Origin of the sequence: Helicobacter sp. 13S00401-1 (assembly GCF_002272925.1) — a bacterium.
Taxonomy (GTDB): domain Bacteria; phylum Campylobacterota; class Campylobacteria; order Campylobacterales; family Helicobacteraceae; genus Helicobacter_I.
This window is the reverse complement of the sequence record NZ_MLAR01000001.1, coordinates 115,343-230,685: the sequence shown is the minus strand read 5'-3', so window position 1 is coordinate 230,685 and position 115,343 is coordinate 115,343. Positions and strand designations below refer to the sequence as shown.

Sequence of the window (115,343 nt, the reverse complement as noted above, 5' to 3'; positions counted from 1 at the left end):
AAAATCATGTTTGAAGCCCCACTTAACAACTAAACTACTAGCTTTAAGGCTTTAATATAAAGATGCTTTGCATCTGTTGTTTTAGATTCTATGATTATAGGGTCTAAAACCCCTTCTGCAAATTTTATAGAATCTAACTTTACTTAATCTTTGCTGCCTACTAACATAAAGATAAAAAACTTAAGCTTGAAGTAATTACCTCTTAATAAAAATCATTTTTATAAGCAATTCCAATCTATTCACACTATTAAACAGATATTTATTCAAACAGTTTCTTTTGCACATGGATTATTATTTGTATGTTTTTTTATCAGCACAAAACAAAGGTAAGAATGCCCTTGGCTTAAAAAATTATAATTATTAGAAATTTCATCACTTATAAAAACTGCTATAAAAACTACCCGTTAAATACGCTTTCAAATGCGTTCTCAAAAAATGAAAAGACTTTATATAAAGTAGATTCTATATGTAGAATCCACTTTATATGTAAAAGGCGCTAAAAGATATTTAGATCTTATAACTTAGGCTAAATTTCACATTAAAGCCTGGTTCATATATAGGAAAACTTGCTACATCTCCATCTGATGGATTAGCAAAGACTTCTTTTCTAGGTGAGGCTGGGTTTATATAAAGCCTATTAACTATATTAGTAAAAGCTAGCCTTAAGGTTAGATTATCATGCTTAGGTGGTGTATAGTTTATATAAAGATTATGCACGTCATAGCCCACTTTTTGATAAGACTCAAGTACGTTAAAGTAAAGATTATAAGCATTAAAATCACCAGTAGTTAAAACTATACGACTTAGCCAACCAAAGCTTAAACCCCAGTCTTTTATGTCATAGTTTAAGTTAGCAGTTAGGACAGCCCCAGTAAAAGCCCCTAGCTCAAAGCTATCTGTGATTCCATAGTGGCCTTTATAAAATGGGAACTGCTGGCTAACTCCAAGACTTGCACTAAACCCACCATACATAACCTTACCTGCTACTTCATAGCCTAGAATCTCTATAAAACCTGGCATATTAGTCTTCAAGAAAGCATGCTCATCACTAGGGTTGGTATTAAAGTAGGTGTTTATAAAGTTATGTATATTTTGATAGTAGGCTGATCCTCTAAGATTAAAGTGCTCACCTCCATAGTTTATATCTAGCTCAGTATTTTGTGCTTGCTCACTTTTAAGCTTAGGATCTATGTTGGCATCAACGCTATAAAGCAAAGACGCATCAGTTGGTTTAGCCCCCCTCATAGAGTAAGCATAACTTAGCTTGATATCTAGCCCATCTAATGGAGTATAAACTAAGGCCACACTTGGACTTACATTATTAGTGTTATGCACTTGATTAAACTTATCGACATAGTTATAAAAGTCATATCTACTTCCTGCTTCTAAAGCTAGAGAATCTAAAATATAGTAGTTTAAACTTACAAAGCCTCCTATAACGTTTGCAAACTCGCGGCCTCTATTTATAAAGTGAGAAGTAGCTTCTGGAGTATGATCATGAGGAGTGCTTACAAAGCTGTTTCGTAAACTTTGATAGATAAGCTGATAGTTAAGACCATACTTTATGGTTGATTGATCTTTTCCAAAAGTGTTAGTAAAAACTAGGTCACTTCCTGCAGTTTGCACTGCTATATTAAGCGGTCTTACTTCATCATCATGCTCTTTAGCTTCTTCTTTTTCAGCTTCAGTAGTAGCAGTGCTATGTTCATCTAGCTGCCCATCTAGTGGATATAAAAAAAGCTTTTTTTGGGAATAGTAAGTATTCCAGTTAGCTTTAAACTTATCAGTGTCATACTCATACTTAAAGCTTCCTTGATTGTTAAAAAGATCATTGTTGAAAAGAGGGCTTTCTGTAGGGATGATAACGTTTGCAGCAAAAGGAGTTATGGTGTTGTTAGTCATAAAGTTATATGTAAACTCAAAAGAGTTTTTTTCATCTAACTGAGTTGTTATCTTAGCTACTAAGTTATCAGAGTTATTTTTACTAGACTGAACTTTTTGGTTTCTATCTTTTGGATTGATAAAACCACGAGGACCATATATAGTCTCTCCTGCTCTATAATAAGGCATATACTGCTTAGAATAATAAAGCATGATACCAGTCTTACCTAAGATTCCATCCTTGCCTAAGATTCCATAAACAGCAGCACTACCATCAAGCCCAAAGTTACTAAAGGCTCCTAGATCTAAGATAGCGCCATATTTTTTCTTACTGCCTCTTAACATATCAAAGGCGTTTTTAGTTTCTACTTTTACAGATCCTACTAAGGCACCTGGCCCACTCTCTGGACTTGCATAACCTTTTTGAACAGTTATGCTTTTTATGATAGCTGGGTTTAGATTGATGCTTCCTTGGTGGTGAAAGGAGTTACCACCTTGCGTTATTCCATCCACGCTTACATTAAACATCTGCTCTTCTAAACCCCTTATATAAAGTTTAGAAGCTATCTGAGACCCTCCACCTACTTCAAGACTAGAATCTGCTTGGGTGATATCTCTTATGGTGCTTGCTTGAGTATCGCTTAAAAACTTATCTCCTATATTTAGAGTATTTTCAAAAGTGCCGGTATGAACTCTTACGCCAACTGTATCTATAGCTTTTAATTTTTGTGTTTTTGCCTTAGTGTTAGGAGTGGTTTTGTCTGTACTATCTGCTAATAAACTTTGACTTAAGGCCATGCTAATGCCTAAAAATAAGACGACATTTTTTATAGTCTTTGTGTTCCTTGGTATCGGTTTCATACGCTTATTCCTATTTTTAAATAATTATAATAATGATTTTACACCCTATTATGAGTATTAAGATATATTAAAAATAATAATAGCTAGCTTAAGGCTAGGTGAATAATGGATTTAATGAAAATTTAGTAAAAACTTTAAGGTAACTTTAATGTCATACTTAAAAATACATTTTTTAACTTTGCTATAATTGCCAAAAGCACAAATTTTCCCAACAGAGGAGTTTTGATGACACAAGAAGAGCTAGATTCCTTAATGTCTCAAGGTGTGGATGAATTAGAAAGTCTAGATTCTCAAACATCACAAACTGCATCCAAGCAAACACCTATAGAAGAGCAAACACAAGCAGAGCCACTTAGCCAAGATGATGATATAAAAGCTGAGTACATAGACCCTGCACGTTATAGGGCTGATGCAGGGAGGAAATGGCCACCACCACCACCTACTGAAGAGCATAAAGTTGTACACCAACTAGATGATGTTACAAAAGACTCTGAAGTAAAGATGACTGAGATTTTTGATCAACTAGAAGTTATAAGCACAGCTGCAAGTAATATAGAAAAGCAGTCTAAGGCACTAAAAAAGTACTTTAATGCCCAAGAAGAGCTTTTTGATATGCTTTCGCTTAGATTCCCAAACATAGAAACTTTTAAAAGAGCCCTAGAAGAAACTAAAGAGATAGCTAAAAAAAATGCCAACTTAGCTGAAAGTGCTATGGAGTGTGGGGATGCTAGCATGCAAGCTATGGATATCATGCAGTATCAAGATATACATAGACAAAAAATAGAGCGTGTAATAAATGTTATGCGTGCTTTAAGTCAGTATATGAACTCCTTGTTTGAAGGCAGAGTTGAAGACTCAAGACGTGTAGGATCTGCTACTTATATAGCAGGTGATAGAAGTGATGAAGTGGCAACTGAAGATGATATAGAAGCGCTTATCGCTTCTTTTGGTAATAAATAAAAGACTGTGAACGCACTAGCTAAGTATATAAAGAATCTAATAAAAACCTTTAAGGGAGCTTTTTTGAAAAAAGCAGATTCTATAACTACTCCTCTAAGTGATATAGATAGTGAGCAAACTTCAACTAAGGCTTTTCATAAGTCTTTTAAAGGAGGCTTTAGTGCCTTAGAAGTACTGTTTGTCATAGTCATACTTGGGATAATCGCAAGCATAGCCCTTCCTAAAATTACACTAACACGTAATAGTGCTCAAGCTGTAGCCTACCAAACTGACTTACAAACTATCATAAGTGGCACACAAGAATATGCCCTATTAAATAACTTTGATACTAATACTGCTAATGCAGCTTGGCTTATGAACTATTTACATCTTTCTCCAACTAGATGGGTAGTAAGTGGTGATAGCTTAAAGATAGGCAGAGATGGTAAAGAAGACTTAGTTAATGACTGCATAACTATAAGTTTTAATGGTCTAGCTGCCTTACAGATTAGACTAAGCAACCCTTCAGGCTCTTTATCCCCTATGTGTGAAAGCATACTTAAACACTATCCTAGTTCTGAGATAAATGTACCACTAAGCCGCACACTATGATAGTAAAGCAAGACTTTAAAGCAACAAAAAACACGCACTTTAAGTTACAATAAACTAAAGCACATGAAAAAGGAGACTTTCAAAAAATGGCAACTATAAAAGAAGTTCACGCTCATGAGATACTAGATAGCAGAGCAAATCCGACAGTACAAGTAGATATAACCTTAAGTGATGGCAGTGTAGGTAGTGCTATAGTCCCAAGTGGTGCAAGTACAGGCAAAAAAGAAGCTTTAGAGTTAAGAGATAACGACCCTAAGCGCTATCTTGGAAAAGGTGTTTTAGAAGCCTGTGCTCATGTTAATACACTTATTGCCAAAGAGATAGTTGGTATATATGCACTAGAACAATCAAGCCTTGATACACTTTTGCAGCAAATAGACAACACTGATAACTTCTCTCGTTTAGGGGCTAATGCAACACTTGGCGTGTCTATGGCACTAGCGCGTGCTGCAAGTAATAGCCTTCATGTTCCCCTTTATAAATACATAGGGGGGATTAATGCTGGAATCCTCCCTGCCCCTATGCTTAATATCATCAATGGAGGAAGCCACGCTGATAACAACGTAGACTTTCAAGAGTATATGATAATGCCTTTAGGCTTTGACTACTTTAGTGAAGCTATGCGCGCAAGTGTAGAAATCTATCACCACTTAAAAAAGATACTTAATGAAAAAGGTCTAAGCACTGGTGTTGGCGATGAGGGTGGATTTGCACCAAACTTAAAAGATAACAAAGAGCCTTTAGAACTTATCATGCAAGCTATAGAAAAGGCTGGATATAAGCCTGGTGTTGATATATTTATAGCACTTGATATAGCAAGTAGTGAGCTTTATAGAGAAGGACTTTATCACTTAGAGGGTGAAGGGTTGAAGTTAGATTCTGAAGGGCTAGTTAACTACTATGAAAACCTAGTTAATGCCTATCCTATCGTATCTATAGAAGATGGGCTAGATGAAGATGACTGGGCTGGTTGGGAGTATCTAACTAATAAGCTAAAAAACAAGATACAGTTAGTTGGAGATGATTTATTTGTAACTAACTCTAAGATTCTAAAAAAAGGTATAGAAGAAGGTATAGCAAATGCTATCTTAATCAAACCTAATCAAATAGGAACTATAAGCCAAACTATAGACACAGTAAGACTAGCTCAAAGAAACAGTTACAAAACAATCATAAGTCATAGAAGTGGAGAAAGCGAAGATAGCTTTATAGCTGACTTAGCAGTTGCTTTAAATAGTGGTGAGATAAAAACTGGTGCGCCTGCACGTAGTGAAAGAACAGCTAAGTACAACCGCTTATTAAACATAGCACACAAAGACCCTGGCACTTGTTATGTTGCTAGAACACTTTTTAATAAGTGCAAGATCTAAGCTAGCTTAAAGGTAGCATTTGCAAGAAAGTAGTCCTAAGTCTGATATGCCAAGTTCGCAAGAACCTCTAGATAAAAAAGATTCCAAATCTAGTAGCGAATCTAGCAAAATAGAATCTAATAAAGTAGAATCTGGCATCATAGATGAAGGTACAAAAAAAGATACTAAAGATAGTCTTTATTCTGATGTTTTAGATTCTATGCCTTTAGGTGATGTGCCAAGTAACAAGGGTGTTTTAAATGACCCTTCAAGCATAGTACTAGTGGATATAAGCAAGCAAGATGAGGTACAAAAACTTGATGATGAAAAAACATCTAGTGAGGCTTGGCCTGCAACTTCAAACATAGATAATTTAAGCGAGGTTATAAATCTAAAAGAGATAGATAGCCTTGAAGTCCTTTCTACTTTAAAGCCTTCTTCAGCACAAGAATCTACTAGATTGCAAGCTGATGGGCTAGAGGACATGGCAAAAAAAGACTTTTTAAACCTTCAAGACTCTCAAGATAGCAAGCGTACAAACTTAAAAAAGGATAAAGAAGATCTTATATCAAGTGATGAAAATAGCCTCGAGGAAGTCTTTTTTGAAGCTCCCACTACTTACGCTATAGATAATGAAGAAGCGCACCAAGATAGAAATGGTGATAAAGACGATAATAAAGATGATGCTAACCTAGAAGCAAAAAAAGATTCCATTAGTAATCCTTTATCTATACTAGATGATACTACTCCCTTAAAGCCTAAAAAAAAAGATAGTTTTAAAGATGAATTGATAGAAGAGCTTACTAAGGAGTTTGGTTCCCAGAATATTAAAGAAGAGATTAAAGAGGATGCTAAGGCATCTAGTGATACAAACTCTGATGAAAAAGAAGACCCTAAGGTTATAGTGCAAGATGACTTATCTTCTAAGCCTTTAAAGTCCTCCTCTCATGCAGCCAAAGCTTATGCAGAGATAAAAGATATAGCACAAGATGAGCACTCAAAAGAAGAACTAAAAGAAGACCAAAAACAAAAAGAGGCTTTAGCCAAAAAAGCAAGACATGAAGAAGAAAGGCTAAGAAAGGCTAGAGAAAAAGCTGAGCTTAGAGAGGCCTTTGATGGCGGCAAAGGCTCAAACCTACGCTATGCTATCTACTCTAACAGGCTAGCTCTTATAATCTTTGGCATAGCCATAATCATAGTGCTTGATGTTGCTTACTTTCTTTTTGGAGATAACTCCCTTGGTATATTAGAAAGACTTAGAGTAGAAGAAAAAAGCCTTTCTACTCAAGTAGAAACTAGTAGGTTAGAAAACGCTAAGCTTCATAAAGAGTATCTTGAATATCTTTCTTTAGAACCCCCAGCAAGCGATACTACTAGTAGTAAACCTAGCTCACTCCTTTCTACACAACCTAATCAAGCTAGTCCAAAAACTAGCAACTAAGGCAAAGAGATGCTAGAGTGGAAAGGCTTTGTAGACTTAGCACTACTAGATGCTCCACTTAGTGCTTACAAGAAAGCTAGTTTAAGCACTAAGGTCTATCCAAGAAGCGACTTGTTATTTAACGCTTTTAAACTAACTCCTTTAGGGGACCTAAAAGTAGTGCTTTTAGGTCAAGATCCTTATCATAACGCTTTTAATTTGCCCTTAGATTCTATAGATGATAAAAGTAGGCCTTATATCTATAGTGTAGCTGGAGATATGGCTTTACTTCCTCAAGCTATGGGTTTAAGCTTTAGCACACCTTTTATGCTTAAGCCTGCACCAAGCTTAAAAAACATCTACAAAGAGTTAGCAAGCTCTATAGACTTTAAGATTCCAAGTCATGGAGACTTAAGTAAATGGGCAAAAGAAGGAGTTCTTTTAATGAACTCTATCTTAAGCGTAGAAGCAAACAAGCCAGCAAGCCATAAAAGCTTTGGTTGGGAAGCACTAACTGATGCCATCATAAAAAACCTCTCCTTGCAAAAAGAAGGGCTAATCTTTATCTTGCTTGGAAACTTTGCTAAAAGTAAAGAAGGGCTAATAGATTCTAAAAAACACTTCATACTAAAAGCCCCTCATCCTAGCCCACTAGCTAGAGGCTTTGTAGGATCTGGTATCTTTAAAAAAATGGATGAAATACTAAAAAGTGAAAATATAAGTCTAGATCTTAGCCTATAAACTTTTTTGGTAAAGATTTTTTTTAAAAATTACCCCTTCATACTTTGAGTTTTATTTTAGTTAAAGTAAAACTTAACCTTTTTTAGCTTCTTTTTAGCCTTTTAAGATTCCTAAAAATAAAATGTACTAGTATGGCACACAAACATACAGCCCTATATTACATAAGGAGTCTTTATGGCGATCAAAGCTCCAATTAATAAACTTTTAAAAAACAAGGCCTTAAAGCTAGTCTTACTTGCTAGTTTAAGCACTCTAGCTTTTGGTGCAGATGTAAAAAATGCTAATGATATAAATGGACTTAAGTTCATGCTAGGTGGTGCTATAGGAACTGATGTAGGCGCTACAAAATCTACTCAAGGTGTGAGTATAAATAACTCCGGGGCAAATGCTAAGCTAAACCTAGGTGTGGCACTTTTTAGCACTAGTGATAGTGGAGTTGTAGGTGCAAGGATAGGGCTAGGGGTTGGAGCTAAAAGTAGTAACTCTGCCTTTGTGCCTGAATATACCTTAGGGCTAGATTTTATACAAGCTTTTAACATAGGCAGTGGCTATATAAAGCTTGGATATATAGTAGGTGTTGGCATGGCCATTAGGACTAATGACACTGTAAATAGCGGTAGTGGAGACTTATCTAACTCAGTAGTTGGTGCAGCAAGCCTAGCAGAGTTAGTCTCTCAAGCTAGTGGATTAAGACAAGATCTTACTAACGCGCAAAATGAACAAACAAAGGCTCAAGCTACACTTAATAGCTTGCAAGATAAAGTAAACCTAGCCCAAGCAGATATAGATAGACGAAATAAAGATATAGAAGACTGGAAAAAGCGTAATCCAACCGCGACATTTATAGTACCTCCTTATGTGGGTGGCTGGGACTATGGAGCTGCTTATAATAAACTGCTTGATGCAAAGCGCCAAAGAGATGCGGCTAAAAATGCTCTTGATGATGCAAACACAGCCCTAGCTAACGCCAAAGCTGCACTTGCTCAAAATACTCAAGCACAAGAAGTTGCTAGACAGGAAGAAGCAAGAAAAGCACAAGAAGAACAAAGGAGGCAAGAAGAACAAAGAAAACAAGAAGAAGAAAGAAAAAGACAAGCTGCTAATAACCAACCAACTAATATACCTAGCAACACTAGTACAAACCCTAGCACAGGAGATACCACCCCTCCAAATTCTACCAGTAACCCTACTAGTAACTCTAACTTTGCCGGACTTAGTGATGCTAACTTGTATGCATTACTTTATAACCTAGAAAAAAACAGGCGACTTCAAGCAGCCAGTACAGATACAAGCCCCCAAGCCCCAACTAAGGCTATGCCTTCTCTCTTGCCAACTTTAAAGGCTGGAATCATAGCCTTTATAGGAAGCAATCAAAGCTTATCTTTAGAGTATAAGCACTACTTTAAAAATGAAAGCTCAAACTTTAGTAATGCTGAAGTAAGCCTTAACTATACGCTTTATTTTGGTAGATAAAACTTGCAAAAAAAGCATACACCTAGTAATAAACTAAGGCTTAAAAAAGTCTAAGATTCCAACTCTTTGCAGCCTTACTTTTTTGTCTATGTGCATAGAATCTAAAAGCTTAAAAGTATCAGCATCAAGCAAAGTCTTAGCATCTTCTATGCTTAAAGGCCGTCTTGCAAGTAGCTCTAAGATACCGCCTTCATCAAGGTTCATCTTTTCGTGTTTATAATCTAGTGGCACCCTCTTAGCTATGCAGACATTCAAACCTTCAAACTTTAAAGCTAGTGCACTAAGCTTTTCATACTCTATAGGGTAAACCTTATAAGAACTAGGCCTATCTATAGTGCTTAAGTCTACTCTAGCTATGTTGATACTTCTTAAAAAAGAGGCTATAAGGCTAGCATCCTCAGGGCTATCATTTATATCTTTTACAAATAGCACCTCAGCGATAAGTGCACCTTTATAGCCTAAGGAAAATTCTCTTATGCCCTCTTTTATAGAATCTAAACTTAAACTACTATCTGGTCTATCTACTTTTATAAAGCTTCTTGGATTTAAACTATCACAAGAAAATTTAACCATATCAAACTCACTAAGTGCTTTTTGCACCTTAACATCCCAAAATCTTGAGCCATTACTAAGGATTAAAGTTTTGATATGAGGATAGGGCTTTAAGATCTCTTTAGTCTTAAGTATAAGCTCATGCAAGTAAGGATACAAAGTAGGTTCGCCATTAGCACTAAAAGTTAAAACATCTATCTTGCTATCAGCTTTTAAAGCAGCACTTATAGAATCTAAGATATCACTAACTGGCACTACTTCTTCCATAGAGTTAATAGTCTTAGACTTAGTTAGCTCACAGTAAACACAGTCAAAATTACACTGCTTTTTACTAGGAGAGAGGTCTACGCCAAGGCTTACGCCAAAGCGCCTTGAAAGAATGGGGCCAAATACTACTTGCACACTTAGTCCTTAAAAATATTACAGATAGCTATAAGTAAGTCTTTATCATGACTTAGGCTAACACTTATCTTTTTAACTTTAAATTTTTCTAAAGCCCTAGGGCTAAGGGTAAGATTTGGTGCGGAGCTAGTCTTAAAGTAAACCATATCATGAAAACTTAGCTCTCTTCCTATGCCAGTTTTTAAAGCCTTAGCACAAGCTTCTTTTAACGCCCAAACGCCTGCTACTTTTTGATAGTTGATATTAGATTCTAAAGTTACTAACTTTAGCTCATCTTCATTTAAAAATCTTCTCAAAAAGTGCTCGCCATACTTTAAAGAGGCATCTTTTATGCGGCTTATATGTATTAGATCTATACCTACTTCAAACATAGGCTTTTAAAGCTTTAAGAGCCTATTTAATACTTCCTCATAGGCAACTTTTAAGCCACCTAGATCTTGTCTAAATCTATCTTTATCCATCTTTTCACCACTTAACTTATCCCAAAGTCTAGCGCTATCTGGGCTTATCTCATCAGCTAAAATTATATTGCCCTCATTATCTAAGCCAAACTCTAGCTTAAAGTCTACTAAAGTAAGGTTTGCCCTATCAAAAAAGCTGCTTAGGATTTCATTAACTTTCAAAGCCTTTTGTGCCATCTCATCTAGCTCATCTTGAGTAGCTATACCAAGCATAATGGCATGTTTTTCATATAAAAGTGGATCACCTAAATCATCATCTTTGTAGTAGAACTCTACTAATGGTACTTTTAAAGGAGTATCTTTAAAGTAGATTCCTTCTTTTATGCCAAGGCGCTTGCAGATGCTTCCAGTAGTTATGTTTCTTACAACTACTTCTAGAGGTATGATTTTTACCTTGTGACAAAGCATCTCTATATCATCTAGCTTTTTTATAAAATGGGAGTTTATGCCATTGTTTTTTAAAAGCATAAAAAGCTCTGTGCTTATCTTGCAGTTTAGCGCACCCTTACCGGCTTCTTTGCTTTTTTTAAGTGCGTTAAATGCAGTTAGGTCATCTTTAAACTCAGCTATGATTAGCTCAGGATTGCTTGTTTCAAACATCCTTTTGCCTTTACCCTCATAAAGCAGTTTTTGTTTTGTAACTTCCATCTTTATCCTCCTTAGTGCTTAAATGCGGATATTAGATTCCATGACTTTAAAGTATCTATAGCAGTTTTTAACTGCATGTCTTCCATCACCTCTTTTGTAGTGATTAGATTCTTATCTTCTTTTTCTTCTTTTGCCTCTTCAGCTTTTGCCTTTTTAGGTGCTTCATCTTCTAGGAGTTCATTTTTAAGATGCTTTCTTAGGTTGGCCTCTTTTAGACTAAATGCACTATCTTTATCTTGTGGAACTGCTCCTGGAGCTATCTTGATATCTGGAGTTATGCCTAGGGCTTGTATGCTTCTACCACTTGGTAGATAGTACTTAGCCACTGTTAGTTTTAAAGCTTCAGTATCTGAAATAGGAACGATTTGTTGAACACTTCCTTTTCCAAAAGTTTTTTCACCTATGATAACTGCTCTTTTATTATCTTGTAAGCTTCCAGCTACTATCTCGCTTGCACTTGCACTACCGCCATTTACTAAGACTACTAGAGGGATGTTAGCAAAGATGGCATCACCTTGAACTGGTATCTTTCTTTCTTCATTTCTTCCTCTTTCAGAAAGCACTATGCCGTGTTTTACAAAAAGGCTAGTTAGGTCAACTGCTTGTTCTAGTAAACCACCTGGGTTGTTTCTTAGATCCATTACTATCCCATCTATATGACCTAGTTTTTTAAGCTGCTTTTTAGTCTCTGGAGTAACGTTTTTATCAAAACTTGAAATCCTTAAGTAAGCATAGTTTGTGCCCTCTATCCTGCTAACTTTTGTGCTTTCTAGTTTTATAGTATCTCTTGTTATCTTAAAAACTAAAGGCTTATCTACGCCACTTCTAACTATAGTTAGTTCTACTTTTGTGCCCTTTTTGCCTTGCATTAAAGAAACTGCTTCATCTAGCTTCATATCAATAGTGGATTTATCATTTATCTTTAAGATGATATCTCCTGCTTTTAATCCTGCCTTAGAAGCTGGTGTGCCATCTATTGGCGAGATGATAGTTATAGCACCATCTTTTACACCAACAGTTATGCCTATACCGCTAAACTCACCTTGAGTTGTGTTTTTAAGATTCTTAAAATCTTTAGCACTTAGATAGTTAGAGTGAGCATCAAGGTTGCTTAATAGACCATCAAGTGCTTTATCTATTATCTGATCTATGGTTAGTTTATCAACGTAGGCTTTTTCTATGATATCTACTGAGTTTGTAAACTTTGCATAGGCTTTTAGTCTATCTGCCTTAGAGCTAGGCTTGAAGGCTTCTTGCTTGTTCATATCACTAACATCACCATTTTTGCTAGGTGCAGCATTTAGAAAACTTAGACCACCAACCATAAGTGCTGATACCAACACGCCAGATAACACATATTTATTAAACATCTTCATGAGCCCTAATTTAAAATTTAATTTTAGATTATACTTAGAAAAAATCAATTTAATTTGTAAAGGCCTTAAATGCAAGACATAAGTTCTCTGGTGGGTTTGAAAACTACCCTAATGATAGATAGAAAAACTGAGTTTGGATTCTATCTAGTAAAAGAAGACTTAGAAGGAGAAGTATTGCTCCCAAATATATATGCAAATGAGTTAGATGAAGGCACAAAAAAAGTAGAAGTTTTTATCTATACAGATAGTGAAGATAGACTAGTAGCTACTACTTTAACACCTTTTATGTTCTTAGGTGAGATAGGAGCACTAAAGGTAAAAGATAGAGTAGAAAATGGAATCTTTTTAGATATGGGGCTAGCTAAAGACTTATTTATGCCTACTAAGTACCCTAAAAACTATCCACTAGATTCTAAAGTCGTAGTGACTTTGCAAAAAGATCTTTCTAATAGGCTTATAGCCAAAAAAGATATCTCTATAGCCTTTAAACCTTGCAAGGATAAAAGCTTTCTTAGTAAGAATCTAAAAGCCCTTGTGGTTGGAAAAAGTGATCTAGGCTACTCTTGTGTCATAGGAAACTATCCTGGCATGCTTTATAGTAATGAAGTTTTCTGCGAGCTACATATTGGCGAGATTTATACAGTAGGTGTTAAAAACATTAGAAATGATGGCAAACTAGATTTAGTTATAAGAACTGATAAAAATGCTACTAAAGAAAAAATTCTTAGTATCTTAGAATCTAAAAATACCCCTTTTATCTTTGAAAAAGATAATGCACTAGAACTAGGTATAAGTTTTAAAGAGCTAAAAAGGACTTTAAGCCTTCTTGTCAATGAAAATAAGATAAGCTTCATAAAAGATGAAGGCTATATCATTTGCCCTTCACCTAAAACCAAATCATAATAATTTAGCAACATAAAGGAATCTAAACCATGAAAATAATTGCAGTATGTGGAAATGCAAGCACAAAAGGACTAAGTGAAACTACACTAGAGCTAGCCTATGAAGCAGGAAAAGCCATCATAGATAATGGCTATACGCTTGCTTGTGGTGGGCTTGGAGGTCTTATGGAGCTAGCTTGCAAGGGCGCAAGAGATTCTAAAAACCATAAGCCAAATACCATAATAGGCATACTTCCAAACTACGATAGAAGCATAGCTAATCCTTATGTAGACCTAGCCCTCCCTATAGGCTTTGATATGGCAAGAAATCTTTCTTTAGTAAGCCTAAGCCATGCAGTTATAGCAGTAGGAGGTGGTAGTGGCACTTTAAATGAGCTAAGTGCAAGCTGGCAGCTAGGAAAGCTTATAGTGGGTCTAGGAAGTGAAGGCTATGCTGGGAAGCTAGCTGGAAGTAAGCTAGATGATAGACGCGAAGATATGATATATAAAGCTAGCTCTGCTAAAGAAGCCCTAGATATCATAAACTCTAAACTACCACTTTATGAAGGTAAGTTTTTTACAGGTATAAAAAAGTAGGGCTAAAAACTAGCCTTTAAGTGCTTTAATCAAAACTAGCCTTTTTTTCTTGATGATTTTTTAAATAGCAAAACTTAGATTCTATAAAATTATAGAATCTAAAATATCTATCTCTCTAAAAGTAGTAAGTGTAGTTAACTGTAAGATCACTACTTGCTATACCTGGAGTTTCATTTCTAAAGTAGTACTGATACTCTAAAGACATACTTTGGTGAGTTCCAAAAAATGCTATTAATCCAAGTTTTACAGTAGGTAGTATATTAGGAGTGCTAGTGTTGTTTTGTGGCCTTTCTTCCTTAGTACTAGCAGCTTGTGCGGCAGCTATGGCTCGTTGTCCAGCGTAGTACTGGGCTATTAACGTATTAAGATTATCTGTAGCTTTTTTCACAGCAACATCTGCAGCATCTTTTGCCTTCTTAGCATTATCGAGGGCATCTTGTCCACTTGCTAGCTGATTTTTCTTATTCAAAGCGTCAGTATATTGCTTTTGGGCATTTATAAGTTTCTCATTAGCTTCATTTAGTGAAGCTTGAGTTCCACTTACTTTATTGCTTAAATCTATTATTTGCTGATTAATATTATTTATCGTATTTTGCGCATTAGTGTAGGCTACTCTAGCTGGATTATTATTGTAAGCATTAAGTGCGTTTAGGTAGCTATCTTGAGCAGATTTTAAAGCATTTTGCGCATTTTTAAGTTTTGCTTGTGCATCATTTAGTGTATTTCTTGCAGCATTTACATTATTGCCCGCATAGTATCCTGGTGCTAAAGCTCTTGAATTACAGAAGTTAAAGTAACCATCACAAGAAGAAGCTGCTGGAAAATAAGTAGGAGTATTATTTATACGAAGGGCGTTATTATAGTTAGTTTGAGCACTATTAACTGCAGCTTGCGCGGCAGACACTGAGGCTTGAAGGGCTGAAGTATCAGGCGCTATTGGTTTAACTAGCTTGCTAACTGCATTAGATGCTGCGTTAAGATTAGCTGTGGCACTGGCTTGATTAGCCCTTGCTTGTTGAAGCTGAGTATTAAGGTCGCTAAACTGACTTTGAGCGCTAGTTATACCTCCTAGTATATTAGCCACGTTATTATTAGCACTATTAACTGCGGCTATAGCACTAGGTAGCTGGCTTTGTTGCCCACTCCAAGTTAGGGTTGCATTAATCAGATTACTATTAGCTTGTACTTGAGCATTTCTAGCGGTGCTTGCATCATCATTAGCTTGATAGATAGCCCATCTTATTGCATTCATATTATTCTGAGCTTGGGCAGCTGAGATAGCTACTCCTGCCCCTACCCTACTAGTATTAGTAGAGTTATTAAAACTACCACTTCCACTATTAACTACATCAGTAGTTCTTACTGCAAGACCAACTCCTGCTATATAACCTAGTTTTACAAAACCACTTCCTACATCAAAGAGGTTTATAAAGTCAAGATTTACCATGTACTGAGGAGTTAGAGAAGAGTTTAATGTATTAGCCCCGATACCTATGCTTGCTTGAAGACCAACAGTTGAACCTTTATAAGCAGAAAAGATTCCAGCACCTAGTTTTAACTTAGCATTTGGCCCAGTACTAGAAAATCGCACTCCACTATTAACATGATTTGCACTTATACCAGCACCTACACCAACACCTGCAAAGACTTTTAAGCCATTAAGTTCATTACTAGTTTTATTTGAGCTATTAGTGTGTGCGTCATTAGCAGATACAAGGCTAGTTGTTAGGCCTAGTATCAAACTAGTAACAAGAACTATCTTAGTCATCTTAACCATTTTCTATCCTTTAATGTTTTTGCACTTTATGCATCTTTAAAGCTATGTTTTAATGGTTGTAATTATATCGCTTTGGGAGTGTTTAAAGCCCTATGACTGGGACTCAAATAGATGTGTAAAAATTAAAAAAATTATTAACTAATAAAATTTTAATAAATAAAATTTTTACTTAAACTAAGTTTTTAGCTTAGTTATTTCTTAACTTTTAAAGTTACTTAAAAATAGGCTAGTTTTTTTATAAAAGTTTTAAACTAAAAGCCAAACTAAAAGTATAAATTTATAACTAAAAGTAAGTCCACAAAACTACAAAGTAAAGTTTTTTCTTAACTTAGATGACGTGTTTAAACCTTAACTGACTACTTATTTTTCTTAAGCCTTGCTATCTCATCTCTAAGGCTTGCTGCTACTTCAAAGTCTAGCCTTTTAGCAGCTTCAAGCATCTTAGCGGTTAGATCTTTTATAATTAAAGCTTTTTGTTCTTTTGGAATCTTTTCTTTTCTTAATCTATCAAGCGTTTTAGATGTATCTTCAAGACGCAGCTCATCTTCTAAGTTTCTATTAACGCTTTTTGGAGTTATGTTATGTTCTTCATTGTAAGCTATTTGCTTTTTGCGACGGTAGTTGCTTACATCAAAGGCTTTTTGCATGGAGTTTGTTATCTTTTTAGCATATAAAAGCACAAAGCCTTCCACATTTCTTGCAGCCCTCCCCATAGTTTGTATAAGGCTAGTTTCACTCCTTAAAAAGCCTTCTTTATCTGCATCAAGTATGGCTACTAGACTAACTTCTGGAAGATCTAGTCCTTCACGAAGCAAGTTTATACCAACTAGTACGTCAAACTCACCAAGACGCAGCTCACGTATAAGGTGGTTTCTTTCTATAGCATCTATATCACTATGCATATAGCGTACTTTTATGCCCTCTTTTGAGTAAAACTTAGTTAGCTCTTCTGCCATCTTTTTAGTTAGTGTAGTTACTAGCACTCTTTGATTTTTAGCTACTCTTTTTAGAATCTCAGCCTTTAGGTCATTAACTTGATTAGTACTATCTCTTACTTCATAGAGGGGGTCTAAAAGCCCTGTTGGGCGGATTATCTGTTCGGCTGTGTGTTCTTTGCTAAGTTCTAGTTCTAACTTAGCTGGAGTTGCTGAGACAAAAAGAAAAGTAGCTTTTTTATTTATAAACTCTTCAAATTTTAAAGGCCTGTTATCTAGTGCGCTAGGAAGCCTAAAGCCATATTCAACTAAGACTTCTTTTCTGCTTCTATCTCCTGAGTACATGCCGCCAAACTGAGGGAGGCTTACATGACTTTCATCAACTATTAAAAGATAGGGCTTTTTTTTAGATTCAAAGTAATCAAGCAGTGAAAAAGGCGTTTCACCAGGAGCCTTACCTGTAAGATGTCTTGCATAGTTTTCTATCCCCTTACAAACCCCACTTTCACTAATCATCTCTAAGTCAAACTCTACTCTACTTTTAAGTCTTTCAAACTCAACTTGCCTATCTTGAGACTTATAAAACTCTAGTCTTTCTTCTAACTCTTTTTCTATATTGTTAAGGGCTGTTTTAAGGCGGTTTTGCCCTACTATAAATTGATTAGCCGCGTAAAGCACAGTGGAATCTAAGCTTTTAACTTTTTTATTTTCCAAGGCTTCATAGATATAGATTCCTTCTATAACATCATCATAAAACTCTATCTTTAAAAACTCCACTTCATTATAGGCTGGGAAGATATCTATAACCTCTCCACTTACCCTAAAAGTGCCACGTTTAAAATCTATCTCATTACGCGTATAGCCCATCTCAACTAACTTTAAAAGAAACTCTTTTTGGTTATAGCGCTCATTTAAACTTATCTTTTGTATGGTTTCTATGTACTCTTCTGGGTTACCTAAACCATAGTTTGCTGAAACGCTAGCTATAACTATCACATCATCATAACCTAGCAAAGATGTAGTGGCGCTAAGACGCAAGCGCTCTAAGTCGTCATTAATGCTTGAATCTTTTTCTATAAAAAGATCGCGTCGTGGCAAGTAGGCCTCTGGCTGATAGTAGTCAAAGTGGGAGATAAAGTACTCAACGTGATTTTTTGGGAAAAAACTTCTAAACTCACTATAAAGCTGGGCGCAAAGCGTTTTGTTGTGAGACATGATAAGAGTAGGCATATTAAGACTAGCTATGATATTTGCCATAGTAAAAGTCTTGCCACTTCCTGTAACACCCTCTAAAGTATTATATTTAGAACCATTTTTTATATAAGCAGTTATGGAAGATATAGCCTCTATTTGATCACCTGCTGGCTTATAAGGGGAGGTTAGTTTGAAAGTATTTTGCATTTGCACTCTTCAATTTTGGATAGAATTAATAATCTTAAAAATAAGGATTCTAAAATGGTAGCAAATGATATTAAAAATGGTATACATCTGCTTATAGAGAGGATAGAAAAGCTAGAAAGTGAGCTTGCACAAAAAGATGCTATATATAAAGAAAAAGATTCTGAGATAAGAGACTTGGGCTTTAAGATAAGCAATCTAAATGTGCAAAATGAGCAAAAAGATCTAAGGATGAAAAAGCTAGAAGAACAAAACGCCCTCCTAGCCGCCCAACTTAGAGAGATAGGTGAACTAGTAGAAAACAGCACAAAAGAGTATAAAAAGCCATAGTAATGACAAAAGATAGCTTAGATATTAAAGTAGGTGGAAGGACCTTTAGACTAGAGACTGCTAACTTTAATGAGCCCATAAAAGCAAACTTGCAAGCGCTATTTGAAGATAGGTCCTACTCAGTAGAGCAGCTTTTGCACATGTTTATAGAACTCTCTAATAAGTACGTTACACAAAACATAAGCCTAGAAGAGATAAATACACTTTTACAACAAACCTTGCAAGAGCCTCCTAAAAAAGCTATCTCTTAAAAAGCTATGCTTATATCAGTTAGCCCAGTAGGCCTGCACTTAAATGAGCTTCTTTATAGTACAGATTTACCCTTAAAGAGGCTAGATCTGGTTTTAATAGACCTAAGAGGCAAACAGTATCTTGGTATAGTAAGCCAAACTAACATCATCTTAGAATCACTTAGCTTCACGCCTAAACCTGTTACAAAATCACATCTTAGCCTAACTACTTTACAAAAAAACCTCCTAGAGTTTACTAGCAAGTACTACTTACAAAGCTTAGGTAACGTGGCTAATATCTTTCATTTTCAAGATAGTGTGCAAGATAAGCTTTTAGAAGCAAGAGCTAATAAACCCTCTAAAAATGAAAATAAGCCAAAAAAACCCATAGAAACTAGTCCACTTTTAAATCTAAGCCAAGCACAAAAAAGCGCACTAAAATTTATAGAATCTAAAAACCTCAGCCTGCTTTTTGGTGATACAAGTAGTGGAAAAAGTGAGATCTACTTTCACTTAATAGATTCCTTACTGCATTCTAATAATACTGCCCAGTGCCTACTCTTAATGCCTGAAATATCCCTAACCCCGCTAATGGAAAAAAGACTGCAAAAACACTTTGGTGACAAAGTTGCTATGTGGCATAGCAAGATAACAAAAGTTAAAAAGCAAAAAGTACTAAATGCCTTAAGCAAAGGAAGTGTAAAAATCATCATAGGGGCAAGAAGTGCACTTTTTTTACCCTGGAGTGACTTAAGACTAATCATAGTTGATGAAGAACATGATGACTCTTTTAAGTCACAAACCTCACCTAGATATAACGCGCGCGATCTTTGTGTCATGCTTAGTCAAAAGGGTATAAAAGTAGTGTTAGGAAGTGCTACACCTAGTATAAAAAGCTACTATCTAGCAAAAGAGCATGGCTATCTTTTCCGTCTTAAAGGCAAGTTTTTTAACTCAAAAACTAAGCTAACACTTGATAGCAGCAAAGAGATCTTAAGTCCTATGCTGCTTACTAGTCTTCAAAAAGTACTTGATGATAAAAAGCAAGCCATCATCTTTTTACCAACTAGGGCTAACTTTAAAAGTCTGCTTTGTACAAACTGTGCTAGTACTATAAAGTGTCCTCACTGCCATGTAAGCTTAAGTGTAAACTATAAAAAACACTCGCTAATTTGCCATTACTGTAACTATCATATGCCTATACCTGAAGTTTGCCCAACTTGCTCTAGTACTGAGCTAAGAGGTAAAAGACTAGGAACTGAAGAGTTAAAAAGAAGTTTAGAAGAGCTTTTTCAAACAGCTAAGATTAGAATCTGTGATAGGGATAATGCAGGTAGTTTTAAAGAGCTTAATAAGATTCTAAATGACTTTTCTAATCACAAGTTTGACTTTTTAATAGGCACTCAGATGTTAAGTAAAGGCCATGACTTTAAAGATGCAAGCCTAAGCGTCATACTAGGCATAGATCACATCTTAGGGTTAAATGACTACCGTGCTAGTGAGAAAGCCTTTGAGCTACTTTTTCAGATAGCTGGAAGAAGTGGGCGAAGAGAAGAAGGAAGTGTGCTTATACAAAGTCTTCAAAGTGAGTATATAGAATCTGTTTTTAAAAAAGGATTCCAAAACTTTTTAGAAAACGAACTCCTTCAAAGAGCTAACTTTTACCCACCCTTTGTCAGACTAGCCAAACTTACTATAAGAGATAAAGATGAAAGCAAAGCCCTAGCTAATGCTAGGGAGATAAAAGATCTACTTTTAAGATGCAAAGAAGAAAACGTTGAGATTATAGGTCTAGCTCCAGGTAATATGCCTAAGCTTAAAGACTACTACTTTTTTAACATCATCCTAAGATGTAAAAAAGCAAGCCCCCTACTTCAAAGCATACTTAGTCTTGAGTTTTATCTAAAAGATAAGCTAAGTTTTGATATAGATATAGACCCTATAGATTTTTAGTGCTTATAAGATAGTCTAACTAAAGGTCGTAGTTAAAACACCTATCTTTTCTATCTCACACTTTACTATATCACCAGGCTTTATAAACTTAGGTGGGTTAAAGCCCATGCCTACTCCACTTGGAGTGCCCATAAGTATGATGCTTCCTGCTTTAAGCAAAAAGTAAGATGATAGCTCTTCTAAAACATAGCCTATGTTAAAGATTAGGTATTTTGTATTGCTTGATTGTCTTAACTCGTCATTAACATAGGTTTTAACATCGAGGTTTAAACTATCAGGATCTTCATCTTTTTTAGCCCTAAGTATGCAAGGGCCAAATGGCAAAGACTCTTCTAAGCTTTTCCCAGCATAAAACTGCTTATGTTTAAGTTGTAAGTCCCTTGCACTTATATCATTACCTATGCTATAGCCAAATATATATTCGCCTGCATCTTTGCTTTTTATATTATGTGCATCTTTGCCTATGATAACAGCTAGTTCGCACTCATAGTCAAGCTGACTAGTTTTTGGGCTTATCTTAACTGTAGTATTTGGATTAGTAAAAGCATTAACCCGTTTTGAAAAGTAGACTGCCTCTTCACGCTTGCCATCAAAGTCTTCTTTTTTAAACTTTGCACTTTCTTTAGCGTGATCCATATAGTTAATCCCTAGGCATATGACATCTTGCTTAGGTTTAGCTATAGGAGCAAGCAGTGTTACTTCATCTAGTCTAAAGTTTTTATCTTTCAAGCTAAAATCAAGCGTTTTTATAAGCTTGCCTACACTTTTTGCATTAAGCGTTTTTATCTCTTCGCCTTCAAGCACCCCAAGTCTTATCTTATCTTTATATTTGAATCTAACTATCTTCATGGCTAAGTCTTACTCCTTTTATATTTATTAGGCTTTTAGGAATAGTATAGCTTTGATAGATTGAAAAAAGGCCATACATGTTTAAAAACTCCAAAGACTTAAAGCTTTTTAAAAATGAGTGTGTAGATTTCACAGTGAGTGATGCTAGCCTTGATACTAGCAGTGAAGAAGAAAGAGAAAGTGTGCTAAAACTTTTTGGAGATAGGAAGCTTTATAGTTTAAAACAAGTACATGGAGACAAGATACTAGATACTAAAGATATGAAAAAAGATGAAGTTTATGAAGCTGATGGAATCTACTCTAGTGATCCTAAAGTAGTAAGCCTTATAAGGATGGCAGACTGCTCTGGTGTCTTGCTTTATGCTAAAGATATAAAAGCTTACACAGTAGTTCACGCTGGAAGGGTTGGAGCGCTAAAAGGTATAGTAAGTAAGGCCATAAATCTTTTAGTGGCAAAAGGTGCAAAAAAAGAAGCCTTACTTGCTTATATAACTCCTCATATAAGATGGTGTAACTATGAAGTTGGAAGTGAGATATATGAAAAAGCTAGCGAGTTTTGCAAGGTTATAAACTCTAAGTTTTACTTTGACTTAGAAGCTTGTATAAGAAAACAGTTAGAAGTTTTAGAAGCTAATCACATCTACTATGAGCAAGCAGATACTTTTAGCAGTGAGAATCTTTTTTCTTATAGGAGGGATAAAACCACTAAAAGATTTGGGATTTTTTGTGCGATTAGGTCTTGATGATTAGGCTTTGAAAGATTTTTAGCCTTATAGATTTTAGATTCCATAAAGCTAAAAGAGTAAAGAGTTAAAAAGCAAGGCTTAAGGCTTCTTACCAAGAGAAGCTTCCACCTATTTTTATATCTGCGTATTTTGGTATTGTATAGCCTTGATACTCAAAAGTCTTAGTTCCTACTTGTGCGCTTATATCTAAGAAGCCAAAGAGATTAAGACCTGCTGTTAGTATCACACCACTATCTTGTTTTAGATCATAAGCCACCCCAGCTCTTATATCTACGTACTTAAAGCCCACTCTAGCACCACCGCCTACCATCTGACTTAGCAGTCTATTAGCACTATTTTGTGCGACGTAAGGATAGACTTCATTAGGAAGTAAGTCAGCATCAAAGGCTGCTGAGAAAAAGTCTCCATTATAAGCTATACCTGCTCTATACTGAGGCTTTATCTTAACTGTAGCGTTTGTGAAGTTAAAAGTTGGAGTGTTAACATTTTTAGCTACAGCACCTATACTTAAAGCGCTATCTCCAAAAAGATTAAGGTCATAGTCCACCCCTACATCTACACCAAAACTATTAGCAACTTGCATGTTTCTTATATCGTTTTGAAAAGAAGCAAAGCCACTACCAAAGTCACTAAACTCATTTTCTTGATACATACTATAAGCTCTCATATACTTTAAAGCAACACCCACGTTTAAGTTAGATCCTGGAAGCTCTATACTATAAGCATAGCCTACAGGCACTTCAGTTAGTATAAAAAGTGAGGTTACTACCTTACTATCGCCATTTTGCAAGCTTGCAAGCAAAGAGTGGTTGTCATAACTACTTTTATCAGACTTACTAAAAGTATATCCAGTTGGACTAGTGCTTAACTCACTATAGCTATCACCACTTCCTACTATAAGGCGTAGTTTGCTTGGGTCTGATTGTAGGTTTAAGTTCCCATGAGTATCGTTAAATACACCTATAGCTATAGCGCCTATGACTGATTTTAGATAAGGGCTAGTAAGCTGTAAGGCTATACCATTTTGGCTTCTAAAGTTTATATTATTAGACTTAAAAACATCTAAGATAGTATTTATATCTTTCATAGCCTTATCTAGCTCAGGGCTTTGACCTTTTTTTATAGCTATAGAGCTTATACCATTATCATCAAACTTGACATGATTCCAGTCCACACCTTCAGCCACTTTTGTGATTAGATCTTTTTGGTCTTGAGGGATGTCAGCCTTTTTAGCAGCTGCGGCCACTTCCTTAACCAACTTATCAAAGTCTCCACCGTTAGCGCTTTTATAGCTTTCAAAAAGCTTTTGTAAATTCTCTGTGCTTGTAGTTGCAGTTCCAACAGTAGAGTTGGTACTATCAGCCTTTTTTAAGGCTTCTTTTATAATATCTTTTAGATTATCTGGTGTACCATTAGTAGCGTCTGTAGTGCTATTTGTGCTTCCAGCAGCTGAGTTAGTAGCTGCAGCAGCCAAAACAGCAGTAGTTGCCACAGCGGCACCACTACTACTAGTTGCTGCAGAAGTTAGAGTAGAAAGACCATTACTACTACCAGCCAGGGAACTAGAAAGATTAGAAAAAGTATTAGCCATATTTTCTAGGTTAGAAAGCACAGGAAGCAACCTATCTACATTGTGCTCTCTTATAGAAGTACCAAAGCTATATCCTAGCCTTGTTTTATTGCCACTTGCTATAAGGGCTGGGTTGTAGTAAAGGCCAAAAGGACTTCTTAAAGCAACACCAGCACCACCCATAGATGCGCTTAGATTCCCCATGCTACCGAACTCTAAGGCTTGTGCGCTACTACCTAAAAGTGCTATAACGCCAGCGGTTTTTAGTATATTTTTATTAAATCTTATGAAGTCTTTCATTGAGATTAAGGCTCCTTCCCCGTTAAATTGTTAGTAAATTTTAACATAACATTACAAAAACAAAAAAATGTTAGAATTTTAAGAGATACTATATAAAAGTAAAAGGGTTATTAGTTATGGACGTATTAGATAGGGCATTACAGGATATAGACAGTGTTAGCGCAGAGGATTTAGAAAAACTTTATGACTATGATATCTTCACATTAGGTGAAGCAGCTAGTAGTTTAAGAGTGCCAAAGTATGGTAAAAAAGTTTTTTTTAACACTAACAGGCATATAAATCCAAGCAATATTTGCTCAGACGTGTGTAAGTTTTGTGCCTTTAGTGCAAGTCGCAAAAATCCTAACGCCTATGAGATGAGTATAGATGAGATAGTCTATCAAGGTGTAAAAAGTTTTAATAATGGTGCTTTAGAGCTTCACGTCGTAGGCGCGCATAATCCAAATCATAGCTATGAGTGGTATTTTGATTTATTTCGTGCTATAAAAAAGGCTATCCCAAAAGTGCATCTTAAAGCTATGGGTGGGGCTGAAGTAGACTTTTTGCATAGAAAGTTTGGCGTTAGTTATGAAAAAGCCCTAGAAGACTTGGCTAATGCAGGAGTAGATTCCATGCCTGGAGGTGGGGCTGAGATCTTTGCTCCTCATGTAAGAAAAAAGATCTGTCATGGCAAAGTAAATGGAGAAAATTGGCTGAAAATTCATAATATATGGCACAAAATGGGACATATGAGTAATGCTACCATGCTTTTTGGTCACATAGAAAATAGGGCTGATAGGATAGATCACATGCTTAGGCTTAGGGCTATACAACAAGATGAAGCACGCGTTGAGGCTAAAGAAGGCGGGTTTAATGCTTTTGTGCCTTTGCTTTATCAAACTCATAATAACTTTTTAAACATCAAAGCTCCACCTAGTGGCCAAGAGATACTAAAAACTATAGCTATATCTAGGATAGTGCTTTCAAATATCCCGCACATAAAAGCTTACTGGGCATCTTTAGGGCTTAATCTAGCACTTGTCGCCCAAGAGTTTGGTGCTGATGATATGGATGGAACTATAGAAAAAGAAAGCATACAAAGTGCAGCAGGAGCAAAAAGTAAGCAAGGAGTTGATGAGCTAGAAATGGTAGCTCAGATAGCAGATGCTGGATTTATCCCAGTTCAAAGAGATAGTTTATATAATGAAGTTAAAACTTACTCTACTGCTAAACCAAACTTTAAAGCCTCATAGTTTTTATAAATATTTAAGGAGTACTAAAATGATAAAAGAAGCAAAATATATCTGGATGGATGGAAAACTTACACCTTGGAAAGATGCTACAACTCATGTGCTTTCTCACACCTTGCACTATGGTAATGCAGCCTTTGAAGGTATCAGGGCTTATATGACTAAAAAAGGTCTAGCTATCTTTAGGCTTCATGAACACACACAAAGACTTTTAAACTCTTGCAAGATACTTTTAATAGACTGTCCTTACTCAAAAGATGAGCTTGAAAAAGCACAGATTGACCTTTTAAAAACTAATAGAGAAGACTATAAGGGTAATGTTTACATAAGACCTATAGTCTATCTAGGATATGGAGTTATGGGTGTTTATCATAAAGATGCCCCTGTAAAAGTAGCCATAGCCGCGTGGGAGTGGGGTACTTACTTAGGTGAAGGCGCTTTAGAAAATGGCATCAAAGTAAAAACTAGCTCTTATGTTAGAAACTCAGCTAAAACTAATCTTAACAAAGCCAAGGCTGCTGCAAACTACCTAAACTCTCAGATGGCAAAGTATGAAGCGATAAACTCTGGATTTGATGAAGCTTTGCTTTTAGATGACACAGGTTTTATAGCTGAAGGAAGTGGCGAGTGCTTTTGTATAGTAAGAGATGGCAAGCTTATAACCCCACCTTATGACACAGCCTTAGAATCTATAACTCACAACACTGTATTAAACATAGCGCGCGACTTAGGCATAGAGATAGAACAAAGACGCATCACTAGAGATGAGGTTTATATAGCTGATGAAGCCTTTTTTACTGGAACTGCAGCTGAGATAACTCCTATTTGTGAGTATGACTTTAGACCAGTAGGCAGTGGCAAAAGAGGAGAGGTAACTAAAAGGTTACAAGGTGAGTTTTTTAAGATTATAGATGGGGAGAATAAAAAGTATTCTCACTACCTAACCTACATAGACTAAAAATATTTAAATAAAAACAAAGGAGCCTTATGCCAATAGACTTAAACGAGCATTTAAAAAGAAAGCGTGAACAAGGAGGTGGTGCCCCAAGAAATGACAGAAACGATAGAAACGACTCTAATAGAAATGACGACAACAGGCAGCAAGGCCCAAAGCGTAGACCACAAGGCTTTAACTTCAATGGCGGTGGAAATATAGGAAACTTTTTTTCTAGCAAAAAAGGTATCGCACTAATCATAATCATCATCATAGTCATCATACTCATAATAGCTAGGCCATTTGAGACTATAGAATCTGGTGAGATAGGTATAAAAGTCACAACTGGAAAGTATGATAACGTCCCACTTCAACCAGGCATCCACTTCTTTATCCCGGGCATACAACGTATTATCATCGTTGATACTAAGGTTAGAACTTGGAACTTTACTGGAGTAGAAGATTCTATGCCTAGGGCTAATCAAGGCATCCTTAGAAGTGGCGCTATAAACGTTATGGACGCTAGGGGTCTTACAGTTTCAATCGAACTTACAGTTCAGTATCAGTTAAATGCAGCCACAGCGCCTCAAACTATAGCAAGCTATGGCATGGGCTGGGAAAACAAGATCATAGGTCCAGTGGTACTAGAAGCAGTTAGAACAGTAGTTGGAAACTATCCAGCTGAAGAGTTACCTAACAAAAGAAATGAGATAGCTAACAAGATAGAAGATGTCATAAGGGCAAAACTAACTAGTGGCGATAGTCCAGCAGTAAGACTAAGCTCAGTTCAGCTAAGAGAGATCTCACTTCCAGCAAACATTAGAGCGCAAATTGAAAAAGTACAAGAAGCTAGACAAAGAAGCGAGCAAGCAAAGCTTGAAGTTGATATAGCTAAGCAAGAAGCTGCTAAAAAGATAGCCCTAAGTAAAGGTGAAGCAGAATCTAGCATCACAAGAGCTAAAGGTGTAGCAGAATCTACTATCATCGAAGCTAAGGCAAAAAGCACAGCTAACAAAGAGATAGCTCAGTCTTTAAGCAACAACCTTTTAAGACTTAGAGAGATAGAAACTCAAGCTAAGTTCAACGAAGCCTTACAAGTTAACAAAAACGCACAAATCATGCTTCTTCCAGGTGGTGCTGTACCAAACATCTGGGTAGATTCTAAGTCTAAGGCTTATAACTCTATAGCCGCGCCTCACAAGGAATCCAAATAGCCCCTAAGCCTTTTTAGGCTTTATCTCACTTACATGCACACAATCTACTTTTACTTAGTAAAAGTAGATTTTTTAACAACATCACATCAGGATAGTTTTAGATGATAAAAAAGCAAAGAGTGAAAGTAGTTTTAGTTTTAATAATCGCTATTTTAATAGTGATTGTTATGATTAAAAGTCATGCAGTACAGTACTTTGGGGCTGGCCTTGCTATCTTTTTACTTGGGATGATGTTTTTAAGTGATGGCTTTAAAGAGATTAATGGAGGTTTTTTAGAAAAGCTTTTAAGAAAGTTCTCAGATACAAAAACAAAAAGTGTTATCTTTGGTGCAGTAACTACTATGATAATGCAAAGCTCAACCCTAGTTACCATACTTAGCCTTTCTTTCCTATCAGCTTCTTTAATCACTCTAGGACAGGCCTTAGGCATAGTCTTTGGTGCAAATATAGGTAGCACTACTAGTGGCTGGATCATAGCAGGTATAGGGCTTAAGCTAGATATATCCATACTTGGTATGCCTCTAATTGCCATAGGCATACTCATGATGTTTATGAAAGATAACACCAACCTTAAAGCTTTTGGAAAGATACTAGCTGGAGTAGGTTTTTTCTTCTTAGGTATAGCTTACATAAAGACTGGATTTAATGGCTATGCAAACTCTTTTAGCTTTGACTTTGGAGATAAAAGCTACGCCCTAGCTTTTGGAATCTTTTTCATACTAGGTATAGTTATAACAGCCATCATACAAAGCAGCTTTGCTACTTTAACTATAATCATCCTAGCGCTTAATGCTGGAAGCATAACCTATGATAACGCCCTAGCCCTAGTTATAGGAACTAACCTTGGAGGCGTAGTAACAGCACTTATAGCCTCCATCTCTGCAAGTTTAGATTCTAAAAAGCTTGCCATTGGTAATACTATCTTTAACGTAGCTATAGCCATAGTTTGTATAGTGCTTTTGCCCTACTTCAAAGATATAGTCAACTTTTTAGATGAACTTTTAAGGTTTGACCCTAACAACTACACACTAAAAATTGCCATCTTCCATACATCTTACAACGTTATAGCCGTGCTTTTAATGACCCCTTTTATACCTCTTTTTGAAAAAGCGCTTAATAAAATGTTAAAAGGCAAAGAAAGTAAAATCGATATGCCTAGATACATAGACCCAAGCTTGCTTCCTTATATAAATACAGCCACAGAAGCACTACGCAGAGAAGTAAAACACCTTTTTTATAATGCTAGATATGTTTTAAGCGTAAGCGTTGGACTATCTTTAGATGGCATAAAAAAGGGCAATATTAGCGCAAGTGACTTAAAAAACTATCAGTGGATAGATATAAGCTTAAAAGACTTATATGACCAAAAGATAAGGGCTATCTTTGATGGCATCATAGAGTTTTCATCTAATCTAAGCTTGAGTTCTGGTGATGAGAAGTTTGCAAAGGAAGTTTTTGCCCTGCAAAGTAGCGCAAGAAGTCTTGCTGAAGCCACAAGGAATCTTATCACCCTACACACCCACTTACGTAAGTTTGCCAACTCTAAAAACAGCATCCTAACTGAGCAGTATTTGCAACTGCGGTTGATGTTTGGCTTTTTGATATGTGAGCTAGAAGAAGTTTTAACTTTAAAAGAAGATTCTATGGAATCTAAAACAAGGCTTAAAAACTTAAAAGAAAGCTTTAAGCTAAAAGATAAAAACGCCTTAAAAGAGGTTGAAAAACTACTAACTAATAAGCTTTTAGAAGTAGACGTTGCAACATCTTTGCTAAGTGATATAAGCTTTAGCTTTAATGTAGCAAAAGACTTTATAAATAGCGCTGGGTATCTTATAAAGCTTTATAAACACGATGAATAAGCTTTATAAAACTAGATTATAGAATCTAGATTCTATCTTTCTTGCTTAGAGTTGCTATGTTAATACTTCATATCTCCTAGCATCAATAGCATTAACTAGGATATAAAAAGACTACGATTTAGCACATGTCTATAGATCCTAGTTTGCTAAAAACTTAAATATTTTTAGTTTCTAAATATGTCTTTATGCGATTTAAACTTTCATCCCTACCTAGTATAAAAAGACACTCACCTAAATCTATGCCTCCTGGTTTTCCTAGTAAGGCACAGCGCAAAGCTTGCATGAAAAGGCCTATCTTATAATCAAGCTTAAGGTTATGCAAAGCATCTTTTATAGACTCCAAACTTTCAAAGTTAAAACCTTCAACTAGGCTTAAGTCTTTTAAGGCAAGTGGACTAACTTTAGAATCCATTTTTTCATCATAGTTTGGCTTTTCTAGGATGGTTTCTATACCTAGTTTAAAGTCATTTAATGTATTAGCACGGCTTTTAAGGGCTTCAAATAAACACTCAGTTTGTGCACTATCTTTAAGATCTAGCTTAAGAAGGCTTAAAAGCTCTTTTGTGCTTTTTTGTTTGATGTAGTGGGCATTAAGCCACATAAGTTTAGAAAAGTTACAAGCTGAGGCTGAGTTGTTTATCTCGCTTGGATCAAAAACTTCTAACATCTCTTCCATTGAAAATATCTCTTGATCCCCATGACTAAAGCCAAGGCGAAATAAAAAGTTTAATAAGGCCTCTTTTAAGATTCCAGCATCCCTATACTCTAAAACACTTAAGGCCCCATCTCTTTTACTAAGCTTTGCGCCAGCTTCATTACAAATCATAGGCACGTGATAAAACTTTGGCACCTTAAAGCCTAGGGCGTTATAAATTAGGATTTGTTTTGGAGTATTACTCACGTGGTCATCGCCCCTTATAACATCGCTTATCTCACTTAAGGCATCATCTATAGTAACTACAAAGTTATAAGTTGGAGTGCCATCACTTCTAGCTATAACAAAGTCATCTAACTCGCTAGCATTAATAGTTATCTTGCCTTTTATACCATCTATAAACTCAACATTTCCACTAAGTGGGGCCTTAAGTCTAACGACTGGCTGCACACCACTTGGAGGGGTTCCAGTAAAATCTCTATACTTTCTAGTAAAATCTTTTAGATTCTTAGTTTTTTGGCGTTCATTTTCTAACTCTTCTTTGCTTAAGTAGCAATAATATGCCTTATTAGAATCTAGAAGTTTTTGTATATAGCTTTTATAAATCTCAAGTCTCTTGCTTTGAAACCACATAGGACTATCATGTTCTAACTCCACCCACTTAAAGGCCTCAAGGATGGAATCTAGTGCTTCTTGTGAGTTTCTTTCAGTGTCTGTATCTTCTATGCGGAGTAAAAACTTACCGTGATTCTTTCTAGCATATAAGTAGCAATAAAGCGCAGTTCTAAGTCCACCTATGTGTAAGTTTCCAGTAGGACTTGGGGCAAATCTTGTAATTATCATAAAGATTCCTTATAAAATATTATCTTTAGTAGTAATTATAAATCAACTTACCTAAGGATAAAGCATGATCTTGTTTGTACTTTACATAATCGGCATCATAGCAGAGGCGATAACTGGTGCTTTAGCTGCTGGTCGTCATAAGATGGATCTTTTTGGCGTTATGCTTATATCCTTACTTACAGCAATAGGTGGGGGAACTGTTAGAGATGTCATCCTAGGAAGCTATCCTACAACTTGGGTGCTTCACCCAGAGTATGTTTTAATGCTTTGTGTAGTAAGTCTTCTAACAGTTGCTATGCCTTATTTCTTGGCTAGGTTTGGTAAGCTTTTTTTGCTTTTAGATGCTTTAGGGCTGGTAGCTTTTAGCATTATAGGGGTTGATAAGGCTTTAAGCTTGGGCCATGGAATCATAGTCTGTGTGGTAGCTGGAGTTTTTACAGGAGTAGCAGGAGGTATCTTAAGAGACTTACTTTGTAATAAGATTCCATTAGTTTTTCAAAAAGAAGTCTATGCAGGAGTAAGTATAGTTACTTGCATACTATACTATCTACTAACTAAAACCTCACTAAATCATAACTTGATAGTTATCATTACACTAGTTTTTGGCTTTAGTTTTAGGGCTTTGGCGATTTATTATAAACTAGGTCTTCCAGTGTTTAACTACGATGAAGAAAAGGCCTTAAGGTTGCATGAAGAAAGGGTGGCTAAAAGAAAGGCTAGAAGGGATAAAAGACTTAAAGAAGAGGCTGCTTTAAAAGCTACAACCAAAGAAGTGCAAGAGTTAGAAAAAGAAGTAAAAAACTTGCAAGATTCTAAAAATCACAAAGGATAAAATATGTTTGCATTAATAACTGGCGCAAGTAGCGGCATAGGTAAAAACATGGCAGATGAGTTAGCACGTCTTGGTGTGCCTTTAGTACTAATTGCTAGAGATAAAGAATCTATAGAAAACCTAGCAACCACCCTAACACAAAACTATAAGATTAAGGCCTTAAGTCTAGCCCTAGATCTAAATGAAGAAAATGCTATAGATAAGATCTTAGGCTTTATAAGAGAGCATGATATAAAACTAAGTTATCTTATAAATAACGCTGGAGTTGGACTTTATGGCAAGCTTATGGATCAAGAAAGAAGCGAGCTTGCTAATATGCTAGATTTAAACATAAAAGCCCTAACGCTTTTAACTAACGCCTTGCTTCCTATGCTTGTAGCTTCAGACGATAAGGTTTTAGAATCTAAGATTTTATTTGTAAGTTCCCTAGCAGCCCTTTCACCTTTTCCTAAGCTTGCAGCTTATGGCGCATCTAAGATCTATGTGAAAAATCTAGCCATAGGCCTAAGATATGAACAAAATATAAAAGTCACTATCCTTATGCCAGGGGCTACTAAGACTAACTTTGAAAAAACAGCCAAAGTCCAAAGTAAAGGCATGTTCAAGCACGCCATGCTTCCTACTGAAGTAGCAAAAGTTGCTGTAGCTGATATGAAAAAAGGAAAGCTTTTTTCAGTACCAGGTGGTTTTAATAAGCTTTTATATTTCATGTCGCTGTGTCCTATCCCTCTACCTATTAGAGTAGGCTTTACAAGCATGATGGCAAAGTAGGATTTAAGGCTAGTTTTTAGCCTTCTTTAGTACCTTTTAAGTGCTTTTCTCTTAACTGTCCACAAGCAGCATCTATATCTTGACCACGAGACTTTCTAATAGTTGCTAGCAATCCTTTAGAATATAAAAAGTCTGAAAAACGCTCCACTACCTCCATACTAGGAGTTTGATAGCTGCTTCCTTCGTGGGGGTTAAAAGGGATAAGATTAACCTTAGCTTTAAAGGGGTTTAAAAGTTTTACTAGTTTTGCTGCACTTTTTAAGTCGTCATTTACATCTTTGATGATTAAGTATTCAAAGAGGATTCTACTTCTTTTATCTAGCTTAAAGCTTTTTATAGAATCTAGTACAGTTTTAATGTTATAAACCCTATTTAAGGGCATAAGTTTGGAGCGCAACTCATCATCTACTGCGTGAAGTGAGAGAGCTAAACGCACACCTAAATCTAACTCACTAAGCTCTTTTATCTTAGAAGCTACTCCTGAAGTTGATATAGTTATACGTTTTGGGCTTATACTTAAACCAAACTTTGAAGAGATAATATTTATAGCGTGCGTTACTTCTTTTAAGTTATCTAGTGGCTCACCCATGCCCATAAAGACTATATTCACACTTTTAAAAGCCTCAATCCCATTGTCCCTTTTTAGTGCCACTACTTGCTCTACTATCTCGCTAGCTTTTAGATTCCTTATAAAGCCTCCTTTTGCGGTAAAACAAAAACTGCAATTCATCTTACAGCCCACCTGAGAGGACACACAAAAGGTATACTTTTCACTTTCTATGATAAGGCCCTCAGCATTCTTCTTTTTTTCCTTCATCTTTAAAAAAACAGATTCAAAGCTTAGGTTATCTTGCGTTTTAAAAAGATACTTTTTAGTGCCATCCACACTTTTTTTAATCTCAACTGGAGTTATGTGAGAGATGCAAAAGTTTGTCTTTAGCTCTAGTTTTAGCTCTTTATTAATATTCATAGAATCAAAATCAAGCGCGTATTTTTGATAAAGCCAACTATAAATCTGAGTTGCCCTAAAGCCATACTTTTCTTTTAAGGCTTCATAAGTTTGATTATAAATTGACTCCATTTAAGGCCTTTTATCCAGTATCTCTTTTTGCACAAAAGATTCTAAAAGTTTTGTTACATGTGCGTGATTAGCCCTAAACTCACTAAAAGCCTCTTTACCTACATAGTTAGTTATGCCAAAGATTCCAAAGGCTGGGAGATTAAAACTTTGTGCCACAGAAAGAACGCTAAAAAACTCCATATTTTCTAAGGCTATGTTTGCAGAAGCTAAGGCCTTGCTTATGTTTTCATCTGTATTTATATAATTACTTGAGTTAATACTTACTTTTTTTAGGTGCTTTAAGCTTTTAAGCTCTAAGTTTTCTAGCTCTACATGATTTTCTATAGGCGTATAGCAAGCGCCTTTTATAAAACAAGATTCTATATTAAAAGCACTAGTTGAGATACAAAGCTCGCCAATTTGTAAGTCTTTAGTATAGCTTCCAGCACTGCCTATAAAGACTATAGATTCTAAGCTTGGATTTAACAAGCAGTATCTTGTAAGGTTAATAGCACTTTGGATTAACCCTATGCCAATTGGCTTAGCAAAGCTAAAATTTTCACTTGCTTTTTTATCACCACTATTATCACCAGCACAAAAAAAAGTCATAGTCTTACCTCTATGCCATTACTTTTTAGATAGCTTTTTAGCTCGGTTATATCTATCTCATGATAGTGAAAAACGCTTGCTGCTAAGGCTGCATCTACATCACAGTTTTTAAAAACTTCTAAAAAGTGCTCCTTTTTCCCAGCCCCACCACTAGCAATTAATGGCACATCTAAAACACTACTTGCCAGATCAAGGGCCTTTAGATCAAAACCAGACTTAGTGCCATCTTTATCCATAGAAGTTAGTAGTATCTCTCCAGCGCCTAAGTCTTGAACCTCTTTTAACCACTCTTTCATCTTGCGTTTTGTATTAGTCCTTCCTCCGTGGCTAAAGACTTCAAAGTAACTCCCTTCCCACCTTACATCTACTGCTACTACTACGCAAGAACTTCCAAAGGCTTTAGCGCTTTCTTCTATTAGGCGTGGGTTTTCTAGGGCTTTAGAGTTAAGGCTTATCTTATCACAGCCATTATTTAAAAGCACGGATATATCTTTAACTGATGAGATTCCACCACCTATGGTTAGAGGGATAAAAACACTACTTGCTACTTCTTGTATGGTAGATAAAGTGGCACTTCTATTTTCACTGCTTGCATTAATGTCTAAAAACACTAACTCATCAGCCCCCATGTCGTTATATCTTCGTGAGACCTCTAAAGGAGAGCCAGCATCTTTTAGTCCAACAAAATTAACTCCCTTTACAACCCTTCCAGCTTTTATATCAAGGCAGGGGATGATGCGCTTTGTAAGCATGCTTTTAATCCTTTAGTTAAAAATATAATGAATCTTAGTTCTATCAATGTTAGGGAAAAGTTTATCATAGTAGCTTTGTTCTATCTTTTTTAAGTCCACATCTTTAAAGGCTTTTGGATAGGCTTTATCAGCCACAAAAAGAGAGATTAATGCCATCCTAGGTCCACCTATATCAATACCAGGCATCTTAAAAACCTTCTTTTCCCTAACTGCTTTTATACTTTGAAGCCTTTTATCTTTATATAAATCTTGCGGACTAAGCCCACTTACCCACCATATAAAAATATACTCCGGATCTAGCTTTATAAGCCTTTCTAGCTCTATATAGCCCCTATTAGACTTGACATAAGGCAGGGCGATATTTTCTACATTAGCATACTTTAAGATAGAGCTATCAAGTCCTTCTCTTCCACTTACTATATTAACTTCTCTAAAGATATAAGCAACGCGTGCTTTTTTTAAGCCCTTAGTTTTAGAATCTATTAAATGGTATATATTTTTGCTTTCATTTATAAACTCAGTTGCCTTTTTTTCTTCGTGAAATATAAGCCCAAAGTTTTTTACATCTTTCATGATATCTTCTACACTAGTCCAGTTAGTAAGGTAGGTATCAATATGCAAAGTGTTATAAAGATAATCTAACTTTGGAGATTTGCCATACATCACAAGCAAGTCTATATCTAGCTTTAAAAGTAGCTCAGCATTTAAAGCTTCTGAGTGAGAATCACTAAAATCTATAAGTTGTTTTTCCCTTCCTTTAAGACTAGCTTTTACAAGATCGCTTGAAAAGCCATAATTGCTTATGCCTTTAACTTTATCCCAGTTATCAAAAAGCGCTGGAATCTCTGCATAAACCCCTATAAAACCCATGCTTTTAGGCGAGGTTTTGCTAAAGTGTTTTACAACCTCGTTGTTGTGAACGTTTAACTCATCATCTGCTTTTAAGGCTACTAAACTTAAGGGTAAAAAACATAGTAGTAAAAAAAAGATTCTAACTTTCATAAACATAAACATAATCATCCATAAAGTAGCCCTCTCCTATGTCTTTTTTAGTAGAGTAGATATTTTTAAACCCAAACTTTTCATAAAACTTAATGGCATTAATATTGTTTTTATTGACATAAAGCCAGATGATCTTAAAGCTAGAAGCTAGGCTTTTTATGATCTTAGTTGCAACACCCTTGTCTCTATGCTCTTTTTTTATATAAAGCTTATCTATAAAAACTGACTTTTTACAAGCACTGCTTTTTTCGCTAACAAAGTCACACTTTGCTATCTTTAATCCTATGTAGCCTAGGCTAATATTTTGCTGCTTTATGATATATAAAACATAGCCTTCATCTAAGGCTTTTAGTAAACTTTCTTTACTGTAAAAGTTTTCTAACATGTAGTCTATTTGTGCTTTGGTTAGTATCCCTTTATAACACTCATGCCATATCTTGCTAGCTAATCCTTGTAGCTCTAAAATAAAGACATCTTCACTTGCAAAATCTTTCTCAGTTAAAAACTTTAAGTCATCCACATATAACATGTATATCCTTGTGCAAATATAGATTCTAGTCCCTAAAAAGGCTCTTAGGCTGTATATGGCAAGATTGTAGCATGTTATACTACTTAAAGCGTGAGCAGGCTTATATAAGGAAGAAAGTTATGAAAAGTGCTTTTTTAGTTTTGCTAGGATTAATGTTTATAGCATGTAGTAATAGTTTTAGTGGTTTTAGTCTTCCTCAAGATAAGTCTTTTCTCTATGGTGTAGCAAGTGGAACAAACTATGAAGATGCTAAAAAAAGTGCCATTAATGACCTAGCAAGCAACATAGACTTAACACTTAAGTCAAACCAAAACTTCCTAAGTGATACAAAAAATGGCATCACCACTGATAAACAAGCACAAAATATAAACCTAAGTACAGAGATAAATAACCTTAGCAACATAGAAGTAGATAAGGTTAAAAACTTAAAGCTTAATGGCCAAAAAGAAGTCTTTATAAGAGTACGCTTAAGCCGCCTTAGCCTAGAAAAGCAGTTAAATGAAAAAGTAGCAAGCTATAAAGAAAAAGCCCTAGCTTTAAACACTTCTTGTGGAGTTAAGTTAAAAGATAAAGATATCTTTAATAGCTTAGCCAAAAAAGCCCTTACTACTAATCTAACCCTAGAAAGCTTAAATCTTAACACTACTAATAACCTAAGCACCCTAGCTAACCTTTATAAGCTTAATCTAAAAAAGCCTAACTATGCCTTTGATACTAAAGTAGATTCTAACTCCCCTAACTTTAAAATAATCCTAGCCTTACAATCAGAACTTGCAAACTTTGTAACCTTTGTGCCTACACTTAATGCACAAAAAACTATAGAAGTTAGCATAGATACTAACTATATAGATGTTAGTTTTTACTGTGACAAAGAAGGAACTAAAACCTTACTAGATAGTATAAGGCTAGACCTAAATAAACCTATAAACAAACTAGATGACTTTGATATAGTAAGACTTAAAGCAAGACTATATAAAGACTTAGTGCAAGACTAGATGCTAATGTTGATTTAGTGGGACTTATTTTCTATGTCTATAATTTTGTGTAGTAACGTTACTTTGCTGTGCCACATCCTAATCATAGTAATGCAAAGTATTATTAAATACCAAAAATAAGAGTCTTAGTAGCTTATAAGTAAAATAATATTTAACTAAATATTAGATTCTAAAAGCAAAGCCAGATTTTTAATAGTAAAAAATAGTAACACTTAAAATGCTAACTTATATTTACATGGGAAAGTAGTAACAAAACTAACAAAGTATTTTTATCATCAAAATATAACCCAAAAATTTATGGAGGAAGTGATGCAAGAAGAGTTACAAGATGAACCACCCAAGCGTTCAAAAAGGAAAGAAGCAAGTACTATCTTTAAGATTTCAAGTGGAAATTTTATGGAGATGTATGACTTTGCAGTTTATGGATTCTATGCGGCATTTATAGCCCAAACATTCTTCCCTTCACATAGCGACACCCTAGCAGTTCTAAAAAGCTTTCTAGCTTATGGAGTTGGATTTTTAATGCGCCCACTTGGGGCTATCTTCCTAGGTGCTTTTATGGATAAGTTTGGACGTAAAAAAGGCCTCTTACTAACCCTTAGCATCATGGCCCTTGGAACACTTTCCATAGCTGCCACTCCTGGCTATGAGCAAATTGGCATCCTAGCGCCAATCATCGTAGTCATAGGCCGTTTACTTCAAGGCTTCTCAGCCGGGGCTGAAGTAGGTGGGGCTAGTGTGTATTTAGCAGAGGTTGCGCCAAAAGGACTAAAAGGCTTTTATGTTAGCTGGCAAAGTGGTAGTCAACAAATCGCTACTGTCTTTGCAGGACTTATAGGCCTTGGAATCTTTTACTTAATGGGAGATAATATAACTAGCCACTGGGGATGGAGGATACCTTTTTTCATAGGCGTTATGATTATCCCTTTAATACTTTATATGCGTCGCTCCCTTGAAGAAACCCCAGAGTTTGCATCTATAGCACATAAAGCCCCTAAGACTTTAAGTGCCATGCTTCTTAGTCTAGTTCAAAACTGGAAGATAATAATCTTAGCCATCATGTTTGTAATGATGACTACTGTGACTTTTTACTTTATCACAGCTTACACGCCACGCTTTGCTACAAGTGCCTTAGGTCTTAATAAAGTTGATGCCTTTACTATCACTGCAATCATAGGCCTAAGTAATCTTTTCTGGCTACTTGTATCAGGCTACTTAGGCGATAAGATAGGCAGAAAACCTATAATCATAGTTATGACTATCTTAGGGCTTATAACAGCCTATCCATCTCTTACTTTTTTAACCGGCGGGGATGTTAGCTTTGGCAAAGTAGTTTTAGTCGAGCTTTGGTTAAGCTTTATCTTTGGTGCATACAACGGAGTTATGGTAGTGGCCTTGTCTGAGTTTGTGCCAAAAGAGATAAAAGCACTTGGCTTTAGCTTTGCTTACTCTATAGCTGTGGCCATCTTTGGAGGCTTTACTCCAGTAGTAAGCGAACTTTTAATAGACTCAACAAAAAGTGCAGCAAGCCCAGCTTACTGGCTAACTTTTGCGGCACTTTGCTCATTTATAGCATCCATTATAGTCTTTAGAAAAGGTGGGATTTATGATAAAGCAAGGGAGAAAGAATGGAACAAGTAACTAAAGAGATAAACTGTGACGTCTTAGTAGTAGGTGGTGGGAATGCAGCCCTAAGTGCAGCAATTAGTGCTAGGGAAAATGGCGCTAGTGTCATAGTCTTAGAAAGCTCTCCAAAGGCGTGGCGTGGCGGCAACTCACAACACACTAGGAATCTTCGCTCCATGCACTATGGCCCAACAGATGTTCTAACAGATACTTATAGTGAAGATGAGTTTTTTGAAGATATCTATAAAGTGACAAAGGGTGAGACTAATGAAGACTATGCACGCTTTGTTATAAAAAATACTCCTGAAGCAGTCAAGTGGGCTAAAAGCCATGGTGTAAGATTCCAAAGCTCTTTTGGAGGGACTTTGCAGCTTGGAAGGACTAATGCTTTCTTTTTAGGAGGAGGCAAGTCACTAGTTAATGCCTACTATAAAGAAGCAAAAAGACTAGGAGTAACAGTGCTTTATGAGCATGAAGCACTAGACTTAGAGATTAAAGAAGGAAAAGTTATAAGTTTAAAAGTAAAAAATCTTTGCAATGATGAAATTTTAGTGTTTAAGCCAAAGGCTTGTGTTTTAGCAAGTGGTGGCTTTGAATCTAATCTTAATAAACTGCGTGAGGCTTGGGGAGATGCTGCAAAAAACTTCCTAGTTAGAGGCACTAGGTTTAATCAAGGCAAGATGCTTTTTGCTTTAAAAGATGCTGGCGCTAAGATTATAGGAGATCCTACACAGGGCCATATGGTGGCAATTGATGCTAGGGCGCCTAAATATGATGGGGGCATAGCCTCTAGGGTAGACTGCGTAAGTCTAGGTATAGTTGTTAATAAAGATGCTAAGCGATTCTATGATGAGGGGGAAGACTTTTGGCCTAAACGTTATGCGCTATGGGGAAGACTAGTAGCAAAGCAAGAAGATCAAATAGCCTACTCCATAACTGATCATAAGGTCTTAAAACTTTACATGCCTCCACTTTTTGAACCTATAGTTGCTAATACTTTAGATGAGCTAGCTGATAAGATAGGGCTTGATAAAGATGCCCTTAAAAGCACTATAAGTGAGTTTAACTCTCACGTTATAGCCGGCAACTTTAATCACACCGTCCTTGATGACTGCCATACACAAGGTTTAGACATAGAAAAAACTCACTGGGCACAAACTATAGATAAGCCTCCATTTTACTGCTACCCACTTCGTCCGGGCATAACTTTTACCTACCTTGGCGTCAAGGTCACAAAGGATGCAAACGTGGTCATGGAAGATGGAAAAGTTTGTCAAAACCTCTTTGCAGCAGGAGAAATTATGGCGGGTAATATCTTAACGCAGGGCTACTGTGCTGGCTTTGGTATGAGTATAGGCTCTGTTTTTGGGCGTATAGCTGGCTACTCTGCTTATAAATCAAGAGAATCTATTAATATAAATAAAGAAAGTATCCAAGGATAAAATAATGATTAATGATAAAAAGGCACTTTATGATAAGGCAATAAGATTAAGTCAAATCTGTAATGCTTGTAGATATTGTGAGGGTTTTTGTGCTGTCTTTCCAGCTATGGAAAAAAGGCGTGATTTTGACATAAAAGATATGGACTATCTTGCAAACTTATGTCATCAATGTGGTGAGTGTTTATATGCCTGCCAGTATGCCCCACCTCATGAGTTTGATATAACAGTGGCACGTGACTTTTCAGCTGTGCGTAAAGAAAGCTATAAAAAATTTACCACTTTAAAGTTTCTAAGCTCAGCTTTTGAAAAAGCAGGCCTAGTCACAGCCGTGCTTTTACTTATAGTTTTAGCAGTATTTATAGGTATAACTAGTGGAAGTTTTAATAAAGATGTAAGTGGTAACTTCTATGAAGTCACAAGCTATAACACTATGGTTAGTCTTTTTGGAATCTTTGCTTTAATCACTCTCATAGTAGTAGTTATAAGCTGTGTTAAATTTGCAAGGTCTATAGGCTTTAGTGGTGTTAGATTTATAGACTGGATGAGTGCCTTAAAAGATGCCCTAACTTTAAAAAACCTTGGTGGACACGACTATGAAGGCTGTACTTTCCCAAATGGAGAAAATAGATCAAATCTTAGACGCTACTTTCACCACTTTACATTTTATGGCTTTTTGCTTTGTTTTATAGCTACTTGTCTAGCAGCCTTTTATGATCACATTTTAAACTACCATGCTCCTTATCCTTTTTTATCTGCACCAAAACTTTTTGGAACCATAGGCGGTATAAGCTTGCTTATAGGCTGTGCTGGGCTTTTTGTGCTTAAGCTAAAAGCTGATCCTGAGTTACTAGATGTGAAAAGTTTAAATGTGGACTATGCTTTAATCTTTATGCTATTTTTAAGTGCACTAACTGGACTTTTGCTTATGCTACTTAGAACCACTCCAGTGCTTTCTTATATCTTAGTTTTACATTTAAGTACGATTTTAAGCTTTTTTATCATAGTGCCTTACTCTAAGATGATGCATCTTTTTTATCGATATTTAGCCCTTGTTAAAAACGCTAGAGAGTGCCGTTTAAATACGCATAACTAGATATTTTTAAAACCTTTTAGCATTAAAGTGAGTAAGGGCAACAGCTAGGGCATCAGTTACATCAAGGAACTTAGAGCTAAAGTTGCAATTTAATATCCTCTTAACCATAAAAGCAACTTGTTCCTTGCTAGCTTTGCCATTACCAGTTAGGGCTTTTTTAACTTGCAAGGCAGTGTACTCTGAAAAGTTGCCTACATCTTGGAGGATTTTTAGACTTATAGCGCCACGAAACTGTGCTAACTTTATAACAGTCTTTGGGTTATAAGCAAAAAATATATCTTCTATAGCTACCTCATCTATGGCATTACTTTTTAATATCAAGTCTATGCCTTCTATAAACTCAGTTATTTGATGTTGAAGATTCCTAGTTTCTATCTTTATGATGCCTGCATCTACTAAAGTAGGCTTTTTATTTTCTATCCTTATAACTCCATAACCACAGTTTCTACTTCCTGGGTCTATCCCTAATATAGTCACATATCTCCTTTTTTACAAAAGCCCTTTAAACCCTAAAATAGGGACTTAAAATATAGAATCTAGTTTTAAGTTTTAAAAGTTTGACACAGTTTTAGCACATTTTTACTAGTAGTTTGTCACTTATTTTTATAACTTTGGCACATATTTTTAAGACTTACTCACATAAAAGCTACACTTTGGCACATATTTACATAACTACTTGAGAGAAAACTATATACTACACAAAAGAGATTTCAGTTTGAATGGGGTAAAAGATAAATGAATGGGGATGAGATACTAAAAAAGTTAAAAGATGAGATTTCAGCACAAGACTATACTAGATACTTAAGCACACTTAAGTATGATGAAAGCAAGTCAAGTGGCTCTATTATTATCTTTAATACTCCAAATATATTCATAGCAAACTGGATAAAACAAAACCTGCTTGATAAGATGTTAAATATAGTAGAAATGACTACTAAAGTTAAAGCTGAGATTAAGATACAAGTAAATGCTAGTAAGACTTTTACTAAGTCAAAACAGTTTAGTACTAAGGCGACGACTACTTCACTAAATGAATTTTTAACCTTTGATGAGTTTGCAGTAGGAGATAGTAATAAGATAGCCTATAACATCTGCAAGGGCATAGCTATGGATAGTGACTATCAGTACAAAACTATACTAATTTATGGTAGCACAGGAGTTGGTAAAACACACCTACTAAACGCTATAGGAAATTATGTAACTAAAAATAAGCCAGAGTTAAAAGTCATATTTATAACTGCAGAAGAGTTTTTAAATGACTATATAAAACGTCTTGATACTAAAACCATGGATATATTTCGTGAAAGATATAGACACTGTGACTACTTACTACTTGATGAAGTAGCTTTTTTTAATGCTAAAGAAAAGATTCAAGATGAGTTCTTTCATACTTTTGAACAACTTCAAAAAGATAAAAAAAAGATTATCATGGCTTCTAATATCTCTCCAGCTGAGATGATAGGCCTACAAAAAAGACTTAGATCTAGAATAGAAGGCTCATTAATTAATCAAATAATACCTCCTGAGATGACCACAAAGATGGATATCATAAAAAGAAAGTGCGAGCTTAATAAGATATCTATAAGTGAAGAGCTAATTAGCTACATAGCTAATCACATGGGCTCAGATATGAGAAAGATTGAAGGCATAATAATTGGCGCAAAAGTCTATAGTGAGATGGCTGGTCAAGATATAAATATCAATATGATAAATAATGCTTTAAAAAATATAAACATAGGTAGTAAAGAAAATATCACTATGGATAGCATCATACAAACAGTCTGCCAAATACTAAATATAAAGCCAACTGACTTAAAATCCAAAAAAAGATTAAAAAATATAGCCTTTGCAAGAAAAGTATGTGTATATATACTAAGAACACTAATTAATGAAAGCATGCCAAGTATCGCAAAAAAGCTAAATATGAAAGACCACAGCTCCATAAGCAAACAAATGAAAACCATAGTTAAAGAGATAGAAGAAAATCAACAAACAAAAATGGTTATAAATGAAATAATAAGCCAGATAAAAAACTAAAAAACTTTATAAAAAGTAAAAATATGTGAGTAACTTGTGAGTAAAAAGGGAGTAAAACAAAGAGTTTTGGCACAGGTTAAAACTAGATATTTTTAACTTTAAAATGCATAAAATAGATGTTTTAGGCAAAAAAAAGTTAGAATTAGAAAATTAATTCACACACATACTATTACTAATATATTTTTTATATATCTTATAGGAGAAAAAATGGAAGTTTCAAAAGCGAGTATTAAACTAGATAAGAATCTATTTGAAAACACTCTAGCAAACTCACAAAATGCATTAAACAAGAAAGTTATAGAAATAACTTCTAATATATTCTTAAGAATAGAAAATGCAAAATTAGTAGTAGAAGCCTACAATCAAATCATATACATAAGAAGCTTTATAGATATAAAAGACTTTAAGAGTAATAGTAATGAAGACTTTATCTGTGCAATAAATGGCGAACTTTTATTTAACACTATAAAATCTTTTTCAAATGAAGATGTAAGTATAGATCTCTTTAATGAGTATGTGATAATAAAACAAGGTAGAAGCAAGATGAAACTACCTATTTACGCACATCAAAGCAAAGCATTTAAATATCACTATCAAGATATGGAAAAACTAAATGTAGAAACTACTTTATTAGTTAAATCAGTACAAAAAGTACTCCATGCTTGTAACTCCTCTTCAGCTGCAGTACACCCTGCTATGCAAGGAATCTTTTTAGACTTTAATGAAAACAAACTAGATATAGTTGCAACAGATTCTAAAAGACTTGCAGTAGTAGAAAACGAGATAAAAAGCAATAAGGATCCTTTTAACGTAATAATCTCAAAAAATAGTATTAATGAAGTTATAAAAATCTTTAATAACGACTTTAACCTTTATCTTAACTCTTCTACTAATGAAGAAAGTAATACAAAAATTAACGACATGGTAGGCGTTGTAAATGAAAATATAGAGCTTTATATCAAACTAATTAATGCCAACTTTCCAGAATACAAAAAAGCTCTTCCTAAAAACGATCTAACTCAAATAAAAGTTAGAAAAGAAGAGTTAATAAAAGGGCTTAAAAAAGTGCTAGTTGTAACTGATAAAGTAATAGTTACTTTTAAACCTGAAGAGATAATTTTAAAATCACTTAGCGGAATAAATGGATCTTCAGCTACTATCATAATAGATACTAAAACTGATGTAAAAGAAGAATTTTCCATAGGTATGAATGTACAGCATATATTTGACTGTATATCTCAGATAGATAATGAGTTTATAAACTTTTATTTTGAAAGTGAAAATAAGCCGTTTTTAATAAAAGATCAAAACTTTTTAGAACTCTTTATCAACTTAGCTATTAACTAAAACAAGGACCTTAAAAAATGAATGACTATCAAGCTAGTAATATAAAAGTCTTAAAAGGACTAGAAGCAGTCAGAAAACGTCCTGGCATGTACATAGGTGATACCAACATTAATGGTCTTCATCACATGGTTTATGAAGTAGTTGATAACTCTATAGATGAAGCAATGGCTGGCTTTTGTTCTAAGATAAAAATAACTCTTACAAAAGAAGGCAGTGCCATAATAGAAGATAATGGGCGTGGGATTCCAGTAGATATGCATCCTACTGAAAACTTACCTGCTGCTACTGTAGTTTTAACAGTGCTTCACGCTGGAGGTAAATTTGATAAAGATACTTATAAAGTATCTGGCGGGCTTCATGGTGTTGGTGTTTCAGTAGTTAATGCTTTAAGTAAACGCCTAATAATGACCATATACAAAGAAGGTAAAACTTATAGACAAGAGTTTGCTAAAGGGATTCCAACTAGTGGCCTAGAAGTTATTGGTAATACTAGAAAAACTGGGACTACTATAGAGTTTTTCCCTGATGATGAGATCATGGAAGTTGTTAGATTTGATCCAGTAGTTTTAATTAAGCGTTTTAAAGAGATGGCTTATTTAAACCGTAAGATTGAAATTGAATTCATAGATGAAGAAACTGGATTAAGAGAAGATTATAAGTTTGAAGGTGGCTTAAAGCAGTTTGTTGAAGATATAAACAAACGCCCGCTTATATCTCAAATCATAACTTTTGAAGCTAATGAAAACGACACTGAGATAGAAGTAGCCTTAGCTTATAATGAAGGCTATGATGAAAAACTATTAAGCTTTGTTAATAACATAAGAACTATAGAAGGTGGAACACACGAAGCAGGCTTTAGAGCAGGACTAAGCAGGGCTATATTAAATTACATAGAATCTAATGCAAACTCAAAAGAAAAAGATGTAAAAGTAACTGGAGATGATGTAAGAGAGGGCTTAATTTGTGTAATCTCAACTAAGATTATGGAGCCTCAGTTTGAAGGACAAACTAAAGGCAAGCTAGGTAGTTCTTTTATAAAGCCAATCATTCAAAAACTAACTTATGAAAAGTTAAATAAATTTTTTGAAGAAAACCCTATACAAGCCAAGCTTATTTTCCAAAAAGCTGTAGTTGCAGCGCGTGGAAGAGAGGCTGCTAAAAAAGCGCGCGATCTAACTCGTAAAAAAGATTCTTTATCAGTTGCTACCTTGCCAGGTAAGCTAGCAGACTGCCAAAGCAAAGATGCTAAGATTTGTGAGATATACCTTGTAGAAGGTGATAGCGCAGGTGGCTCAGCTAAACAAGGAAGAGATAGGGTTTATCAAGCCATACTGCCTTTAAGAGGTAAGATATTAAACGTTGAAAAATCCCGCCTTGATTCTATACTTAAATCAGAAGAGATTAAAAATATGATAACTGCCTTTGGTTGTGGTATAGGCGAAGAGTTTAATATAGAAAAGCTTAGATATCATAAAATCATAATCATGACGGATGCTGATGTTGATGGCTCTCACATACAAACGCTTTTAATGACATTTTTTTATAGATATTTTAAGCCTTTGGTTGAACAAGGTCATATCTATATAGCCCAGCCTCCACTTTATAGATATAAAAAAGGCAAAAAAGAAATCTATCTAAGGGATGATAAAAATTTAAGTGAGTTTTTGATAGAAAATGGCATAGAAAACTTTGAGTTTAAAGGTGTTGGAAATAAGGACTTAATAGATATCTTAAAGCTTATAGCCTACTATAGACTTAACTTACAAGACTTAGAAAAACGCTTCTTTACAAAAGAAGCTTTAAGGTTTTTAATAGAAAGTGATATAAACTTAGAAGATACTGACTTAGAATCTAAACTTATAGAGTTTTTAAAGTCCAAAGACTTTAATATCTTAAATACTCATAAAGATGAACATAATGTGACTTTCTTTGTACAAACTCGTCTTGGTTTAAGTGAGATAAAACTTAATAGAGATCTTTTTTATGATAAGACTTTTATAGAATCTAAAAATATTTATCAAAAGTTAAAAGCTAGGGATTTACATTTTTTAGATTCTAAAGATATGATAGAAACTTTAGAAGAGATAGAAGAAAGTGCCAAGAAGGGCGCTTATATACAGCGCTATAAAGGTTTAGGTGAGATGAACCCAGAACAACTTTGGGAAACTACTATGATACCTACTAACCGTACACTTTTACAAGTTAAGATCGAAGATGATGAGCTTACAGATGAGATATTTAATATCTTTATGGGCGATGAGATAGAGCCTAGAAGGCGCTACATACAAGAGCATGCAAGACATGTTAAAAATCTAGACGTATAAGGAAAAACCATGGACTTAAAACTAGCAAAAATGGACTTAAAACAAGACTGTAAGATTAGCTCACTTGCTGATATTTTAAAGATAGCAAATGAACATAAAAGAGGAAAAATCTTCTATCTTGATAAAGATAACTCTGAAAAAGATCTAAAAAAAGCTATATCTACTTTTACATCAAAAGGTAAAACTTGCTTTTTAAGAGAGATAAAGTATGGTCTTGATGAAAAAGACTATATCTATGAACTTCATTTGCTTTAATCTTTTAGATTTTAAATCCAAAGATATTTTATGCATAACTTTTTAGAATCTAAACCTTCAAAAAAACTCTATATCGAAACTCTAGGCTGTGCTATGAATGTAAGAGATAGCGAGCATTTAATAGCTGAGCTTAGAGAGAAAGAAAACTACTCTCTTACAGAAGATGTAAAAGAAGCTGACTTAATCTTGATTAATACTTGTTCAGTTAGAGAAAAGCCTGAAAACAAACTTTTTAGTGAGATAGGTGCTTTTGAAAAGATTAAAAAAAAAGGTGCAAAGATAGGAGTTTGTGGCTGTACTGCTTCAGCTTTGGGAGAAAAGATCTTAAAAAAAGCTAAAAATGTAGACTTTGTACTAGGAGCTAGAAATATCTCTAAGATTAGCCAAGTTATACATCAGCCAAAGGCAGTTGAAGTAGCCTTAGACTATGATGATAGTCTTTATATGTTTTCAAAAAATGTAAATTCAAACTTTAAAGCCCTTTTAAACATAAGCATAGGTTGTGATAAACACTGTGCTTATTGCATAGTTCCTCATACTAGGGGAAAAGAGATTTCAATCCCTCTAGATTTATTACTAAAAGAGGCTTCTAAGCTTGCAAGTAGTGGAGTAAAAGAGCTACTTTTACTAGGGCAAAATGTTAATAATTATGGCGCACGCTTTAGCGTACCTCATCCAAAGATAGACTTTACACAGCTTTTAAGTGAGTTATCTAAGATAGAAGGCATAGAGCGTATACGTTTTACTAGCCCTCATCCTTTGCATATGGATGATGCTTTTTTAGAAGAGTTTGCTAAAAATCCTAAAGTATGTAAAAGTATACATATACCTCTTCAATCTGGCTCTACTAAGATTTTAAAGTCCATGAAAAGAGGCTACTCTAAGGAGTGGTATTTAAACCGCATAGACTATCTTAAAAAGTTACTCCCTGATGTTGGTATAAGCACTGATATCATAGTTGGCTTTGTAGGTGAAAGTGAAGAAGACTTTATGGAATCTATGAGTGTTTTAGAATATGTTAGATTTGATACTTTATATAGTTTTATCTACTCTCCTAGACCTTTTACACCAGCAAGCACATGGGAAGAAGGCAAGGTTCCAAAAGAGATAGCAAAACAAAGGCTTCAAAGGCTTCAAGATTTACACAAAAAGATATTAACTGAGAACTCACAAGCAGAGCTTGGCAAAGTGCATAAAATCTTAATTGAAAACAACAAGCAAAGTGAGATAGAAACCTTTAGCGAAGGCAGAAGTGATACAAACCGCCTAGTTAAGATAGAAGATAAGTTTTTTAACTTAGGTGAGTTTGTAGATATAAAAGTAACTCATGTTAGAAATGCTACTTTATATGGAAGCCCTTGTTAAAAAAACTTAAGAAAAAGATTCTAAGAGTAGTTGCTCCACCATTAGTTTATATCCTAATGTGGCTTATCTATCTTAGCTCTAAGAAGAGATATCATCTAGACCCTTTAGAATCTAATTTTATAGCAGTATGTTGGCATGGTAACTTTTTAATGATGCCTTTTTTATATGACAAAGTTAAAAAGATACAAGATTTATATTTTATAACTAGTACTCATAATGATGGGGATTTAATAGAAAAGACTTTAGGGCTTTTTAAACTTAGGTCTATTAGAGGTAGTACTAACCAAGATGGATTTAAAGCCTTGCTTAAGTCTTTAAAAGTACTAAAAGAAGGCAAAGACCTTTTTATAACTCCAGATGGCCCAAAAGGCCCTTATCACGACGTAAAAGATGGCGCTATAGTTTTATCTCAAAAATCAAAAGTCCCTATATATCTATGTGTGGTTAAGTACTCAAAGTCTTGGGAGTTAAAAACTTGGGATAGATTTGGTATACCTAAGCCTTTTTGTACTATAGATTACTATTTTAAAGGTCCTATAAATTTACCTAGTGATATAGAAGAGGCTAAGGTTTATATAAGAGAGCAAATGGAACAAATATAGCTTGTAGATCCTTACTACTAAGCTTAAGGATCTAACATGGCTATAGATTTAAACAAAGTCACAGGCTTTGAAGCAGCCCAAGCTGAAAAGAAAAAAGAAAGCTCACATAAACTAACTAATGGTATGGATACAGATGCCTTTATGAAGCTTTTCTTAGAACAGCTTAAAAATCAAGATCCAACAGCTCCTATGGAAACTGATAAGATAATCTCCCAAACTGCCCAGCTTACCCAAGTAGAGATGCAAGAAGAAAATAAAAAAGCTATGAAAGAAGTAGCCTCTGCTATGAAAAGCACTCAAGAGACCAATGCTAGCTTAAGAGACTTTCAAGGACAGATGAAAAAAAGCCTAGAAGATTTAGATAAAGGTATGAAAGAAAGTGTTGCGAGTATGGCCCAAGCCGCACAAAGTAACTCACTTAATACAGTTTCTATGATAGGAAAGATAGCAGAAACTGATGTTATGGGGGTTGATTTTAAGGGTGATAAAGTGAACTTTTCTCTCTACTTTGATGATAAGATAGATGCAAGTAAGGGTAAAGCAAGCATAGAGATACTAGATAAAAACAACGACATAGTAAAAACCATCCCCCTAGATTCTAAGAATAATCAAAAAGGCTACATAGACTTTACATGGGATGGTAAAGATGATAATGGTAAGCAAGTACCTAAAGGTAACTATAAGATAGTTGCTAAGTATAATCTTGATGAACATACTAATAAGTACAATGAAACTCGTTTTGGTCGTGGTGAAATACAAAGCATTATCTTTGATAAAGGTACACCTTTAATGAGACTAGGTGAGTTAGTATTGCCACTAAAAAGCGCTATAGAGTTTTACCCACACCATGCTATAAATCAAAATAAATCCTTAGAAGACTTAAAACAAGAAGTAAGTAGCATAGATAAAAGCTTAGATACTAAGCCACTAGAAAGTATGGATTCTAACCCTAAAATGGAATCTAAAACAGATTCTAAAGACATACCTTTACCAAGCGCTAATCTTGCAGCTAGCCTCCCTAAAACTAGCCATGAAGAAGCTAAGATTTCTAATCCACTAGATACTAGCACTAAACCTCAAACTACTAAATCACCTAGAGATCTAGCTCAAGAAGAAGGTATAAGAAAGATAGAAGAGTTAAATAAAAAACAAGCCCAAGAAGCAAAGAAGCACTCAGCTAGTAATACTCAAGTAGCAAGTACTCAAAATAGTGATTCTGAAACTAGTAAAGATCCCTTAAGCAGTATTAAAAACCCTTTAAATATAAGTCCTCTAAGCTCTAGCCTTCAAAGTCAAGCAAAGATTTAAAACCTATTTAAGTTAAAAGTCTAGCCTCCCTAAAAGGCACAGCTTTTGCTTTCAAGCTATATAAGTAAATATTGGAGCCAACAAATATGAATGACACTTTATTAAATGCAGTTTCTGGAATCAAAACTCATCAGTTTGGCTTAGATAGCATTTCAAATAATATAGCTAATGTTAATACTAATGGCTACAAGGCTAATACACCAGAGTTTAAAACACTTTTTTCTAAAAACTTAGATTCTATGAACTCTAGTACTGTTACTAATAATGATTTTAGCTATGGTGTCACAGGTGGTAGCAATAACATAGATACTAAGTTAGGCGACTTAAGAAAGGTTGATAATCCTACTAGTGTGGCTTTTACTGGTAAGGGTTGGCTAGTAGTTGGTAAAGATAAAAATGGTACATTTGAGATAGATAAAAATGGCTATAAAGAAAGCTCTCCAGATCAAAACTTCTTTACTAGAAATGGGGATTTTAGTATGGATAGTGATGGCTACTTAGTTAATGCCCAAGGCTACTACCTTTATGGCGTAAACCTAGGCAAGATACAAAATGATACTTTTAAAGCTAGTCAAGATCCAGAAGGTGACCTTAAAAAGCTAGCAACTGGAGTTATGAAGCCTATAGCCATCCCACCTGATATAAGTTATGCACCAGTTGAGACTACTAAAGTTAATCTAAATGTGAATTTAAACCGAACTAAAGATTTTAAAAGCATAGTTAGTGCTTATACTGAAGGGCATGTGTTTAATGAAGCAAGGTTTTTTAACCAAGATTTAAACGCCATTGCCAACACTGATAAAGATATGTTAAATCCAAGCGCATATAGTGATGGGACTATAACTATCACAGATAAAAATGGTCAAGTTAAAGAGTATAAATACAGCTATGGTGATGGCACTTCTTCAGAAAATAAGTTTCATACCATAGGTCAGCTTCAGTATCTTATACAAAGAGATACAGGGCTTGATTTGGATTTAAGTAGGGATGCTAAAGGAGCTATATATCCAAAAAGTACTTTAGTTTTAAAAAACTCTGATGATGATACCTTAAAGATAAAAGTAGCTGGTAAGCTTTTTGAAAGACTAGGACTAAATGGGAGTAATGATAGTTTTGCTAAGGGTGAAAGCATATTAGGAACTAACCTAAATGTACCAACTTATAGCACTACTACAGAAGTTTATGATTCAACTGGAAAGAAGTATGCTTTAAGAACAGACTATCTTTTAGTTAATAGTGGGGATGACACAGGCCCTCAAACTACACCAGAAACTTGGAATACTAGAAGTGCTATATATGAGTTTGGTGGCGATCATATGATGGTTTCTAAGAACTTTACAGAAGGTGTTATAAGTTTTGATAAAAATGGTAAAGCTATAACTAAAGACTTAGATATACCTTTTCTAGATAACAAAGACATAGTTTTGACTTTAAAAGATAGCTCTAATAAGGCTTATGCAGATTCTAGGATTAATAAAACTACGCAAGATGGAAAAGAAAGAGGCGAGCTTAGAGATATTCGTATTAATGATGAGGGGATAATTAGCCTAAGTTTTAGTAATGGACAAAATGAAGCCATAGGAAGAGTAGGCCTTGCTATGTTTGCTAATGACCAAGGGCTTAAAAAAGTAGGTGGGAATCTTTTTGCCCTAGATCCAAGAACTATTAATGGCCAGCAAGGACTAGCTAGTGGAGATCCAAAGTTAGTTTGGGATGAAGATTCTAATCTTAAAAATGGCAAGATCATGCAAGGCTATGTTGAGACAAGTAATGTTGACTTAAGCACTGCTTTAACTGATTTAATCCTTATGCAAAGAGGCTACTCAATGAACGCTAAAGCCTTTACAACTGGTGATGACTTAACTAAAGAAGCTATAAATCTAAAAAGATAGAGTTTTTAAACTATAAGCTTTCTTTTAGTGCTATCTTTTTTAAGTTTAGTCTTGAAGGCTACTTTGGCCTACTTATTTTTCTTGCCATTTTTTTAAAAAAGCTAATAAAACTTCATATACCTTTACTTCTGAGTTATTATCTAATATAAATTATCACATAAGGATAAAGATGTTTTTTGTATTTTTAGCTAAGTTATTTTTAAGATTTAGTGTAGCTTCAGCTATGCTTTCTGCCGCACTTGATAGGCTAGGAGTTTGGAGGAAAGATCTTTCTTTTTGGGGTGATATGAAGTCTTTTTTTGACTACACACACTCTCTTATGCCTTGGGTTCCTATGAGTTTTATCCCTTTTTTAGCTTGGAGTGCGACTATCTTAGAGATAGTTTTTTCTATCTTTATCATCCTTGGGTATCAGCTAAAAGTTTTTTCAGTACTTTCTGGAATCTTGCTTTTACTAATAGCCCTTGCTACAGTTTCTACTATGGGATTTAAGGCTGTTTTTGACTACTCAGTTTTTAATGCCTCAGCAGCAGCTTTTGCTATAGCTTGCTTGCCTCTAGGTTACTTAGAACTAGATTTTTTAACAAAAAAAAGAAGGTAGGTAAAGTTACTCAATCTTTTTTAAAAGAAAGATTGCATAAACTACTAGCTTGCATGTTTATTATAAAATAGTCCTTTTATTACTTAAATATTAAAGAGATATAACCATGATAGATACTCATATACATCTAGATTTTAAAGATTTTGAGCCAGATTTAACATCTGTTTTAGAGAATGCAAGACTTACTGGGGTTAAGGCTTTTATCATCCCTGGAGCTGATATAAACACCCTGCCTAGTGCCATAGAGATAGCACAAAAGTATGATGATGTGTTTTTTGCAGTTGGAGTTCATCCAAATGATATAAAAGATTTTAATGAAGATACTTTAGAATCTTTTATCACTCATAAAAAGTGTGTGGCAGTTGGAGAGTGTGGGCTTGATTACTACTACACTAAAGAGCATAAAGATGAGCAAGAAAAGTATTTTAGATACCAGCTAGAGCTTGCTTTAGAGCATAACTTGCCAGTTATCTTGCATATTAGAGATTCTAAAGATGACTTTGAAGCAAGCAATGATGCAGCTAGGATCTTAAAAGACTACCCTAATATAAAGGGAGTTTTTCACTGCTTTAATGCTAATACTGATCTTTTAAGCTTTCAAAATAACTTCTATTACGGCATAGGAGGCGTTAGTACTTTTAAAAATGCTAAAGATTTACAAGATGTTATAAAGCTTTTAGGTATGGATAAGATCTTACTTGAAACTGATGCACCTTTTTTAGCCCCAACTCCTTATAGAGGCCAAAGAAATGAAAGTAAGTACTTAGATCTAATAGCCTTAAAAATAGCAAGTCTTAAGAATCTAGAAGTTAAAGATGTGGTTACTAAAAGCACACAAAATGCCCTTAATCTTTTTCAAAAAGTAGCTATATGAAAGTACTAAAGACCCCTTTACTAGCGCTCATATTAGCTACAAGCTTTAGCTCTCTTAGTGCTTTTGGTATAAATGGTCCTTCTTCAGGCCTTTTTTATAAAGCAGGTCTTAGTTCAAACATTAATAGTATAAAAACTAGTAATCTTGATATGACAGCAAATACTAGCACCTACAAAGGTCATAGCGGAAGTTTTGGGCTAAATGTAGGGGTTGGCTACATGGCTTTTATGAATAGCATACTTGGTTTTAGAGCTTCTTTTAACTTTGATGCTAACTACCTTAGAGGAGCTTTAAATAATCAAGCCTACTCAGGCTTTTTTATGCTACTAGATGCAAGCGTAGAAAGTTTAGTTAATTTCTTACCCTTACAAAGCTTTCAGATGTATGGCATAGGGGGTTTTAGTTTTGGACTTATAAGTTCTAAAGTTGAAGCAAGTGGCGCGCTTCCTTTTGTTATAGTTGGACTTGGGACTAATATAAAAGGCTATAGGGTAGAGTTAACTACTAAGATAGGCCTGGCTACTTTAGAAAACCATAGAAGTATCCCTAATGAAAATGGGGGCGAGCTTAATCAAACCTATTTGATGAATAGCTATTTTATAAACTTAAGTTTTGTTAGATACTTTAATCTAGGATTTTAATTTTTTGATATGTGTTTTACGCTATAGCTAGTAGCTTGTTAGCTAGGGATAAAAAGATTAAATGATGTGGATTAAACTTGTGATTTAAGATTTTGAATTTAGGAGTGGTGGCTTGAGGCGGAATCGAACCACCGACACGAGGATTTTCAGTCCTCTGCTCTACCGACTGAGCTATCAAGCCATACTTAAAAAGTTGAAAAACAAATAAGGGCTAAATTGTGCCACTGCTTGGCTTAAATATAGCTTAAGTTAAAGATAGACCTTAACTTAGCTAAAACTAATTCTTGGCTTTTAAAACTACTTTAAAGTTTTTAAGCAAAGTTACCACTTAGTGGTTTTTTCCCTAGTAAGTGAAAGTGAAAGTGTGGCACTTCTTGACCGCTATCTTTACCAGTGTTAGTTACTAGCCTATAGCCACTTTCTTTAACCCCTAAGATATCAACTACTTCATGTATAAACTTAGTCATATCTTTCATGGTTTCACCATCTAGCTCATTAAAGTCTTTTATGCTAGCTTTAGTTATGATTAAAGCGTGCACTGGAGCCTTTGGAGCTATATCATAAAAGCTTAAAAATTTTTCATTTTCATGTATCTTTTTGCAAGGAATTTCACCCTTTATAATTTTCTCAAAGATATTCATAGTACTTCTCCTTTTAATGTTGCTTCACAGGCTTAATTATAAGCTAGATTTGATAAAATCAAAAAAACTTAAAAAAGGTGGCAAATGGAAGAGTTAGTTAGACTTTTAGAACTGCTTAGATGTGTGAAAGATACAAAGGAGTTAGAGAATTTAAGAGTGGCTATAGGTGGGAAGAATGGAGTTTTAACCTCCCTTTTTAAAGAACTAAAAGACATGGATGAGCCTCTTAAAAAAGAACAAGCCGCTAAGATTAATAAGCTTAAAAAAGACTATGACCTTCTTTTGGAATCTAAAAAAAGTGAGCTAGAAAGTCTAGAGTTAGATAAGGCTATGGCCAAAGAAAGCTTAGATGCTTCACTATTTAATGCAACCACTCAGTTTTACACACTAGGCACTAAGCAAGATTCTAACCTCCATATGCAGAGCATATCAGAAGGACATCCTATACATAGGATGCAAGATATCATCATAGATTATTTTACTAACCTTAACTTTTCGCTTGAAGATGGTCCACTTATAGAAGATGATTTCCATAACTTTGAAGCACTAAACCTTCCTAAGTACCACCCAGCACGTGATATGCAAGATACTTTTTACTTTAAAGATTCTAGGCTTTTAAGAACTCATACTAGTCCTATACAGATAAGAACTATGGAATCTAAAAAGCCACCTTTAAGGATGATATGTACTGGTCCTACTTTTAGACGCGACTATGATCTAACTCATTCACCTATGTTTCATCAAGTAGAAGGTCTTGTAGTAGAAGAAGGGGATAATATAAGCTTTGCTAATCTTAAATACCTTTTAGAAGACTTTTTAAAGTTTATCTTTGGCAGTGAGACTGAAGTGAGATTTCGCTCTAGTTTCTTCCCTTTCACAGAGCCTAGCGCAGAGGTTGATATAAGTTGTGTGTTTTGTAAAGGCAAGGGATGCAGGGTATGTTCACAAACTGGTTGGCTAGAAGTACTAGGATGTGGCATAGTAGATAGTAATGTTTTTAAAGCTGTAGGCTATGAAGGGGTTAGTGGCTATGCTTTTGGGTTAGGAGTTGAGCGTTTAGCTATGCTTAAGTGGGGTATAGGAGACTTAAGAAGCTTTTTTGAAACAGACTTAAGATTATTGGAGCAGTTTTAATGATAGTAACTACATGTGCACTAAAAGCTTTTTTGGACTTGCAAAATCTAGATTTAAACGAAGTTTGCAATAGACTAAGCTCCCTTGGCCTAGAAATAGAATCTACTTATAAGATAAGCGTGCCTTCAAAGGTTGTAGTAGGTAAGATTATAAGAAGAAAGGCCCATCCTAATGCAGAAAGACTAAGTATATGCGATGTTGATATAGGAAGTGAAGTCTTGCAGATAGTTTGTGGAGCAAGAAATGCAAGGATAGATCTCTATGTAGCTGTTGCTTTAATAGGTGCTAGTCTCCCGCCTAAAGGGGATTCTAAACTACCATTTAACATAGTAAAAAGCACTATTAGAGACATAGAATCTAGTGGTATGCTTTGTTCTAGTGAGGAGCTAGGTTTACCAGTTTTAGGTGAAGGGATAATGGAGCTTGATTCTAGTATAGGTGAGCTAGTTTTAGGAAAAGAGTTAAAAGAGTATGCTGTCTTTAATCAAGATGTTATAGAACTAGGTATAACTCCAAATAGAGGGGATTGTCTTTATGTGCTAGGAGTAGCTAGAGAGATAGCAAGTAGCTTTAACCTTATCTTAAAAAGCCTTCCAGCAGGAGATAACTCCTTAGCCATAGGTGTAGGTAGAATCTTGCAGCTTTTAAGCCATGGAGAATTAGATGCTAATTTGATGTATAAGATAGTTGAGATAAAAGATATGTTCTTACCTTTGGCTATAGCTTTAAGTTTAGGCATAGCTAAAAGATACAAAAAAGAAAAGATAGAAAATTTCTTAGAGTATGCTACTTATATGAGTGGAGTTATATTTAATGCTTATCCACTAGATGATAGAGAGATATCTCTTAATGGTGAGACTGTGAAGCTAGATATTAGAAGGGATGAGTTAGGCTTAGAGTCAGTTTACTCTATAGTAAAAAAAGGTGATAATGAAGAAGTAACTAAGCTAAGCACCATAGGAGCTAAACGCTATGAAGTAACGCCTAATGACTACCCAAGAACCTTTGTTATAGAAGCAAGTCATATACACCCAGATACTATATCAAATGAGATTTTTAAAGCTAAAGATAAGCTAGCTCAAGATAAAGATGTAACTTATCTATCAACTAGAGGTTCAAACTCTAGTCTTGAGCTAGGCATGGGATTTCTTTGCATGCTATTTGATAGTCTTGATGATGTAGTAGTTTATTCAGGTGAGCAAAAGATCATGCACAAGCTTGAACCTTTAAATATAGATATGACTTTTAGTTATATATCAAAAGTTATAGGCAATGATATAAGTAATGATGAGATAGCCATCATCTTAAAAAGACTTAACTTTTTGTTAAAGACTACTTGTGATGAAGACTACTTTATATTAACCCCGCCAATTTATCGTTTTGATATAGTTAACAGGCAAGATGTAGCAGAAGAGATTTTGCGCTGTACTGGTATACAAAATATCAAATCCAAGCCTTTATTAATAGAACAAACTTTAAATAGCTCTTTAGCCTATGATAAACACAAGCTTACAAAAGATATAAGAACAAAGGCTTTGGCCTTAGGTTTTTATGAGTGCTTACACTATGTGTTTAGTTCAAGCCAAAAACTTTTGGAGCTAGGCTTTAAGCCTTTAAGTCAAGATAAAGCCTTGCTTAATCCTATCACTAAAGACTTAGATACTTTGCGCCCAAGTCTTATACCTAACATCTTAGAATCTATGCAGAGAAATAAAAACTTAGGCTATAAGTCAGTAAGCTTTTTTGAGATAGGCACAGTTTATGATGAGCAAAGAAACCCTAGCTTAAATATAGCTTTTGGAGTGTGTGGGGATAGATTATCTCCAAGTTATCCTAACCCTAAAGGGAGTTTGTGGGAGTTTTATGGCTTTGCTAGAGCCTTAACTAAGGTTATAGATAACTTTGAGCTTATAAATCTAAGTGATGATTTAGAAGAAAATGTATCTAATGGCTTATATCATCCTTATCAAAGTGCCTTTGTTTATAAAGATGGTATCAGGCTAGGGATTATCTCAAAGCTAAATCCAAAAGTATGCACAATGTATGATTTAGAAAATGTCTTTTGGGCTGAGCTAGATATGGAGCTAGTTTTAAAAGCTAAGCTTAAAAAGCTAGAGAAAAAAGCTAAACCTTACTCTACTTTTCAAGCTTCAAGGCGTGATTTAACTGTGCTAATAAATTCTAGGATACCTTTTTCACGCATAAAAGCTAGCTTGCAAAAAGAAAGTTTAGATTCTATAGTTGGTTTTTATCCACTTGATGTGTATAAAGAAGATAAGCATATGCATGCTTTAACTATACGTTTTATCTTGCAGTCTAGTGAGAAAACACTCTTGCAAGAAGATATAGAAGAGAGCATATCTAAGGTTTTAAAGATTTTAGAATCTAACTTTGATGCTAGACTTAAATAAGTACATAAAGGAGTAGCTATGTCACAAGAGATGAATCGTTTAAAAGAAGGGGACTTAGCGCCAAACTTTGAACTACCAAATGCTGATAATGTAAACATAAGCCTTCAAGACTTTGCAGGCTTTAATGTTGTGCTTTATTTCTATCCTAAGGATAACACGCCAGGATGCACACTAGAAGCACTTGATTTTACTAGCTTAAAAGCAGACTTTGCAGCTAAAAGTGCTATAGTCATAGGAGTTAGTAAAGACACTCCAGCAAGTCATCAAAAGTTTATAGATTCCAAAAACTTAGATGTGGTGTTATTAAGTGATAAGGATAATGAAGTAGCTAAGAAGTATTTTGCTTTTGGTAAAAAAATGATGTATGGAAAAGAAGTAGAGGGCGTTATAAGGTCAACTTTTATCATTAAAGATGGAAAAATCTATAAGGCTTTTTACAATGTAAAAACAAAAGGCCATGCTTTAGAAGTTTTAAACAGTCTTTAAAGGTAAATACTTTAGAATCTATATCATATCTATTAAGGAGTCTACAGATGTTTCATGAGTACAGAGAAGAGGTTTCTTACCTAAAGCAAAATGACGCACATTTTGATAAGATTTTTGAAGAACACAATGAGTTAGACCAAAAGATAAAAAATGCAGAACAAGGTATCATCCCTCTATCTATCCAAGAAATAGATGTCTTAAAAAAAGAAAAGCTAAGATTAAAAGATGAGGTTTGGGAGATCTTAAACCGCTACATACAAGAAAAAAAGGCCTAGTTTATAAGGCTTAAGGTAACAAAAGCACAAACTACTTAAAGACCAAGTTAAGACTAGTTTTTAAGTAGGGCTAATTTTAACTTTTACACTTAAAAGCGCCAGTCTTTTTAGAAAAGATAAGGAGCTAAGACTATTCATATATTTTAGATTTAATATAGTTACATTTAATAAAAAAGATTCTACTATGAGCACTAAATTCACCCATTTACATCTTCACACTGAGTACTCTCTCCTAGATGGAGCCAACAAACTAGATGCTTTATGTAAGCAGATAAAAGATTTAGGTATGGATAGCGTAGCTATGAGTGATCATGGCAATATGTTTGGTGCTATAAAGTTTTATACCACTATGAAAAAAGCTGGCATCAAGCCCATCATAGGGATAGAAGCCTACATACACAACAAAGAAGACTTAGGAGATAGGTCGCGCACCACTCCAAGATTCCACCTTTGTTTGTTTGCTAAAGATGACATAGGTTATAAGAATCTTATGTATCTAAGCTCAAGAAGCTTTATGGATGGACGCTACTTTGGTTTCCCACGTATAAATAAAAAGCTTTTAAGGGAGCATAGTGAAGGTATAGTTTGTAGTAGTGCTTGTTTGCAAGGTGAGATAAGTTGGCATCTAAACACTAGAAATGAGCGTAATCTCTCCATGGGTGCACGCGGATATGATGGTGCAAAAGAAGCAGTTGCTGAGTATCAAGATATATTTGGCGAGGATTTTTATATAGAGATCATGCGTCATGGTATAAGAGAGCAAAACGATATAGATGATAATCTAATAAGACTAAGCTTAGAAACTGGAGCTAAGCTTGTAGCAACTAATGATTCCCACTATAGAGTTAAAGAAGATGCTAATATGCAAGAAGTTGCCATGTGTATAGCCATGGGTAAGACTTTAGCTGATGCTAACCGCTTACGTCATAGCGTGCATGAGTTTTATATAAAAAGCCCTGAAGAGATGGCAGAGCTTTTTGCTGATATCCCAGAAGCTATAAGTAATACCCAAGAGATAGTAGCTAAGTGTAACCTTAATATAGATCTAAAAAATAACGACACTAATCCTCCAACTCCTCCAACCTTTAAGTTTGCAAAAGAGTGTGCGTTAAAAGATGGTATAGAGTATGTAGATGAAGCAAGCTACTTTAGGTATAAGTGTGAAGAAGGACTTAAAAAAAGGCTAGCTATCATAGATGAAAGCTTGCATGAAACTTACAAAAAAAGACTAGAAGTAGAGATGGATATCATAGTTTCTATGAAATTTCCAGGTTACATGCTTATAGTTTGGGACTTTATAAACTACGCTAAGTCTAATAAGATTCCAGTAGGACCCGGACGTGGTAGTGCTGCTGGCTCACTAGTAGCCTTTTGTCTAGGTATAACTGATATAGACCCTATAAAGTATGACTTGCTTTTTGAAAGATTCTTAAATCCAGAGCGTGTTTCTATGCCTGATATTGATACAGACTTTTGCCAAAGACGTAGAGGCGAGATGTTTGAATATATGAGTAATCGCTATGGGAGAAACAATGTAGCACAGGTTATAACCTTTGGTAAGATGCTAGCAAAGTCAGTTATAAGGGATGTGGCTAGGGTTTATGACATGCCTTATAAAGAATCTGATGAATTTGCAAAACTTATCCCAAAAGAGCTTAATATCACTCTTAAAGATGCCTTTACAAAAGAGCCTAAGATAAAAGAGCTTACAGAATCTAACCCAAAAGCTAAAGAGGTTTGGGAGATGGCTTTAAAGCTAGAAGGGCTTAATAGGAACGCTGGTATACATGCAGCAGCTTTAGTAGTAGATGGAGAAAAAGAGCTTTGGAATAAGGTGCCTTTATATGTCCCAGAAAAGACTAAAGATAACTTGTTAGTTACACAGTACTATATGAAGCATCTTGAAGAAGTAGACTTGATAAAGTTTGACTTCTTAGGACTAAAAACTCTAACTGTTATACAAGATGCCCTTGATATCATTGCTGAAACTAGTGGTAAGCATATAAACTTTTTAGAAGTTGATGCAAACGATCCTGAAGTTTATAAAACCTTACAAAGTGGTAACACCCTAGGTATCTTCCAGTTAGAATCTAATGGCATGCAAGATATAAATAGAAGACTTAAACCTACTTGCATAGATGACGCTATAGCACTTATAGCCCTCTATCGCCCTGGCCCTATAGAATCTGGCATGACAGCTGACTACATAGAAAGAAAGCATGGTAGAGCAAAGATAGAGTATCCTTTTAAAGAGTTAGAATCTATCTTAAAGCCAACTTATGGAGTTATAGTCTATCAAGAACAAGTTATGCAGATAGTGCAAGTTATAGGGGGCTTTAGCCTAGGAGAAGCTGATCTTGTAAGAAGGGCTATGGGTAAAAAAGATGCTAAGGCTATGGATGATTCTAAGGCTAAGTTTGTAGGTGGGGCTAAGAAAAATGGCTTTGATGCTACTAAAGCAGGAGCTCTTTTTGACTTAATAGCTAAGTTTGCAGAATATGGCTTTAATAAGTCTCACTCAGCAGCCTATGGGATGTTAGTTTTTCAAACAGCTTATTTAAAAACTTACTATGAACATGAGTTCATGGCAGCTATGCTAACTAGTGAAAGTAATAAGATAGAAGCAGTAGCTAAGTATATAGATGAAGTAAAAGCTTTAGGTATAACTATAGCTAATCCCCATGTAAACCACTCTATGATCAACTTTTCAGTCCTTAAAGATGATACAAAAGACAAAAATGCTAAAGATTCTAAAAAGATAGTTTTCGGACTAGGGGCTATAAAAGGTGCTGGAAGTGAGGCGCTAAAAAATATTATAGAAGTTAGAAAAAAAGGTGGGGAGTTTGTAAACTTTGCTGATTTTGTAGCACGTGTAGATTTTAGCAAGATAAGCAAGCGCATACTAGAGCCGCTTATAAAATCTGGCAGCCTTGATAATCTAGGCTACTCAAGAAAAGCCATGCTTGATAATATAGACTATATCTGTGATATGGGTAGGGCTGTAACTAGGGCTAGGAGGGATCAAGAAGGCGGCAGTATGCTTTTTTCTGAGTATAAATCAGATGTGCAGCTAGAGTTTAAAAACGTAAAAGAGTTAGATGCAGGCGTTATCTTAGAGTATGAGTATGAGAGCTTAGGCTTTTATGTAAGTGGGCATCCACTAGATCCTTATAGAGCTAGGATTAATGCCATAAAAGGCATGGCTAAGAGTGTAGAAAAAACTGAGCTTAAGTCAGGAACTTTTGCGCTTTTTGCTTGCAAGGTACTTAGTGTTAATAGGAAGATAGGTAAAAGTGGCAAGATTTATGGTGTGCTTAATGCCATGGATCTAACAGGCAAGCTAGAACTAACACTTTTTGAAAATCAACTAAATGCACTAGATGAACTAAATGCTAACCTAAAAGATCCAAATGAGCCTATCTGTTTTAAGTGTAAGATAGAAAAAGATGATGATGATGAAGATGATATCAAAGTGCAGATTAGAGTTTTAGAGCTTTTAGCCCTAGATGATGCAAAAAGTGCTAGGGTAACTTTAAAGTATGATAAAACATTTGAAAAAAGTGAGATACCAAGCTTAGAAGAGATAACGCCTATAGATATCAAGTTTAAAGGAGTTGATTTAACTCAAGCCCTTTGTGTGGTCTTTGAATCTAACTTTGATAGCACTAAACTTGATCTAATAGCCTCTAAGGCTAAAGAGTGTGAGGGTGATACTCCTTTAATCTTGCAGTTTGTAAAAAATGGCAGCATATATGAGTTTGCCTCTAACCTAAAAGTTGATAAGAAGATAGCCTCTATGCTACCAGATCTTAAGTGGATGCAAAAGGATATGAAAAAAGAGTTAGCTTAGATACTAAAGATAGCACTTTAAGTTTAGATTCTATAGTTATGAAAGCTTGGCTATAAAGACTTGCTTTTATCACTATAATTTTCTTTCTTTATCAAACTTTTTTTGTATGAAGGCTATATGTGAGTGATTTAAAGGTGGCATTTAAGCTAAGCTTGCCCATACTTGTTGGCTACTTGATGCTTGGCATTGCCTTTGGTATCATGCTAGAAAATGCTGGATTTGGCGTGTTTTGGTCTTTAGCCATGGCAGTTTTAATCTATGCTGGGGCTATGCAGTTTGTAGCAGTTGGTTTGCTTAGCATGGGGGTTGATATAGCCTCTGTTTTTATCCTAGTCCTTGTTATAAACGTAAGGCAGATTCTATATGCTATGGCTATGTTTAAAGACTTTAGTGCTTTTCCTCTAAGATCTAGAATCTATATGTTTTTTAGCCTAACTGATGAGACTTTTGCACTTCTTAGTGTAAATGCAAACTTAAGTCAAAAAGCAAAGTTTTATCTATCACTGCTTAATCATATGTATTGGATAGTTGGCTGTGTTATAGGGTCATTTATAGGTGATAAGTTTAATGTTAAAGGCATAGGGTTTGTGCTAAGTGCTGTTTTTGTAGTCATACTTTTAGAGCAGATTAGAAGGAGTAAGTCTTATTTTGGTGCAATTTTAGGGATAGTTATAGCAGTTATTTGTCTAATGATTTTTGGCAAAGATAGTTTTTTAGTGCCTTCTATGATAGCTATCATCATAGCCCTTTTGGTACTAAAAGCTTTGCGTTTTAAGGCTGTGCGTGATTAAGACTTTAAAAAAGAGCAAGACTAAAAGGGGGAAGCTATGAGTGAGATAAGTCTAAGCCATGCTTTTTTAGCACTACTTGCCATCATACTAGGTACTATTATCACAAGATTTTTACCACTTGCTATATTTAGCTTTTTTGCCATGCCCCTCTTCTTAGTCCCTTCTTCTTGTCTGGCTTTCAAGAAAGATAACACCTTGCATTATAGGCATGCTTGTAGTTTACCCATTTACAAAGATGTAAACTTAGCTAGCACTCCTTTTGGAAGCTATGAAGGATTAGGTGTGTTTAGTGTGATAGCCATCTATCTTATCTTTATTAAGTCTCCTTATAATGGGCTTTTAGCGATCTTTATCTCCACTTTATTTTACATACTACTACTTTACTTTAAGCCTTTTGGTTAGTGGATATAAGCTTGCTTATATCTATATACTCCTTTCAAAACTACACTTTATACCATCCTCTATGCCTATAAATATTACTTTAGTAAACATATAAGTTTATATTTTTAGTTAGTGTTAAAACCTAGTAGCTAAAGTCTTGATTTTATGTTTACTTTTTGGAATATTTGGTATTTTGATACCTTTTTTTAACTTTAAAGTTACGTATAGTAACTATAGTCTCTTTGTTTAGTCAACTATTTACACAAAAATTTAGCCTATAGAGATAAAAGTAAGTAACATGGAATTTAAAGGCATAAAACATTAAGGAGACTACATGCAGGCGAATGAGGTAGTAATAGTTGGTGCTAAGCGTAGTGCTATAGGTAGCTTTGGCGGAAGCCTCAAAAGCTTAAGTGCAGTTGATTTGGGGGAGTGTGTTTTAAAAGGCTTATTAGATTCTATAAATTTAGATAGCAAATTAGTTGAAGAGCTTATCTTGGGACATGTTTTACAAGCAGGTTGTGGGCAGTCTAGTGCTAGACAAGTTTTACTAAGAAGTGAGATTCCACAAACTAGTGGAGCTTTTTCTATAAACAAAGTTTGCGGAAGTGGACTAAAAGCAGTTGAGCTTGGCTTTCAAAGTATAGCCTTAGGAGATAGCGAAGTAGTCATAGCAGGCGGCATAGAATCTATGAGTAATGCCCCTTTTCTTTCCATGGACACAAGATATGGCGCTAGGCTTGGTGATGTAAAACTACTAGATAGCATACTTAAAGATGGACTTGTTTGTGGGAGCTGTAACTCTCATATGGGAGAGCTTATAGAAGAGGCTTGCAAGACTTATAATATAAGCAGAGATGAGTTAGATGGCTTTAGTGCAGCCTCTCAAACTAAGGCTATAAGGGCTATAAAGTCTGGGCGTTTTGTAGATGAGATAGTTCCTATAAAGATAAAAAACAAAAAAGAAGAAGTAGTTTTTCAAGTAGATGAGTTTGCAAAAGATACTAATAAAGACTTGCTATTAAGACTTAAGCCTGCTTTTAAAAAAGATGGCCTTATAACTGCTGGTAATGCAAGCGGGATAAATGATGGCGCTGCCATGCTTGCTTTAATGAGTGGCACAAAGGCAAAAAAACTAGGCCTAAAACCTATGGCTAAGATAAAAAGTTTTGGCAAGGCTGGAGTTCATCCAAAAGACTATGGACTAGGGCCAGTTGAAGCTGTAAAAAACGCCCTTAAAAAAGCAAATCTAAATTTAAAAGATATAGACTTAATCGAGGCTAATGAAGCCTTTGCAGCCCAAACTATAAGTGTAGATAGAGAGCTAGGCTTTAATCATGACATCTTAAATGTAAATGGAGGTGCTATAGCCTTAGGCCATCCCATAGGAGCTAGTGGAGCAAGAATCTTAGTTACCTTGCTTTATGAGATGGAAAAAAGAGATTCTAGATATGGGCTTGCTACTTTATGTATAGGTGGTGGGCAAGGTATAGCCTGCGTTGTTGAAAGATAAGATAAAAAAAAGATAAAGAGATAAACATGAGCAAAATCATAACTGATATAAATGAGGCCTTTAAAGATCTAAAAGATGGTATGACTATCTTAGCTGGAGGCTTTGGGCTATGTGGGATTCCAGAAAATAGTATAGATGCTATAGCGCACCTAAAGGTAAAAAATCTAACTGTAGTAAGTAATAACTGTGGCATAGATGATGTAGGGCTAGGTAAGCTTTTAAAAAATAAACAGATAAAAAAGATGATCTCTTCTTATGTTGGAGAAAACAAGGAGTTTGAAAGGCAGTTTTTAAGTGGGGAGCTTGAAGTAGTGCTTACTCCTCAAGGCACTTTAGCAGAGCAGCTTCGCGCTGGTGGAGCTGGGATCCCAGCTTTTTATACACCTACAGGAGTTGGGACTTTAGTTGCAGAGGGTAAAGAGACTAAAGTCTTTGAAGGCAAAGAGTACTTAATGGAAAGGGCCATAGTTGGCGACTTTGCCATAGTCAAAGCCAAAAAGGCTGATAGTTTTGGGAATCTAATCTTTCATGAAACTGCTATGAACTTTAATCCAGTTTGTGCAAAGGCAGGAAAGATAACTGTAGCTGAGGTTGAAGAGATGGTTGATATAGGAAGTCTAGATCCTAACTTTATACACCTTTGTGGAATCTATGTGGACTATATCTATAAGGGCAGCTTTACTAAACAGATAGAAAAAATAGTGACTAGAGACTAGGAGGAACAAAATGAACGCAAGAGAGAAAATTATAACTAGGGCTGCTAAAGAGATAAAAAGCGATATGAATATAAATCTAGGCATAGGCATGCCAACTTTGGTAGCTAACATCTTGCCAAAAGAAGTGCATAACGTCTACTTTCAAAGTGAAAATGGCCTTTTAGGCATAGGGCCCTACCCAACTAAAGATGAAGTAGACCCAGACTTAATAAATGCTGGGAAAGAAACTATCACAGTAGCAAAAGGCGCAAGCTTTTTTGATAGCAGCGAAAGCTTTGCCATGATAAGAGGAGGCCATATAGACTTATCTATCTTAGGGGCTATGGAAGTTAGTGCTAGTGGAGACTTAGCAAACTATATGATTCCAGGCAAGCTAGTAAAGGGCATGGGAGGGGCTATGGATCTAGTAAATGGCGCTAAAAAAGTAGTCATCATAATGGATCATGTAAGCAAAAATGGAGAATCTAAATTTAAAAAAGTCTGCACCCTGCCACTAACTGGTAAGGGCGTAGTTAACTTGCTTATAACTGAGTTAGGGGTATTTGACTTCAAAGATGGAAAAGCAAGACTTATAGAGCTTCAAGAAGGAGTTACTTTAGAAGAAGTAAAACAAAAAAGTGAGGCAGAGTTTGAGGTTTGCTTATAAAGGTAGTTGCAAGGATAAGTAAGGAATCTAGTTTGATATAGCGTTTTAAAAACACTAAATATAAGGAAAAGCAATGATAGGGATGATAAGTTCTTTTATGACGCGAGTAGTTAGTAGATACTTGCCAGACCCCTTAGTCTTTGCCCTTATCTTAACTATAGTGGTATTTGCTCTAGGCCTTAGCATGGGTAATAGCCCAGCAAGCATGATGCAGATGTGGGGTGGTGGCTTTTGGAATTTACTAGCTTTTACAACTCAAATGGCTATGGTTATAGTTACAGGTTACGCACTAGCTAGCTCGCCTTTAATCAAAAAGATACTAAAAGCTTGTGCTTCACTAGCTAAAACACCTAGGCAAGCAGTAGCTTTAGTTTGCTTTGCTGGTAGTGTAGCTTGCGTTATAAACTGGGGATTTGGGCTAGTAGTAGGGGCTTTGTTTGCTAAAGAGGTGGCAAGAAAGCTTAAAAGCACAGATTATGGCTTGCTAATAGCTTGTGCTTATATAGGTTTTATGACCTGGGGTGGAGGCCTAAGTGGCTCTATGCCCCTCCTTGCAGCAACTCCGGGTAATCCTGTAGAAAAATACGTTGGCGGAATAATCCCCATAAGTGATACCATCTTTACTCACTACAACATTTTTATAACACTAGCTTTAATAGTGCTTATGCCACTTTTAGTTATCTTCATGACACCTAAGATTCCAAAACCTATAGATCCTAGCCTCCTAGCAGAAGATCCAAGCTTTGAAAAAAAGGTTAGTAAAGAAGATTCTATAGCAGTGAAGATTGAAGAAAGCAAGATTTTAAACTACATCATAGTGGCTTTAGGAATCTGGTTTTTACTAGACTACTTTATGAAGCATGGTTTTAATGTAACGATTAATACAGTAAATCTAATTTTCATCATCTTAGGAATGTTATTACACAAAACGCCCATGGCTTATATGAGGGCAGTTGGAGCTGCTGCAAAAAGTACAGCTGGAATCTTAATACAGTTTCCATTTTATGCAGGCATTGCTTTGATGATGGAAAATAGTGGCATAGGCAAAGTTATCACTGAGTGGTTTGTAAATATCGCTAATAAAGACACCTTTGCTGTGCTAACTTTTTTTAGCTCAGCAATTATAAATTTCGCAGTCCCTAGTGGTGGAGGACACTGGGTTATACAAGGACCTTTTGTAATAGAGGCTGCAAAAGAAGTCGGTGCTCCTTTAGGAAAGGCGACGATGGCTATAGCTTATGGCGAGCAGTGGGCAAATATGATTCAGCCTTTTTGGGCGCTGCCAGCTCTAGCTATAGCTGGGCTTGGAGTAAGGGATATTATGGGTTATTGCATAACTGCTTTAATCTTTAGTGTTCCTATCTTTGTTATAGGACTATATTTTTTACATTAGAGGTGGTTTGATAAAAATCTGGATTAAAACTTAAAAAAAAGGAAAATAGTATGGAACATTCTCATAACATCATAGATGTAAAAGACAAAGTAGTAATCATCACAGGTTCAGCAAGCGGTATAGGGCTAAATATAGCTAAGAAGTTTTTAGATCATGGTGCTAAAGTAGTACTAAGTGACTTAAATGCAGGTAGCCTTCATCAAAAAGTAAAAGAGCTTAAAAGCCCTAATGTTATGTCTATAAAAGCAGATGTTACAGAAGAAGAAGAGATAGAAGATCTAATCTTAAAAACTAAAAAACATTTTGGAAGAGTAGATATATTTATTAACAACGCTGGAATCCAACATGTAGCACCCATAGAAGACTTTTCAACAGAAACCTTTGATAAGATGATAGCTGTAATGCTAAGGGCTACTTTTTTAACTACAAAGCATGTTTTTCCTATCATGAAAGAACAACAGTGGGGACGCATCATAAACATAGCCTCAATTAATGGCCTTGTAGGTTTTGCAGGTAAGGTAGCTTATAACGCAGCCAAACATGGAATCATAGGCATAACAAAAGTAGCAGCCCTAGAGTGCGCTACTGAAGGCATCACAGTTAATGCCATATGCCCAGGTTACATAGCAACCCCTCTTGTGCTTAATCAGTTTGATGATTTAGCTAAGAGTAGAAATGTAAGTGTAGATAAAGTTTTAAATGAAGTCCTTTATCCACTAATCCCTCAAAAAACTTTAATTGATATAGAAGATATATCAAGTCTAGTGCTTTTTACTTCAAGCTCATGCGCTAAGCATATAACCGGGACTAATCTAGTTATAGACGCAGGCTACACAGCTCAGTAACTTATAGAATCTAGATTCTATACACACCAAAAAGGATGCATTTATGGGTTTTATAATCGTCTTATTAGCACTGTGTTGCTTGATGTATATGGCATATAAGGGTTTTAGTGTAATTATTTTTGCGCCACTTATTGCAATGGCAGCTGTGCTTTTAGTAAGCCCTAGCCTTGTTGCACCTATGTTTACAGGACTATTTATGCCAAAGCTTGCTGGCTTTGTGCAAGCCTACTTTCCGGTGTTTTTGCTTGGGGCTATCTTTGGCAAGGTTATAGAACTTTCTGGCTTTTCAAAGTCCATCGCCTCTTGGGTTATAAAAATAGTAGGTAAAGAAAGGGCTATGCTTTCTATAGTCATAGTGTGTTTGCTACTAACTTATGGAGGCATATCACTTTTTGTTGTAGTGTTTGCAGTTTATCCTTTTGCAGTTGAGCTATTTCGCAAAGGAGATATACCAAAAAGGTTAATACCTGGAACCATAGCACTAGGAGCCTTTACTGCTACAATGGATGCCATACCTGGCACTCCACAAATCCAAAACATCATACCAACTACATTTTTTGGGACTAATATCTATGCAGCACCTATACTTGGGACTATAGGGGCTATATTTATCATAGTGCTAGGTATGCTTTATCTTGAGTGGAGACGAAGGGTTGCACTACGCAAGGGTGAAGGCTATGGGAGTAATCATAAAAATGAGCCACCTAAGATTGATGAAACCCATCTTGCAAATCCACTTATAGCCATCCTTCCGCTAATTGCCGTAGGAGTTATAAACCTAATACTCACAAAAATTATCCCTAGCCTTTATGAAAAAGAAGTTAGTTTTGCTTCAACTGCTATGAAGCACGCTAAGGGCATCATGGATGTTATACAAAAGATTCAAAGTGTGCAAGCACTATGGGCAGTAGAAGCTGCACTCTTAGTTGGCATAATCGTTGTTTTTATCTTTGCTTGGAAGAAGGTTATAAAAGGCTTTAGTGAAGGGGCACATCAAGCAGTTGGCGGATCTTTAATAGCTTCTTTAAATACGGCCACTGAGTATGGATTTGGCGCAGTTATAGCAGCACTTCCTGGCTTTTTAGTAATCTCACACGCCCTTAGTCATATACCAAACCCCTTAGTTAATGAAGCCATCACAGTAACTGCCCTAGCAGGGATTACTGGCTCAGCTAGTGGAGGCTTAGGTATAGCCCTAGCAGCCATGGCAGATACATTTATAGCCCATGCGCATGCTACTGGCATACCGCTAGAAGTGTTTCATAGAATCGCATCTATGGCCAGTGGTGGCATGGATACACTGCCGCATAATGGTGCGGTCATAACGCTTTTAGCTGTCACTGGTTTATCTCATAAGCAATCTTATAAAGATATATTTGCGATAACTATATTAAAAACGGTAGCAGTTTTCTTTGTCATAGGCGTGTTTTATGTGACTGGCTTGGTGTGATATAAAGGCATGGTTTTATATAGGCAGTTATTAACTATACTTTTTTAAGCTGAAGGTATTCTCACTTTGTTTCGTGCTGCAAAAATCATGAGAAAAAAGAAGCAGTAGTGCGAACGCGTGATTTCAAGGAAGCTTTGTTTTCAAGGAAGCTTACGCTTTTGTAGGCTTTATGGGAGTAAGGGAGGGGTTAAACCCTTTTTTTTTATTAAAAAAACATACAAATAATAAAGAGTGTGAGAAAGAAAGTGTTGGAATAAGGATTTGGCTAATGGTATAAAGAGATTGGAATTGCCTATATAAAAGGATCTTAAAATCTTTACACTAACTAGTAAAATACGTATACGATAAAACCTAAAAGGAAAAACATGTACTTTTACAGTTATGAAGAGTTTAATAAAGACATACTAGCACTAGCTAGCAAGATAAAAAATGAGTGTCAAACTGACTGCATACTAGCTATAGCAAGAGGTGGGGTTACTATAGGACACTTTTTATCTATAGCTTTAAACTTACGTGCACTTTATACGCTTAACTCCATACATTATGACGATAAGACCAAGCTAGACTATATAAAAATATGGAATATGCCTGATCTTAGCAGTGTAAAAAACGTGCTTTTAGTAGATGATATAGTAGATAGTGGTGATAGTATGAAGGCTATAAAGGAAAAGATTCTTATTTCTTATCCACATGTTAATGTAAATACTGTTAGTATCTTTTATAAGCCCAAGGCACACTTTAGTCCAGACTTTAGCCTGCATGAAGCTAAGGAATGGATAAGGTTCTTTTGGGATATAGAACTTAAGGAATAAAACAATGGATGAATATTTATTAGTATGTATAGATATACAAGAAAGATTGCTTCCAGTTATAAGTAAAAAAGAAAAGATAACTAAAAATGCAAACATCCTTTTAAGTGCAAGTGGTATCTTAGATATAGATGTTTTTGTGAGTAAGCAGTATGTAAAAGGTTTAGGTGAGTTTCACAAAGATATCAATCTAAAAGATGCTAAGGTTGTAAAAACTATAGAAAAAACTAGCTTTAGTGCATTTGAGCAGTTATCAGAGTTTTTATTAGATAGTAAGTATAAAAACTTAGTCTTTTTTGGGATAGAAACTCATATCTGTGTATATCAGACCATTAAAGACGCAAAAAAGCATGGCTTAAGATGCACTCTTATAGAAGATGCTTCATCATCTAGAGATGAGAACAATCACAACATAGCAGTGCGTGCTTTAGAATCTAAAAATGTAGAAGTACTAAGCACTGAGCAGTTTTTATTTGGCTTGCTTAAAGATGCAAAACATCCAAACTTCAAAGATATAAGCAAGCTTATAAAGTAAGTTGGTATTACTTTTAATAAATCTCTCCCATTTTATGCAGGCATTACTTTTTTAAAAAAACTAGATTCTATATAGAATCTAGTTGTTATCTAAAACCCTAAGTCAACTGTTCCTAGTACTTCAAAAGATGCGTTAGGATCAATTTCAGCGTGGCTTAGTACTACTATGTTATCAAGTTTAAACTGCTCTAGTTTGCTTGCTAGTGGAGCTCTAAGTTGAGGGTCAACTACTAGTATGACTGGAGAGATATTTTTTTGTACTACCTTCATAGCCTCTTCACTCATCTTATCTATAAGCTTTTGCATTTCAGTTGCATTAAGCAGTAAGTGTCTTCCAGAAGGCTGTTCTTTAAGTTTGTTTAAAAGGTACTGCTCACTGTTATGAGAAAGCGTTAAAAGCTTTATGTTGCCATCTTCAGATTTAAAAGTATTAGTTATAACTCGAGATAGTTTAGCTCTAACTTGTTCTACTATGATAGGAACGTCATTTTGCACTAGTGGGGCTATATCAGTTATAGTCTCTAGTATGCTTAGCATGTCTTTTATAGGTATGCCTTCATGTAGCAAGGCTTGAAGAACTGATCTTATAACACTGCTTGGAACTTTCTTAGCCTCTTCAACTGCAGCTGGATAGTCAACTTCTAGTCTGTCAAGCAGTTTTTTTATCTCATCTTTAGTTATAAACTCTTCAGCATATTTTTTCACTAACTCACTCATATGAGTAGCTATAACTGTGCTTGGATCTATGACTGTATAGCCTTGGATGATAGCTTCTTCTTTTAGATAAGAATCTATCCATATAGCATCTAGTCCAAAGGCTGGCTCTTTGGTGTGTATGCCTTCTATCTCCTTAGTTACAAAGCCTGTATTCATAGCTAAAAATTTATCTGGCATAACTTCACCCTCCCCTATAAGTACACCTTTTAAAAAGAACTGATAAGTAGTAGGGCCAATGCCAGGATCATCAGTCATCCTTATCTGAGGCATTAAAAATCCATAATCACGCGCTATCTTTTTTCTTATCCCCCTAACACGCTCTAGTAAGTCTCCACCTTGATCAACTGCTGCAAGACGTATAAGTTGATAGCCTAGATGAAGCTCTAAGAACTCTACTTTTAAGACTTCATTAATAGCTTGTTCTTCTTCTTTTCTTATCTCTTCTTGAGATTTTACAGGCCTTTTTGGGAAGTCTTGGAAGTGGCGAGAGTTTTTATCTATCTCAGTTTTTGCTTCAGGCTCTTTTTTCTTTTTGCTAGTAAACTTTTTAGTTATAAAAGCTGTCATCTTATAAAAGACAGACTTTTCATTATCCTTATTCATAAGCCAAGCTGTTATTAAAAATACTAGGCCCACAAAGCCTAAAGCAAAGTTAGGAAGTCCTGGCACTAGTGCAAAGAGGATAAGTATAAAACCAACTATAACTAAGACTTTAGACTTATCTGTAAGTTGGGTTACAAGGGAGTTAGCAAAGTTTTCTTCCTCTCCTTTAGTAGTCCTAGTAGCAACGATACCAGTAGCTGTAGCTATGACAAGGGCGGGTATCTGCCCTACTAGACCATCACCTATGGTTAAGATAGTAAAAGTTGAAGCTGAGTTTGCTATGCTTAAGTTTTGTTGGAAGACGCCTATTAAGAAGCCACCTATGATATTTACTATAGTTATGATTATAGAGGCTATAGCATCGCCTTTAACAAACTTTGAAGCACCATCCATGGCACCATAAAAGTCAGCCTCAGCAGCAAGGTTTTCGCGCCTACTTTTAGCCTCTTTTTCATCTATAAGCCCAGCATTCATATCAGCATCTATGGCCATTTGTTTTCCAGGCATGGCATCTAGGGCAAAACGTGCGCGCACTTCTGTGACACGAGTTGAACCATTAGTCACAACTAAGAGGTTTATAATAACTAGGATGATAAAAACTATAGTTCCTATCACGTAGTTATTACCCACGACAAAGTGGCCAAAACTTGCGATTATCCCACTTACAGAATCTGGCCCCTTATAACCTTCACTTAGTATCATCCTAGTAGTTGCTATGTTTAAGGCTAGGCGATAAGCCGTCACAAAAAGCAAAAGAGTAGGAAAAGTAGAAAAATCCATGGGTTTATTTATATAAACTGCTATTAGTATGATTAAGATAGCAAGGGCGAGAGAGACTATTAAGAATAAATCTAGTACTGCAGCGGGCAAGGGCACTATTATGACAGCAAGTATGGCTATGATAAACACAACCACACTTAAGTCTCTTGAGCGCCCTATGTACCTAAAGAAAGGAAGCGCACTTTTAATAAAGTCCTTTTTTGCCATCTAGATATCGCCTTTGAGAATTAAGTCTTTATTTTAACAAAATAAGGCTATATATGTTATACTCCCTCACTTTATACCAATCTTTAAGGAGTCACATATGGCTATGGATCTGGCGAAAAAAAAAGAGATAATCTCTAAATTTTGCAGAAATGAACAAGACACAGGAAGCAGTGAGGTGCAAATAGCGCTTTTAAGCAACAGGATAAGCACTCTTACTGAGCACTTAAAAATCAACAAAAAAGACCACTCAAGTAGACTAGGACTTTTAAAACTAGTAGGACAGAGAAAAAGCCTACTTAGATACTTAAAAAGAGTTAACTATCCTAAATATATAGAAACTATCAAAGCCTTAGGTATCAAAGACAAAATATAGTCTTTTACTCTTTTTGTAATATGGAATCTTTTTAGATTCCATATCTTCTTTTAATCTATCTAGTTTTTTTAATCCTTCATTTTTTAATATCTCACTTTTAATCTAAAAGCAAGATAACAAAAGCTTTAAAACTTTAACTTTATAAGTTCTTTTGGGGCTTTAACTACTACTTTAACTATGTTGTTATCTTCGTGATAGATTCCACCAGCGTGCACGTCATAAGGCAAGAAAACATTTAAATCAAGTTCTTTTGAAACTATGCGAGAGACTTTAAGGTTTGGCTTATACTCTATGAAATCTTTTTTTTCATCATAAGGAGTTTTTATCTCAAAGTCTTTTATGTCTCCAACTAAAAATCTTTCACTTCCTCTAAGCGTAAGCTGAAAGTCTATATATTTTAGGTGGCTTTCAAAAAAAGCATCTTTTTCATCTTTTAAACTATAAGTTTGTAAGATTCCAAAGATTCCATTTACAAGCTCTACTTTTCTTTTTGCTTCATAATCTTCTATTTTGTAGATTCCATCTATACACTCTTTAAAAAAGGCACTTATAGCCTCTAGCTCACTAGTTTTTTTAAACATATGAGAGATATTTTTTAGGTTAGCACTAAACATGTTTGCTCCTTTATTTGATTAGATCCATAGGGTCTATGTGCTTATCTTTTTGTGTTACTTCAAAGCCTAAAGACTTATTAACCCGTCCTATAACATAGCCTTTTTTAACCACAAAACCTGGGCGTAAGGTAGGGGCTATCTTATCAAGCTGAGAGTAGATAGTGTGAAGTGAGTTTGCATGCTCTATAATGACTACTTTTTTAAGTACTGGCATCTCTTGGGCATAGATAACTTTTCCATCCATAACTGCTCTAACCATAGCATCGCTTTCTTTGCTTTTTAGTATGACACCTTCGTTAAAAACTTTTAGTCTATAAACTGGATCATAGTAGGTGCCATAGTTTTGTTCAACTGTATAGTGGGCAAGTGGGGCTATGGTCTTAGGTCCTGTATATTTTACAGTTTGGGCTATCTGATAACTTGAAGCGATTTGCTTAACATCAATTGGTGCGTTTAGATCCCTTTGACTTGCATTATCTAGTAGGTTTTGAGTTAGGATTTTGTCATTTTGCCTAGCTATGTTTTTATTTATAGAATCTATATCTTTACCCTTAGCGCTTTTTGCCTTTTCTTCAAGGGCTTTTTTCTCTGCTTCTAACTTAGCAAGGCGCTGTTTTTCAAGAGCTTCTTTAGCAGCTTTTTCTTTTTGCTCTTTTAAGATTCTTTGTCTTTCAAGCTCAGCTAAACGCTTTCTTTCAGCCTCACGTTTTAGCTCTTCTTGCTTGTTTTTTTTGAGTATGTTTAGCTTAGTTAATAAGTCATCTAGGCTTTGACGTTTGGCATCTATATCTTTTAGCTGGGTGTTATAGTCTTGGACTTCATTTTGCATACTAGAGATTAGTGTTTTTTGATTCCTAAGCATGGCAGTTAGGTTTTGTTGCTTGGTAACTTGAGTGTTTATAAGTGCACTTACTTTTGCGATACTTGTTGAAGTGGCTGCTATTTGCTTATCTAGTGTGCTAGCTTGCTGCTTTAAGTCTTTTATCTGTCCTAGGCTTTTTTTGCGTAAGACTTTAAAAGTTTCTTGCATGATCACATCTTCTTTGGTGTTAAACTCACGACTTTGTAATATGTCAGAAAAGATTAGATCTTGCATGATGATGCTTGCTAGTTCAGTTTGTATCTTAGCTACCCTTACTTGCATATCTTGGAATCTATTTTTTAAAGAAGCAAGCTCATCTATCTGGTTTTGGTTTTGACTTTTGTTGTCTTGTATGTTTTGGTTAAGTGCGATTATCTCTTTATCTAGGAGTTTTATTTGCTTTAGTCTTTGGTTTATCTTTAGCCCTAGACTATCAAGCTTAGAGTTTATAGAATCTTTTTGCTTTGAGACAGAGCTAAGTTTGGCTTTGTTTTGGTTGATATTTTTATTAATATCATTTATATCTGTAGCTAGTGCTTGGCTAAGGCAAAGGGCTAAGGATAGGCCTAGTAACTTAACTTTCAATTTTTGCTCTTTGAAAAGATAACTAAGATAACGCATATATTACTAACTATAAGGGCTATAACTACTAGTCTTATAAAGTCAAGCACACCTTCTAATATGCCCTTGCCTATGTCTAAAGATTCTAAGATGCTGCGTATAAAGTCTGTATCGACAAGGTAGTAAACTATCAAGATGGTAATGATGCTTGCTATAAAACTATCTATAAAAGCTAGTTTAAAAAGATGCCTATTCCTTATCCATACACTAGCACCTAATATATCCATAACTTCCATTTTAGTGGCGTGTTGATACTTCCAGATAGCAATTTGCTTTAACATCAAAAGTACGCTTACTATAAACACAACTACAGCAAATATACTTATACTAAACTTTATAAATGTCAAAAGCCCATAAACTTGAGTGTAGCTTTTAGCAAAGCTTTCAACTCTTATGACATTAGGTACTTTTTTGAGTATGGCTGTTATAGCATCAAGTCTAGCCTTGCTAGGAAAGTACTCAAGATTTAAAGAGTAAAAGTATGGAAGATCTTTTTTAAAGATAGATATATCGCCTATGCTTTGTTTTAGTCTATCAAGCTGAGGTTCAGGGTCTATGGCATCAAGGCTTTTAGCCTCTACTATCTTATCTTGCAAGGTAGTTATAGTTAGAGGTTGTTTGGAAGCTATCATTATTGAATAGTCTTGTACAAGATGTGTTTCTTGTGTGTCTAGGCTTCTTTGTACTAGCATGATTATTTGTATACCAAATAGCAAGGCTATAAGTGGTATTAATAATGATATGTGAGATCTAATTTCTTTCATTGACCTCTCCTTGGATGATTTCTATCTTTCTATGGTTTATATTTAGGTGGGTTGGCAGTCTATGAGTGACCACTACTATAGTTATACCTAGTTGCTCATTAGAACTTTTTAGTAAGCCCCAAATCATATCGCTTGAGTAGTCATCTAGATTCCCAGTTGGTTCATCACAAAGGATAAGTTTTGGTCTATGAGATAAAGCGCGTGCTAGGGCTATACGCTGCTGCTCGCCTCCACTTAGTTCAGGTGGGTATTTATTAGCCTTATGAAGCAAGTTGATATGAGAAAGTAGCATCTCTACTGTTTGTTTAGTCTCAGTTTTTGAAAAGCCATTTATAAGCATAGGCAGGGCTATATTTTTTTCTACATTCCACTCATTTATGAGTTTATAATCTTGAAATACCACTCCTAAAGCCCGCCTAAGCAAAGCTAGTTTTCTTGAGCTAAGACGTTTCATATTAAAGCCATTTACTTGCAGACTTCCTTTTTGTACTTTGAGTGCACCATAAAATGACCTTAAAAGAGTGCTTTTTCCACTCCCGCTAGGTCCAGAGATAAAGACAAAGTCTTTTGGGTGTATCTCAAAGTTGGCATTTTTTATGATTAACTCATCTTTCTTATATCCAAGATTTAGTTTGTCTGCTTTTATTAAAACATTCATGTAGCTTCTTTTAAAGTGGTTTGTAGTAAGTCTTTTAGCAAAATATGCGCTAGATTTAGACTTTTAGTAGGCAAAGGCGTTTTAAAATAGCTAAGTTTCTTATCTTTTAGCAATAAAAATGTACTAAAAGGAGAGTTGAACTCTCCAAGGATAACTTCTAATAGACAAATGCTTCCATCAGTATAAAAGCCTTTAAAGCTTATAAAGTAGCCTTCTTTTAGAATCTTTTGTCTTTGCAAGGCTTCTAAGTCTTTTTGAGTTAGCATCCCTCCTAAGTTTTCAAAACTAAAGTTTGCTTCTTTTTGCATACTCTTAGTATCTTGTATAAAATCTAAAGTCTTAAATACATGTAAGTCATAGATATCTTTGTTTTGTGCCTTCCATCTTGCTTCATACTTACTTGTGATGTTAAAAGCAGCATTTTTAGCTAGGTTAAATCTTGCTTGTTTAAAGCTTAAAACTAACTCCATGCAGTCTTGAATATACTCTAAGTCATCACTTCTTATATCTAAGATTCCATCTTTTTTTAAGATTCTAAAAACAGTTTCTAAAAAGTTAATGCTTATAACGCGTCTATGTTTAGCCTTATTCCAGGGGATGGGAAAGTGCATGTAGATTCTTTCAAGACTAGAATCTGGTAGGGCTTGAAGGGCATTTCTTGCATCATTTAGGCTAATGGTGGCATTTTTGATTCCATGTAAGACTAGGGCATTTTTTACTTGATTAGCACTTGGGGTGTGGACTTCAAAACCTAGTAGGTTTTTAGTAGGATTATTAGTACAAAGTTCTAAAAAAAGCCTTCCACTACCAAAGCCTATCTCAACTATATCTATGTTTTTATATACCTCTTCTGTATTAGAGCTAAGATTATGCTTAGTTGTAAAGTTTAGATTATGAGAAAGGCAAGTAGTTTTTGAAGCTAGGCTAGAAAGTAAGTTTTTAGCATAAAGATTACTAAGTGGCCTTGCGTTTTTGGGAAACTTATAAAGGTAGCTATCTTCTCTCTCATAGCACTTTACTAGATTTAGCTTATTATCTTTATCGCTTATGCCATAAAGACTGGTTTTTAAGGTTTTATTTTCCACACAAAACTCTAAAGAAAAGTCTTTTAAGGTGATATCTAAAGGCAGTTTATCTTTACTTATAAAATGTGGCATATCACTTCTTTTGACTCTTTTGTTTTTTATGGGTGGTGTTTTTAGGGTGATGTTTGTGCTCTACTTTGTGACTAGGCTCTATGCTAGGGTTAATAGGCACAGGAGTAAGCTCAAGGTTAGAGTTAGTATTATTAATCTCAAAAGTTAAAGGTGCACTTGGCAAGGATACTAAGCCATTATCATCTACACTAGAAACACTATAAGTGTACTTAATCCCAGGTTTCATCTCCTTATCAGAAAAGGAGTTGCCATCTATCTCAAACTTATCAGGGTCTTTAAAAAATCCTGCCTTCCTATAAACTATATAGCTTTTTATGCGTGCCTCACTAGGCTTGCTCCATGAAAAGCTAGCTATGTTGTTAGCAAAAGACTTAGTAACTATAGTGGGTGTAGTAGGCTTAGGTAGACTTCTACCTTTGGCTGCTCCAACACTTAACTTGCTTTCTAGTTTATATATATCAACTGCACTTACTTTATAAAAACGTGTGGTTCCATCACTTTGTAAGTTATCAAGATAGCTATTACCTTTGACATTAGCAAGTAAGGAGTAGGCCCCTTCAAGTGTGCTTGAGTAGTAGACGTTATAGCTTACCACGTCTCTATCTTTAGACTTATCCCATTCTATATAGATTTGTTTTGGTCTATCAGTAGTGGCTGTGATATTAACTATAGGATCAGGTAAGAATCTAGTTCTTCCCTCTATGACATTACTTGGAAGCGAGAGGCTTTTAGCAAAGCTTTGAGAGATAATTCTATACTTATAAGTTGTGCCATCTGCTAAGTTTCTATCAAAGTACTCACTTAAAAATCTATCCTTAGTAGTCCCTATCTTTATAAACACATGTTTATTATCTTTTAGGGCTTCTCTTTCTATGATGTATCCAGTTACACTTGGATTAGCTGAAGGGCTCCATATAAGTTTTATAGTCCTTGCATACTCTTTGCTTGCGTAAAATAAAGTTACTGGGTCTATAAAACTAGTAGTTGTAGCAACAGGAGTGCTTCTTGGACTTATACTTCCATCCCTTCCTATAGTAGAGATAGCATAGACATATCTAGTTTGTGGAGTTAGGTGTTTATCATAGTAGTGAGTAGCAAAAGGATTTTTAACTATGGCGACTTTTTTAAACTCACCTTTAGCGTTTTCTCTAAATATCACATAGCCATTAATCATCCTTACATCACTTGGTAAGTCCCACTCAAAGGCCACTTCACTCACATCAGGTAAGATTCTAAGTTGTGCTATGGTAGGAAGGCTTGGATCTATCCTATCTTTAATCCCAAAGGTGTTAAAGATGTTTGCACAGGCTATAAAAAAAAGGGCAATGAAAGGGATTAAAACATATTTGAATGCAGCTAGTATCTTGTTTGTATACATGTTTTATACCCTTACTTTTTTAAGCTCTTTTATCTTGAAGTTCTTCTGCTTGAAGCTCTTCTTGCCACTTCTCATAATCCTTACTTAATAAGTCTTTATAATCATCAAAATGTGAATCTATAAATTCTATCAAATCTTTTGGTAGCCTAGCTTTAAAAATATGCTCAGAATCTAATCTTAGCACATAAGCATGAAGTAGCATCCTAGTCTTAAAAGCCCTATCTTTGGGGCCATATAATGTATCACCATAGATAAAACGATGTAAAGTGTTAAGATGCACTCTTATTTGGTGAGTTCTTCCAGTAAAGATTCTAATGCTTATAAGTTCTAGATTCTCTTTCCCATCTTTACTTAAGGCTATCTTTCTAAACTCACTTTTTGCATAGCGCCCTTTAGTGCGAGAGTTTTTATCAAGACTAGTCATCTTTAATCTATTATTTGGATTTCTTCCTATTAGACACGTAACTGTGCAGTTTTCTTTTAAAGGTGGTGATATAACAGCTAGATAGATCTTTGCTATCTTTTTATCTTTTAGCTTTTGAGAAAGATTAGCATGTGTCTTATTATCCTTAGCTATCATCAAAGCCCCACTAGTATCTTTATCTAGTCTATGAACTATGCCAGCACGCTCTTCTCCACTAAAGTTTGAAAGGCTAAGGCCTTCTTTTTTTAAGTACTCAACAAGGCTAGCTTCTTTTAGCGAGCTTGCAGAGTGTACGCTTATACCACTAGGTTTGTTGATAACTAAAAAACCATCATCTTCATAGATGACTTCTAGCTTAAAGTCCTCTTTTAAAGTATAAGCACTTTCTTCTTTATTTAAAGCTAGTTTAGATATGTTTAGCTCATCTTTAGTCTTTAAAGGTGTGCTAGCTTTTAAGACTTTATTTTTAGAAGAGATTAGCCCTAGTTTTAAAGCTCTTGCAACATCACTTCTACTTAGATCTAAGATCTCACTTATAGCGCTATCTGCCCTTTTATAGTCTTTTAAAACACAAAGGCTAAGATTAGATTTTGTAGCTTTAGAATCTATTAACTCACCTTCATTAAGCGTGCGCTCTATCAAGCTTAAAGGTAGGTTTAAAGCTTGTAATATTTCTTTTTCTTTTGCCCTATGCTCGCCCTTATCTACTTCGTGATCAAAACCTAGTAGGTGTAAAAGTGCGTGAGTAAAAAGTAAGGCCACCTCATCTTTTAAGGCATGTTTATACTTTTGACTAATCTCATAGGCAAGATCTAGATTGATGATGATGCTTCCTAAAAAGCGTTGCGTTTTTGCATCTTTACTAAACTCATCAAGAAAAGGAAAGCTTAAAACATCAGTTGCGTAGTCTTTTTGCATATAGGTTTTATTCATCTCACGCATGGAAGGAGCATCTATAAAGATAAGCTCAACTAAAGTGTTTTTTAAAGGAGTACAAAGCCTGCTTATATCTTTTAAAAGATTTTCATCATAGATAACTTCATCTTTATAGCTATTAGCCTCATTAGTTAGTTCTAAGTTTATATCTAAAGTCATGTTGTTCATAATATGGCTAACTCACACTCTAGTTTGATGCCACTTGCTTCATAAACTTTTTGCTTAGCTAGCTCTATAACCTCTAAAGCAGGCTCTGGGCTAGTTTCTTTGCCAGTGTTTACTAAAAAGTTAGCATGTTTTTCACTAAAGCCAACCCCTTTTATAAAAAAGCCCTTCATGCCAGCTAACTCTAAAAGTCTACCTGCAAAGTCTCCTTTAGGGTTTTTAAAACAGCTTCCACAAGTTTTGCCACCTGGTTGATTAGATCTCATCTTAAGGCATAAAGCAGCTAGAGTTTTATTAAATCCAACTACTTTTAGGAATCTCGCTGCAAGTATGGTCCCTTTAGTATTTAAGGCTCTATATTCAAAACTAAGCTCTTCTCTTGCTACCCACTTGCCATTTATATTACAACTATGAAGCAAGTTAGATATCTCATAGTCTTTCATGCCTGCATTCATCTTTACTAGACCACCTAGCTCGCCTGGAAGATGTGCTAAAAACTCTGCTCCTATGAGATTATGCTCTTTGAAGTAGTTAAATATCTCCTTGCTTTTTACATTAGCCCCTATCTCTACTACATTACCTAGGTCTAGTATGTGATTAAACCCGCGTAAGATTCCAAGTTTTTCTCCCTTACTTACTAAGATGTTATTACCCCTGCCTACAAAGTTAAACTTACCTAGATAGTTTAGCCCTAACTCCTTTAAACCCTTATAGTCTATATCAAGTCCTAACTCTTCTCTATCAAAGATTCTTACTTCTGCTTTTATGCCAAGCCCTAGGCTAGAGTGCTTGCTAAAGTCTACTAACATGAGATCTGTTTCATGAGATGATAGTTGGGATCATATTTATAAGCATCTTTGTATAGTCAGTTAGCATACTGAGCATCCAAGGCATAGTAAAGATTATCATAGCTATGACTGCTAGGATCTTTGGCACGAAGGCTAAAGTCATTTCATTAATCTGAGTGGTAGCTTGAAATATACTTATTAAAAGCCCCATAACTAGGGCTACTAAAAGTATAGGTAGGGCTAGATAGAGAGTTATTTTATAAGTCTCTATAGCTAAAGACATAAGTTGGGATTCCATGGCTAGGCTAACTCCTTATAGTTTTTAAGTGGGCATTGTTCTTGTAATATAATAATATCTTTTTAAAGGGGATTAGATGCTAGAAAGTACGATAAAACAACCAGAAGAGATACTAAGTAAACTAATATCTTATAAAACTATCACGCCTAATGAAGCTAATATCTATGCATATATAAAAAGCTTACTTCCAGACTTTGAAGTTATAGAGCTAACTAAAAACGACGTTAAAAACCTCTTTCTTTATAAAAAACATCCCACTTCAAAAACTAATCTTTGTTTTGCAGGCCATATAGATGTAGTCCCACCTGGAGAAGGTTGGGAAAGTGATCCTTTTACTCCAACTATAAAAGAAGGCTTTATGTATGGGAGAGGAGCCCAAGATATGAAAGGGGGCATAGCTTGCTTTTTAAGTGCTCTGCAAGCTTTTAAGGAATCTAATCTTAGTCTTTCAGTCTTGCTAACTAGTGATGAAGAAGGAAGGGCCATTGATGGGACTTTAGAGATGTTAAAGCATCTAAAAGAGCTAGACTTTTTGCCAACACATGCCCTAGTTGCTGAGCCTACTTGTGAGAAGACTTTGGGGGATAGTATAAAAGTAGGAAGGCGTGGAAGTATAAATGGCAAGCTAGAGATAAAAGGCGTGCAAGGGCATGCTGCCTATCCAGAAAAGTGTGTTAATCCTATAGAAAAGTTTGCACCTTACTTAGTTAAGCTAGCTGGAGTTAAGCTTGATAATGGAGATAGCTACTTTGAACCTTCACGCTTTATAATAACTGACATGCACGCAGGCACTGGCGTAACTAACCTAACCCCACAGAATCTAAGAGTGCTTTTTAACGTTAGAAACTCTACCCTTACAACTAAAGAAAGCCTTAAAGCTTATATAGATTCTGTGCTTAGTGGGCTTATGTATACTTTAGAGTTAGAAGAAGCTTCAAAAAGCTTTATCTTAAAAGATGCCAAAGATACTAAGCTTGTAAAGACTTTAGAAGGTGCAGTTAAAGAAGTATGTAACATAACTCCTAGTTTAAATACAAAAGGTGGCACTTCAGATGCTAAGTACTTTTCTGCCTTTGGAGTTAAAGTAGTAGAGCTTGGCGTTATAAATGATAGAATCCACGCAGTTAATGAAAGAGTATCCCTAAAAGAACTTAAAAACCTAACAAGCATTTATTATCAATTTCTAAAGACAGCCAATGCAAATGACCTTTAAGCTTTATAAAACCTTTCTAAAACAAGCCTACTTAGAGTTTTTAATAGCCTACATAGCCTCTATCATCATAGTAGGCTACGCTAATATCGTAGATAAACATGGAGGAGGCGAGATTTCAGCTGTTATCTTAGTTGTAGCCATTATGCTAGTTTTTGTAGCTTTGCATGTAAAGTTTATCTTACAGTGGTTTCATAAAGACTTTTTTAGTAAAAGTGCTTATATCACTTTTATGATTCCAGCATCTTTTAACACTTTAATCTTAAGTAGAATCCTAGCCCTACTAACTTTTTACATCATAAGTATGGTAGTGATTTTTATAGAGTATAAACTCTCTTTTGGTCATGGAGTTTTAGAGCTTAGTGAAAACGGATGGCAGTTTGCAAAGAGTTCTTTTAAGTATTTTTTTGAAGTAGCTACATTTTGCTTTTTAATGATAGCTTTTAGAGGTAGACGCTTTAAGATGATGTACTGCATAGGTGTCTTTGCTCTAATTTATATAATCATCTCAATTGGCCAGTTTCCTATACTTTTTTGGAATATAAATGGCAGTGAGGGCAGTTTTGGAGGATGGCGTGAGTACTTAATATATGTTTTTAATATCTATGTTGTAACTGTCATTCTTTATATAGTTGCTTTTTTTAGGCTAAAAACTTACGAACTTTAAAGGCTATAGTTTTTTGAGATTTTTAATTTTATGTCTACTTTGTTTTAGCGCTCTTTTTGGCCTAGACCTACTAGTTTTAAAGCCTTATAAAAAAGAATATATAAGTGATATAAAAGAGTATCTAGTAAGCGAAAAGCTTGATGGTGTAAGGGCATTTTATGATGGCAAAAGTTTGCTTAGTAAAAATGGACATAATTTTAACTTTGATAAAGACTTTTTAAAAGACTTTCCTCCTTTTAGTCTTGATGGCGAGCTTTACTCAAGTAAAGATAGTTTTGAAGATATAGTTAGTATGGTAAAAACTGCTAAGCCTAATGCAAATCTAAAATACTACGTCTTTGATGTGCCTAGCGCTAAAGGGAGTTTACAAGAAAGATTGCAAGTTATAAAAGATTATCTTAAAGCTAGGCCTTATGTGCACAATATTGTAGTGATAAAACAGATAAGATTAATAAGCTTTAAAGACTTAGATTCTAGGCTTAAAGATATCATCAACAAAGGAGGAGAGGGCTTAGTTATAAGAAAAGATAAAGCACCCTATACTACTTTTAGGAATAATGATAACTTAAAACTTAAGCCCTTTTTAGATGCTGAGTGCATCTTAACTGGCTACACACTAGGGATAGAATCTTTTAAAGATGGCAAAGGCGCTATGGAGTGTAGGAGTGAACACTTAAGCTTTAAGATAGGCTCTGGTTTTTCTAAGGTCTTAAGAAAGAATCCTCCTAGTATTGGCTCTCTTATCACCTATAAGTACTACTCTTTAAGTAAAAACAAGATTCCAAAACATGCAGTGTTTTTAAGAGTTAGAGAGATAGATTAAAGGTTTTAGAAAGCTTGCTTTTTGTGTAGTTTTAAGTTTTTAAGACAAAGAAGAGTTTTTTAAAAAGACTAAATCTTTTATCTTAGATTCTATCTTTGCTTTATTTTTATCTAAGTCAAGTTTTCGTTTGATTGAAAGATCTATAAAGTTAGTATCTTTTTCTATACCTATAAACCTGCGTCCTAGCAAGTTTGCAGCTATGCCTGTAGTACTACTACCACTAAAAGGATCACATATCAAGCTATCCTTAGCACTAGCCATTAAAAGTAAGCGAACTAGCAAGGCTAAAGGCTTTTGGGTTGGGTGTTTGCCATTAGCCTTTTCCCAAGAAGAGATAGCAGGCAAGTTCCAAACATCTTTCATCTGCTTATTATCATTAAGTTTTTTTAAAAGCTCGTAGTTAAATATATGCTTGTGTCTCTCACTTTTTCTAGCCCAGATAACTTGCTCAGTTGAGTGGGTAAGAAAGCGGCAGCTAAAGTTTGGAGGAGGATTACTCTTTTGCCAAGTGATTATATTTAGTAGTTTAAAGTTAAGCTCTTGTAAGGCCTTGCCTAAAGAAAATACATTATGATAAGTGCTACTTACTAGTAAACTCCCTGTATCTTTTAGGGCAGTTTTTGCGTTTTGTATCCACGTTTTATTAAAACTATCTATCTTTTTTAGATCCTTTTCTTCATCCCAAGCTCCTTTATTAACACTTACAACCTTCCCACTATTAATAGTTAAACCATCATTTGAAAGAAAGTAAGGAGGGTCAGCAAAGATTAGATCAAAACTTTGTTTATAGCAAGGCAAGATTTTATTGCAATCTGCTTCATAAAGGCAAAAGGCCTTATCTTTAGAGATGAAGATTGGATTTAAGCTCGAGTATTGCTTCAAGATGAGTGTTTTTTAATATTCAAAGGAACGCTGTTCATCTGCGAGGCATCATTTATGATGCTAAAAATCATCTTATTTTTATCCTCTAAGTGTTCAAAGTCATTGACTATCTCCCCAACATGGTTCATATCAAACTCCCCGCCTATATTTCTATCTACTATCTCATTTATATCTTGCAAGCTTTTAAGTACTTCATCTTTAGTGTGAGAATCTGAAAAATACTGTAAAAACTCTTCTTGAAGCAGCTTTCTTTGCTGCTCTAGCTTTGCTTTATCAGGAGTGTTTAATGTGTAGTTGTAAGCTAGGATTTTATATAAAACTAGGTTTATCTTAGTTAGGATTCCAGCAGTTTTAGTCCTTGCAAAAGCAGACGCACTAGCTGTATCAGCAGCATCAACACTAAAGCGTTCTAGTGAAAGTTTTAAGTTTTTAGTGTTTTCCTTAGCTTCGATTATGGCGTGGTTTGTAGAATCACTATTTGAGTTTAGATCCTTAGCCTCTCTTAAAAGTAGATTAATACTATTGCTTGCTGTGCTAAGGGCACTTCCAGTGTGTTCTGCTAGTTTTCTTATCTCATCTGCAACTACAGCAAAACCACGGCCATGCTGCCCTGCCCTTGCGGCTTCTATGGCGGCATTTAATGCTAAAAGGTTAGTTTGATCAGCTATGTCTTTTATCATATTTATAACACGACTTATTTCATTAGCCCTTGTATCTAGAGTTTCAAGGGCCTTTGTAGAAGTACTTCCAAGGTCGCTTAAGTTATCACAAAGCAAGTCTACTTGATGTATGCTCTCTCTTGCTTGAAGGGCGGTTTGTTGTGAGTTTTGTTTTATGATGTCTAGTTCTTGCATGTTGATTTGCAAGTCATTTTGTATGCAGTCTATGCCCTTATTTCCATTATCAAGCTCTGAGAACTTTTCATTAATAGTGGCCCTAACCCTGCCTTTTTGCCCTTCTAAAATCCCTCTTACTCCCTCACTCATAGCTATGGCATTAATCTTAAAAAGCCCTTTAAAACCTGATATAAAAAGATTCCTATAAGCTATGCCATTACTTGCAGCTTCTATACAAGTAGTGCTTTCTCTCATAAAAGCTTCTACTTGATCTAGTAAGTTGTTTATACCTATGGCTATCTCATTAAGCTTAGGGTCACTTTCAACATCTATGATCCTAGCTTCTAGCTCGCCACGCTGAGCCTTTGAGATAGTATCTAGTATCTCATTATAAACGCTTCTTTTTTTCTTGCTAAAAAGTCCCATATCTTTATCCCTTCATACGCTGTAAGTTGTTTACTAAAGCGTCATAGCTAGTATTTTTGTGTTTTAGGTACTCATCTAAACATTTCATCGAAGATTCTAAGTTACCTCTTTCTTCAACACTTTTCATATCTCTATATAAAGATTCTATAGCTGGGAGGGCTAGGGGATTAGCCTTGCGCCTAACTGAGTAGTAGCCTATGGTTTTCCCATTTTCATCAAAAGAGGCAGTGACATTAGCAAAGACCCAGTAGTAGTTGTTATCAAAGGTTTTATTTTTAACATAAGCAAAGATTTCTTGTTTAGCTTTTATCCTATCCCATAGTAGTTTAAATATACCTCTTGGCATATCTTTGTGCCTAACTATGCTTTGAGGTTTGTTTATAACTTCACTACACCTAGCATTAATCATCTCTAAAAATACTTGATTACAGTAGGTTATGTTTCCTTTAAGGTCTGTTTTTGAAACTATAAAGCTCTCTTTATCTAAGATTTTTTCACCCATTTATCTTCCTTAAACTAGTGTGCAATAAAACCCCTTTAAAACAAAAACATAAAAATGTTATGTGAAAATGGTAAAAATGATGTTACTTTTTTCTGATCTTACCTCTTATTTTGATTTACGATCACCTAAGCACGTGTTTAAATACAAAAAAAAAAAAAAGACTTATTTCTTTAGTCTAATCGTTAATTTTAGCTCGCAAGATTCTCATTAAAGTAAATTATTAGGATACTTTCTTGTGTAAAAATGTAAGGAGAATCTTTATTATCAAGCATTTTAATAAATTTAAATTTATCTTAATAAAAATATTTATGGAGTTAATCGTTATGGTCATGTACAACTTGACTAAGTTTTGCTAGAGACTTATTTTAGGGCTTGATAATGCTATCTTTATCTTACTTTAAAGTTTAAGATATTATAATCCTACTCAACACGATATGTGTTTAGTTTAATTAACCATATAAAAGATGTACTAGATGCTATAAAAATATCACTGTAGACATATGGCTGTTATATACCTTTGGTGATGCTCTATAATTCTAGAGTTTATCAAACACCAAAAACCATTTAAGGAGCTTTTTAAGATGAGCGAGCAAATCTACAAGATAGAAATCACAACAAAACATAACAAAGTAGGCATATTAAGAGATGCTTTTTTTAAAGAAGGCATAACTGGTATGACTATCATAAACGTAAGTGGCCAAGGTAATCAAAAAGGCAAAGTTGAGATCTATAGAGGATCTCAGATCACGGCTAATCTCATGCCACGTATAAGAGTTGAGATAATAGCTAAGGCAGAAGATGTAGAAAGGATAAAAGATATAGCTTTAAAAACGTTAGCAAGTGGGCAGGTAGGAGATGGCAAGATAGTTATCTTACCCGTAGCTGATGTTATAAGGATAAGGACTGGACAAAATGGCTATGAGGCTATTTAGGATTCTATAAACTAAAAAAGGATAGGTGATGATAAACGGGGCAAATACAGTTTTTATACTTCTATGCACTATGCTAGTGCTTTTGATGACGCCAGCACTGGCTATGTTTTACTCTGGTATGACTAAGTCAAAAAATGCCCTAAGTACGATTATGAACAGCTTTGTTGTTTTTGGGGTTGTTGCTATAGAGTGGGCGATAATTGGCTTTACGCTAAGTTTTGGCCATGATACGGGCATAGGCATCATAGGAGATCTAAGCTTTTTTGCACTGGATAATCTAAAAGGTGTTAATGAAAATGGTGTGCCTAACTTGCTTTTTATGCTATTTCAGATGATGTTTGCCATCATCAGCACAGCCATTATAGGCGGTTCTTTAGTTGGGCGCGTGCGATTTAGCGTTATCATCATTTTTACTACACTTTGGAGTTTGATAGTTTATAACATCCTAGCGCATGCTGTTTGGAGTGAAAATGGCTTCTTGCTTCATAGAGGTGGACTAGACTTTGCAGGTGGAGGAGTTGTGCATATAAGTGCTGGTATAGCTGGACTTGTGGGTGCACTAGTTGTAGGCTGCAGAAAAAGTCACATGATAGAGGGCAATATGCCCCATAATCTTCCTTTTAGCTTTTTAGGTGCTATGCTTTTGTTTTTTGGCTGGCTAGGGTTTAATGCAGGTAGTAGTGGTGCTATAAATGAAGTAGCAGTGCACGCTTTAGTAGCCACCATTTTAGCTGCGGCTGCTGGACTGCTTGGCTGGCTAAGCATAGAGTGGATAAAGTATAAAAAACCAACTTTGCTAGGTGGTACAACTGGACTTATAGCAGGCTTAGTTGCTATAACTCCTGCTGCAGGTTATGTTGGTCCAATACCTGCTGTTATTATAGGCTTTTTAGCCTCCCCTCTTTGCTTTTTTGGCATTAGCTATGTGAAGGCAAAGTTAAAGTACGATGATACACTTGATGCGTTTGGGCTTCATGGTATAGGAGGTATATGGGGAGGTATAGCTACTGGGCTTTTTGCAAGTACAAGTATTAATGACGTAGTAGGAAAGATAGCACCTGAAGGACTATTTTACAGTGGTAGTTTTCATCTGCTAGGCGAGCAAGTCTTTGGAGTACTTTTTAGCGTTATCCTTTCAGGTGTGGTTAGCTACGTTATATTTAAGATTTTATCTTTATTTATGAGGCTGCGCGTTGAAGATAGGGCAGAGGATGATGGACTAGATGTAAGCTTGCATGGTGAGGAAGCTTATAATATCTTAGAGTAGGATCTGCTAGCTTTAAAGCTTTAGATTCTAGCAAACTAGGCTAGATGTTGGCCAAATGTAGTGTTTCTTGAGAAACATTATATATCTTTAGCTTTTAGTAAGTTTGATGGGCGCTAATAGTTTTTTTGATGATAGATTTTTAATAGCCTAGCTAAAAGTAAAATTTATTAGTGTGTAGTGTTTCTTGAGAAACACTGTGTATTTGAGATTTTCTTATATAAAGTTTAGTAGAAGTAGTTAGACCTAGTATAACTTAAGCACTTAAAATGCTGTTTGCTATGCTAGGCACATAAGGCTTTTATTATAAAAGACTTACTAGCTTTGTTAATGTAAGTCCTTTGGAGGTGTGCTCTTTAAGTAAGAGTCTTTTAAAAGCTTAAGGATGGAATCTTTTACTTCAACTGGTCTTAAACTTCCATCTACAACAAACTGTGCTCTTTCATAAATAGCCTCTCTTCGTTTAAAGAGTTCTAGAGCTTTAGCCTCATCTTGAAACAAAGGTCTTAAGCCATCATCTTTTAGTCTTTTGGCTATGACTTCAAAAGGTACTCTTAAGTAGATATTAATCCCTAGTGCATGAGTGTCATTAAAACAAGGCATGCCCCCACCTGTAGCTATAACTAGTGAATGATCATTGTGATTAGCATCTATGAACATCTTTTCTAGGCTTCTAAAGTAGCTTTCACTTCTTGCAGCAAAGATCTCTTTTATCTTCATATCAAGCTTAGATTCTATCCATGCATCACTATCTATAAAAGTGTAGCCTAACTCCTCAGCTATCAGCCTTCCTACTGTACTCTTCCCACTCCCCATAAATCCTATAAGTACTATATTTTCTTTACTGAAGTGTAATTTTGTAGGTGTTGCCATTTGCTGTGACCTTGTGCTTGTATTGTCCATCTAGAGTAAGTATGACTCTATAAAACTTCTCGTGAGTTTCAACGCTTACAGTACTAAAGTACTGAAGATGGGTTTGTAAAGAGCTACTAAACTCATCTTTAGAATCTCTTTTATAGTCCATAACTATACGCATAGGTGAAGCTAAAAGGAAGCTTCTTTGTAGTTTTAGTGGACTTAGGATTTCAATTGAGTTTTTTAGTATATAAAAGTCAAATTTATAGAGATTAAAGTAACGTTTATGTATATCTTTTATGGCTTCATCCTGGGAGATACGTACAGGATAGTGCCAGTCTAGACTTGCATCTAGCTTTATAGTTTTAGTAGAAGTTGAGCCATCTATGTTTTTGTAGTTTATGATTATGGAATCTAGCTCCCTAGCCGTGCTTGGCAACTTTACATTTATAGAATCTAAAAAAGGCTTAGGCTTTTTATCTTGCATATCTATAAAATCTCTTTGGTTTAAGTTGGACTGGAAAGGATTGTCTCTAGCTTGAAGGCTAAAGGCTAAGGAGGTAGCACAAGTTAAAAGTATAAGTTTAAATGCAGGCTTCATATAACTAACCTTCAAAGCTTTCTAGATAGCTAGAGATGACATCTTTTAGTCCTTCTTTTAAGCTTATCTCAGGTTTAAAGCCAAGGCTTTCTAGCTTGCTTATATCCATCACTTTTTGCATAACTCCATCTGGCTTTGAGATATCATAAACTAAAGTTCCTTTAAAGCCAACGATATCTTTTATCATATTAGCTAACTCAGATATGCTTATATCTTTACCATAGCCTATATTTATATGAGTGTTTCTTACTTCTTTTTTATTAGCCGCTAGATCTTTAAAGTCTACATTTTGTGCTATAAAAATACAAGCCTTTGCTAGATCACTACTATGTAAAAACTCCCTTCTAGGACGTCCACTTCCCCAGATGATAACACTATCTTTACTTACACCAAAGCCTTTTAGATAGGCCTTTACATCATCTTTGCCACACTCTTTTTTTAGATTCTTTTTTACTAAGTCAAGCTTTCCATCTTCTAACCACTTAGCAAGTACTATCTTTCTAATGAGCGCTGGCATGACGTGAGAGCTAGAAAGGTTATAGTTATCATTTGGCCCATACATATTAGTAGGCATAAGACTTATGAAGTTAGTGCCATGTTGAAGGTTATAACTTTCACAAAGCTTAAGTCCAGCAATCTTAGCTATAGCATAGGGTTCATTAGTGTATTCTAAAGGAGCAGTTAGTAAGCTATCTTCTTTTATAGGGCAAGGGGCATTTTTAGGATATATGCAACTGCTTCCTAAAAAGATTAGTTTTTTAACCTTGCTTAGGTAACTAGAATGGATGACATTGTTTTGTATGTTTAGGTTTTCATATAAGAAGTCAGCCCTATAGGTATTATTAGCCAAGATTCCACCAACCTTAGCTGCTGCTAGGAAGACAACTTCAGGCTTTTGTTCTTCAAAAAACTTTTTTACAGCTTCAAAGTCTAGTAGGTCAAGTTCGCTTCTACTTCTTACTAAAAGATTATTAAATCCTTGATCGCTTAACTCTTTATATATGCTAGAGCCTACAAGACCTTTATGGCCAGCTATAAAAATCTTAGAATCTTTATGCATGAAAGTCCTCGCTTACTTTTAATAGGGATGTTTTTTTAGAATTATACCCTTCCTATAAAACTTAAAAAATATAAAGTGGATTCTATCACAAGCATTATAAAGGAACTATTTTTGCTTTTAGGGTTTAAATATTTCAATACCAAAGGATTACTATGCTGCGTTCATTGTGGTCAGGTGTGAGTGGTATGCAAGCTCACCAAGTAGCATTAGATGTAGAAAGCAATAATATAGCAAACGTCAATACAGTGGGCTTTAAGTACTCAAGGGCATCTTTTGTAGATATGCTTTCTCAAGTTAAGCAAATCGCCACTAGCCCTTATCAAAATGGACTAGGCGGGCAAAATGACTTCTCAGTTGGGCTTGGTGTAGGTGTAAACTCTACTTCTAAAGTCTTCTCACAAGGAAATATCCAAAATACAGATGTTAAAACTGACCTTGCTATAGAGGGTGATGGTTTCTTTGTGATAAGCCCAGATAGAGGTATAACTAAAGACTACACAAGAGATGGCTCATTTATGTTTGATGCTAATGGGAATCTTGTCACAGCAGGTGGTTATGTAGTACAAGGCTGGAATAGAGGCGCACTTAATGAAGGTAGTGGCAATATGAGTGATTCTGACTTTTTTAAAGTTGATAACACTGGCCCTTTACAAAATATACAAATAGACCCGGGCATGGTTATGCCAGCTAGATCCACTACTGCTATCTCTATGAGGGCTAACTTAAATGCCGGTAGGCACGTAGGACAAACTCAAAATGTAGCAGCCCTAGATTCTACAACTAGAACCGCAGCTAATGGTGTTAATCCGCAATATGACTCTAAGATGAATATAACTCAAGTTGGCGAAGACTTAGGTGCACTATTTAATGAAAATGGGGATTCTTTAGGCCTTAGTGAAAACCAAGGCATATGGATGAGTTATAAAACTGCAAAACTTACTAACACTATCATCCCTAGTAAAGAACCAAGTACAGTTTCTATAAATGGCACTAAGATTAATGTAAGTAATGATTCAGCCCTTTCAGGCTTAAGCTCACTAAGTGCAGCCCAATTAGCCATAAATGCTGTTAAAAATAAAACTGGTGTTGAAGCTTATCTTGATAATGGACAGTTAAGACTAGAAAATAAAAATGAGTTAGATGGTGATGCAAGCACTAAAAATATCATCATAACTGATGGTGGAACAGGAGTTTTTGCTAACTTTGTAAAAGGTGATAGAGATATAACTGCTTTTAGATATCGCTACACTAAAAACGTAGATGCAGATTCTACAACTGGACAGTTTAGGACTACTGAAGACTTAAGAGAGCTTATGCAATATGATGCTAATATGATAAAGCATCCTGATAGACCATATGCAGATTCTACAGCTAGCGTAAGCGTTACTTTAAATAAATACGGTATGTTTGAGATACATAATAAAGATGATAATGATGGCAAGCAGCAAAACTTAAACATAGTTGCTAGTGCTTATAGCTCTAAGTCAGTTAGTACTAATGTCTTATTTAGAGATTCTATGAGGGCACTTAATACTGCTAGCCTTGTTGAAGGTGGAGTTTCATCTACTTCAGGTAAGTTTGCCCACGCAGTTCATGGCACCAGTATAGATGTAGTAGATAGCCTAGGAAGTAAGCATACTGTTAGATTTGAGTTTTTTAAGACTGGAACTAAGGAGTGGGGTTTTAGGGCTATAGTGCCAGAGCCTAGTCAGTTTATAGGTGGGTCAGCTAGTCATCCAAATATTTTTGAAGGTGGAAAAGTTACTTTTAATGATGACGGAAGTTTGGCTGGGATGAATCCTCCTATGCTTCAGTTTGATCCAAAAAATGGTGCCGACTCTCCTCAAAGACTAGAGCTTAACTTTGGAAGTGGTGCTACATTTAATGGCTTAACAAGTGTAGATAAGATCTCAGAAACTTATACTATTAATCAAAATGGATATGGGGCAGGGGACTTAGTGGATGTTAGATTTGATTCTAATGGATCTTTGTTAGGTGCTTTTAGTAATGGTAAGACTTTAGCCTTAGCTCAAGTTGCCCTAGCTAACTTTGCTAATGATGCTGGTCTTCAAGCTAAAGGAGGCAATATCTTTGCTCAAACTGGAAACAGTGGAGAGCCTTCAATAGGAGCTGCAAACACTGGTAGAAGAGGTGGTGTAAGTGGGTCTAAGCTAGAGATGAGTAACGTTGATCTTAGTCGTGCTTTAACTCAACTTATAGTAGTTCAAAGAGGATTCCAAGCAAACTCTAAGGCTGTTACTACTTCAGATCAGATATTAAATACATTATTAAACTTAAAACAGTAGTTAGCTAAAAAGCTTAGTGTTTATAAAGCCTTTTATAAAAGGCTTTATAAATTAAGTAGATATTATAAAAATCTTTAGCAGCTAGGCTATAAAAAATCTATATAAAAATTTATTTCTTATAAATGCTAAGTCTTACTACAGAATCTACTTTTGCTTTTAAGGCGTGCTCTACTCCACCTGTATCTATAACTTTCATATCACCATCTTTTAATGTAAACATACTACAAAGCACTTTTAGCTCTATCTCGCCTTTAAGTACTTGTATGGCTATCATTGAAGGGGATTTGTGTTCTTTTATCTCTTCTCCTGCTGGTATAACTATTTGCATCTCATCGCTTGCTGGAGAACTTACTAGCTTGTTGAATTGTACTTTTTTTGAAAAATCTGCGTTTAACCAATTAATCATTTTTTATCCTTTTAAACTTAAATCATATGTGTAGATTTAGTATAGCTAAATGCTATACTTTAGGATTGATACACATCAAATCCCAGCTAGGGATAAACGAGGTTAAGCATGCAAGCAGGAATCATAGGACTAGGACTTATGGGCGGCTCTTTAGGGCTAGCACTAAAAGAAACCAAGATGTTTAAAAGTGTGGTTGGCTATGATGCTAGTTTGTTGCACGGAAGGCAGGCTTTGACTTTAGGGCTAGTAGATGAGCTAGTAAGTTTAAAAGACTTGCAAGAGTGTGATATAGTCTATGTGGCTGTGCCTTTGGAATCTACTTTAGAAGTTTTAGATAACTTTGAAGATGTAGAAAGGCCAAACTTTACTATAGTTGATCTAGGAAGTGTGAAAGATAAGATAGCTTCAAGTCTTTCGCCAAAACTTCAAAAGTATTACATAGGTGCCCATCCAATGTGTGGCACTGAAAACAGTGGACCAAGTGCTAGTGTTAAGGATTTATACAAACATAAAATTGTAATCCTTTCTAATCTTGATAGGGCTTCAACCTTTCAAGAAGCCTTTGCTAAAGAAGTCTTTTTGGCCATAGGCATGCAAATAGTTAGTATGGATAGCATAAGTCATGATAAACATGTAGCTTTTATCTCTCACCTCCCCCATGTGTTAAGCTTTGCGTTAGCTAATGCTGTGCTTTCTCAAGAAAGACCAGAAGATATATTAATGCTTGCTGGTGGTGGTTTTGTAAGTATGAGTAGACTTTCAAAGTCAAGTCCTATAACTTGGAGTGATATCTTTAAACAGAATAAAGAATTTTTAACCAACTCCATTAATGTTTATGAGAAAGAATTACAAAAACTAAAAGGCTTTTTAGAAGAAGATGACTATGAAGGCTTAAAAGCGTGGATAGCTAATGCTAATAGGATAAGTGAGTTTTTGTAATAAAGTGCATTAAAGGATTTTATAAAAATAAATTTTATAGAATCTCATTTGTTAGTTCAAGGAGTAAAGATGAAAGATGGTTTTATGAAGGCACTAGATTTTAGGCATGCCTGTAAAGTGTTTGATAACAAAAAACACATACCACAAGAAGAATTTTATAAGATCTTAGAGGCTGGTAGATTAAGTCCTAGCTCTTTGGGATTTGAGCCTACTAGATTATTAGTTATAAAAGACAAAGAGTTAAGAGCTGCTTTAAGAAAGGCTTGTTGGGATCAGCCTCAGATAACTGATGCTTCAGAGATAGTTGTATTTAAGTCTTTTAAGTGTGAGATGCTACCAGAAAGCAACTATATCTTAAGACAGGGCATGAGACGAGTTGGGGGTGATAAAGAAAAGTTTGCACAACTTAAAGCACACTATAAAAGCTTTCTAGAGGCTAATAATTATGTAGATGATGATATAAAAAACTGGACTGCAAGGCAGGCTTATATCATGGCTTCAACTATGGTTAACTACGCTGCATTTTTAAAGATAGATACTTGCTATTTAGAAGGCTTTGTAAAAAAAGATGTAGAAAGTTTATTAGACATAGATACTTTTAAAGAACAAGTTAGCTTGATAGTGGCTTTTGGTTATAGGAAAAATGAAGGCACTCCTAAACTTAGAATCTCTTTAGATGAGTTAGTAAAGACTTTATAATGATAAATGTAGTTAAGAGAAATGGGAGCCTAGAGCCCCTAGATATAACCAAGATTCAAAAATACACCAAAGATTCAGTAAAAGGGTTGATAGGAGTTAGTCAAAGTGAGCTAGAAGTAGATGCACAAATCCACTTTAAAGATGGAATCACAACTGAGCAGATTCAACAAACTTTGATTAAAACCGCTGTTGATAAAATAGAGATGGACACGCCTAACTGGACTTTTGTTGCAGCAAGACTTTTTTTATATGATCTTTATCATAGAGTAAGTCGTAAAAGTGGCTATCTACACTTAAAAGACTACTTTGAAAGAGGTGAAAAAGAAGGCAAGCTTTTAAAGGGTGTGAAAGAAAAGTTTGATCTAGAGTTTTTAAACTCTAAGATAGACCCAAGCCGTGATTATAGTTTTAACTATCTAGGTGTTAAAACACTTTATGATAGATACTTGCTAAAAGATTCTAAAAACCAGCCTATAGAGTTACCTCAGCATATGTTTATGGCTATAGCTATGTTTTTAGCTCAAAATGAAGAAAATCCAAATGAGGCCGCCTTTAGTTTTTATGAAGTTATGTCTAAGTTTGAAGTTATGCCAGCAACTCCTACTTTATCAAATGCAAGGACTACTCGCCACCAACTAAGTTCTTGTTATATAGGAAGCACACCTGATAATATAGAGGGGATATTTGATTCTTATAAAGAGATGGCACTTTTAAGTAAGTATGGAGGCGGTATAGGCTGGGACTTTTCTCAAGTTAGAAGTCTTGGTAGCTTTATAGATGGACATAAAAGTGCTGCAGGAGGGATAATCCCTTTTTTAAAAATAGCAAATGATGTAGCAATAGCAGTTGATCAACTAGGCACTAGAAAAGGTGCTATAGCTACTTACATAGAAGTTTGGCATAAAGACGTTGTAGACTTTATAGACTTACGTAAAAATAGTGGAGAAGAAAGAAGGAGGGCTCATGATCTCTTTCCTGCTCTTTGGATATGTGACCTTTTTATGGAGAGAGTTTTAAGTGATAGCGAGTGGAGTTTGTTTGATCCTTATGAAGTAAGTGATCTACCTAATATCTATGGAGATGAGTTTAAAAAAGCCTACCTTGCTTATGAACAAGATGAGAGCATATCAAGAGAAACTATTAAGGCTAAAGATCTTTGGAAGATTATATTAACAAGCTGCTTTGAAAGCGGTATGCCTTTTCTTTGTTTTAAAGATAATGCTAACAAGGCTAATCCAAACCCGCACAAAGGCGTCATAAGAAGCTCTAATCTTTGTACTGAGATCTTTCAAAATACTTCGCCAAGTCACTACATAGTAGAAGTTATCTATGAAGATGATAGTAAAGAAGACTTTGAAGAACACACCTTAGTTAAGCTAGATTCTGGAGTTAGTAAAAAGGCTAACAAACTAACAAGCATAGATTCTGTAAATGGTAAAAAGATCTTTTGTACTGAGAGGGTTCAAAGAGGTGGGGCAACTGCAGTTTGTAACCTAGCTAGTATAAACCTAAGCAAGGTTAATACAAAAGAAGACTTAGAAAGAGTAGTGCCTATAGCTATAAACATGCTTGATAATGTCATAGACTTAAACTTTTATCCAGGATATAAAGTCAAAAAAACCAACATGCAAAATCGCGCCATAGGTCTAGGAGTGATGGGTGAGGCTGAGATGCTTGCTACTTCAAAGATAGTATGGGGCAGCACAGAACATCTACTAAAGATAGATGAGATCTTAGAAACTATAAGTTTTAATGCCATAAAAGCTAGCTCTAACCTAGCCCTTAAAAAAGGCTCTTATCCAGACTATGAAGGAAGCAACTGGAGTAAAGGAATCTTCCCAATAGATGTGGCTAATAAAAATGCACTTAGTCTAGTAAGTCGTGAGGTTGACCTTTTTGGTAATATTTATGACTGGGATGGTTTAAGAAAGCTAGTTAAAAAACAAGGCATGCGTAATGGCTACTTGATGGCTATAGCCCCAACAAGTTCTATATCCATACTAGTTGGAACCACCCAAACTATAGAGCCAATCTATCGTAAAAAATGGTTTGAAGAAAACTTAAGCGGACTTATAAGAGTAGTAGTTCCTAACCTAAACATAGATACTTATGAGTACTATCAATCAGCCTATGATATAAATCAGATGGATGTTATAAGGGCTACTAGCATACGACAAAAGTGGATAGATCAAGGCATCAGTACTAATATATTTATGAGGTTAGAAAAAGCAAGTGGAAAAGTTTTAAATGATATCTACATGCTAGCATGGAAGTTAGGGCTAAAAAGTACCTACTATCTAAGAAGTGAAAGTCCTAATGTCGAAGAGGTTATGGATAGAAGCTTTGAGTGCTTTAACTGTCAATGATAACCTTAGAACCCTTCCTTAACTCCTGGCTTAAAGCCTACTATGCAAAAGCTAAGATAGGCTTTAGGGGGGACTTTTATACTGCAGTTAGTAGGACTAAGTTTTTTGGAGCAGCACTTGCTAACTATACTTTAAGGCTTTTAGAATCTGATTTTAAACTACCGCTTACTATAGTTGAGATAGGATCTCATGATGGAACTTTGATAAGCGATATGGCTGAGTTTATGCACGCCTTTGATAGTTTTGCTTTTAAGGATATAAACTTTGCGACTTTAGAGCCTTTAGAGCCTTTGGCCATCCTTCAAGAAGCTAACTTTAATGCCCGTATTAATAAATTTAACAAAAACTTAAAAGTTTATAAAGATATGAATGAGCTAAAAGCGCTTGACTTTGTCTTTTTTGTCTCTAATGAGCTACTTGATGCTTTTCCTTGTGAACTAGTTTATAAAGGCAAGCAAGCTTATATAAAGCACGATGGTGGAGTGTATAGTTTAGTTTTTGATACAGTAACTAAAGAGGTGGCTAAAAAACTTGAGCTTTATGAAGTTAAAGGTGGCGAGATAAGCTTAAGTCTAAGCAAGTTTATAGAATCTCTTTTTATGATTAAGTCTTGGTTTTTTCTAGCCTTTGATTATGGTCAGATGGAAGAAAGAGACATAAGCCTTAGAATCTATAAAGACCATAAAGTATATAATTTTTTAGAAGAAAAAGATAAGCTAAGTTCATTTTATGAAACTAGTGATGTGACCTATGATATTAACTTTAGGAATCTAGAGCGTGAGTTTGTTAGTCATGGAGCTACTCCTTGTTTTTATTACACACAAAGCAAGATGCTCATAGAAGAGTGCGAGATCTTAGAGATATTTGAAAGTTTTAAACCTCATATGAGCAAGGTGAATATCTTAAAACATACTAATGCCATTAATGAACTTATCATGCCAAACTTAATGGGAGAACGCTTTAAGGCAGTAGGCTTTAGACGCTAAGATCTTTTAAACCTTAAGCTTATATTTTTTAATCTTACAGTTACAAAATCGCGTAAAAACCCCCTTAGAAACGAGTGCAAATCTTGTTTGCTAACCATGTTTAATTTTATGCGTATTTTATTACTAGATAATCATTTTTGATGTATAATGATAATTCAGATTGATTCTTACATTGATTCTTAGATTGATTCTTGTATCAATTATCATATTAATTCTTATGTAACCATCATGAACTGTAGGGCAGGCTCTATAAATTAATATAAGACATGTAAAGAGGTATACAAAAAATATCATGGAAAAGACTTTTAGAACCCCACAAGTTGCTGGATTAATCATTTTTAACATAGCGATGTTGATTATAGCCTTCATCGTATTTGCTGGCAACTGGACCATTATTGCTACTTGTGCTCTAGCTTATAGCTATGGACTACGCCATGCTTTTGATATAGATCACATAACGGCAATTGATAACATGACTAGAAAGTTCATAGCACAGAAGAAAAACCCAAAGTACCTAGGTCTTATGTTTTCTCTAGGTCACTCTACCATAGTAGTTATAGCTAGCTTTTTGCTAGCACTTTCTGGCCTTGCTTTAAAAGATAAAGTTATGGCGTTTTCAGATATTGGTGGGATAATAGGAACTTTTACTTCCGCAGCAGTATTACTAGGACTAGGATTTGTTAACGCCTATACTCTTCGTAACTCAGTACGTCAGTATAAAGAGCATAAAGCTGGCAAGCCAGTAGAAGTAAGTATGCCTTATCAAGGTAGAAGCTTTATATCTAGAGCCATATATAAACTTTTTAATAAGATAGATAAGTCTTATAAGATGTATATAGTTGGATTTTTGTTTGGACTAGGATTTGATACTGCAACTGAGGTAGGCTTGCTAGGTATATCTTTTGCAGGTGCACAAAACCATATGTCTGTATGGGCTATTATGATCTTTCCTTTCCTTTTTGTAGCTGGTATGACACTTTTAGATTCTATGGATAATCTTTTAATGGTTAAAGTTTATACTTGGGGCAAACTAGGTACTTTAAGACGTATGAAATATAACATTAGCATGCTTAGTATCTCAGTTACTTTAGCCTTTGTAGTTGGTATCATGCAGACTTTTAATCTAATCTCACTCTTCACAGGCGATGATGCGTTTGCTAGAACTATGGATGTAGTAGGTAATGTCATGGCTCCTATGGGTATAGGCATACTGGTGCTATTTGTAATTATATGGATAGTGTTTGCACAAAAACTAAAAGCTAAAAAAGCAGCTAGCAATCAGTAAGGTGTAATAAGGCTTTGGTGCTAAGCTACAAAAAGCTTAGCGTTTTAGCTTTTTTAATCTAAAGGCTTGGTAAAAAGTAAGGTTTATATAGAATCTATACTCTATATAAGCTTTCTTTTAATCTTTATCTAGTTGTAATCTACTAGTTTTCATCCACCACAAACTGGCGGAAGTATCACTACTTTATCACCACTTTTTAACTCAGTATCTAAGTTTTCACATATAGCATCATTAACTGCAACTGCTGATATGTGTAGCCATTTATTGACTGCGGGTATCTTTTGTAAGGCTTCTTTTAACTCGCGTAAGTTTTTAACATCAAGTTGTAATACTTGTTCATCTATGGGGCCTAAGAAAGTAACGCTTATCATTTTTTCTCCTTAATATAGCTTTTGCTTAAAGCTCTACGTGAAAGGGTATCTTTTTATCAAAAACTACGCCAGACTTAAAGCCTAAGTCTTTTGCTAGTTGTATGCACTCTTTTAACCCAGCACCAACTTGATCTACTGCGTGGGCATCACTTGCAAAGGTTATATCCATATCTAGCTCTTTTGCCATTTTTAAGATAGGCACACTAGGATAGCTTTCTTTTATAGGCTTTCTTAAGCCAGCAGAGTTTATCTCTAAGACCATGTTGTTTTGCTTTATAGCTTTTAAGGCTTCATAAATCTTAGATTCTAGGCTTTTTGGAGGAAGGGCACCAAAAACTTTTAGTAAGTCAAAGTGCCCAGCTATTTGAAAGTAGCCAGTTTCTGCCATAGCTTTTATGGATGCAAGATAAAGCTTCCAGCACTCTGTAACATCGCGCCTATCCCACTCATCTAAAAATTCAGGGTTATCAAAGCCCCAAAAATCTAAAAAGTGTACTGATCCTATAAGATGGTCTACATTGGCTTCTAAAACTTCTTTTTGTATAAGCTCTGGTTTAGCAAGGATAAAGTCTACTTCTAGTCCACATTTTATATCCATATCATGGGTTGTTTCTTTTAAGGCTTTTATATCATCTAGATAGTCATTTAACTCAGAAGCTGCCATTCTATACTTAGAATCAAAACTCATAGGTGCGTGACAGCTAAAGCCATAGTACTTTATACCTTGTGTTTTGGCAGCTTTTATGTACTCTTGTATGCTTCCTGTGGCATGGTTACAGCGGATTGTGTGGTTGTGCAAGTCTATCATTTTGATGTTTCCTACTCTTTGGAATCGTCCTCATTTGCTAACTTATTTCTAGATCTAGATTCTATAAGTATGGGCACACCTTCAAAAGAGGCTTCTCTTCTTAGCGTGTTAACAAGATAGCGTTTATAGCTAAAGTGCAAGGCTTCTGGTATGTTCATACTAAGTGAGATCTGAGGTGGCATAACTCCATACTGTGTTGCGTAGTAGATCTTAACCATACGCCCATGATCACTTGGTAAGGGATGTTTTATAAGGGCTTTTCTTACTATCTCATTTAAGGCTGAAGTTTTAAATCTAAAGCAGAAGTTTTTAAACACTTCTAAGATCATAGGTTTTAGATTTTCTACTCTTTTGTGAGTTAAAGCACTTAGTGTTATAGCTGGTGCATACTCTAAGAATCTAAACTTATATCTATACTCTTTCATAAAGTCTTCATAGCTAGTTTGTCTTTTATCCCATTTATTTATAACTACTATAACGCCTAAGGCAGCCTCGCTTGCAAGAGAGCTTATCTTTTCATCTTGCTCACTTAAAGGCTCACTACCATCAAGGACTAAAAGGGCTATGTGAGCATCTTTTAGCATCTCCTTAGTGCGCATTAATGCATACTTTTCTATACCTTCAATCTTTCCTTTACGTCTTATGCCTGCTGTATCTATAAAACGTATGCTTTTATCTTCATAGCTTATAACTTCATCTACTGGGTCTATAGTAGTTCCAGCCATGGGAGAGACAAGGGAGCGGTTTTTAAGCGTTAGAGCGTTTAAAAGAGAGCTTTTACCGACATTTACTTTGCCGATGATGGCTATTTTTATCTCGCTAGGCTCTATAAACTCTTTTGTATCTTCTTGGCTAACATCTAAATCTTCATCTTCTTTTAAGTAGTCTAAAAAGTCTAGCTCATCTAGAGTAGTTTGTAGTTTTGTATCAGAGGCTATGTTAGAGGTCGTGTTAGTTTTGGTGCTATCAATAGAGTTTGGTTTTTTCTTATTAGCTTTTTCAAACTTTGCTAGGCTAGATTCTATTAAGTCTAGAAGTTTGCTTATACCACGGTTATGTGCCACTGAGATGTTTATAAAGTCTACGCCAAAAGCACTAAAACCAGTTTCATTTAAGGCCTCTAGGGCTATCTTATCAGAATCTACTTTATTAACAACCAGCAAGCTAGGCACTTTTTGAGAAAGCTTTCTAAAAGTTTTTATATCTTCATCTAAGGCTATTTTTTGTCCATCTATTATATAAAGGATAAGATCGCTTTTAAGTCCTGCCTCTAAAGAGTTAGCTGTAATATCTTCGCCTATGATAGATACTTTATCATCAAGCCCACCAGTATCTTGCAATACAAGTTCGGTGTTATTTAGCTTGATGACCCTTGCGTTTATATCTCTAGTGGTTGAACTTATATGAGAAGTGATGGCTATATTTAGCCTGGCTATGCGGTTAAAAAGAGAGCTCTTACCGACATTTGGTGCACCCATAATGCTAACTACAGGCAGTTTGGAATCTGCCCTTGTTAACTCAGCACTTGGTTTAGATTCCAAGTCTTGGAGCTTAAAAACTCCGCTTTTTAAATATTGCTTTTTAAGTTGCTTCACTTAAACCTTTTCGTTTAGATCTCTACGCCTAAAGTAAGCATGATCTTGTTGATATTAGTATATGAGCCATCAACGCTAGATTGTGGTCTTTGCCAAGATGCATCAAGCCCTACATTTACTAGAGGTAAAAGAGGGATGTCCCATTTAACTCCGTAGTTTATCGCATAAGTACCTTTTAAATCTATACCAGTAAACTGAGAGTAGCTAGCACCTATGTAAGGAGTAAGTCCTATTATAGGTACTTTAACGCCAAAAAGACCGCCATACTGCCAGTTACTAAAACCATTTTTGACAGCGTTTCCACCTAGGGCAAAAGTAGAGTCATAAGTTGAGGTTCTTTCATATTTAAAGAAAGGGGCAAATCTAAACATACCACCTAACCAAAGTCTTGCATAACCCCCATAAGTAAACTTAAAGCCCCCTTGTTGTCCACCAGCTAAAGCTAGGGCGTTAGTTCTTGCAGTTTGTTGGGCAGTGTTAAGGAAGTTTGATACAGTAGAATCGCCAATTGCTGCTCCACCTAAAACACCACCTACATCAAAGTTAACAAACCCTAAAGCGCTAGCACTACTACTTAGCAACCCTACAAGTACAACTGAACCTACAACTTTTTTAAACATGAGCCATCCTTTTTATTTAATAACATTAATCCTAGCATTAAAGCATTAATCCCATATAGGATATTTAGTGCTATTTTTACACTTTGTATTCAAAATATTTAACTTTTTATCTTTAAAGTTTACTCTTTATTACTTTTAGGCCAGCACTTGCTTGAGTAACAGGCATAAGCTCTATACTATTTATATTAACTCTTGAAGGTTGAGAGAGGGCAAAGTAGACTGCTTCTGCTACATCTTTTGGAGTTAGTGCATGGGCATCACTATAGGTTTCTTTAACCCTAGCCTTATCCCCCTTAAATCTAACTAAAGAAAACTCACTTCCTTCACAAAGTCCTGGTTTTATAACAGTTACTCTTATGTTAGTGCCTAGTAAGTCTGCTCTTAAGTTTTTACTAAACTGTTCTACAAAAGCCTTAGTGCCCCCATATACATTTCCACCAGGATAAGGGTAACTTCCAGCCGTTGATCCTAGGTTTATAATATGTCCTGTATTTCTTTTAACCATATTAGGCAGTATTAGATTAGTCATAAAGCTTAGACCCTTTATGTTTACATCTATCATCTTTTCCCAGTCTTTAAAGTCACAAACTTGAGCTAAGTCTTGACCTAAAGCAAGACCGGCGTTGTTAACTAAAACATCTATATCTTTATCTTTAAGTTTAGATTCTATGTTTTTAAAGTCTAAAACATCAGATACTATAAGCTCTACTTTTACATCCTTTCTTGTAGCCTTTAGCTCATTTGATACTTCTTCTAGTAAGTTTCCTCTTCTAGCAAGTAGTAAAAAACTGCTTTCTTTTATCTTCTCGCATATAACTTTTGCTATCTCTTTACCAAAACCTACACTTGCGCCTGTTATTAAAACATTCATGTTGTCTCCTTTAGTTAAACTCACTAAATACATCTAATACTATAGAAGCTATGTGTTTTATATCTTCTTTTTCTAGATTACAATGAAGTGGCAAACTAAGAGTTGCTCTGTAAAAATCTTCAGCATTTCTAAGCAAGCCATGTTCATTTTTTGGTTTATAGTCCTTAAAAAAACTAAAATCATAAAGTGGCTTATAGTGAACTTGTGTTCCAACATTAAGCTCTAAAAGTCTTTTTACTATGTCTTCTTTAGCGCAGTGATACTTTGGATCTAAGAGTATGGGATAAAGATGTCTACTACTTAAACCCTTAGTTTTAAGCGGGTAAAAGTAGGGGTTGTTTTTAAAGGCTTCATCATAGATGCTTGCAAGTTCGTTTCTTTTAGTTATAAAAGAATCTAGTTTTTTAAGTTGACTTAGGCCAAGACTTGCATTTATCTCACTTAACCTAAAGTTAAAGCCCAGGGTTGTTTGGTCAGAGTGATAAAGCTCTTTTTTTGTTATCCCATGACTTCTTATAAGTTTTGCCATCTCATACAGCTTAGGATCATCGCTTAATAAAGCCCCACCTTCAGCTGTTGTTATAGACTTTAAAGCATGAAAGCTAAATACACTTGCATAGGCTAAAGATCCTATCTTTATACCTTCATCATTTGTAGATTCTATATATCTTGCACCTAGAGAGTGAGAGCTATCACTTAGCCATTTTATATCATACTTTTTAGCTAGCTCCTTAAAAGCCTTAGCATTTACACTATTACCAGCATAGTCAACTGACATGATAGCTATAACGTCATCTTCTCCCCTTAAAGCTTTTTCTTTTAAGATCTCTTCGCACTTTAAAGGATCTAAGTTCCCATCATAAGTTACATCAGCAAAGATAGGCTTAAACCCACAAGCTATCATCATATTAGTCGTGGCACTAAAAGTTATAGGTGTAGTTATGATGCTTTTAGTTTTAAAGTTAGTATCTTTGGATACCAAAGAGTGATAAAAAGATTCCAAGTCACCTAGTTCTAAGGCACGAAGGGAGGCATAAAGTGCATAAAGGGCTGAGGTAGCAGAGTTAAAGCTTAAGGCGTACTTTGTGCCTGCGTAGTTTGCTAGGGCTTTTTCAAAGGCTTCATTAATCTTGCCTTGAGTTATAAGAGGATTGTTTAAAGCTTCTAGCACGCAAGTTTTATCCTCTTCACTTATGCTTTGTCTACTATAAGGTGTAAAGCTTTTAAATGGAGTAATATCTTTCATGATAAACCTTTATAATTACAAGAGTTTAATATAACACAAAAGGATTTTACATGATAAATATATGGTGCGATTTTTTGGAGAGAAACTTTATAAAAAACACTCTTCCAAAGCTTATAAAAGATGGCAAAGTAAAGGGTGCTACGTCTAATCCAAGTATATTTGCAAATGCTTTTAAAAGTGAAAGTTATAAAGAAGAAAAAGCTAGTCTTGCTGGATTAGCACCTAAGAGCGTTTATGAGACTTTAGCTATAAGAGATATACAGCTTGCTTGTGATGTATTTAGCCCACTTTATGAGGCTAATCATCAAGAAGGTCTAGTAAGTATAGAAATAGACCCTAGATATAGTCAAGACTATGAAGCAAGTTTGAATGAAGGCTTAAGACTTTATAACTTGATAGATAGAAAAAATGTCATGATAAAAGTTCCAGCCACACCAGCAGGCTATAAAGTTATGCAAGGGTTGATGAGTGAAGGCATTAATGTTAATGCAACTTTAGTCTTTGGAAAAGAGCAAGCCCTAGAAACTTTAAAGGCCTTTAAGCTAGCTAAACATCCAAACGCTCAAGGTGTTATAAGTGTGTTTGTAAGTAGATATGATAGGGTACTAGATCCTATGCTTAATTCAGGAGAAAGAGGGCTTTTTGGAATCTTTAACGCACTTGATATCTATGACATATTTAAGATTTTAAATACCAACCCTAACTTTAGAATCCTCTTTGCAAGCACGGGCGTTAAGACACAAGATGACACTTATACTAATAAAGCCCACTATGTCTACCCGTTAAATCTAGATGACTGTGTTAACACCCTCCCATTAGACACTATAGAAGCAGTTGACTTTAACTTCCTTAAAAATACTCCAACTCTAGCTAGTAGTGAGTACTACTCTAAGGGGACTAACTTCCTTCCATCTTGTAATATAGAAAGGCTGCTTTTAGACCTTGATTACATAAATATAAAAGATACAGAATCTAGACTTTTAAAAGAAGGGCTTAGTGCTTTTAATCAAGCTTTTGAAGATATATTTAAGATGATGGGCAAGTAGCTTATAGGTATAGCTAGGATTCTAAAAACTTTTAGAATCCTCTATGCTTAGCTAGCAAGTCTCCAAGTCTTGTTGGAGTAAAGTTTAATTGCTCTGTGCTTACATTAATGCAACAGGCATTTTCTGGAGTTCTAGAGTGTATATGGCCGTGTACATTTATAGTGCAACCACTTATAGTAAAAAGATAGTCTATGATATCTCTAGCATTACAAAAGCGCTCATTTTTCTTGCGCTCAAATACTGGAAAGTGGCTAAACATGATAACTTCACCAGCTATCCTAGTTACTAGGGCATTAGCATAAACATCTTTTAACTTTTTGCCAAACTTAGATTTTAGCTTTTCTTTTAAACTAGCCTTATTATCAAGTTTGATTTTTAGTTTATTAATTATCTCCCAGTCTTTTAAGGGAGCAAGCTTGCCTATGTCGTTGTTTCCAACTATAAGCATCTTTTTTCCATTTAGCCTATTTACATATTTCATCCCTTCACTATAGTAAAGATCTCCTAGGTGAAGGACTTTGTCAGTGCTTTTTACAGCAGCATTCCACCTGCTAACGCTTAGTTCATCGAAGTTTTCATGATCACTTGCTTGTAGTTCTTTTATCCTAAGTGGCTCTTTTTTAAGTACTTGCTTATGTGCAAAGTGAGTATCTGAAATCACAAAAGTATCTAAAGTTATCTTCAAGTGGCTTCCTTACATGCTTTATTGCATAAAACAGAGTGAAATTATAACTCTTTAAAATTCCAAGATGATATATAATTAAAGCTTATTTACACGTTTAAAGGCCACTACTATGCAAAAACTCCATATTATCTCTCTAGGATGTTCTAAGAACTTAGTAGATTCTCAAGTCATGCTAGGGAAGTTAAGAGACTATGAGTTAACTCAAGACCTTGGAGAAGCAGATGTTATCATCATTAATACTTGTGGCTTTTTGCAAGCTGCTAAAGAAGAAAGCTTAGGGCATATATTTGAAGCACTAGATACTAGAAAAAGTGGTGCTTTAGTAGTGGCTAGTGGCTGCCTTGTTGCAAGGTATGAAAAAGAGCTTAGAGAGCTTATACCAGAGATAGATATCTTAACTGGGGTTGGGGACTTTGATAAGATAGATTCTATGATAGCTACAAAGAAGGGCATAAATAGCGATAAGGTTTATCTAAGTGAAGATTCTAGGCTTATAACAGATTCTAATATCCACACTTATATCAAGATCTCAGAAGGGTGTAATCAAACTTGTAGTTTTTGTGCCATACCTAGTTTTAAGGGCAAGCTTCAAAGTAGAAGTATAGAATCTATATTAAAAGAGATAGAAGATTTAGCACGTCTTGGCTATGAAGACTTTAGTTTTATAGCTCAAGATAGCTCTAGTTATCTACTTGATAAGGGAGTTAAAGATGGGCTTATAAAGCTTATAAATGCAGTGCATGCACAAGGATTAGTAAAAAGTGCAAGGATACTTTATCTCTACCCTAGCTCTACAAGCTTTGCACTTTTAGATTCTATAGCCAATAGCAAAGTTTTTGCCTCTTATTTTGATATGCCACTTCAACATATAAATCCCCAAATCTTAGCCCATATGCAAAGAAGCTCTAAAGACGTAAAAGCCCTTTTAGCACACATGAAACAAGTGCCTGATGCCTTTATAAGAAGTAGTGTTATAGTTGGTTATCCAACTGAAAGTGATGTGCAGTTTGATGAACTTTGTGAGTTTGTGGAAAGTTATAAGTTTGATAGGCTTAATATCTTTGAATATTCAAGTGAAGAGGGCACAAAGGCAGGAGCTTTAGAAGTGCTACCAAAAAGCATAGTGACAAAGCGTATAAAAAAGCTTAATAAAATAGTACTTAAGCAGCAAGATAAGCTTTTTAAAGCTATGGTTGGTAAAAAGTATGAAGCTATAATCGAAGGGAAAAGCGAAATAAGTGAGTATTTTTATAGTGCTAGATTAAAGGCTTGGGCGCCTGAGATTGATGGTGAGATACTTATTAATGAAGGTGAGATAAAAGGGGCAGGGTACTATGAGGTAGAAGTACTAGATTCTAAAGATGGAATCTTAGTAGGCAAAGCACTTAGGCACTTTGAAAGTTTAGACTAAGAGTAAAGATTAAGGGATTAATAAGCATGGAGTTTTTTTATATAGGCACTAGCTTTTTTATAGTTAGTTTCATAACTTGGTACTATCACACCCTTTTAGATTCTAAGCCTAGCTTTTTTGTCTATATAGTAAACGCCCTTGCTTGCTTTGTGCTTTTTGATCTCTTTGGACATAGTTTAGTTTTATATGCACTGTTTTGCCTTTTCTATGTTCTTTTTGTCTTTGACTATAAGTTTTTACTTGTGCCTAGTTTTTTAGCCTACATAGTCTTTATCCTAGCCTTAGGTTATAGTTATTTAGAATCTGGTCTTAGCGTGCTTTATATGCCTTTAGCTGTGCTAGTAAGCGGACTAGCTTTAAAAGCAGTTTTTGAAACCATACTTAAAAGAAGGCTTTTAGGCAGTGTTGATTTAGTTCTTATAGCTAGTCTTTGTTCTTTACTCTCGCTTCAAAACTTTTTTTACGCTCTAGTTATAGCAAGTTTGCTTGGCCTAGCAAGCTTTCTTTTGCCTTGTTTTAGGGCACAGAAGAAAGCACCTTTTATAAGTGCGCTTTTTGTATCAGCACTTATGGTTTCTTGAAGGAGGAAGTATGCTTAGACACTATGTTTTAAAGTCCATATCTCAGATGTTTTTCCCCTTCTTTTTTGTGCTCTTTTTTATATCTGTCATCATCTCACTTATAACCATAGCTACTATTACTAATAACATCAAGATGGACTTAGCTAGTCTTTTAACCCTGCTTTATTACAGTATGCCAGGAAGCCTCTTTTTTGTGGTGTCTATAACCTTTGTGGCGGCTTGTATATTAGGGCTTAGTCGCTTAAGTTATGATTCTGAGATGCTAGTTTTTTTCTCACTAGGTATAGGGGCTAAAAGGATAGTTTATATCATCTTGCCTATATGCTTACTTGCAACTGCTGTGCTTTTTATGTTTAGTTTTATTATGACTCCTCTTTCAAAAAATGCCTATAGAGACTTTTTAGTCCAAAAAAGCACTAGTGTTAATATAAACATAAAGCCTGGAGACACTGGACAAAGCTTAGGAGACTGGCTAGTTTATGTAGATAGCAAAAATGATTCTAAATATAATGGCTTAGTGCTTTACTCAGATAAGCAATCAGGCAAACAAAGCTTTATCATCGCTAAAAGTGGTGAAGCGCTTAATAAAAATGCAGTTTTTGAGTTAGAACTTCAAAATGGTGAAGCCTATTTTAATGAAAATAAAAAAGCCCAAAAGATAGGCTTTGAACAGATGAATATAAGAAGCCCCATAGCTACAGGCTCACTTAGTAGCTATGACTTAGTTAGTTACTGGCTTAAAGCTTTTAAAGGAGATAGCTCTCAGGCAAGGAGGTTTTCTCAAGGTTTTGTAACCTCACTTTTCCCTATAGCAAGCCTTTTTTTGATCCCATTTTTTGGCATACGTAATCCAAGATTCCATAAAAATCGCTCCTACCTTTATGTGCTAGGCAGCACTATAGTTTACTTCTTGCTGATGTATGGGCTTTCTATGGATCTTCCCTTTGTTGGCTTAGCGCTTCCTTTTATATGGTTTTTTATAGGGCTTTTTTTATATATTAAGTACATTAGGAAGGTGTACTAGGATGCATTTTTTAAAGTGTGTTTTAAGTATAGATGGCTCAGAGTTTTTAGGCTCAAGCAAGCAGCCAAACAACAAAGGTGCTTTAAACTACTTAGAATCTAAACTTGCTAAAGTTGGTATAACAACCCCTAATATAATCGCTTCTTCTCGCATAGATAAAGGCGTGCACGCATGTTTTCAAGTAGTGCGTTTTGAAGTTCCTAAGCTTTATAAAAACTTAGATTCCTTAAAAGATCTTTTAAACAAAAAGCTTTATCCTTATATGTTAATCCATAAGTTAGACGAAGTAGATAGTAGTTTTCATCCAAGATTTAGCGCAAGCTCTCGCACTTATAGATATGTCTTTAGCCCTACTTTTATAGAGCCCTTTTATAATCGCTTTGTTTCTATACTTGATTTTGGTGATTTAGACTTAGCAAAAAAGGCTTGTAAGCTTTTTGTAGGAAGACATGATTTTAAAAGCTTTTCTAAAAGTGGGAGTGAGGTAAAAGACTATGAAAGAGAGATTTATAGAATCTGTATTTATAAGAAAAAGCTTTTTAACATGGAGCTTTTTATATTAAGCATCAGCGCTAATGCCTTTTTGCGATCCCAAGTTAGACTTATAGCTAAGGCTATATCATTAGCAAGTTTAGGAGAGCTAAGTTTAGAAAAACTTAGCCTTCAGATTGATAATAAATTTTTGCTTAAAGAGTGCATTAGAGTACTAGCACCACCAAATGGTTTATATTTGACTAGAATACACTTTAAAAAAGATACGCTTAAAAACACTGCCAAAAGATACTTTGAGGATAAAACTAAATGTATAAAAACGACCTAGACTTTTTAAACGAGGACGACTTAAAGGTACATCTAATCTGTAAAGACCCTTTTTTATCTATAAGTTTTAGTTTCTATCTAAAAAGTATTTTAGTAAAGCTAGAAGATGCTGACTTAATCATCTCTGATATCCCTATAGAAGAGCTAGAAAGTAGGTTAAGTATAGAAAGCAACCTAGAAAAAACTTTAAGTAGACAAGACACTTTAGATGCGGCTAGAGAAACTAAGCAAGCCTTGCCAATTTGCCAGATAAATAAAGACATACTAATACCTTGTAGTGTTTATGGAATCTTTTTGCAACTTCATGAGTTTTATCAAAAACATCAAGAAAGTTTTATGCAAAAAGATAAGTTTTTACAAGAAGGTAGTTTTTTAAAAAGAGACTTTAAAAGGCTTGAAAGCCTAAAAAATAATCTTGGCGAAGAAGAAAGTTTTAATAAGGAACAAAAAAAGCTTGACTTAAGTAAGCTAAAAGATATAGAAGGCTTGCTTAAAAACGCAGAGGGCGAAAAAGGTGAGTATGTAAGCGAGCTTGTAGAAGAGTTCTTAGATAGACTAGCAAAGATAGCTAAAAGCTAAACATTTTAAAGAAGAGTTGTAATGAATAAAAGACCTATTGTAATCTTAGTGATTTTTATCATCGTCTTAATCATAATCTTAGTACTACTTTTTATCTTTTTTAAACCTGCAAAAAATATAGCCCCTAAGATGGTGGAATCTAACACACAAGAGATGAGTAAGAATACATCTAAGCCATTTGATAAGATGGATATTTTAAAAAATGCTAGATATCTATATGTCTTTAGTGAGCCTTTTATAGTTGACTTAAAGCCTAGCCCACCTAACACTCTTCCTTTAAAGCTCAGACTTAAGCTATCTTTTGTGCTTGAAAATAAGCAGCTAGTTAATGAGCTAAATACAAAAGAGCCCTTAATCCGTGAGATAGTAAGTGATACTGCAAGCACACTTACTCCAGGTGAAGTAGAAGGTGTTGTAAATAGGGATAATCTAAAAAGTCTTTTAAAAACT

109 protein-coding genes and 1 tRNA gene (2 of these 110 running past the window's edge) are annotated in these 115,343 nt (G+C 35.2%); 68 read left to right on the top strand and 42 right to left on the bottom strand.

All coding sequences use genetic code 11. The annotated features are described in order from the left end of the window. Positions 1-33 carry the 3' end of a YceI family protein gene (locus BKH43_RS01130; RefSeq protein WP_095227639.1) on the top strand. The gene continues 531 nt to the left of window position 1, outside the view, so 33 of the gene's 564 nt are visible here — the last part of the coding sequence; its start codon lies off the left edge, out of view; the stop codon is at positions 31-33. A 474-nt stretch (positions 34-507) separates the two neighbouring features. Here the strand turns inward: BKH43_RS01130 and BKH43_RS01125 are convergent, their stop codons facing one another. Continuing rightward, positions 508-2,742, bottom strand: coding sequence for a TonB-dependent receptor (locus BKH43_RS01125; RefSeq protein WP_095227637.1), 2,235 nt, complete (start codon positions 2,740-2,742; stop codon positions 508-510). Between the two features lie 225 nt (positions 2,743-2,967). On the opposite strand from BKH43_RS01125, the gene BKH43_RS01120 reads away from it, so the two are divergent. The 6 genes from BKH43_RS01120 (at position 2,968) to BKH43_RS01095 (ending at position 9,276) form a co-directional block, all read left to right on the top strand. Next, complete coding sequence (locus BKH43_RS01120; RefSeq protein ID WP_095227635.1) at positions 2,968-3,702, top strand: chemotaxis protein; 735 nt, start codon at positions 2,968-2,970, stop codon at positions 3,700-3,702. Between the two features lie 63 nt (positions 3,703-3,765). Then, on the top strand, positions 3,766-4,293 hold the full coding sequence (locus BKH43_RS01115; protein ID WP_172402277.1) for a prepilin-type N-terminal cleavage/methylation domain-containing protein: 528 nt from the start codon (positions 3,766-3,768) through the stop codon (positions 4,291-4,293). An 86-nt stretch (positions 4,294-4,379) separates the two neighbouring features. Next, positions 4,380-5,663 carry a phosphopyruvate hydratase gene (eno, locus tag BKH43_RS01110; RefSeq protein ID WP_095227631.1) on the top strand — a complete coding sequence of 428 codons (1,284 nt, stop codon included), beginning with the start codon at positions 4,380-4,382 and terminating at the stop codon, positions 5,661-5,663. 19 nt (positions 5,664-5,682) lie between these two features. Further along, the gene (locus BKH43_RS01105; RefSeq protein WP_095227629.1) at positions 5,683-7,083 is read left to right on the top strand and encodes a hypothetical protein; all 1,401 of its coding nucleotides are present in this window, start codon (positions 5,683-5,685) and stop codon (positions 7,081-7,083) included. Between the two features lie 9 nt (positions 7,084-7,092). Beyond that, the gene (gene ung / locus BKH43_RS01100; protein ID WP_095227627.1) at positions 7,093-7,803 is read left to right on the top strand and encodes a uracil-DNA glycosylase; all 711 of its coding nucleotides are present in this window, start codon (positions 7,093-7,095) and stop codon (positions 7,801-7,803) included. A gap of 174 nt (positions 7,804-7,977) precedes the next feature. Then, positions 7,978-9,276 carry a hypothetical protein gene (locus tag BKH43_RS01095; RefSeq protein ID WP_095227625.1) on the top strand — a complete coding sequence of 433 codons (1,299 nt, stop codon included), beginning with the start codon at positions 7,978-7,980 and terminating at the stop codon, positions 9,274-9,276. A 33-nt stretch (positions 9,277-9,309) separates the two neighbouring features. On the opposite strand, the gene BKH43_RS01090 is transcribed toward BKH43_RS01095, so the two are convergent. Genes BKH43_RS01090 through BKH43_RS01075 form a run of 4 tightly spaced genes read right to left on the bottom strand, consistent with a single transcriptional unit; the run spans position 9,310 to position 12,709 of the window. Beyond that, positions 9,310-10,230: a radical SAM protein gene (locus tag BKH43_RS01090; RefSeq protein ID WP_095227623.1), complete on the bottom strand. Its 921-nt coding sequence runs from the start codon at positions 10,228-10,230 to the stop codon at positions 9,310-9,312. A gap of 2 nt (positions 10,231-10,232) precedes the next feature. Continuing rightward, positions 10,233-10,601 carry a holo-ACP synthase gene (gene acpS / locus BKH43_RS01085; RefSeq protein ID WP_095227621.1) on the bottom strand — a complete coding sequence of 123 codons (369 nt, stop codon included), beginning with the start codon at positions 10,599-10,601 and terminating at the stop codon, positions 10,233-10,235. Between the two features lie 6 nt (positions 10,602-10,607). Next, entirely contained in the window at positions 10,608-11,339 is a 732-nt protein-coding gene (gene purC / locus BKH43_RS01080) for a phosphoribosylaminoimidazolesuccinocarboxamide synthase (protein ID WP_095227619.1), read from the bottom strand. An 11-nt stretch (positions 11,340-11,350) separates the two neighbouring features. Continuing rightward, positions 11,351-12,709: a S41 family peptidase gene (locus tag BKH43_RS01075; protein ID WP_343217643.1), complete on the bottom strand. Its 1,359-nt coding sequence runs from the start codon at positions 12,707-12,709 to the stop codon at positions 11,351-11,353. Positions 12,710-12,784: 75 nt separating this feature from the next. Here BKH43_RS01075 and BKH43_RS01070 point away from each other — a divergent pair, with 75 nt between their 5' ends. Then, positions 12,785-13,618, top strand: coding sequence for a S1-like domain-containing RNA-binding protein (locus BKH43_RS01070; RefSeq protein WP_095227615.1), 834 nt, complete (start codon positions 12,785-12,787; stop codon positions 13,616-13,618). A 29-nt stretch (positions 13,619-13,647) separates the two neighbouring features. Further along, entirely contained in the window at positions 13,648-14,193 is a 546-nt protein-coding gene (locus BKH43_RS01065; RefSeq protein WP_095227612.1) for an LOG family protein, read from the top strand. 115 nt (positions 14,194-14,308) lie between these two features. On the opposite strand, the gene BKH43_RS01060 is transcribed toward BKH43_RS01065, so the two are convergent. Both BKH43_RS01060 and uvrB read right to left on the bottom strand, forming a co-directional pair. Next, positions 14,309-15,970: a hypothetical protein gene (locus BKH43_RS01060; protein ID WP_095227610.1), complete on the bottom strand. Its 1,662-nt coding sequence runs from the start codon at positions 15,968-15,970 to the stop codon at positions 14,309-14,311. A gap of 356 nt (positions 15,971-16,326) precedes the next feature. Continuing rightward, on the bottom strand, positions 16,327-18,306 hold the full coding sequence (uvrB, locus tag BKH43_RS01055; RefSeq protein WP_095227608.1) for an excinuclease ABC subunit UvrB: 1,980 nt from the start codon (positions 18,304-18,306) through the stop codon (positions 16,327-16,329). A gap of 54 nt (positions 18,307-18,360) precedes the next feature. Between uvrB and BKH43_RS01050 the strand changes: the two genes are divergently transcribed. From BKH43_RS01050 to priA, 3 genes are read left to right on the top strand one after another with little or no spacing between them, the layout of a single operon-like run. Next, positions 18,361-18,633 carry a hypothetical protein gene (locus BKH43_RS01050; RefSeq protein WP_095227606.1) on the top strand — a complete coding sequence of 91 codons (273 nt, stop codon included), beginning with the start codon at positions 18,361-18,363 and terminating at the stop codon, positions 18,631-18,633. 2 nt (positions 18,634-18,635) lie between these two features. Further along, positions 18,636-18,884, top strand: a complete 249-nt coding sequence (locus BKH43_RS01045; RefSeq protein WP_095227604.1) for a hypothetical protein — start codon at positions 18,636-18,638, stop codon at positions 18,882-18,884. A 6-nt stretch (positions 18,885-18,890) separates the two neighbouring features. Next, positions 18,891-20,816: a primosomal protein N' gene (priA, locus tag BKH43_RS01040; RefSeq protein WP_095227602.1), complete on the top strand. Its 1,926-nt coding sequence runs from the start codon at positions 18,891-18,893 to the stop codon at positions 20,814-20,816. 15 nt (positions 20,817-20,831) lie between these two features. Here the strand turns inward: priA and BKH43_RS01035 are convergent, their stop codons facing one another. After that, complete coding sequence (locus tag BKH43_RS01035; RefSeq protein WP_095227600.1) at positions 20,832-21,665, bottom strand: fumarylacetoacetate hydrolase family protein; 834 nt, start codon at positions 21,663-21,665, stop codon at positions 20,832-20,834. Positions 21,666-21,742: 77 nt separating this feature from the next. Between BKH43_RS01035 and BKH43_RS01030 the strand changes: the two genes are divergently transcribed. Next, on the top strand, positions 21,743-22,408 hold the full coding sequence (locus BKH43_RS01030; protein ID WP_095227598.1) for a polyphenol oxidase family protein: 666 nt from the start codon (positions 21,743-21,745) through the stop codon (positions 22,406-22,408). 91 nt (positions 22,409-22,499) lie between these two features. Here the strand turns inward: BKH43_RS01030 and traF are convergent, their stop codons facing one another. Beyond that, positions 22,500-24,281 (bottom strand): conjugal transfer protein TraF, encoded by a 1,782-nt coding sequence (gene traF, locus BKH43_RS01025; RefSeq protein WP_095227596.1) that lies wholly within the window; start codon positions 24,279-24,281, stop codon positions 22,500-22,502. Between the two features lie 116 nt (positions 24,282-24,397). Here traF and mqnE point away from each other — a divergent pair, with 116 nt between their 5' ends. The 4 genes from mqnE (at position 24,398) to BKH43_RS01005 (ending at position 29,517) form a co-directional block, all read left to right on the top strand. After that, entirely contained in the window at positions 24,398-25,513 is a 1,116-nt protein-coding gene (mqnE, locus tag BKH43_RS01020) for an aminofutalosine synthase MqnE (RefSeq protein WP_095227594.1), read from the top strand. Positions 25,514-25,544: 31 nt separating this feature from the next. Beyond that, positions 25,545-26,468: a branched-chain amino acid transaminase gene (locus BKH43_RS01015; protein ID WP_095227741.1), complete on the top strand. Its 924-nt coding sequence runs from the start codon at positions 25,545-25,547 to the stop codon at positions 26,466-26,468. Between the two features lie 29 nt (positions 26,469-26,497). Continuing rightward, entirely contained in the window at positions 26,498-27,658 is a 1,161-nt protein-coding gene (locus BKH43_RS01010) for a prohibitin family protein (RefSeq protein ID WP_095227592.1), read from the top strand. Between the two features lie 101 nt (positions 27,659-27,759). Beyond that, a complete protein-coding gene (locus tag BKH43_RS01005; RefSeq protein ID WP_095227590.1) occupies positions 27,760-29,517 on the top strand; it encodes a Na/Pi symporter in 1,758 nt (585 codons plus the stop codon). A gap of 154 nt (positions 29,518-29,671) precedes the next feature. On the opposite strand, the gene gltX is transcribed toward BKH43_RS01005, so the two are convergent. Next, positions 29,672-31,021, bottom strand: a complete 1,350-nt coding sequence (gltX, locus tag BKH43_RS01000) for a glutamate--tRNA ligase (protein WP_095227588.1) — start codon at positions 31,019-31,021, stop codon at positions 29,672-29,674. A 58-nt stretch (positions 31,022-31,079) separates the two neighbouring features. Here gltX and BKH43_RS00995 point away from each other — a divergent pair, with 58 nt between their 5' ends. After that, positions 31,080-31,847 (top strand): trimeric intracellular cation channel family protein, encoded by a 768-nt coding sequence (locus BKH43_RS00995; RefSeq protein ID WP_095227586.1) that lies wholly within the window; start codon positions 31,080-31,082, stop codon positions 31,845-31,847. 3 nt (positions 31,848-31,850) lie between these two features. Next, positions 31,851-32,618, top strand: a complete 768-nt coding sequence (locus BKH43_RS00990; protein WP_095227584.1) for an SDR family NAD(P)-dependent oxidoreductase — start codon at positions 31,851-31,853, stop codon at positions 32,616-32,618. A gap of 16 nt (positions 32,619-32,634) precedes the next feature. On the opposite strand, the gene rlmN is transcribed toward BKH43_RS00990, so the two are convergent. The 5 genes from rlmN to BKH43_RS00965 are packed head-to-tail and all read right to left on the bottom strand — an operon-like array spanning position 32,635 to position 36,570. Then, complete coding sequence (gene rlmN / locus BKH43_RS00985) at positions 32,635-33,699, bottom strand: 23S rRNA (adenine(2503)-C(2))-methyltransferase RlmN (RefSeq protein WP_095227582.1); 1,065 nt, start codon at positions 33,697-33,699, stop codon at positions 32,635-32,637. Continuing rightward, positions 33,700-34,287, bottom strand: coding sequence for a purine-nucleoside phosphorylase (locus BKH43_RS00980; protein ID WP_095227580.1), 588 nt, complete (start codon positions 34,285-34,287; stop codon positions 33,700-33,702). After that, a complete protein-coding gene (gene hisF, locus BKH43_RS00975) occupies positions 34,284-35,039 on the bottom strand; it encodes an imidazole glycerol phosphate synthase subunit HisF (RefSeq protein ID WP_095227578.1) in 756 nt (251 codons plus the stop codon). The genes BKH43_RS00980 and hisF overlap by 4 nt, the downstream gene beginning before the upstream one ends. Positions 35,040-35,051: 12 nt before the next feature. After that, on the bottom strand, positions 35,052-36,053 hold the full coding sequence (locus BKH43_RS00970) for an ABC transporter substrate-binding protein (RefSeq protein ID WP_172402276.1): 1,002 nt from the start codon (positions 36,051-36,053) through the stop codon (positions 35,052-35,054). After that, complete coding sequence (locus tag BKH43_RS00965; protein WP_095227574.1) at positions 36,031-36,570, bottom strand: GNAT family N-acetyltransferase; 540 nt, start codon at positions 36,568-36,570, stop codon at positions 36,031-36,033. Before BKH43_RS00965 ends, BKH43_RS00970 begins: the two co-directional genes overlap by 23 nt. Before the next feature lie 119 nt (positions 36,571-36,689). Here BKH43_RS00965 and BKH43_RS00960 point away from each other — a divergent pair, with 119 nt between their 5' ends. The 4 genes from BKH43_RS00960 (at position 36,690) to tcuB (ending at position 41,726) form a co-directional block, all read left to right on the top strand. Then, positions 36,690-37,565: a hypothetical protein gene (locus BKH43_RS00960; RefSeq protein ID WP_095227572.1), complete on the top strand. Its 876-nt coding sequence runs from the start codon at positions 36,690-36,692 to the stop codon at positions 37,563-37,565. Between the two features lie 309 nt (positions 37,566-37,874). Then, the gene (tcuC, locus tag BKH43_RS00955) at positions 37,875-39,206 is read left to right on the top strand and encodes a tricarballylate/proton symporter TcuC (protein ID WP_095227569.1); all 1,332 of its coding nucleotides are present in this window, start codon (positions 37,875-37,877) and stop codon (positions 39,204-39,206) included. Further along, positions 39,194-40,633, top strand: coding sequence for an FAD-dependent tricarballylate dehydrogenase TcuA (tcuA, locus tag BKH43_RS00950; protein ID WP_095227567.1), 1,440 nt, complete (start codon positions 39,194-39,196; stop codon positions 40,631-40,633). The genes tcuC and tcuA overlap by 13 nt, the downstream gene beginning before the upstream one ends. Before the next feature lie 4 nt (positions 40,634-40,637). Beyond that, positions 40,638-41,726: a tricarballylate utilization 4Fe-4S protein TcuB gene (gene tcuB, locus BKH43_RS00945; RefSeq protein ID WP_095227565.1), complete on the top strand. Its 1,089-nt coding sequence runs from the start codon at positions 40,638-40,640 to the stop codon at positions 41,724-41,726. A 6-nt stretch (positions 41,727-41,732) separates the two neighbouring features. Here tcuB and ruvC read toward each other — a convergent pair whose 3' ends face one another. Further along, complete coding sequence (gene ruvC / locus BKH43_RS00940; RefSeq protein WP_095227563.1) at positions 41,733-42,203, bottom strand: crossover junction endodeoxyribonuclease RuvC; 471 nt, start codon at positions 42,201-42,203, stop codon at positions 41,733-41,735. A 258-nt stretch (positions 42,204-42,461) separates the two neighbouring features. Between ruvC and dnaA the strand changes: the two genes are divergently transcribed. The 11 genes from dnaA (at position 42,462) to BKH43_RS00885 (ending at position 54,972) form a co-directional block, all read left to right on the top strand. Beyond that, positions 42,462-43,763, top strand: coding sequence for a chromosomal replication initiator protein DnaA (gene dnaA / locus BKH43_RS00935; RefSeq protein WP_095227561.1), 1,302 nt, complete (start codon positions 42,462-42,464; stop codon positions 43,761-43,763). Between the two features lie 207 nt (positions 43,764-43,970). Continuing rightward, positions 43,971-45,110, top strand: a complete 1,140-nt coding sequence (gene dnaN, locus BKH43_RS00930; RefSeq protein ID WP_095227559.1) for a DNA polymerase III subunit beta — start codon at positions 43,971-43,973, stop codon at positions 45,108-45,110. A gap of 17 nt (positions 45,111-45,127) precedes the next feature. Then, complete coding sequence (gene gyrB, locus BKH43_RS00925) at positions 45,128-47,434, top strand: DNA topoisomerase (ATP-hydrolyzing) subunit B (protein ID WP_095227557.1); 2,307 nt, start codon at positions 45,128-45,130, stop codon at positions 47,432-47,434. Positions 47,435-47,443: 9 nt separating this feature from the next. Then, on the top strand, positions 47,444-47,689 hold the full coding sequence (locus BKH43_RS00920) for an HP0268 family nuclease (protein WP_095227555.1): 246 nt from the start codon (positions 47,444-47,446) through the stop codon (positions 47,687-47,689). A 30-nt stretch (positions 47,690-47,719) separates the two neighbouring features. After that, positions 47,720-49,054 (top strand): tRNA (N6-isopentenyl adenosine(37)-C2)-methylthiotransferase MiaB, encoded by a 1,335-nt coding sequence (miaB, locus tag BKH43_RS00915; RefSeq protein WP_095227553.1) that lies wholly within the window; start codon positions 47,720-47,722, stop codon positions 49,052-49,054. Next, complete coding sequence (locus tag BKH43_RS00910; RefSeq protein ID WP_095227551.1) at positions 49,048-49,656, top strand: lysophospholipid acyltransferase family protein; 609 nt, start codon at positions 49,048-49,050, stop codon at positions 49,654-49,656. Before miaB ends, BKH43_RS00910 begins: the two co-directional genes overlap by 7 nt. A gap of 36 nt (positions 49,657-49,692) precedes the next feature. Further along, the gene (gene flgD, locus BKH43_RS00905) at positions 49,693-50,964 is read left to right on the top strand and encodes a flagellar hook assembly protein FlgD (protein WP_095227549.1); all 1,272 of its coding nucleotides are present in this window, start codon (positions 49,693-49,695) and stop codon (positions 50,962-50,964) included. An 86-nt stretch (positions 50,965-51,050) separates the two neighbouring features. Then, positions 51,051-52,856, top strand: a complete 1,806-nt coding sequence (locus BKH43_RS00900) for a flagellar hook-basal body complex protein (protein ID WP_095227739.1) — start codon at positions 51,051-51,053, stop codon at positions 52,854-52,856. A 169-nt stretch (positions 52,857-53,025) separates the two neighbouring features. Further along, positions 53,026-53,457: a DoxX family membrane protein gene (locus BKH43_RS00895; RefSeq protein WP_095227547.1), complete on the top strand. Its 432-nt coding sequence runs from the start codon at positions 53,026-53,028 to the stop codon at positions 53,455-53,457. A gap of 106 nt (positions 53,458-53,563) precedes the next feature. Then, positions 53,564-54,331 carry a TatD family hydrolase gene (locus tag BKH43_RS00890; protein WP_095227545.1) on the top strand — a complete coding sequence of 256 codons (768 nt, stop codon included), beginning with the start codon at positions 53,564-53,566 and terminating at the stop codon, positions 54,329-54,331. Continuing rightward, positions 54,328-54,972 carry a hypothetical protein gene (locus BKH43_RS00885; protein WP_095227543.1) on the top strand — a complete coding sequence of 215 codons (645 nt, stop codon included), beginning with the start codon at positions 54,328-54,330 and terminating at the stop codon, positions 54,970-54,972. The genes BKH43_RS00890 and BKH43_RS00885 overlap by 4 nt, the downstream gene beginning before the upstream one ends. Before the next feature lie 105 nt (positions 54,973-55,077). Here BKH43_RS00885 and BKH43_RS00880 read toward each other — a convergent pair. Further along, positions 55,078-55,153: transfer RNA gene (locus BKH43_RS00880), tRNA-Phe, on the bottom strand. Positions 55,154-55,283: 130 nt separating this feature from the next. Continuing rightward, entirely contained in the window at positions 55,284-55,613 is a 330-nt protein-coding gene (locus BKH43_RS00875; RefSeq protein ID WP_095227541.1) for a histidine triad nucleotide-binding protein, read from the bottom strand. An 84-nt stretch (positions 55,614-55,697) separates the two neighbouring features. Between BKH43_RS00875 and pheS the strand changes: the two genes are divergently transcribed. The 15 genes from pheS to BKH43_RS00800 all read left to right on the top strand — a co-directional run bounded on the left by pheS (position 55,698) and on the right by BKH43_RS00800 (position 72,848). After that, on the top strand, positions 55,698-56,747 hold the full coding sequence (gene pheS, locus BKH43_RS00870) for a phenylalanine--tRNA ligase subunit alpha (protein ID WP_095227539.1): 1,050 nt from the start codon (positions 55,698-55,700) through the stop codon (positions 56,745-56,747). Continuing rightward, on the top strand, positions 56,747-59,158 hold the full coding sequence (pheT, locus tag BKH43_RS00865) for a phenylalanine--tRNA ligase subunit beta (RefSeq protein ID WP_095227537.1): 2,412 nt from the start codon (positions 56,747-56,749) through the stop codon (positions 59,156-59,158). Before pheS ends, pheT begins: the two co-directional genes overlap by 1 nt. A gap of 30 nt (positions 59,159-59,188) precedes the next feature. Then, positions 59,189-59,644, top strand: a complete 456-nt coding sequence (locus BKH43_RS00860; protein WP_095227737.1) for a peroxiredoxin — start codon at positions 59,189-59,191, stop codon at positions 59,642-59,644. 47 nt (positions 59,645-59,691) lie between these two features. Next, a complete protein-coding gene (locus BKH43_RS00855; RefSeq protein WP_095227535.1) occupies positions 59,692-59,919 on the top strand; it encodes a YdcH family protein in 228 nt (75 codons plus the stop codon). Positions 59,920-60,103: 184 nt separating this feature from the next. Beyond that, on the top strand, positions 60,104-63,769 hold the full coding sequence (gene dnaE / locus BKH43_RS00850; RefSeq protein ID WP_095227533.1) for a DNA polymerase III subunit alpha: 3,666 nt from the start codon (positions 60,104-60,106) through the stop codon (positions 63,767-63,769). Positions 63,770-63,888: 119 nt separating this feature from the next. Continuing rightward, positions 63,889-64,560, top strand: coding sequence for an AzlC family ABC transporter permease (locus BKH43_RS00845; protein WP_095227531.1), 672 nt, complete (start codon positions 63,889-63,891; stop codon positions 64,558-64,560). Positions 64,561-64,596: 36 nt separating this feature from the next. Next, the gene (locus BKH43_RS00840) at positions 64,597-64,962 is read left to right on the top strand and encodes a hypothetical protein (RefSeq protein ID WP_095227529.1); all 366 of its coding nucleotides are present in this window, start codon (positions 64,597-64,599) and stop codon (positions 64,960-64,962) included. 313 nt (positions 64,963-65,275) lie between these two features. Beyond that, positions 65,276-66,454: an acetyl-CoA C-acetyltransferase gene (locus BKH43_RS00835; protein ID WP_095227527.1), complete on the top strand. Its 1,179-nt coding sequence runs from the start codon at positions 65,276-65,278 to the stop codon at positions 66,452-66,454. A 26-nt stretch (positions 66,455-66,480) separates the two neighbouring features. Further along, a complete protein-coding gene (locus BKH43_RS00830; RefSeq protein ID WP_095227525.1) occupies positions 66,481-67,170 on the top strand; it encodes a CoA transferase subunit A in 690 nt (229 codons plus the stop codon). A 10-nt stretch (positions 67,171-67,180) separates the two neighbouring features. Then, positions 67,181-67,816: a 3-oxoacid CoA-transferase subunit B gene (locus tag BKH43_RS00825; RefSeq protein WP_095227523.1), complete on the top strand. Its 636-nt coding sequence runs from the start codon at positions 67,181-67,183 to the stop codon at positions 67,814-67,816. A gap of 73 nt (positions 67,817-67,889) precedes the next feature. After that, positions 67,890-69,209, top strand: coding sequence for a TIGR00366 family protein (locus BKH43_RS00820; protein WP_095227521.1), 1,320 nt, complete (start codon positions 67,890-67,892; stop codon positions 69,207-69,209). 50 nt (positions 69,210-69,259) lie between these two features. Next, positions 69,260-70,054, top strand: coding sequence for a 3-hydroxybutyrate dehydrogenase (locus BKH43_RS00815; RefSeq protein WP_095227519.1), 795 nt, complete (start codon positions 69,260-69,262; stop codon positions 70,052-70,054). Between the two features lie 43 nt (positions 70,055-70,097). Next, complete coding sequence (locus tag BKH43_RS00810; protein ID WP_095227517.1) at positions 70,098-71,504, top strand: GntP family permease; 1,407 nt, start codon at positions 70,098-70,100, stop codon at positions 71,502-71,504. Positions 71,505-71,869: 365 nt separating this feature from the next. Then, positions 71,870-72,316, top strand: a complete 447-nt coding sequence (locus BKH43_RS00805; RefSeq protein WP_095227515.1) for a phosphoribosyltransferase family protein — start codon at positions 71,870-71,872, stop codon at positions 72,314-72,316. 4 nt (positions 72,317-72,320) lie between these two features. Next, positions 72,321-72,848 carry an isochorismatase family protein gene (locus tag BKH43_RS00800; RefSeq protein WP_095227513.1) on the top strand — a complete coding sequence of 176 codons (528 nt, stop codon included), beginning with the start codon at positions 72,321-72,323 and terminating at the stop codon, positions 72,846-72,848. 89 nt (positions 72,849-72,937) lie between these two features. Here BKH43_RS00800 and flhA read toward each other — a convergent pair whose 3' ends face one another. Then, the gene (flhA, locus tag BKH43_RS00795; protein ID WP_095227511.1) at positions 72,938-75,154 is read right to left on the bottom strand and encodes a flagellar biosynthesis protein FlhA; all 2,217 of its coding nucleotides are present in this window, start codon (positions 75,152-75,154) and stop codon (positions 72,938-72,940) included. Between the two features lie 97 nt (positions 75,155-75,251). Here flhA and rpsO point away from each other — a divergent pair, with 97 nt between their 5' ends. Next, complete coding sequence (gene rpsO, locus BKH43_RS00790; RefSeq protein WP_095227508.1) at positions 75,252-75,527, top strand: 30S ribosomal protein S15; 276 nt, start codon at positions 75,252-75,254, stop codon at positions 75,525-75,527. A 125-nt stretch (positions 75,528-75,652) separates the two neighbouring features. On the opposite strand, the gene BKH43_RS00785 is transcribed toward rpsO, so the two are convergent. The 9 genes from BKH43_RS00785 to fliQ are packed head-to-tail and all read right to left on the bottom strand — an operon-like array spanning position 75,653 to position 84,192. After that, positions 75,653-76,141: a YhcH/YjgK/YiaL family protein gene (locus BKH43_RS00785; protein ID WP_095227506.1), complete on the bottom strand. Its 489-nt coding sequence runs from the start codon at positions 76,139-76,141 to the stop codon at positions 75,653-75,655. Positions 76,142-76,151: 10 nt separating this feature from the next. Next, the gene (locus tag BKH43_RS00780; RefSeq protein ID WP_253248014.1) at positions 76,152-77,588 is read right to left on the bottom strand and encodes a peptidoglycan DD-metalloendopeptidase family protein; all 1,437 of its coding nucleotides are present in this window, start codon (positions 77,586-77,588) and stop codon (positions 76,152-76,154) included. Beyond that, positions 77,585-78,388, bottom strand: a complete 804-nt coding sequence (locus BKH43_RS00775) for a hypothetical protein (protein WP_095227503.1) — start codon at positions 78,386-78,388, stop codon at positions 77,585-77,587. Before BKH43_RS00775 ends, BKH43_RS00780 begins: the two co-directional genes overlap by 4 nt. Then, the gene (locus tag BKH43_RS00770) at positions 78,375-79,046 is read right to left on the bottom strand and encodes an ABC transporter ATP-binding protein (RefSeq protein ID WP_095227501.1); all 672 of its coding nucleotides are present in this window, start codon (positions 79,044-79,046) and stop codon (positions 78,375-78,377) included. Before BKH43_RS00770 ends, BKH43_RS00775 begins: the two co-directional genes overlap by 14 nt. Continuing rightward, entirely contained in the window at positions 79,043-80,203 is a 1,161-nt protein-coding gene (gene trmB, locus BKH43_RS00765; protein WP_095227499.1) for a tRNA (guanosine(46)-N7)-methyltransferase TrmB, read from the bottom strand. The genes BKH43_RS00770 and trmB overlap by 4 nt, the downstream gene beginning before the upstream one ends. 1 nt (position 80,204) lies before the next feature. Beyond that, positions 80,205-81,581, bottom strand: coding sequence for a fibronectin type III domain-containing protein (locus BKH43_RS00760; RefSeq protein ID WP_095227497.1), 1,377 nt, complete (start codon positions 81,579-81,581; stop codon positions 80,205-80,207). 19 nt (positions 81,582-81,600) lie between these two features. Further along, positions 81,601-83,109, bottom strand: coding sequence for an rRNA maturation RNase YbeY (gene ybeY, locus BKH43_RS00755; RefSeq protein ID WP_095227495.1), 1,509 nt, complete (start codon positions 83,107-83,109; stop codon positions 81,601-81,603). Beyond that, positions 83,106-83,915: a UDP-N-acetylmuramate dehydrogenase gene (locus BKH43_RS00750; RefSeq protein ID WP_095227492.1), complete on the bottom strand. Its 810-nt coding sequence runs from the start codon at positions 83,913-83,915 to the stop codon at positions 83,106-83,108. The genes ybeY and BKH43_RS00750 overlap by 4 nt, the downstream gene beginning before the upstream one ends. Positions 83,916-83,925: 10 nt before the next feature. After that, positions 83,926-84,192: a flagellar biosynthesis protein FliQ gene (fliQ, locus tag BKH43_RS00745; protein ID WP_095227490.1), complete on the bottom strand. Its 267-nt coding sequence runs from the start codon at positions 84,190-84,192 to the stop codon at positions 83,926-83,928. 76 nt (positions 84,193-84,268) lie between these two features. Here fliQ and dapE point away from each other — a divergent pair, with 76 nt between their 5' ends. Genes dapE through BKH43_RS00730 form a run of 3 tightly spaced genes read left to right on the top strand, consistent with a single transcriptional unit; the run spans position 84,269 to position 86,892 of the window. Then, positions 84,269-85,405 carry a succinyl-diaminopimelate desuccinylase gene (gene dapE / locus BKH43_RS00740; RefSeq protein ID WP_095227488.1) on the top strand — a complete coding sequence of 379 codons (1,137 nt, stop codon included), beginning with the start codon at positions 84,269-84,271 and terminating at the stop codon, positions 85,403-85,405. After that, positions 85,389-86,069: a hypothetical protein gene (locus BKH43_RS00735; RefSeq protein WP_095227486.1), complete on the top strand. Its 681-nt coding sequence runs from the start codon at positions 85,389-85,391 to the stop codon at positions 86,067-86,069. The genes dapE and BKH43_RS00735 overlap by 17 nt, the downstream gene beginning before the upstream one ends. Positions 86,070-86,082: 13 nt before the next feature. Next, entirely contained in the window at positions 86,083-86,892 is an 810-nt protein-coding gene (locus BKH43_RS00730; protein ID WP_095227484.1) for a DNA ligase, read from the top strand. A 39-nt stretch (positions 86,893-86,931) separates the two neighbouring features. Here the strand turns inward: BKH43_RS00730 and BKH43_RS00725 are convergent, their stop codons facing one another. Genes BKH43_RS00725 through BKH43_RS00715 form a run of 3 tightly spaced genes read right to left on the bottom strand, consistent with a single transcriptional unit; the run spans position 86,932 to position 89,538 of the window. Further along, positions 86,932-87,777: a site-specific DNA-methyltransferase gene (locus tag BKH43_RS00725; protein ID WP_095227482.1), complete on the bottom strand. Its 846-nt coding sequence runs from the start codon at positions 87,775-87,777 to the stop codon at positions 86,932-86,934. Next, positions 87,771-89,036, bottom strand: coding sequence for a methyl-accepting chemotaxis protein (locus BKH43_RS08690; RefSeq protein ID WP_095227480.1), 1,266 nt, complete (start codon positions 89,034-89,036; stop codon positions 87,771-87,773). The genes BKH43_RS00725 and BKH43_RS08690 overlap by 7 nt, the downstream gene beginning before the upstream one ends. Before the next feature lie 4 nt (positions 89,037-89,040). Then, the gene (locus BKH43_RS00715; protein ID WP_095227477.1) at positions 89,041-89,538 is read right to left on the bottom strand and encodes a PAS domain-containing protein; all 498 of its coding nucleotides are present in this window, start codon (positions 89,536-89,538) and stop codon (positions 89,041-89,043) included. A gap of 581 nt (positions 89,539-90,119) precedes the next feature. Here BKH43_RS00715 and BKH43_RS00710 point away from each other — a divergent pair. Then, positions 90,120-90,470 (top strand): P-II family nitrogen regulator, encoded by a 351-nt coding sequence (locus BKH43_RS00710; RefSeq protein ID WP_095227475.1) that lies wholly within the window; start codon positions 90,120-90,122, stop codon positions 90,468-90,470. Positions 90,471-90,501: 31 nt separating this feature from the next. Then, entirely contained in the window at positions 90,502-91,737 is a 1,236-nt protein-coding gene (locus BKH43_RS00705) for an ammonium transporter (protein WP_172402283.1), read from the top strand. A 324-nt stretch (positions 91,738-92,061) separates the two neighbouring features. On the opposite strand, the gene BKH43_RS00700 is transcribed toward BKH43_RS00705, so the two are convergent. From BKH43_RS00700 to BKH43_RS00690, 3 genes are read right to left on the bottom strand one after another with little or no spacing between them, the layout of a single operon-like run. Next, positions 92,062-92,607, bottom strand: coding sequence for a shikimate kinase (locus BKH43_RS00700; RefSeq protein ID WP_172402275.1), 546 nt, complete (start codon positions 92,605-92,607; stop codon positions 92,062-92,064). After that, positions 92,576-93,190 carry an AMIN domain-containing protein gene (locus tag BKH43_RS00695; RefSeq protein WP_095227469.1) on the bottom strand — a complete coding sequence of 205 codons (615 nt, stop codon included), beginning with the start codon at positions 93,188-93,190 and terminating at the stop codon, positions 92,576-92,578. Before BKH43_RS00695 ends, BKH43_RS00700 begins: the two co-directional genes overlap by 32 nt. 4 nt (positions 93,191-93,194) lie before the next feature. Beyond that, positions 93,195-94,250, bottom strand: a complete 1,056-nt coding sequence (locus tag BKH43_RS00690) for a GDP-L-fucose synthase (protein WP_095227467.1) — start codon at positions 94,248-94,250, stop codon at positions 93,195-93,197. 152 nt (positions 94,251-94,402) lie between these two features. Between BKH43_RS00690 and flgE the strand changes: the two genes are divergently transcribed. Continuing rightward, on the top strand, positions 94,403-96,556 hold the full coding sequence (gene flgE, locus BKH43_RS00685; RefSeq protein ID WP_095227465.1) for a flagellar hook protein FlgE: 2,154 nt from the start codon (positions 94,403-94,405) through the stop codon (positions 96,554-96,556). Between the two features lie 109 nt (positions 96,557-96,665). Here flgE and BKH43_RS00680 read toward each other — a convergent pair whose 3' ends face one another. After that, positions 96,666-96,962 carry a hypothetical protein gene (locus BKH43_RS00680; RefSeq protein WP_095227463.1) on the bottom strand — a complete coding sequence of 99 codons (297 nt, stop codon included), beginning with the start codon at positions 96,960-96,962 and terminating at the stop codon, positions 96,666-96,668. Positions 96,963-97,070: 108 nt separating this feature from the next. Between BKH43_RS00680 and BKH43_RS00675 the strand changes: the two genes are divergently transcribed. From BKH43_RS00675 to BKH43_RS00655, 5 genes are all read left to right on the top strand, one after another. Further along, positions 97,071-97,901 (top strand): prephenate dehydrogenase, encoded by an 831-nt coding sequence (locus BKH43_RS00675; protein WP_095227461.1) that lies wholly within the window; start codon positions 97,071-97,073, stop codon positions 97,899-97,901. A 69-nt stretch (positions 97,902-97,970) separates the two neighbouring features. After that, positions 97,971-98,600 (top strand): NAD(P)H-dependent oxidoreductase, encoded by a 630-nt coding sequence (locus tag BKH43_RS00670; RefSeq protein ID WP_095227459.1) that lies wholly within the window; start codon positions 97,971-97,973, stop codon positions 98,598-98,600. Beyond that, positions 98,600-100,966: a ribonucleoside-diphosphate reductase subunit alpha gene (locus BKH43_RS00665; RefSeq protein WP_095227457.1), complete on the top strand. Its 2,367-nt coding sequence runs from the start codon at positions 98,600-98,602 to the stop codon at positions 100,964-100,966. The genes BKH43_RS00670 and BKH43_RS00665 overlap by 1 nt, the downstream gene beginning before the upstream one ends. Beyond that, a complete protein-coding gene (locus tag BKH43_RS00660) occupies positions 100,963-101,952 on the top strand; it encodes an SAM-dependent methyltransferase (protein WP_095227455.1) in 990 nt (329 codons plus the stop codon). Before BKH43_RS00665 ends, BKH43_RS00660 begins: the two co-directional genes overlap by 4 nt. A 292-nt stretch (positions 101,953-102,244) precedes the next feature. Next, positions 102,245-103,237: a HoxN/HupN/NixA family nickel/cobalt transporter gene (locus BKH43_RS00655; RefSeq protein WP_095227453.1), complete on the top strand. Its 993-nt coding sequence runs from the start codon at positions 102,245-102,247 to the stop codon at positions 103,235-103,237. 149 nt (positions 103,238-103,386) lie between these two features. Here BKH43_RS00655 and BKH43_RS00650 read toward each other — a convergent pair whose 3' ends face one another. The 6 genes from BKH43_RS00650 to BKH43_RS00625 form a co-directional block, all read right to left on the bottom strand. Next, positions 103,387-103,608: a MoaD/ThiS family protein gene (locus BKH43_RS00650; RefSeq protein WP_095227451.1), complete on the bottom strand. Its 222-nt coding sequence runs from the start codon at positions 103,606-103,608 to the stop codon at positions 103,387-103,389. 25 nt (positions 103,609-103,633) lie between these two features. Beyond that, entirely contained in the window at positions 103,634-104,416 is a 783-nt protein-coding gene (locus BKH43_RS00645; protein WP_095227449.1) for a histidinol-phosphatase, read from the bottom strand. 11 nt (positions 104,417-104,427) lie between these two features. Beyond that, positions 104,428-105,912: a ribosome biogenesis GTPase Der gene (gene der, locus BKH43_RS00640; protein ID WP_275542193.1), complete on the bottom strand. Its 1,485-nt coding sequence runs from the start codon at positions 105,910-105,912 to the stop codon at positions 104,428-104,430. Positions 105,913-106,025: 113 nt separating this feature from the next. Next, a complete protein-coding gene (locus BKH43_RS00635) occupies positions 106,026-106,631 on the bottom strand; it encodes a hypothetical protein (protein ID WP_095227447.1) in 606 nt (201 codons plus the stop codon). A gap of 112 nt (positions 106,632-106,743) precedes the next feature. Beyond that, the gene (locus tag BKH43_RS00630) at positions 106,744-107,502 is read right to left on the bottom strand and encodes an SDR family NAD(P)-dependent oxidoreductase (protein WP_095227445.1); all 759 of its coding nucleotides are present in this window, start codon (positions 107,500-107,502) and stop codon (positions 106,744-106,746) included. 10 nt (positions 107,503-107,512) lie between these two features. After that, positions 107,513-108,748 (bottom strand): DegT/DnrJ/EryC1/StrS family aminotransferase, encoded by a 1,236-nt coding sequence (locus tag BKH43_RS00625; RefSeq protein ID WP_095227443.1) that lies wholly within the window; start codon positions 108,746-108,748, stop codon positions 107,513-107,515. A 50-nt stretch (positions 108,749-108,798) separates the two neighbouring features. Between BKH43_RS00625 and BKH43_RS00620 the strand changes: the two genes are divergently transcribed. Further along, positions 108,799-109,794 carry a transaldolase family protein gene (locus BKH43_RS00620; RefSeq protein WP_095227441.1) on the top strand — a complete coding sequence of 332 codons (996 nt, stop codon included), beginning with the start codon at positions 108,799-108,801 and terminating at the stop codon, positions 109,792-109,794. Positions 109,795-109,825: 31 nt separating this feature from the next. Here BKH43_RS00620 and BKH43_RS00615 read toward each other — a convergent pair whose 3' ends face one another. Next, positions 109,826-110,479: a metallophosphoesterase gene (locus tag BKH43_RS00615; protein ID WP_095227439.1), complete on the bottom strand. Its 654-nt coding sequence runs from the start codon at positions 110,477-110,479 to the stop codon at positions 109,826-109,828. Positions 110,480-110,588: 109 nt separating this feature from the next. Between BKH43_RS00615 and rimO the strand changes: the two genes are divergently transcribed. The 6 genes in view from rimO to BKH43_RS00585 are tightly spaced (at most 26 nt apart) and all read left to right on the top strand, a layout consistent with a single transcriptional unit that may run on beyond the window. Then, on the top strand, positions 110,589-111,890 hold the full coding sequence (rimO, locus tag BKH43_RS00610) for a 30S ribosomal protein S12 methylthiotransferase RimO (RefSeq protein WP_095227437.1): 1,302 nt from the start codon (positions 110,589-110,591) through the stop codon (positions 111,888-111,890). 26 nt (positions 111,891-111,916) lie between these two features. Then, positions 111,917-112,471 (top strand): hypothetical protein, encoded by a 555-nt coding sequence (locus tag BKH43_RS00605; RefSeq protein WP_095227435.1) that lies wholly within the window; start codon positions 111,917-111,919, stop codon positions 112,469-112,471. A gap of 10 nt (positions 112,472-112,481) precedes the next feature. Then, the gene (locus tag BKH43_RS00600; protein ID WP_095227433.1) at positions 112,482-113,495 is read left to right on the top strand and encodes an LptF/LptG family permease; all 1,014 of its coding nucleotides are present in this window, start codon (positions 112,482-112,484) and stop codon (positions 113,493-113,495) included. Position 113,496: 1 nt separating this feature from the next. Beyond that, complete coding sequence (gene truA / locus BKH43_RS00595; protein WP_095227431.1) at positions 113,497-114,315, top strand: tRNA pseudouridine(38-40) synthase TruA; 819 nt, start codon at positions 113,497-113,499, stop codon at positions 114,313-114,315. Continuing rightward, positions 114,297-114,893, top strand: a complete 597-nt coding sequence (locus BKH43_RS00590; protein WP_095227429.1) for a hypothetical protein — start codon at positions 114,297-114,299, stop codon at positions 114,891-114,893. Before truA ends, BKH43_RS00590 begins: the two co-directional genes overlap by 19 nt. A 21-nt stretch (positions 114,894-114,914) precedes the next feature. Next, a protein-coding gene (locus BKH43_RS00585; RefSeq protein WP_095227427.1) for a flagellar basal body-associated FliL family protein crosses the window boundary here: on the top strand, positions 114,915-115,343 show its 5' portion. It continues 72 nt past the right edge of the window; the window shows 429 of its 501 coding nt (coding positions 1-429); its start codon is at positions 114,915-114,917; the stop codon falls past the right edge of the window.

Bases quoted from the DNA above. Each gene is read 5' to 3' on its own strand.
- BKH43_RS01125 (WP_095227637.1), bottom strand. From the start codon at position 2,742: ATGAAACCGATACCAAGGAACACAAAGACTATAAAAAATGTCGTCTTA.
- BKH43_RS01120 (WP_095227635.1), top strand. From the start codon at position 2,968: ATGACACAAGAAGAGCTAGATTCCTTAATGTCTCAAGGTGTGGATGAA.
- eno (WP_095227631.1), top strand. From the start codon at position 4,380: ATGGCAACTATAAAAGAAGTTCACGCTCATGAGATACTAGATAGCAGA.
- ung (WP_095227627.1), top strand. From the start codon at position 7,093: ATGCTAGAGTGGAAAGGCTTTGTAGACTTAGCACTACTAGATGCTCCA.
- BKH43_RS01095 (WP_095227625.1), top strand. From the start codon at position 7,978: ATGGCGATCAAAGCTCCAATTAATAAACTTTTAAAAAACAAGGCCTTA.
- acpS (WP_095227621.1), bottom strand. From the start codon at position 10,601: ATGTTTGAAGTAGGTATAGATCTAATACATATAAGCCGCATAAAAGAT.
- purC (WP_095227619.1), bottom strand. From the start codon at position 11,339: ATGGAAGTTACAAAACAAAAACTGCTTTATGAGGGTAAAGGCAAAAGG.
- BKH43_RS01075 (WP_343217643.1), bottom strand. From the start codon at position 12,709: ATGTTTAATAAATATGTGTTATCTGGCGTGTTGGTATCAGCACTTATG.
- BKH43_RS01070 (WP_095227615.1), top strand. From the start codon at position 12,785: ATGCAAGACATAAGTTCTCTGGTGGGTTTGAAAACTACCCTAATGATA.
- BKH43_RS01065 (WP_095227612.1), top strand. From the start codon at position 13,648: ATGAAAATAATTGCAGTATGTGGAAATGCAAGCACAAAAGGACTAAGT.
- BKH43_RS01060 (WP_095227610.1), bottom strand. From the start codon at position 15,970: ATGGTTAAGATGACTAAGATAGTTCTTGTTACTAGTTTGATACTAGGC.
- uvrB (WP_095227608.1), bottom strand. From the start codon at position 18,306: ATGCAAAATACTTTCAAACTAACCTCCCCTTATAAGCCAGCAGGTGAT.
- BKH43_RS01050 (WP_095227606.1), top strand. From the start codon at position 18,361: ATGGTAGCAAATGATATTAAAAATGGTATACATCTGCTTATAGAGAGG.
- BKH43_RS01045 (WP_095227604.1), top strand. From the start codon at position 18,636: ATGACAAAAGATAGCTTAGATATTAAAGTAGGTGGAAGGACCTTTAGA.
- priA (WP_095227602.1), top strand. From the start codon at position 18,891: ATGCTTATATCAGTTAGCCCAGTAGGCCTGCACTTAAATGAGCTTCTT.
- BKH43_RS01035 (WP_095227600.1), bottom strand. From the start codon at position 21,665: ATGAAGATAGTTAGATTCAAATATAAAGATAAGATAAGACTTGGGGTG.
- BKH43_RS01030 (WP_095227598.1), top strand. From the start codon at position 21,743: ATGTTTAAAAACTCCAAAGACTTAAAGCTTTTTAAAAATGAGTGTGTA.
- traF (WP_095227596.1), bottom strand. From the start codon at position 24,281: ATGAAAGACTTCATAAGATTTAATAAAAATATACTAAAAACCGCTGGC.
- mqnE (WP_095227594.1), top strand. From the start codon at position 24,398: ATGGACGTATTAGATAGGGCATTACAGGATATAGACAGTGTTAGCGCA.
- BKH43_RS01010 (WP_095227592.1), top strand. From the start codon at position 26,498: ATGCCAATAGACTTAAACGAGCATTTAAAAAGAAAGCGTGAACAAGGA.
- BKH43_RS01005 (WP_095227590.1), top strand. From the start codon at position 27,760: ATGATAAAAAAGCAAAGAGTGAAAGTAGTTTTAGTTTTAATAATCGCT.
- BKH43_RS00995 (WP_095227586.1), top strand. From the start codon at position 31,080: ATGATCTTGTTTGTACTTTACATAATCGGCATCATAGCAGAGGCGATA.
- BKH43_RS00990 (WP_095227584.1), top strand. From the start codon at position 31,851: ATGTTTGCATTAATAACTGGCGCAAGTAGCGGCATAGGTAAAAACATG.
- rlmN (WP_095227582.1), bottom strand. From the start codon at position 33,699: ATGGAGTCAATTTATAATCAAACTTATGAAGCCTTAAAAGAAAAGTAT.
- BKH43_RS00980 (WP_095227580.1), bottom strand. From the start codon at position 34,287: ATGACTTTTTTTTGTGCTGGTGATAATAGTGGTGATAAAAAAGCAAGT.
- hisF (WP_095227578.1), bottom strand. From the start codon at position 35,039: ATGCTTACAAAGCGCATCATCCCCTGCCTTGATATAAAAGCTGGAAGG.
- BKH43_RS00970 (WP_172402276.1), bottom strand. From the start codon at position 36,053: ATGTTTATGTTTATGAAAGTTAGAATCTTTTTTTTACTACTATGTTTT.
- BKH43_RS00965 (WP_095227574.1), bottom strand. From the start codon at position 36,570: ATGTTATATGTGGATGACTTAAAGTTTTTAACTGAGAAAGATTTTGCA.
- BKH43_RS00960 (WP_095227572.1), top strand. From the start codon at position 36,690: ATGAAAAGTGCTTTTTTAGTTTTGCTAGGATTAATGTTTATAGCATGT.
- tcuC (WP_095227569.1), top strand. From the start codon at position 37,875: ATGCAAGAAGAGTTACAAGATGAACCACCCAAGCGTTCAAAAAGGAAA.
- tcuA (WP_095227567.1), top strand. From the start codon at position 39,194: ATGGAACAAGTAACTAAAGAGATAAACTGTGACGTCTTAGTAGTAGGT.
- tcuB (WP_095227565.1), top strand. From the start codon at position 40,638: ATGATTAATGATAAAAAGGCACTTTATGATAAGGCAATAAGATTAAGT.
- dnaA (WP_095227561.1), top strand. From the start codon at position 42,462: ATGAATGGGGATGAGATACTAAAAAAGTTAAAAGATGAGATTTCAGCA.
- dnaN (WP_095227559.1), top strand. From the start codon at position 43,971: ATGGAAGTTTCAAAAGCGAGTATTAAACTAGATAAGAATCTATTTGAA.
- gyrB (WP_095227557.1), top strand. From the start codon at position 45,128: ATGAATGACTATCAAGCTAGTAATATAAAAGTCTTAAAAGGACTAGAA.
- BKH43_RS00920 (WP_095227555.1), top strand. From the start codon at position 47,444: ATGGACTTAAAACTAGCAAAAATGGACTTAAAACAAGACTGTAAGATT.
- miaB (WP_095227553.1), top strand. From the start codon at position 47,720: ATGCATAACTTTTTAGAATCTAAACCTTCAAAAAAACTCTATATCGAA.
- flgD (WP_095227549.1), top strand. From the start codon at position 49,693: ATGGCTATAGATTTAAACAAAGTCACAGGCTTTGAAGCAGCCCAAGCT.
- BKH43_RS00900 (WP_095227739.1), top strand. From the start codon at position 51,051: ATGAATGACACTTTATTAAATGCAGTTTCTGGAATCAAAACTCATCAG.
- BKH43_RS00895 (WP_095227547.1), top strand. From the start codon at position 53,026: ATGTTTTTTGTATTTTTAGCTAAGTTATTTTTAAGATTTAGTGTAGCT.
- BKH43_RS00890 (WP_095227545.1), top strand. From the start codon at position 53,564: ATGATAGATACTCATATACATCTAGATTTTAAAGATTTTGAGCCAGAT.
- BKH43_RS00885 (WP_095227543.1), top strand. From the start codon at position 54,328: ATGAAAGTACTAAAGACCCCTTTACTAGCGCTCATATTAGCTACAAGC.
- BKH43_RS00875 (WP_095227541.1), bottom strand. From the start codon at position 55,613: ATGAATATCTTTGAGAAAATTATAAAGGGTGAAATTCCTTGCAAAAAG.
- pheS (WP_095227539.1), top strand. From the start codon at position 55,698: ATGGAAGAGTTAGTTAGACTTTTAGAACTGCTTAGATGTGTGAAAGAT.
- pheT (WP_095227537.1), top strand. From the start codon at position 56,747: ATGATAGTAACTACATGTGCACTAAAAGCTTTTTTGGACTTGCAAAAT.
- BKH43_RS00860 (WP_095227737.1), top strand. From the start codon at position 59,189: ATGAATCGTTTAAAAGAAGGGGACTTAGCGCCAAACTTTGAACTACCA.
- BKH43_RS00855 (WP_095227535.1), top strand. From the start codon at position 59,692: ATGTTTCATGAGTACAGAGAAGAGGTTTCTTACCTAAAGCAAAATGAC.
- dnaE (WP_095227533.1), top strand. From the start codon at position 60,104: ATGAGCACTAAATTCACCCATTTACATCTTCACACTGAGTACTCTCTC.
- BKH43_RS00840 (WP_095227529.1), top strand. From the start codon at position 64,597: ATGAGTGAGATAAGTCTAAGCCATGCTTTTTTAGCACTACTTGCCATC.
- BKH43_RS00835 (WP_095227527.1), top strand. From the start codon at position 65,276: ATGCAGGCGAATGAGGTAGTAATAGTTGGTGCTAAGCGTAGTGCTATA.
- BKH43_RS00830 (WP_095227525.1), top strand. From the start codon at position 66,481: ATGAGCAAAATCATAACTGATATAAATGAGGCCTTTAAAGATCTAAAA.
- BKH43_RS00825 (WP_095227523.1), top strand. From the start codon at position 67,181: ATGAACGCAAGAGAGAAAATTATAACTAGGGCTGCTAAAGAGATAAAA.
- BKH43_RS00820 (WP_095227521.1), top strand. From the start codon at position 67,890: ATGATAGGGATGATAAGTTCTTTTATGACGCGAGTAGTTAGTAGATAC.
- BKH43_RS00815 (WP_095227519.1), top strand. From the start codon at position 69,260: ATGGAACATTCTCATAACATCATAGATGTAAAAGACAAAGTAGTAATC.
- BKH43_RS00810 (WP_095227517.1), top strand. From the start codon at position 70,098: ATGGGTTTTATAATCGTCTTATTAGCACTGTGTTGCTTGATGTATATG.
- BKH43_RS00805 (WP_095227515.1), top strand. From the start codon at position 71,870: ATGTACTTTTACAGTTATGAAGAGTTTAATAAAGACATACTAGCACTA.
- BKH43_RS00800 (WP_095227513.1), top strand. From the start codon at position 72,321: ATGGATGAATATTTATTAGTATGTATAGATATACAAGAAAGATTGCTT.
- flhA (WP_095227511.1), bottom strand. From the start codon at position 75,154: ATGGCAAAAAAGGACTTTATTAAAAGTGCGCTTCCTTTCTTTAGGTAC.
- rpsO (WP_095227508.1), top strand. From the start codon at position 75,252: ATGGCTATGGATCTGGCGAAAAAAAAAGAGATAATCTCTAAATTTTGC.
- BKH43_RS00785 (WP_095227506.1), bottom strand. From the start codon at position 76,141: ATGTTTAGTGCTAACCTAAAAAATATCTCTCATATGTTTAAAAAAACT.
- BKH43_RS00775 (WP_095227503.1), bottom strand. From the start codon at position 78,388: ATGAAAGAAATTAGATCTCACATATCATTATTAATACCACTTATAGCC.
- BKH43_RS00770 (WP_095227501.1), bottom strand. From the start codon at position 79,046: ATGAATGTTTTAATAAAAGCAGACAAACTAAATCTTGGATATAAGAAA.
- trmB (WP_095227499.1), bottom strand. From the start codon at position 80,203: ATGCCACATTTTATAAGTAAAGATAAACTGCCTTTAGATATCACCTTA.
- BKH43_RS00760 (WP_095227497.1), bottom strand. From the start codon at position 81,581: ATGTATACAAACAAGATACTAGCTGCATTCAAATATGTTTTAATCCCT.
- ybeY (WP_095227495.1), bottom strand. From the start codon at position 83,109: ATGAACAACATGACTTTAGATATAAACTTAGAACTAACTAATGAGGCT.
- BKH43_RS00750 (WP_095227492.1), bottom strand. From the start codon at position 83,915: ATGTTAGTAGACTTTAGCAAGCACTCTAGCCTAGGGCTTGGCATAAAA.
- fliQ (WP_095227490.1), bottom strand. From the start codon at position 84,192: ATGGAATCCCAACTTATGTCTTTAGCTATAGAGACTTATAAAATAACT.
- dapE (WP_095227488.1), top strand. From the start codon at position 84,269: ATGCTAGAAAGTACGATAAAACAACCAGAAGAGATACTAAGTAAACTA.
- BKH43_RS00735 (WP_095227486.1), top strand. From the start codon at position 85,389: ATGCAAATGACCTTTAAGCTTTATAAAACCTTTCTAAAACAAGCCTAC.
- BKH43_RS08690 (WP_095227480.1), bottom strand. From the start codon at position 89,036: ATGGGACTTTTTAGCAAGAAAAAAAGAAGCGTTTATAATGAGATACTA.
- BKH43_RS00715 (WP_095227477.1), bottom strand. From the start codon at position 89,538: ATGGGTGAAAAAATCTTAGATAAAGAGAGCTTTATAGTTTCAAAAACA.
- BKH43_RS00710 (WP_095227475.1), top strand. From the start codon at position 90,120: ATGAGCGAGCAAATCTACAAGATAGAAATCACAACAAAACATAACAAA.
- BKH43_RS00700 (WP_172402275.1), bottom strand. From the start codon at position 92,607: ATGGCAACACCTACAAAATTACACTTCAGTAAAGAAAATATAGTACTT.
- BKH43_RS00695 (WP_095227469.1), bottom strand. From the start codon at position 93,190: ATGAAGCCTGCATTTAAACTTATACTTTTAACTTGTGCTACCTCCTTA.
- BKH43_RS00690 (WP_095227467.1), bottom strand. From the start codon at position 94,250: ATGCATAAAGATTCTAAGATTTTTATAGCTGGCCATAAAGGTCTTGTA.
- flgE (WP_095227465.1), top strand. From the start codon at position 94,403: ATGCTGCGTTCATTGTGGTCAGGTGTGAGTGGTATGCAAGCTCACCAA.
- BKH43_RS00680 (WP_095227463.1), bottom strand. From the start codon at position 96,962: ATGATTAATTGGTTAAACGCAGATTTTTCAAAAAAAGTACAATTCAAC.
- BKH43_RS00675 (WP_095227461.1), top strand. From the start codon at position 97,071: ATGCAAGCAGGAATCATAGGACTAGGACTTATGGGCGGCTCTTTAGGG.
- BKH43_RS00670 (WP_095227459.1), top strand. From the start codon at position 97,971: ATGAAAGATGGTTTTATGAAGGCACTAGATTTTAGGCATGCCTGTAAA.
- BKH43_RS00665 (WP_095227457.1), top strand. From the start codon at position 98,600: ATGATAAATGTAGTTAAGAGAAATGGGAGCCTAGAGCCCCTAGATATA.
- BKH43_RS00660 (WP_095227455.1), top strand. From the start codon at position 100,963: ATGATAACCTTAGAACCCTTCCTTAACTCCTGGCTTAAAGCCTACTAT.
- BKH43_RS00655 (WP_095227453.1), top strand. From the start codon at position 102,245: ATGGAAAAGACTTTTAGAACCCCACAAGTTGCTGGATTAATCATTTTT.
- BKH43_RS00650 (WP_095227451.1), bottom strand. From the start codon at position 103,608: ATGATAAGCGTTACTTTCTTAGGCCCCATAGATGAACAAGTATTACAA.
- BKH43_RS00645 (WP_095227449.1), bottom strand. From the start codon at position 104,416: ATGATAGACTTGCACAACCACACAATCCGCTGTAACCATGCCACAGGA.
- BKH43_RS00635 (WP_095227447.1), bottom strand. From the start codon at position 106,631: ATGTTTAAAAAAGTTGTAGGTTCAGTTGTACTTGTAGGGTTGCTAAGT.
- BKH43_RS00630 (WP_095227445.1), bottom strand. From the start codon at position 107,502: ATGAATGTTTTAATAACAGGCGCAAGTGTAGGTTTTGGTAAAGAGATA.
- BKH43_RS00625 (WP_095227443.1), bottom strand. From the start codon at position 108,748: ATGAAAGATATTACTCCATTTAAAAGCTTTACACCTTATAGTAGACAA.
- BKH43_RS00620 (WP_095227441.1), top strand. From the start codon at position 108,799: ATGATAAATATATGGTGCGATTTTTTGGAGAGAAACTTTATAAAAAAC.
- rimO (WP_095227437.1), top strand. From the start codon at position 110,589: ATGCAAAAACTCCATATTATCTCTCTAGGATGTTCTAAGAACTTAGTA.
- BKH43_RS00605 (WP_095227435.1), top strand. From the start codon at position 111,917: ATGGAGTTTTTTTATATAGGCACTAGCTTTTTTATAGTTAGTTTCATA.
- BKH43_RS00600 (WP_095227433.1), top strand. From the start codon at position 112,482: ATGCTTAGACACTATGTTTTAAAGTCCATATCTCAGATGTTTTTCCCC.
- truA (WP_095227431.1), top strand. From the start codon at position 113,497: ATGCATTTTTTAAAGTGTGTTTTAAGTATAGATGGCTCAGAGTTTTTA.
- BKH43_RS00590 (WP_095227429.1), top strand. From the start codon at position 114,297: ATGTATAAAAACGACCTAGACTTTTTAAACGAGGACGACTTAAAGGTA.